108 protein-coding genes, 1 pseudogene and 1 riboswitch (2 of these 110 only partly in view) are annotated in these 115,343 nt (G+C 51.0%); of the genes and pseudogenes, 83 read left to right on the forward strand and 26 right to left on the reverse strand.

The annotated features are described in order from the left end of the window. The 5 genes from JZI27_RS03995 to JZI27_RS04015 all read left to right on the forward strand — a co-directional run. A protein-coding gene (locus JZI27_RS03995) for a vWA domain-containing protein (protein WP_280206924.1) crosses the window boundary here: on the forward strand, window positions 1-378 show its 3' portion. It extends 1,476 nt beyond the left edge of the window; the window shows 378 of its 1,854 coding nt (coding positions 1,477-1,854); its start codon lies beyond the left edge, outside the window; it ends in the stop codon at window positions 376-378. Further along, window positions 368-3,244: a VWA domain-containing protein gene (locus JZI27_RS04000; protein WP_280206856.1), complete on the forward strand. Its 2,877-nt coding sequence runs from the start codon at window positions 368-370 to the stop codon at window positions 3,242-3,244. Before JZI27_RS03995 ends, JZI27_RS04000 begins: the two co-directional genes overlap by 11 nt. Before the next feature lie 185 nt (window positions 3,245-3,429). Next, the gene (locus JZI27_RS04005; protein WP_183185139.1) at window positions 3,430-3,849 is read left to right on the forward strand and encodes a hypothetical protein; all 420 of its coding nucleotides are present in this window, start codon (window positions 3,430-3,432) and stop codon (window positions 3,847-3,849) included. Between the two features lie 120 nt (window positions 3,850-3,969). Beyond that, window positions 3,970-4,587 (forward strand): SurA N-terminal domain-containing protein, encoded by a 618-nt coding sequence (locus JZI27_RS04010; protein ID WP_122909956.1) that lies wholly within the window; start codon window positions 3,970-3,972, stop codon window positions 4,585-4,587. Window positions 4,588-4,711: 124 nt separating this feature from the next. Then, window positions 4,712-5,062, forward strand: coding sequence for a hypothetical protein (locus JZI27_RS04015; protein WP_280206857.1), 351 nt, complete (start codon window positions 4,712-4,714; stop codon window positions 5,060-5,062). A gap of 216 nt (window positions 5,063-5,278) precedes the next feature. Here JZI27_RS04015 and JZI27_RS04020 read toward each other — a convergent pair whose 3' ends face one another. Continuing rightward, on the reverse strand, window positions 5,279-6,121 hold the full coding sequence (locus tag JZI27_RS04020) for an SDR family oxidoreductase (protein ID WP_280206858.1): 843 nt from the start codon (window positions 6,119-6,121) through the stop codon (window positions 5,279-5,281). 336 nt (window positions 6,122-6,457) lie between these two features. On the opposite strand from JZI27_RS04020, the gene coxB reads away from it, so the two are divergent. The 32 genes from coxB (at window position 6,458) to JZI27_RS04180 (ending at window position 34,965) form a co-directional block, all read left to right on the forward strand. Then, window positions 6,458-7,486 carry a cytochrome c oxidase subunit II gene (gene coxB, locus JZI27_RS04025; RefSeq protein WP_280206859.1) on the forward strand — a complete coding sequence of 343 codons (1,029 nt, stop codon included), beginning with the start codon at window positions 6,458-6,460 and terminating at the stop codon, window positions 7,484-7,486. A 42-nt stretch (window positions 7,487-7,528) separates the two neighbouring features. Further along, window positions 7,529-9,373, forward strand: coding sequence for a cytochrome c oxidase subunit I (gene ctaD, locus JZI27_RS04030; protein WP_122909952.1), 1,845 nt, complete (start codon window positions 7,529-7,531; stop codon window positions 9,371-9,373). Further along, window positions 9,373-9,999 carry a cytochrome c oxidase subunit 3 gene (locus JZI27_RS04035; RefSeq protein WP_122909951.1) on the forward strand — a complete coding sequence of 209 codons (627 nt, stop codon included), beginning with the start codon at window positions 9,373-9,375 and terminating at the stop codon, window positions 9,997-9,999. The genes ctaD and JZI27_RS04035 overlap by 1 nt, the downstream gene beginning before the upstream one ends. A 2-nt stretch (window positions 10,000-10,001) precedes the next feature. Continuing rightward, complete coding sequence (locus tag JZI27_RS04040) at window positions 10,002-10,319, forward strand: cytochrome C oxidase subunit IV family protein (RefSeq protein ID WP_251243331.1); 318 nt, start codon at window positions 10,002-10,004, stop codon at window positions 10,317-10,319. A gap of 224 nt (window positions 10,320-10,543) precedes the next feature. Next, window positions 10,544-10,843, forward strand: coding sequence for an EthD family reductase (locus JZI27_RS04045; RefSeq protein WP_122909949.1), 300 nt, complete (start codon window positions 10,544-10,546; stop codon window positions 10,841-10,843). Window positions 10,844-10,846: 3 nt separating this feature from the next. Beyond that, window positions 10,847-11,308 carry a PaaI family thioesterase gene (locus tag JZI27_RS04050; RefSeq protein WP_122909948.1) on the forward strand — a complete coding sequence of 154 codons (462 nt, stop codon included), beginning with the start codon at window positions 10,847-10,849 and terminating at the stop codon, window positions 11,306-11,308. Between the two features lie 101 nt (window positions 11,309-11,409). Next, the gene (locus tag JZI27_RS04055; RefSeq protein ID WP_251243406.1) at window positions 11,410-11,796 is read left to right on the forward strand and encodes a PaaI family thioesterase; all 387 of its coding nucleotides are present in this window, start codon (window positions 11,410-11,412) and stop codon (window positions 11,794-11,796) included. A gap of 31 nt (window positions 11,797-11,827) precedes the next feature. Continuing rightward, window positions 11,828-12,613: an enoyl-CoA hydratase-related protein gene (locus JZI27_RS04060; RefSeq protein WP_280206860.1), complete on the forward strand. Its 786-nt coding sequence runs from the start codon at window positions 11,828-11,830 to the stop codon at window positions 12,611-12,613. Window positions 12,614-12,704: 91 nt separating this feature from the next. Next, window positions 12,705-14,033: a phenylacetate--CoA ligase family protein gene (locus JZI27_RS04065; protein ID WP_280206861.1), complete on the forward strand. Its 1,329-nt coding sequence runs from the start codon at window positions 12,705-12,707 to the stop codon at window positions 14,031-14,033. Window positions 14,034-14,064: 31 nt separating this feature from the next. Next, the gene (locus JZI27_RS04070; protein WP_280206862.1) at window positions 14,065-14,838 is read left to right on the forward strand and encodes an enoyl-CoA hydratase-related protein; all 774 of its coding nucleotides are present in this window, start codon (window positions 14,065-14,067) and stop codon (window positions 14,836-14,838) included. A 9-nt stretch (window positions 14,839-14,847) separates the two neighbouring features. Continuing rightward, window positions 14,848-15,624 (forward strand): enoyl-CoA hydratase-related protein, encoded by a 777-nt coding sequence (locus tag JZI27_RS04075; RefSeq protein WP_280206863.1) that lies wholly within the window; start codon window positions 14,848-14,850, stop codon window positions 15,622-15,624. Window positions 15,625-15,646: 22 nt separating this feature from the next. After that, the gene (locus JZI27_RS04080) at window positions 15,647-16,501 is read left to right on the forward strand and encodes a 3-hydroxyacyl-CoA dehydrogenase NAD-binding domain-containing protein (protein WP_122909942.1); all 855 of its coding nucleotides are present in this window, start codon (window positions 15,647-15,649) and stop codon (window positions 16,499-16,501) included. Then, window positions 16,488-17,243: a 3-hydroxyacyl-CoA dehydrogenase family protein gene (locus JZI27_RS04085; RefSeq protein ID WP_280206864.1), complete on the forward strand. Its 756-nt coding sequence runs from the start codon at window positions 16,488-16,490 to the stop codon at window positions 17,241-17,243. Before JZI27_RS04080 ends, JZI27_RS04085 begins: the two co-directional genes overlap by 14 nt. Then, on the forward strand, window positions 17,240-18,439 hold the full coding sequence (locus tag JZI27_RS04090) for a thiolase family protein (RefSeq protein WP_122909940.1): 1,200 nt from the start codon (window positions 17,240-17,242) through the stop codon (window positions 18,437-18,439). The genes JZI27_RS04085 and JZI27_RS04090 overlap by 4 nt, the downstream gene beginning before the upstream one ends. A gap of 43 nt (window positions 18,440-18,482) precedes the next feature. Next, complete coding sequence (locus tag JZI27_RS04095) at window positions 18,483-19,682, forward strand: thiolase family protein (RefSeq protein ID WP_122909939.1); 1,200 nt, start codon at window positions 18,483-18,485, stop codon at window positions 19,680-19,682. Between the two features lie 45 nt (window positions 19,683-19,727). Further along, complete coding sequence (locus JZI27_RS04100) at window positions 19,728-20,150, forward strand: thioesterase family protein (protein ID WP_251243337.1); 423 nt, start codon at window positions 19,728-19,730, stop codon at window positions 20,148-20,150. A gap of 164 nt (window positions 20,151-20,314) precedes the next feature. Beyond that, the gene (gene paaX / locus JZI27_RS04105) at window positions 20,315-21,142 is read left to right on the forward strand and encodes a phenylacetic acid degradation operon negative regulatory protein PaaX (protein ID WP_122909937.1); all 828 of its coding nucleotides are present in this window, start codon (window positions 20,315-20,317) and stop codon (window positions 21,140-21,142) included. Window positions 21,143-21,278: 136 nt separating this feature from the next. Beyond that, the gene (locus tag JZI27_RS04110; RefSeq protein WP_280206865.1) at window positions 21,279-22,157 is read left to right on the forward strand and encodes a branched-chain amino acid ABC transporter permease; all 879 of its coding nucleotides are present in this window, start codon (window positions 21,279-21,281) and stop codon (window positions 22,155-22,157) included. Beyond that, a complete protein-coding gene (locus JZI27_RS04115) occupies window positions 22,157-23,185 on the forward strand; it encodes a branched-chain amino acid ABC transporter permease (RefSeq protein ID WP_280206866.1) in 1,029 nt (342 codons plus the stop codon). Before JZI27_RS04110 ends, JZI27_RS04115 begins: the two co-directional genes overlap by 1 nt. Then, a complete protein-coding gene (locus JZI27_RS04120) occupies window positions 23,182-23,961 on the forward strand; it encodes an ABC transporter ATP-binding protein (RefSeq protein ID WP_280206867.1) in 780 nt (259 codons plus the stop codon). Before JZI27_RS04115 ends, JZI27_RS04120 begins: the two co-directional genes overlap by 4 nt. Window positions 23,962-23,969: 8 nt before the next feature. Continuing rightward, the gene (locus JZI27_RS04125; protein ID WP_122910052.1) at window positions 23,970-24,713 is read left to right on the forward strand and encodes an ABC transporter ATP-binding protein; all 744 of its coding nucleotides are present in this window, start codon (window positions 23,970-23,972) and stop codon (window positions 24,711-24,713) included. A 35-nt stretch (window positions 24,714-24,748) separates the two neighbouring features. Then, window positions 24,749-25,981 (forward strand): ABC transporter substrate-binding protein, encoded by a 1,233-nt coding sequence (locus tag JZI27_RS04130; RefSeq protein ID WP_122909933.1) that lies wholly within the window; start codon window positions 24,749-24,751, stop codon window positions 25,979-25,981. 116 nt (window positions 25,982-26,097) lie between these two features. Next, on the forward strand, window positions 26,098-26,922 hold the full coding sequence (locus JZI27_RS04135; RefSeq protein ID WP_122909932.1) for a methyl-accepting chemotaxis protein: 825 nt from the start codon (window positions 26,098-26,100) through the stop codon (window positions 26,920-26,922). A 121-nt stretch (window positions 26,923-27,043) separates the two neighbouring features. Beyond that, window positions 27,044-28,012, forward strand: a complete 969-nt coding sequence (gene paaA / locus JZI27_RS04140; RefSeq protein WP_280206868.1) for a 1,2-phenylacetyl-CoA epoxidase subunit PaaA — start codon at window positions 27,044-27,046, stop codon at window positions 28,010-28,012. Between the two features lie 9 nt (window positions 28,013-28,021). Then, a complete protein-coding gene (gene paaB, locus JZI27_RS04145) occupies window positions 28,022-28,363 on the forward strand; it encodes a 1,2-phenylacetyl-CoA epoxidase subunit PaaB (RefSeq protein WP_122909930.1) in 342 nt (113 codons plus the stop codon). Window positions 28,364-28,380: 17 nt separating this feature from the next. Then, a complete protein-coding gene (paaC, locus tag JZI27_RS04150) occupies window positions 28,381-29,214 on the forward strand; it encodes a 1,2-phenylacetyl-CoA epoxidase subunit PaaC (protein ID WP_122909929.1) in 834 nt (277 codons plus the stop codon). A 14-nt stretch (window positions 29,215-29,228) separates the two neighbouring features. After that, window positions 29,229-29,732 carry a 1,2-phenylacetyl-CoA epoxidase subunit PaaD gene (gene paaD, locus JZI27_RS04155; protein WP_122909928.1) on the forward strand — a complete coding sequence of 168 codons (504 nt, stop codon included), beginning with the start codon at window positions 29,229-29,231 and terminating at the stop codon, window positions 29,730-29,732. Window positions 29,733-29,754: 22 nt separating this feature from the next. Next, entirely contained in the window at window positions 29,755-31,197 is a 1,443-nt protein-coding gene (locus tag JZI27_RS04160) for an NAD-dependent succinate-semialdehyde dehydrogenase (RefSeq protein WP_280206869.1), read from the forward strand. 227 nt (window positions 31,198-31,424) lie between these two features. Then, the gene (locus JZI27_RS04165; protein WP_280206870.1) at window positions 31,425-32,297 is read left to right on the forward strand and encodes a cytochrome c oxidase assembly protein; all 873 of its coding nucleotides are present in this window, start codon (window positions 31,425-31,427) and stop codon (window positions 32,295-32,297) included. Between the two features lie 41 nt (window positions 32,298-32,338). Continuing rightward, entirely contained in the window at window positions 32,339-32,797 is a 459-nt protein-coding gene (locus tag JZI27_RS04170) for a DUF420 domain-containing protein (RefSeq protein ID WP_280206871.1), read from the forward strand. A gap of 184 nt (window positions 32,798-32,981) precedes the next feature. Next, the gene (gene cyoE, locus JZI27_RS04175; protein WP_122909924.1) at window positions 32,982-33,917 is read left to right on the forward strand and encodes a heme o synthase; all 936 of its coding nucleotides are present in this window, start codon (window positions 32,982-32,984) and stop codon (window positions 33,915-33,917) included. Between the two features lie 133 nt (window positions 33,918-34,050). Next, window positions 34,051-34,965, forward strand: coding sequence for a COX15/CtaA family protein (locus tag JZI27_RS04180; RefSeq protein ID WP_122909923.1), 915 nt, complete (start codon window positions 34,051-34,053; stop codon window positions 34,963-34,965). An 83-nt stretch (window positions 34,966-35,048) separates the two neighbouring features. Here the strand turns inward: JZI27_RS04180 and JZI27_RS04185 are convergent, their stop codons facing one another. Beyond that, a complete protein-coding gene (locus tag JZI27_RS04185; protein ID WP_122909922.1) occupies window positions 35,049-35,825 on the reverse strand; it encodes a hypothetical protein in 777 nt (258 codons plus the stop codon). Between the two features lie 157 nt (window positions 35,826-35,982). Here JZI27_RS04185 and JZI27_RS04190 point away from each other — a divergent pair, with 157 nt between their 5' ends. From JZI27_RS04190 to purU, 5 genes are all read left to right on the forward strand, one after another. After that, entirely contained in the window at window positions 35,983-37,230 is a 1,248-nt protein-coding gene (locus tag JZI27_RS04190) for an exonuclease SbcCD subunit D (RefSeq protein WP_122909921.1), read from the forward strand. Next, window positions 37,231-40,881 (forward strand): SbcC/MukB-like Walker B domain-containing protein, encoded by a 3,651-nt coding sequence (locus JZI27_RS04195; protein ID WP_280206872.1) that lies wholly within the window; start codon window positions 37,231-37,233, stop codon window positions 40,879-40,881. It begins immediately after the preceding gene. 15 nt (window positions 40,882-40,896) lie between these two features. Continuing rightward, on the forward strand, window positions 40,897-44,397 hold the full coding sequence (addB, locus tag JZI27_RS04200) for a helicase-exonuclease AddAB subunit AddB (protein ID WP_280206873.1): 3,501 nt from the start codon (window positions 40,897-40,899) through the stop codon (window positions 44,395-44,397). Then, window positions 44,366-48,196 carry a helicase-exonuclease AddAB subunit AddA gene (gene addA / locus JZI27_RS04205; protein ID WP_280206874.1) on the forward strand — a complete coding sequence of 1,277 codons (3,831 nt, stop codon included), beginning with the start codon at window positions 44,366-44,368 and terminating at the stop codon, window positions 48,194-48,196. The genes addB and addA overlap by 32 nt, the downstream gene beginning before the upstream one ends. A 308-nt stretch (window positions 48,197-48,504) precedes the next feature. Next, the gene (purU, locus tag JZI27_RS04210; RefSeq protein ID WP_280206875.1) at window positions 48,505-49,401 is read left to right on the forward strand and encodes a formyltetrahydrofolate deformylase; all 897 of its coding nucleotides are present in this window, start codon (window positions 48,505-48,507) and stop codon (window positions 49,399-49,401) included. A gap of 78 nt (window positions 49,402-49,479) precedes the next feature. Here purU and JZI27_RS04215 read toward each other — a convergent pair whose 3' ends face one another. Continuing rightward, window positions 49,480-50,367 (reverse strand): LysR family transcriptional regulator, encoded by an 888-nt coding sequence (locus tag JZI27_RS04215; RefSeq protein WP_280206876.1) that lies wholly within the window; start codon window positions 50,365-50,367, stop codon window positions 49,480-49,482. Between the two features lie 123 nt (window positions 50,368-50,490). On the opposite strand from JZI27_RS04215, the gene JZI27_RS04220 reads away from it, so the two are divergent. Continuing rightward, on the forward strand, window positions 50,491-51,711 hold the full coding sequence (locus JZI27_RS04220) for an MFS transporter (protein WP_280206877.1): 1,221 nt from the start codon (window positions 50,491-50,493) through the stop codon (window positions 51,709-51,711). Here the strand turns inward: JZI27_RS04220 and JZI27_RS04225 are convergent. The 3 genes from JZI27_RS04225 to JZI27_RS04235 form a co-directional block, all read right to left on the reverse strand. Beyond that, window positions 51,689-52,369 carry an alpha/beta hydrolase gene (locus JZI27_RS04225; protein ID WP_280206878.1) on the reverse strand — a complete coding sequence of 227 codons (681 nt, stop codon included), beginning with the start codon at window positions 52,367-52,369 and terminating at the stop codon, window positions 51,689-51,691. The genes JZI27_RS04220 and JZI27_RS04225 overlap by 23 nt on opposite strands. 149 nt (window positions 52,370-52,518) lie before the next feature. Continuing rightward, window positions 52,519-53,175, reverse strand: coding sequence for a CoA transferase subunit B (locus tag JZI27_RS04230; protein WP_280206925.1), 657 nt, complete (start codon window positions 53,173-53,175; stop codon window positions 52,519-52,521). Between the two features lie 40 nt (window positions 53,176-53,215). Further along, window positions 53,216-53,908 (reverse strand): CoA transferase subunit A, encoded by a 693-nt coding sequence (locus JZI27_RS04235; RefSeq protein ID WP_251243353.1) that lies wholly within the window; start codon window positions 53,906-53,908, stop codon window positions 53,216-53,218. A gap of 347 nt (window positions 53,909-54,255) precedes the next feature. On the opposite strand from JZI27_RS04235, the gene JZI27_RS04240 reads away from it, so the two are divergent. From JZI27_RS04240 to JZI27_RS04260, 5 genes are all read left to right on the forward strand, one after another. Beyond that, window positions 54,256-55,494 (forward strand): efflux RND transporter periplasmic adaptor subunit, encoded by a 1,239-nt coding sequence (locus JZI27_RS04240; protein ID WP_280206879.1) that lies wholly within the window; start codon window positions 54,256-54,258, stop codon window positions 55,492-55,494. Further along, window positions 55,487-58,735: an efflux RND transporter permease subunit gene (locus tag JZI27_RS04245; RefSeq protein WP_280206880.1), complete on the forward strand. Its 3,249-nt coding sequence runs from the start codon at window positions 55,487-55,489 to the stop codon at window positions 58,733-58,735. Before JZI27_RS04240 ends, JZI27_RS04245 begins: the two co-directional genes overlap by 8 nt. Window positions 58,736-58,840: 105 nt before the next feature. After that, window positions 58,841-59,329, forward strand: a complete 489-nt coding sequence (locus JZI27_RS04250; protein ID WP_245996999.1) for a VanZ family protein — start codon at window positions 58,841-58,843, stop codon at window positions 59,327-59,329. A 172-nt stretch (window positions 59,330-59,501) separates the two neighbouring features. Beyond that, window positions 59,502-59,915 carry a S1 RNA-binding domain-containing protein gene (locus tag JZI27_RS04255; protein WP_122909907.1) on the forward strand — a complete coding sequence of 138 codons (414 nt, stop codon included), beginning with the start codon at window positions 59,502-59,504 and terminating at the stop codon, window positions 59,913-59,915. Window positions 59,916-60,062: 147 nt separating this feature from the next. Next, a complete protein-coding gene (locus JZI27_RS04260) occupies window positions 60,063-60,899 on the forward strand; it encodes an alpha/beta hydrolase family protein (RefSeq protein WP_280206881.1) in 837 nt (278 codons plus the stop codon). Window positions 60,900-60,902: 3 nt separating this feature from the next. Here the strand turns inward: JZI27_RS04260 and JZI27_RS04265 are convergent, their stop codons facing one another. Together JZI27_RS04265 and JZI27_RS04270 are read right to left on the reverse strand one after the other, a co-directional pair. After that, the gene (locus tag JZI27_RS04265; RefSeq protein ID WP_280206882.1) at window positions 60,903-62,723 is read right to left on the reverse strand and encodes a sensor histidine kinase; all 1,821 of its coding nucleotides are present in this window, start codon (window positions 62,721-62,723) and stop codon (window positions 60,903-60,905) included. Between the two features lie 5 nt (window positions 62,724-62,728). Next, entirely contained in the window at window positions 62,729-63,736 is a 1,008-nt protein-coding gene (locus JZI27_RS04270) for a BMP family ABC transporter substrate-binding protein (protein WP_280206883.1), read from the reverse strand. Between the two features lie 243 nt (window positions 63,737-63,979). Here JZI27_RS04270 and JZI27_RS04275 point away from each other — a divergent pair, with 243 nt between their 5' ends. The 4 genes from JZI27_RS04275 to ald all read left to right on the forward strand — a co-directional run bounded on the left by JZI27_RS04275 (window position 63,980) and on the right by ald (window position 67,272). Then, window positions 63,980-64,150, forward strand: a complete 171-nt coding sequence (locus JZI27_RS04275) for a hypothetical protein (RefSeq protein WP_251243359.1) — start codon at window positions 63,980-63,982, stop codon at window positions 64,148-64,150. 106 nt (window positions 64,151-64,256) lie between these two features. After that, window positions 64,257-64,610: a response regulator gene (locus tag JZI27_RS04280; RefSeq protein ID WP_122908801.1), complete on the forward strand. Its 354-nt coding sequence runs from the start codon at window positions 64,257-64,259 to the stop codon at window positions 64,608-64,610. A 173-nt stretch (window positions 64,611-64,783) separates the two neighbouring features. Beyond that, window positions 64,784-66,019 carry a PucR family transcriptional regulator gene (locus JZI27_RS04285; protein WP_122908802.1) on the forward strand — a complete coding sequence of 412 codons (1,236 nt, stop codon included), beginning with the start codon at window positions 64,784-64,786 and terminating at the stop codon, window positions 66,017-66,019. 128 nt (window positions 66,020-66,147) lie between these two features. Next, window positions 66,148-67,272 carry an alanine dehydrogenase gene (ald, locus tag JZI27_RS04290; protein WP_122908803.1) on the forward strand — a complete coding sequence of 375 codons (1,125 nt, stop codon included), beginning with the start codon at window positions 66,148-66,150 and terminating at the stop codon, window positions 67,270-67,272. A gap of 55 nt (window positions 67,273-67,327) precedes the next feature. On the opposite strand, the gene JZI27_RS04295 is transcribed toward ald, so the two are convergent. The 5 genes and pseudogenes from JZI27_RS04295 to JZI27_RS04315 form a co-directional block, all read right to left on the reverse strand. Beyond that, on the reverse strand, window positions 67,328-67,633 hold the full coding sequence (locus JZI27_RS04295) for a Ger(x)C family spore germination C-terminal domain-containing protein (protein WP_348521353.1): 306 nt from the start codon (window positions 67,631-67,633) through the stop codon (window positions 67,328-67,330). Next, window positions 67,524-68,504, reverse strand: a complete 981-nt coding sequence (locus JZI27_RS04300; protein WP_280206885.1) for a Ger(x)C family spore germination protein — start codon at window positions 68,502-68,504, stop codon at window positions 67,524-67,526. The genes JZI27_RS04295 and JZI27_RS04300 overlap by 110 nt, the downstream gene beginning before the upstream one ends. 2 nt (window positions 68,505-68,506) lie before the next feature. Then, on the reverse strand, window positions 68,507-69,355 hold the full coding sequence (locus tag JZI27_RS04305; RefSeq protein ID WP_280206886.1) for a spore germination protein: 849 nt from the start codon (window positions 69,353-69,355) through the stop codon (window positions 68,507-68,509). Then, window positions 69,297-69,893 (reverse strand): spore germination protein, encoded by a 597-nt coding sequence (locus JZI27_RS04310; protein WP_280206887.1) that lies wholly within the window; start codon window positions 69,891-69,893, stop codon window positions 69,297-69,299. Before JZI27_RS04310 ends, JZI27_RS04305 begins: the two co-directional genes overlap by 59 nt. Further along, window positions 69,883-70,982 (reverse strand): annotated as a pseudogene (locus JZI27_RS04315) (GerAB/ArcD/ProY family transporter). The gene JZI27_RS04310 and the pseudogene JZI27_RS04315 overlap by 11 nt, the downstream one beginning before the upstream one ends. A 146-nt stretch (window positions 70,983-71,128) precedes the next feature. Between JZI27_RS04315 and JZI27_RS04320 the strand changes: the two are divergent. The 19 genes from JZI27_RS04320 (at window position 71,129) to JZI27_RS04410 (ending at window position 90,164) form a co-directional block, all read left to right on the forward strand. Further along, complete coding sequence (locus tag JZI27_RS04320) at window positions 71,129-72,220, forward strand: quinone-dependent dihydroorotate dehydrogenase (protein WP_122908805.1); 1,092 nt, start codon at window positions 71,129-71,131, stop codon at window positions 72,218-72,220. Window positions 72,221-72,331: 111 nt separating this feature from the next. After that, window positions 72,332-72,528, forward strand: a riboswitch (cobalamin riboswitch). Window positions 72,529-72,670: 142 nt separating this feature from the next. Beyond that, window positions 72,671-73,441 carry an energy-coupling factor ABC transporter permease gene (locus JZI27_RS04325; RefSeq protein ID WP_280206888.1) on the forward strand — a complete coding sequence of 257 codons (771 nt, stop codon included), beginning with the start codon at window positions 72,671-72,673 and terminating at the stop codon, window positions 73,439-73,441. Further along, a complete protein-coding gene (locus JZI27_RS04330) occupies window positions 73,438-73,722 on the forward strand; it encodes an energy-coupling factor ABC transporter substrate-binding protein (RefSeq protein ID WP_251243365.1) in 285 nt (94 codons plus the stop codon). Before JZI27_RS04325 ends, JZI27_RS04330 begins: the two co-directional genes overlap by 4 nt. Next, window positions 73,719-74,522, forward strand: coding sequence for a cobalt ECF transporter T component CbiQ (gene cbiQ / locus JZI27_RS04335; protein ID WP_280206889.1), 804 nt, complete (start codon window positions 73,719-73,721; stop codon window positions 74,520-74,522). The genes JZI27_RS04330 and cbiQ overlap by 4 nt, the downstream gene beginning before the upstream one ends. Continuing rightward, complete coding sequence (locus JZI27_RS04340) at window positions 74,519-75,364, forward strand: energy-coupling factor ABC transporter ATP-binding protein (protein WP_122908809.1); 846 nt, start codon at window positions 74,519-74,521, stop codon at window positions 75,362-75,364. The genes cbiQ and JZI27_RS04340 overlap by 4 nt, the downstream gene beginning before the upstream one ends. A gap of 203 nt (window positions 75,365-75,567) precedes the next feature. Next, complete coding sequence (locus JZI27_RS04345; RefSeq protein ID WP_122908810.1) at window positions 75,568-76,377, forward strand: HAD-IIA family hydrolase; 810 nt, start codon at window positions 75,568-75,570, stop codon at window positions 76,375-76,377. Then, complete coding sequence (locus JZI27_RS04350) at window positions 76,374-79,088, forward strand: glycerophosphodiester phosphodiesterase family protein (RefSeq protein ID WP_122908811.1); 2,715 nt, start codon at window positions 76,374-76,376, stop codon at window positions 79,086-79,088. The genes JZI27_RS04345 and JZI27_RS04350 overlap by 4 nt, the downstream gene beginning before the upstream one ends. A gap of 90 nt (window positions 79,089-79,178) precedes the next feature. After that, on the forward strand, window positions 79,179-80,324 hold the full coding sequence (locus JZI27_RS04355; RefSeq protein WP_122908812.1) for an ABC transporter ATP-binding protein: 1,146 nt from the start codon (window positions 79,179-79,181) through the stop codon (window positions 80,322-80,324). Beyond that, on the forward strand, window positions 80,312-81,664 hold the full coding sequence (locus JZI27_RS04360) for an ABC transporter substrate-binding protein (protein WP_122908813.1): 1,353 nt from the start codon (window positions 80,312-80,314) through the stop codon (window positions 81,662-81,664). The genes JZI27_RS04355 and JZI27_RS04360 overlap by 13 nt, the downstream gene beginning before the upstream one ends. A 34-nt stretch (window positions 81,665-81,698) precedes the next feature. Beyond that, window positions 81,699-82,586 (forward strand): carbohydrate ABC transporter permease, encoded by an 888-nt coding sequence (locus JZI27_RS04365; protein WP_122908814.1) that lies wholly within the window; start codon window positions 81,699-81,701, stop codon window positions 82,584-82,586. A gap of 12 nt (window positions 82,587-82,598) precedes the next feature. Next, entirely contained in the window at window positions 82,599-83,402 is an 804-nt protein-coding gene (locus tag JZI27_RS04370) for a carbohydrate ABC transporter permease (RefSeq protein ID WP_122908815.1), read from the forward strand. Window positions 83,403-83,417: 15 nt separating this feature from the next. Next, window positions 83,418-84,233: a sugar phosphate isomerase/epimerase family protein gene (locus JZI27_RS04375; protein WP_122908816.1), complete on the forward strand. Its 816-nt coding sequence runs from the start codon at window positions 83,418-83,420 to the stop codon at window positions 84,231-84,233. A 16-nt stretch (window positions 84,234-84,249) separates the two neighbouring features. Further along, a complete protein-coding gene (locus tag JZI27_RS04380) occupies window positions 84,250-84,822 on the forward strand; it encodes a glycerol-3-phosphate responsive antiterminator (RefSeq protein ID WP_122908817.1) in 573 nt (190 codons plus the stop codon). A gap of 28 nt (window positions 84,823-84,850) precedes the next feature. Beyond that, window positions 84,851-86,434 (forward strand): bifunctional metallophosphatase/5'-nucleotidase, encoded by a 1,584-nt coding sequence (locus JZI27_RS04385; RefSeq protein WP_122908818.1) that lies wholly within the window; start codon window positions 84,851-84,853, stop codon window positions 86,432-86,434. A gap of 111 nt (window positions 86,435-86,545) precedes the next feature. Continuing rightward, entirely contained in the window at window positions 86,546-86,761 is a 216-nt protein-coding gene (locus JZI27_RS04390) for a WYL domain-containing protein (protein ID WP_122908819.1), read from the forward strand. Continuing rightward, a complete protein-coding gene (locus tag JZI27_RS04395) occupies window positions 86,751-86,981 on the forward strand; it encodes a LexA family transcriptional regulator (RefSeq protein WP_280206890.1) in 231 nt (76 codons plus the stop codon). Before JZI27_RS04390 ends, JZI27_RS04395 begins: the two co-directional genes overlap by 11 nt. Then, on the forward strand, window positions 86,978-87,328 hold the full coding sequence (locus JZI27_RS04400) for a YolD-like family protein (protein WP_280206891.1): 351 nt from the start codon (window positions 86,978-86,980) through the stop codon (window positions 87,326-87,328). Before JZI27_RS04395 ends, JZI27_RS04400 begins: the two co-directional genes overlap by 4 nt. A 115-nt stretch (window positions 87,329-87,443) precedes the next feature. Beyond that, complete coding sequence (locus tag JZI27_RS04405) at window positions 87,444-89,135, forward strand: methyl-accepting chemotaxis protein (RefSeq protein ID WP_280206892.1); 1,692 nt, start codon at window positions 87,444-87,446, stop codon at window positions 89,133-89,135. 393 nt (window positions 89,136-89,528) lie between these two features. After that, window positions 89,529-90,164, forward strand: a complete 636-nt coding sequence (locus tag JZI27_RS04410) for an alpha/beta fold hydrolase (protein WP_280206926.1) — start codon at window positions 89,529-89,531, stop codon at window positions 90,162-90,164. A 120-nt stretch (window positions 90,165-90,284) separates the two neighbouring features. Here the strand turns inward: JZI27_RS04410 and JZI27_RS04415 are convergent, their stop codons facing one another. Beyond that, window positions 90,285-90,947, reverse strand: coding sequence for a hypothetical protein (locus JZI27_RS04415; protein ID WP_280206893.1), 663 nt, complete (start codon window positions 90,945-90,947; stop codon window positions 90,285-90,287). Between the two features lie 187 nt (window positions 90,948-91,134). Further along, window positions 91,135-92,553 (reverse strand): type I glutamate--ammonia ligase, encoded by a 1,419-nt coding sequence (gene glnA / locus JZI27_RS04420; protein ID WP_280206894.1) that lies wholly within the window; start codon window positions 92,551-92,553, stop codon window positions 91,135-91,137. Between the two features lie 225 nt (window positions 92,554-92,778). Here glnA and panE point away from each other — a divergent pair, with 225 nt between their 5' ends. The 3 genes from panE to JZI27_RS04435 are packed head-to-tail and all read left to right on the forward strand — an operon-like array spanning window position 92,779 to window position 95,922. Beyond that, window positions 92,779-93,708 (forward strand): 2-dehydropantoate 2-reductase, encoded by a 930-nt coding sequence (gene panE, locus JZI27_RS04425; RefSeq protein WP_280206895.1) that lies wholly within the window; start codon window positions 92,779-92,781, stop codon window positions 93,706-93,708. 49 nt (window positions 93,709-93,757) lie between these two features. Continuing rightward, complete coding sequence (locus JZI27_RS04430) at window positions 93,758-94,696, forward strand: 4-hydroxy-3-methylbut-2-enyl diphosphate reductase (protein WP_280206896.1); 939 nt, start codon at window positions 93,758-93,760, stop codon at window positions 94,694-94,696. Between the two features lie 8 nt (window positions 94,697-94,704). After that, window positions 94,705-95,922: an MFS transporter gene (locus JZI27_RS04435; RefSeq protein WP_280206897.1), complete on the forward strand. Its 1,218-nt coding sequence runs from the start codon at window positions 94,705-94,707 to the stop codon at window positions 95,920-95,922. Here the strand turns inward: JZI27_RS04435 and JZI27_RS04440 are convergent. Beyond that, a complete protein-coding gene (locus JZI27_RS04440; RefSeq protein WP_122908827.1) occupies window positions 95,912-96,301 on the reverse strand; it encodes a cupredoxin domain-containing protein in 390 nt (129 codons plus the stop codon). The two genes, JZI27_RS04435 and JZI27_RS04440, sit on opposite strands and share 11 nt — an antisense overlap. Before the next feature lie 187 nt (window positions 96,302-96,488). Here JZI27_RS04440 and JZI27_RS04445 point away from each other — a divergent pair, with 187 nt between their 5' ends. Genes JZI27_RS04445 through JZI27_RS04455 form a run of 3 tightly spaced genes read left to right on the forward strand, consistent with a single transcriptional unit; the run spans window position 96,489 to window position 98,071 of the window. After that, the gene (locus JZI27_RS04445) at window positions 96,489-96,830 is read left to right on the forward strand and encodes a PadR family transcriptional regulator (RefSeq protein ID WP_122908828.1); all 342 of its coding nucleotides are present in this window, start codon (window positions 96,489-96,491) and stop codon (window positions 96,828-96,830) included. 4 nt (window positions 96,831-96,834) lie between these two features. Further along, window positions 96,835-97,524 carry a permease prefix domain 1-containing protein gene (locus JZI27_RS04450; RefSeq protein ID WP_280206898.1) on the forward strand — a complete coding sequence of 230 codons (690 nt, stop codon included), beginning with the start codon at window positions 96,835-96,837 and terminating at the stop codon, window positions 97,522-97,524. Beyond that, on the forward strand, window positions 97,517-98,071 hold the full coding sequence (locus JZI27_RS04455) for a DUF4825 domain-containing protein (RefSeq protein ID WP_280206899.1): 555 nt from the start codon (window positions 97,517-97,519) through the stop codon (window positions 98,069-98,071). The genes JZI27_RS04450 and JZI27_RS04455 overlap by 8 nt, the downstream gene beginning before the upstream one ends. 52 nt (window positions 98,072-98,123) lie before the next feature. Here the strand turns inward: JZI27_RS04455 and JZI27_RS04460 are convergent, their stop codons facing one another. The 3 genes from JZI27_RS04460 to JZI27_RS04470 all read right to left on the reverse strand — a co-directional run bounded on the left by JZI27_RS04460 (window position 98,124) and on the right by JZI27_RS04470 (window position 100,568). Further along, window positions 98,124-99,131, reverse strand: coding sequence for an inorganic phosphate transporter (locus tag JZI27_RS04460; RefSeq protein WP_122908831.1), 1,008 nt, complete (start codon window positions 99,129-99,131; stop codon window positions 98,124-98,126). Window positions 99,132-99,260: 129 nt separating this feature from the next. Then, window positions 99,261-99,878 carry a DUF47 domain-containing protein gene (locus tag JZI27_RS04465; RefSeq protein ID WP_251243380.1) on the reverse strand — a complete coding sequence of 206 codons (618 nt, stop codon included), beginning with the start codon at window positions 99,876-99,878 and terminating at the stop codon, window positions 99,261-99,263. 72 nt (window positions 99,879-99,950) lie between these two features. Further along, window positions 99,951-100,568 carry a LysE/ArgO family amino acid transporter gene (locus tag JZI27_RS04470; RefSeq protein ID WP_122908953.1) on the reverse strand — a complete coding sequence of 206 codons (618 nt, stop codon included), beginning with the start codon at window positions 100,566-100,568 and terminating at the stop codon, window positions 99,951-99,953. Window positions 100,569-100,715: 147 nt separating this feature from the next. Here JZI27_RS04470 and JZI27_RS04475 point away from each other — a divergent pair, with 147 nt between their 5' ends. Continuing rightward, window positions 100,716-102,170: an aminotransferase-like domain-containing protein gene (locus JZI27_RS04475; RefSeq protein WP_280206900.1), complete on the forward strand. Its 1,455-nt coding sequence runs from the start codon at window positions 100,716-100,718 to the stop codon at window positions 102,168-102,170. Window positions 102,171-102,210: 40 nt separating this feature from the next. Here the strand turns inward: JZI27_RS04475 and JZI27_RS04480 are convergent, their stop codons facing one another. The 7 genes from JZI27_RS04480 to JZI27_RS04510 all read right to left on the reverse strand — a co-directional run bounded on the left by JZI27_RS04480 (window position 102,211) and on the right by JZI27_RS04510 (window position 108,197). Next, window positions 102,211-102,543, reverse strand: coding sequence for a spore coat protein (locus tag JZI27_RS04480; RefSeq protein ID WP_122908834.1), 333 nt, complete (start codon window positions 102,541-102,543; stop codon window positions 102,211-102,213). 12 nt (window positions 102,544-102,555) lie between these two features. After that, complete coding sequence (locus JZI27_RS04485) at window positions 102,556-102,861, reverse strand: ferritin family protein (protein ID WP_122908835.1); 306 nt, start codon at window positions 102,859-102,861, stop codon at window positions 102,556-102,558. A gap of 139 nt (window positions 102,862-103,000) precedes the next feature. Continuing rightward, window positions 103,001-103,810, reverse strand: coding sequence for a hypothetical protein (locus JZI27_RS04490; RefSeq protein WP_122908836.1), 810 nt, complete (start codon window positions 103,808-103,810; stop codon window positions 103,001-103,003). Window positions 103,811-103,870: 60 nt separating this feature from the next. Next, window positions 103,871-104,713 carry a pyrroline-5-carboxylate reductase gene (gene proC, locus JZI27_RS04495; RefSeq protein WP_251243382.1) on the reverse strand — a complete coding sequence of 281 codons (843 nt, stop codon included), beginning with the start codon at window positions 104,711-104,713 and terminating at the stop codon, window positions 103,871-103,873. Window positions 104,714-104,735: 22 nt separating this feature from the next. Then, a complete protein-coding gene (locus tag JZI27_RS04500) occupies window positions 104,736-106,013 on the reverse strand; it encodes a glutamate-5-semialdehyde dehydrogenase (protein ID WP_412850168.1) in 1,278 nt (425 codons plus the stop codon). A gap of 52 nt (window positions 106,014-106,065) precedes the next feature. Continuing rightward, window positions 106,066-107,163 (reverse strand): glutamate 5-kinase, encoded by a 1,098-nt coding sequence (gene proB, locus JZI27_RS04505; protein ID WP_280206901.1) that lies wholly within the window; start codon window positions 107,161-107,163, stop codon window positions 106,066-106,068. A 362-nt stretch (window positions 107,164-107,525) separates the two neighbouring features. Then, window positions 107,526-108,197 carry a DL-endopeptidase inhibitor IseA family protein gene (locus JZI27_RS04510; RefSeq protein WP_122908840.1) on the reverse strand — a complete coding sequence of 224 codons (672 nt, stop codon included), beginning with the start codon at window positions 108,195-108,197 and terminating at the stop codon, window positions 107,526-107,528. A 189-nt stretch (window positions 108,198-108,386) separates the two neighbouring features. Between JZI27_RS04510 and JZI27_RS04515 the strand changes: the two genes are divergently transcribed. The 5 genes from JZI27_RS04515 to JZI27_RS04535 form a co-directional block, all read left to right on the forward strand. After that, window positions 108,387-108,800, forward strand: coding sequence for a hypothetical protein (locus tag JZI27_RS04515; RefSeq protein WP_122908841.1), 414 nt, complete (start codon window positions 108,387-108,389; stop codon window positions 108,798-108,800). A 136-nt stretch (window positions 108,801-108,936) separates the two neighbouring features. Continuing rightward, window positions 108,937-109,662, forward strand: a complete 726-nt coding sequence (locus tag JZI27_RS04520; protein WP_122908842.1) for an ABC transporter ATP-binding protein — start codon at window positions 108,937-108,939, stop codon at window positions 109,660-109,662. Further along, complete coding sequence (locus JZI27_RS04525) at window positions 109,655-111,319, forward strand: putative ABC transporter permease subunit (protein WP_280206902.1); 1,665 nt, start codon at window positions 109,655-109,657, stop codon at window positions 111,317-111,319. The genes JZI27_RS04520 and JZI27_RS04525 overlap by 8 nt, the downstream gene beginning before the upstream one ends. A 244-nt stretch (window positions 111,320-111,563) precedes the next feature. Next, entirely contained in the window at window positions 111,564-112,682 is a 1,119-nt protein-coding gene (locus JZI27_RS04530; RefSeq protein ID WP_280206903.1) for an S-layer homology domain-containing protein, read from the forward strand. 362 nt (window positions 112,683-113,044) lie between these two features. Beyond that, a protein-coding gene (locus JZI27_RS04535; RefSeq protein WP_280206904.1) for a 3-hydroxyacyl-CoA dehydrogenase/enoyl-CoA hydratase family protein crosses the window boundary here: on the forward strand, window positions 113,045-115,343 show its 5' portion. It continues 110 nt past the right edge of the window; the window shows 2,299 of its 2,409 coding nt (coding positions 1-2,299); the start codon lies at window positions 113,045-113,047; the stop codon falls past the right edge of the window.

Here is a 115,343-nt window from a genome sequence, read left to right on the forward strand (position 1 = left end):
GGCGAGGTGCTAAACGTACCGCTTACGCCGGGTGGAACCCAACGCTCACTCGTTTATCCGGATGGTCACAAGCAGGTAATAGAGGCACAGGGAACGAGCTGGCTGTTTCAAGTGCCCGATCAGATCGGTTTGTACCGCCTGGATGAACAACTTGAGAGCGGCTTGCAAAGTCGCTACTTTGCTGTTCATTTGAGTGAACAGGAATCCGATATTACCCCTCGATTTATCGCGGTAGGAGCGAGCGGAGGACAGCCTGCGGAGGGGGATGGGACAACGGCACCCGAACCGTTGGGAAGCAGGGAGCTGACGAACTGGCTGGTCGCGTTGGCTCTATTGGTTGTTTTTGTGGAATGGAGGGTGTATCAACGTGGGTATTAACTTTCTCCAACCTCTGTTCCTGCTGCTCTTGATACCCGCCGTTTACGTAGTCGTACGATGGTGGCAGGGGCAAAAGCAAATGGCAACGAGCAAAAAAATGACGATCGCCATTATCCGCATGATGGTTTTCGCACTCTTGATCTTGGTTCTGTCCGGCCTTCAGCTGCTATTTCCCGTACAAGGCAAAACGATTGTTTTCGTGGCGGATCGCTCTGCTTCGATGAATGATGATCCGAGGATCATATCGTTTATGAGGGAAGCTGTCCAAAACAAGAAGGCGGACGACCAGTACGCTGTCGTCGTGGTCGGCGCGACTGCAGCCGTGGATCAGCCGCTTACCTTGCGCGCAGAAGTACAGCAGCTGGGGGTAGAGATCAACAAGCATGCGACGGATTTGGCGGAAGGAATCAGGCTGGCCGCCGCGATGATCCCGAGTCAGGCACGTGGAAAAGTCGTACTGCTTACAGATGGTGTGGCTACACATGGTGATGCAGGACGAGAGACCCAGCTGGTCAAAGAGCGAGGCATTGAGGTAGAGGTCGTTTCATTGCAACAACCTCAAGGCAATGAAGTGGTTTTGACCTCCCTGCAAGTGCCGCAGCAATTATACGCAGGCGAAGAATACGCGATAAGCGTTGAGGTAGAGAGCACGATAGCGACCCAGGCGACCCTGCGATTGTATGAAGGCAATCGGGAAGCGGGCAGTCAGATCGTGCAGGTGGAAAAGGGAAAAAACCGCTACGTCTTTACCCAAAAGGCGACAGAACAGGGCTTTCACCGTTATCGGGTCGAGATAGAGGCGCAGCGCGATACCAGTCACGCCAACAACCAGGCGACTGCCTATACCCAAGTGGCAGGCACACCTAGCGTGATGATCGTGGAAGGGCATCCAGGGGCGGCGAGCAATCTGGTGTCAGCGCTAAAGGCAGGCAACATAGAGGTGGAAGTCAAGGAATTAGCCATGCTTCCCAAGGAGCTGGATGCATACAAGCAATACGCTTCCCTGATCTTGGCCGATGTATCGGCGACGCAGCTGGGTGAGACAGACATGGAGAGAATGCGGACAGCCGTGCGCGATCTTGGCATGGGACTCATCATGACGGGCGGTGCTGACAGCTTTGGCATGGGTGGCTGGTTTCAGACGCCGATCGAGGAAGCCTTGCCTGTCCATATGGATCTGAGGGGAAAAGAGGAGCTGCCTTCGCTCGGTTTGCAGCTGGTGATCGACAAGTCGGGCAGTATGACGGGAGATGCCACCGGATACGACAAGATGGAATTGGCCAAAGAAGCGGCGATTCGTGCCACTTCCATGCTGAACGCACAGGATCAGATCGGGGTGATTGCCTTTGACGGAACGCCGTGGGAAGTGGTTTCACCGCAGCCTGTAACTAATCTGAGCGCGATTCACCAGCAGATCGGCAGTATCCAGGCTGACGGCGGTACTGATATTTTCCCCGCCCTGCAAATGGCCTATGATCGAATCAAATCCATGCAAAGCCAGCGCAAGCACATCATTTTGCTGACAGACGGCCAGTCCGGTTCAAATGATGCCTATGATGCACTTTTGCAGCAATTGACTGCTGAAAACATCACGGTCTCAACCGTAGCGCTGGGTGATGATGCGGATACACAATTGCTGGAGATGATTGCCCAGGGTGGCAAAGGGCGCTATTACTTCGCCAACGACGCAGCCTCCATCCCGCAGATTTTCAGTAAAGAGACAGCGCTGGCGAGCCGGACCTTCATCGTGGAAAAGCCGCAGGTTCCAGCGCGAACGGGAGCGGGGCAGTGGTCTTCCTTGCGTCAGGAGTTGCCAGCCTTGCGTGCCTACGTCGCTACGACGCCCAAGCAGACAGCGGAAGTATCGCTGATCAGCCAGGACGATGATCCGCTTTTGGCCCGATGGCAGTACGGTCTGGGCAGAACGATTGCCTGGACCAGCGATCTGGAAGGCAAATGGGCGCCGGATTGGGTAAGCTGGGGAGCCGGCAGCAGGTTTTGGAATGAAATCGTCGCCTGGACACTGCCGCAAGTGAATGAAGGCACATGGAAGACCCAGACAGAGCTTGTGGGTGGCAACGGAAAAGTAACGGTGTCCGTTCCATCTGGAGCCGCCATGCCACAAGAGCTGGAGGGAATCGTTCTAAACCAGCAGATGGAGCGGACGGTGATCCGTTTGAAACCGACTGCACCGGGTACTTTGGAAGGCGAATTTGCGGCCTCAGAGCCAGGCAGTTACCTGATTCAGATCGTGGAAAAGGGTGGAGGACAGGTAACTGCTAGCCAAACCACAGGCTTGACGGTCTCCTACTCGCCGGAATACGGACTGACCGAGGACGGGGAGCACGTCGCCAAAAGCTGGCTGATGGCAGGAGGGGGTTCCTTTATTACGACTCCTGATGAAGTCTTTGGGAAGGAACTACCGGAAAAATGGGAGACACAGCTCGTAGCGGAATGGCTGCTGATACTGGCAGCGCTGCTTTGGCCACTCGATGTGGCGGTTCGACGCCTGCAATTACCGGATCAGTGGTGGTCTCGTCTCGGCGGCCTTTGGAAGGGTAGAAAGGTTCAACGCTCATCCAACAACCCCCAGCAAGAACAGGACGCCGTTTGGACCAGGCTGGAGGAGAAACGGGCGAAAAGGCGAACACAAGCTCAACCAAATGCCGATGAACCCCCAAAAATGAACGTAGGTCAGCCTGTAAAGCCTCCAACGGAATCGGGCAGAAAGGTCGCGGCACAGCAAGCAGAACAAACAGAAGCTGTTCTGGGTCACAAGGAGCAGAACAAAGCTGATCAAGCAGAAAGCAAACAGGATGAAACATTTAATCGTCTGTTGGCTGCTAAAAAGCGAAGAAACAAATAGGCTTTTTCCACATTCCTAGATGGAACCTAGTAGAAGAAGGGTTCCATCTTTTTGCTTCTGCAATCAAGCATGGCAGTAAGCCTGATTTCTTCAATGTGAAGCCGGAACGGGGTATTGGTACAAGCAAGGAGGCTCTCTTCTACATATATAAGTAGTATTCAATAGACGGAGGAGGGCAGCCAGCGATGTCAGGAGACCAGCAACAGCAGAGAAGAACGATAATGGATCAGATTAGAAGAATGGATCAACGTTTGGACAAGTTTGAAGACCGAATGGATCAGCTTGAGGGACAAATGGCACTTGCGACGAAATGGTTGGAGAGAATAGAGAAGCGTTTGGAAAACATGGACGGATCGCGGATACAGTTGCTGCAAGCAATAACGAAACTGCAAACGGAAGCAGAAGTGAAGACCTTCATGACAGATAAAGATAAAGATATTATCATGAAGTTGCTGAACAATGAAAGTAGAGAAAAGGATCAGGCTGTACGAAGCATAGAAGAAGACAAATCGAGAAAGCAGGAACGCTTTCTGCAAATATGGGCAATCCTTGGGCCGGTTCTCGCCTCCGTGCTTGCCTCTTTGTTTACGAAGTTTTTCTGGTAGGCGACTTCATGCAAAGCTACGCGGATGCAAATGTGTAAAAGATGTGTAACAACCATTCCATTTTTCTACCGCAAATATCCGCTATACTATAGACAGTCAAATGAAAGTGAGGACATCCACGTGAAGAAGTTTGATATTTCGATTCTGTCGGTTTCCATCTTGCTGCTGGGTTTAGTTGTCCTTGGGGTGTACGAGTCCTGGGGCAAAAAGAGCGATCCGGTTTTGGCCAAAGCAGGGGATACCGAAATTACCCAATATGAGCTGTACAATGAAATGAAAGGCTTGTACGGAAAGCAAATGATGAATGAGCTGGTTGCGCAGTCCTTGATTGTTCAAGAGGCCAAGCAGCAAAATATAACCGTTAGCAAAGAAGAGATTGACAAGGAATTGGCTGCGATGCAGCAACAGATCGGCTCGGAAGAAGCATTCCTCGATTACTTGAACAGCATGGGAATGGATAAGGTGAAGCTGACTGAAAAAATGCAGGTGCTGATGACGCGCGATAAATTATTGGATCAAGCTTTTCCGATTACGGACGAGCAAATTCAAGCCTACTATGATCAGAACAAGGACCAGATGGGATCGCCGGCCCCCGCGCTTGAGCAGGTAAAGGACCAGATCAAAATGATTCTCACAGATAGCAGTCGGGCGGAGAATTACGATAAATGGTGGACAGAATTGCAAGAAAAACATCATGTGAAATATGCCGATCCTACCTTGAAAGCAGACAAGTCTTAACGGCAAGCTCACTTCATACGTGCGAGAAATCAGTAAAGCCTGTGCCAGCCTACCATAGCGGCGCAGGTTTTTTTTCTTGCAAGCGGGCATACTGAAACCACGTAAAAGGAAGGAGAGAAAGAGGATGGACGGTTTGATCGTAAAGCTGATTATTAGTCCTCTCGTCGTGGTTTTAGCTGACGCATTGTTCCCAGAAGTGAATTTTGCCTCCTTGTACCAGTCGGTGGGGGTAGGGTTTGCCCTTGCTGTTATCGGATTTTTACTGGAGCGGGCCATGCTGCACCCAGGTACGCTGTGGATGACCACGGGTGCCGATTTTATCATTGGCTTTTTAGTCGTCTATGGAAGTCTGTTTTTCCTGCCAACCGCACAAATATCAGGGATTGGAGCCGGGTTTGTCGCGATTTTTTTCGGAGTGTCAGAGTATCTACAGCACAGGTGGCTGATTAACAGCAGAAGAACAGAGGAAATCTAGGCTGCTTTGACAGAAAGGTCAGCAAGCGATATTCTACATGTATATAGCTGGACCAAGAAGAACCTACCTCTAGTACGCGGTCGCATCTCCTTGAGTTGGCCACGATAGAGGTATTCTTACAGTATCGGAAAGTATACACTACTAAGAGCAGCGCTTCGGCTCGTGGCTGGCTCCTCGCCCAATTCTTTGTTTGGTCAGAAAATTCCGCACATGGGACTAAGGCTTCATTTTTCGCAACACGACCGACTCGATCCACTTCCAAGGAAGACATTGCTTGGCCATCATCGTGAGTCGAACGCCGCGGCCGACGGGGTAGCGCAGCCTTGGCTTGGGCGTCGTCGCAGCATGAACAATCGCCGCGATCACTTCGTCAGGAACAGGGGCGTCCCGGACGATCTTTCCTACCATTTTCATCATCTGGTTCATCTGCTTCTGGTAAGGGGAGTCAGATCGAATATGTGCTTGGGCGATTCCTTTTTCCCAGATGGACGTGCGATAGGAGCCGGGTTCAATCAGCACGACGTGAATGCCAAAAGGGAGCATTTCCAAACGCAGTGATTCACTGAACCCCTCCACAGCATGCTTGGAGGCAGAGTAGGGAGCAAGTCCGGGAAAACCGAAACGGCCACTGATGCTGCTCAGATTGATAATCCGGCCAGACTTTTGTTCTCGCATAGTAGGGAGTACGGCACGAGTGACTTCAATCAAGCCGAAGACATTCACTTCAAATTGTTGGCGCCACTCCTCGCTCGCGATCTCCTCCACGTAGCCGCCGCAGGCAAGTCCGGCATTATTGAGCAGTAAATCAATGGTTTGGTGGCGGTTGAGGATGGATGCGATGGTACGAGAAATTTCAGCTGGGTTGGTGACGTCGAGAGAAAGCACCTCCAAATGCTCGCTGGCTAGATGCATGCTTGCCAGTTTGTCAAGTTCAGCGCGCTTGCTGGTATCCCGCATGGTAGAAATTACATGAAACCCCGCCTTGACGAGAGCGACAGATGCGTGCATACCGAAACCGCTTGAAGTCCCTGTAACTAGTGCAATCGGCCTGTTGTGCATGACTTTTCTCCTTCTTGTTTCTGGTATAACTTCTAGAATAAAAGAAAGTTCACAAATTTGTTCATAAATTTGTTAACAAAATGATAACAAATAGACTTTGTAATAAGGCAAATTTATGTATACTTAAATGGGTACTACGCTGGGTAGGAGGGTTAGATACCCTTTTACTCATTTTGTTTGTTCACGGAATGGTTGCTAATACTTTTCGCTATTGGGTATCATAGTTGTGAAAAGTAGAGTTTTCCAACGGAAACGAACAAATGAGCGAGCATTTACATTCTAGCTACAAGGCGTGGCTAGAACGTTACCAACACGAAGAAAGAGGGGTTCATAGGTATGAAGGGTTGGCAACAGTATTGGCGTCAGCTGCTCCTGTTTGGTCTGCTGTCGCTGGCATTAACCGGTTGTGGCAGAGAAGAGCTCTCCGCTCTCAGGCCTTCAGGTCCAGTTGCAGCTATGCAATTCGATTTGATGAAGCTGTCCTTTTCTATCATGATCGGCGTATTTATTGTCGTTATGCTGATCTTTACGTACGTACTTATTCGATATCGTAAGCGTCCGGGACAGCAAGGAATTCCGAAACAGGTGGAAGGCAACCATGCGTTAGAGATTCTTTGGACTGTCATTCCGTTCCTGCTTCTGATTGTGATGGCGGTTCCAACTGTTACGACAGGTTTTGAACTGCACAAAAAGTATTCCCCTGAAGAAGCTATTCAAGTAAGGGTAACCGCTCACCAGTACTGGTGGGAATTCGAATACCCTGATCTTGGTGTAGCTACCGCACAGGATCTGGTTATGCCAGTTGGCAAAAAGGTTCAGTTTACCTTGACAGCCGCTGACGTAAAGCACGCATTCTGGATTCCGGCTCTTGGTGGTAAGATCGATACCAACCCGGGCTTAGAGAACGAACTCTGGCTGCAAGCAGACAAAACCGGTATTTTCTACGGAAAATGTGCGGAGCTCTGTGGAGCGTCCCATGCCTTGATGGACTTCAAAGTTGAGGTCATGGAACAAGCTGATTTCGATGCTTGGACTGCCAAAATGAAGGGTGTTCAAGCTGCAGAACCAGTAGCTGCTACTTCCCAGGTTGCACAACAAGGTGAAGAACTCTTTAACAAGAGCTGCTTGGGCTGCCATGCGATTGCAGGTAAAGGTGGAAAATTGGGTCCAAACCTGACCAACTTTGCAGATCGTGAGCGTGTTGCTGGTATTCTGGCAAACACACCTCAAAACGTTGCGGAGTGGTTGAAAGACCCTCAAAAGTTGAAGCCAGCTAATAACATGCCTAACCTCAACCTGGATGAAACGCAAGTTAACGCACTTGTAGAGTACATGTCTACACTGAGTGTGGAAGATAAAAAGTAATGTACTTGCCGTAGGCAGTGACGCTTAAAAGGAGGTAAAACCGTGTCTGCACATGCTTCTCACGCACCAAAACGTACCGGGCTGTGGGATTGGCTCACGACAGTTGACCACAAGAAAATCGGGATTCTGTACTTGATCGCCGGTGGGATTTTCTTCCTTGCCGGTGGTTTAGAGGCAATACTGATCCGTTTGCAGCTCGTTTATCCAGAGCTCAACGTTATCGGTGCCAAGACTTTTAACGAACTTATTACTATGCACGGCACCACGATGATCTTCTTGGCAGCGATGCCGATCATCTTTGCACTGATGAACGCTGTCGTGCCCTTGCAAATTGGTGCACGCGACGTAGCGTTTCCGTTTTTGAACTCCCTTGGCTTCTGGCTCTTCTTCTTCGGGGGAGTATTGCTCAACACCAGCTGGTTCATGGGCGGAGCGCCTGATGCCGGTTGGACATCCTACGCAACTTTGTCGCTGAACCAATATAGCGGTAGTGGTGTAGACTTCTACGTTCTTGGTTTGCAGATCGCCGGTCTGGGTACTCTGATCGGTGGTATCAACTTCTTGGTTACCATTATCAACATGCGCGCGCCAGGTATGACCTTCATGCGCATGCCGATCTTTACATGGGCGTCCTTCATCACTTCCGGTTTGATCCTGTTCGCTTTCCCTGCGATCACGGTTGGTCTGGTATTGCTGATGTTCGACCGTCTGTTTGGCGGAAACTTCTTCAACCCTGATGCTGGTGGTAACGTTATCATCTGGGAGCACTTGTTCTGGATCTTCGGTCACCCCGAAGTATACATTTTGATTCTCCCGGCTTTCGGTATCATTTCCGAGGTTGTGAGTACATTCTCCAGAAAGCGTCTGTTCGGTTACAGCTCCATGGTATTCGCGACAGCGCTGATCGGTTTCTTGGGCTTCATGGTGTGGGCTCACCACATGTTTACTACCGGTCTTGGAGCTATTGCAAACACCTTGTTCGGTCTGGCAACCATGTTGATTGCCGTACCTACAGGTATTAAGATCTTTAACTGGCTGTTGACCATGTGGGGTGGACAAATCCGCTTCACGACAGCTAACCTGTTTGCTGTAGGGTTTATCCCGACATTTACAATCGGTGGGATGACAGGGATCATGCTTGCCGTTCCTCCGGCTGACTATCAATACCATGACAGCTACTTCGTAGTCGCTCACTTCCACTACGTAATCGTCGGTGGTCTGGTATTCGGACTGTTCGCAGGTCTCTACTACTGGTGGCCAAAAATGTTCGGTAAAATGCTGAACGAAACCATCGGTAAATGGAATTTCTGGACGTTCTTTATCGGTTTCCACTTGACCTTCTTCCCGCAGCACTTCTTGGGTCTGATGGGGATGCCACGCCGCGTTTATACGTACCTGGCTGGTCAAGGTTTGGAAGTTGGTAACTTTATCAGTTCGATCGGTGTAATTGGAATGACGCTTGGTACCATCCTGTTCATTGTCAACGGCTTTGTAGCTGCAAAAAGCACGCAAAAAGCACCTGCTGACCCTTGGGATGCACGCACACTGGAATGGTCGATTCCATCGCCACCACCAGAGTACAACTTTGCACAAACTCCACTGGTTCGCGGACTGGATGCACTGTGGGTAGAAAAAATGGCTGGCAACAAGGGTATGACTCCGGCAGAGCCGCTTGGTTCTATTCACATGCCATCGCCTTCTATCTTGCCATTCTTGATGTCTGTGGCATTGTTTGTCGCAGGCTATGGCTTCATGTTCCACAACTACTGGCTCGTAGGGCTCGGTATGGCAGTCAACTTTGGCTGCATGCTGGCTCGCTCGTTGAAGGATGATCCTGGTTACCACATCGAACCGGAAGAAATTGAAGGGAAAGGGGTTAAGGCTTAATGGCTACACATCACGCACATGCAGTATTGCCTGACGAACCGGAAAAAGCCACCCTTGAAGGCAAGAATAAGATTCTTGGCTTCTGGCTCTTCCTCGGCGGCGAGACCGTCCTTTTCGGTTCCTTGTTTGCTACTTTTATCGCACTTCGCGACCAAGCGAATGGCGGACCGACTTCGCAGCAATTGTTTGACATGCCGCTCGTGGCAGCAGCTACCTTGCTCCTCTTGACCAGTTCGATGGCGAGCGTAATGGCTGTTCTGGCTTTGCACAAGAAAAACCTGAAACAACTGCAAACCTGGATGACGATTACCGTTATTTTGGGCGCTGCGTTTCTGGCTTTGGAAATTTATGAGTTCGTTCACTACACAAGCATGGGACATACAATGGGTTCCAGTGCTTTCGGATCTGCCTTCTATACGCTGGTCGGCTTCCACGGTGGTCACGTAGCGTTCGGGATTTGTTGGATTCTGTCCGTTCAATTACAAACCGTGAAGAAAGGCCTGACAGTAGTTACAGCTCCAAAATTCTATCTGGCTTGCCTTTACTGGCACTTCATTGACGTAGTTTGGGTATTCATCTTTACCGTGGTATACCTCATGGGTATGATCGGTGGAAAGGTGGGTTAACAATGGGAGCAGGAGCACATAACGAAGAAGTACGTAAGCCGAAAGTAAGTCACGGAGGAGTAAAAAGGCACATGGTGGCCTTTATCGGCTCCCTCGTGCTGACTGCACTTGCCTTTATTGCGGTAGCCTTTGAAGTGATTCCGATTGGATTCACCGTACCGTTTATCGTGATTCTGGCATTTGTGCAAGCCTTTTTCCAACTCTTTGTCTGGATGCATATGGACCAAAAAGGACATGAGTTTGCGCGAATCAGTATCTTTGCTGGGTTGTTTTTCATCGCAGCAGCGATTGTCGTGTTCGTGTTCTGGGTTTGGGTGTAGGGCAAAATCAAACGTATTGGAAGAGAGTAGACATTGGTCTGCTCTCTTTTTTGCTATAAACTATCTGAAAATAATGTATTCCCTTTTTATTTGCTCTTTTAAAAATACTTGCGCCACTTCGGAAGAGTTTATATAATAAAAAAACAACGAACGTTATAATAACGTTATATAAATAAGTCGTCACATATTTTGTAATGACTCTAAAAGAAAAGGGTGGAATCATGATGGTTAAATTGGTAGCGATTTATCGGAAACCTGAGGATGTCGAGGCGTTTGACAAGCATTACTTCGAGGTGCATGCACCGTTGGCTGAAAAAATGCCGGGCCTGATCAAAATGGAGGTAAGCAAAATTGTGGGTTCGCCTGCTGGCGAAAGTGATTTGCATCTGATGGCAGAAATGTACTTCGAATCCAAAGAGGCCATGATGGAAGCGTTGTCATCACCAGAGGGCCGTGCATCCGGAAAAGACCTGCGCGGTTTCGCTGGTCAGGTAGTATCGATGCACTTTGCTGAAGTGGTATAAGCGATGAGTACAAAACGAATCGTGGACGAAAGTGAGCTGCACCGCAAGCATTACGATGAAATCTGTGGCAAGCTGGTCCAGGATCAGTTCGCTCAGTTTTTGGGGATCAGGCTGGTTGAGCTGGGCGAAGGTACAGCTACAGCAGAAGTGACTGTGCAGGATCACATGCTGAATGCGCATGGAACCGCACATGGAGCCATTATCTTTTCGCTGGCAGATTTCACTTTTGCAGCTGCGTGCAACTCCTACGGGAAAACCTCGGTAGCCCTTTCCATGAATATCGGTTTTTTGGCTGCTGCAATGAAAGGAAATCGTCTGGTCGCGACGGCGACGGAGGAAAAGAAAAACAATCGAACTGCCTGGTATCGGATTCGTGTCGAGACAGAGCATGGACTGGTAGCTACGCTCGACGCACTGGCTTATCGGAAAAACGAATACTTTGTTGCGATTGATGAAGAGAGATAGAAAACAGGAGTTGCGGACAGGAAAAGGATGCCGAAAGCCTCGTGCTTGGGCTCCTTTCCCTGTTTAAAGCTCAAAATGGATAGGGAATGGAGACGATGCAAGTGACCGAGGAAATCAAAAATCGATTCAATCACTACCTGGGTATTGAGGTCCTGCATCGCGATGATGAAGGATGCAAGGTAGCGTTAAAGATACGCCCTGACCTGTTCAACAGTATCGAGGGAGTCGTACATGGCGGAGTGACGGCTACATTGGCGGATGTGGCGATGGGGCATGGAGCTGCTCCTCACGTCGATGGTGTACAGCAGTGCGTGACAGTGGAGAGCAAGATTCAATATTTGTATCCCGCACGTGGCGAGCTTTTGGAGGCACAATCCCATGTGCTGAAAAAAGGGAAAAGCCTGATCATCATGGAGGCGCGTGTTACGTGCGATGGCAAGCTGGTGGCCTGTGCGACAGGGACCTACGCCAGGGTAAACAACAAATAGCGAACGTGTCGATTCACGGAGGAGGAGCAGGATGATTCAGGAGAACGTGAAGTTTGAACGCGACGGACACATTGGCATCATCACACTGAACCGTCCAGACGAACTGAATGCCTTAAACTATGACACGCTGGAGCGATTGGGCGAAATGCTCGATCAGGTGCGACTGGATCAAAAAGAGACCCGCGTGCTCATCGTCAGGGCGCAGGGACGTGCTTTTTGTGCAGGGGCGGACTTGAAGGAACGCCGCACGCTGACAGAGCAGCAGGTACGGCGCAATGTCCGCAAGATCAGGGACGTGTTTACGGCATTGGAAAGATTGCCGCAGCCTACTATTGCCATGATCAACGGCTTTGCATTTGGTGGGGGCTTCGAGCTGGCGCTTGCCTGTGATTTCCGTTTTGCGGTAGAAGAAGCCAAGATGGGGCTGACAGAAGTCAGCTTGGGGATCATCCCGGGAGCAGGAGGAACACAGCGACTATCTCGCCTGATCGGACCTTCCCTTGCCAAGGAGCTGATTCTGACTGCACGCCGCATTAGCGCCAAAGATGCGTATGAGCTCGGATTTTTGAATGGAGTTGCAGCTGATCACGACGAATTGGAAGCGCGTGCATTCGGGTTAGCCCGAGAAATTCTGGCCAATGCACCGTTGGCGGTCTACCAAGCTAAAGCGGCGATTGACCGTGGAGCGAGTGTGGATTTGCAAACCGGATTGGACATCGAGACGATGTGCTATGAGGTCATCATTCCAACTCAAGATCGGCTGGAAGCGTTGGAAGCATTTCGTGAAAAGCGAAAGCCTGTTTTTAAAGGTGAATAATCCATGTTTTCTGGCAGATGAAACGCTCGGCGGCGTGCCAGAAAAGCAGTGAAAGATAGAAGAGCACAAAGCGGAATGGGGGAGAATGTCGATGATTTTTAACATGGAAATGGAAACGCTGCCAAGGGATAAGATGTCAGAGCTCCAGCTGAAGCGCCTGCAGGAGACGGTAAAACGGGTATATGAACGGGTGCCGTTCCATAAACAAGCAATGGACGAAGCTGGAGTCAAGCCTGAGGATATTCAAACGATCGAGGACATTCAGAAGCTGCCTTTCATGAAGAAAACAGATTTACGGGAAAATTATCCTTTTAATCTGTTTGCGGTGGATATGAAAGAGGTGGCTCGCATCCATGGCTCGTCGGGTACCAAAGGAAAGCCGACAGTCGTAGGCTACACCAAAAAAGACCTGGAGAACTGGGCGGAGATCGTCGCGCGTGCCTTGTGCTGTGCGGGTGGTCAACCCGGAGATATTTTTCACAACGCCTATGGCTATGGTCTGTTTACAGGTGGACTCGGCCTGCACAACGGGATCGAGCACATGGGAGCAGTAGCGGTGCCTGTATCAGGGGGAAATACGACGCGTCAAATTACGCTGATCGAAGACTTCCAGCCAAGAGGGATCGCAGCTACGCCTTCGTACGTGTTGAATATCGTCGAGGAAATGAAAAAACAAGGAATCAATCCACGCGAAACCAGTGTCAAATACGGCATCTTTGGAGCAGAGCCTTGGTCCGAAGAGATGCGTGTGCAGCTGGAGGAAGCACTGGACATTAAAGCGGTTGATATTTACGGGCTGAGCGAGGTCATGGGACCAGGCGTATCCATCGAATGTCATGAGGTTCAGAATGGCTTGCATATTGCAGAAGATCATTTCTACGCTGAAATCATTGAGCCGAATACTGGAGAAGTGCTGCCATATGGAGCGGAAGGAGAGCTCGTCTTCACCTCTTTGACGAAGGAAGCATTCCCGGTCATTCGCTATCGTACTGGCGATATCGCATCCCTCAATCCAGAGCCTTGCAAGTGTGGACGCATGACCATGCGCATGTCGCGGATCAAAGGACGGGTGGATGACATGCTGATCATTCGCGGTGTCAATGTATTCCCGACCGAAATCGAATCTGTGCTGCTTACCTTCCATCAACTGGCGCCGCATTATCAGGTCGTGATTGAGAGAGATGGCGCGCTGGATCGTTTTGAAGTGCACTGTGAGCTGACGCAGGAATATGCAAATGAGATGGGTGGAACTGACAGCGCGGTTCTTTCGCCGTTAGTCAAAGAAATTTGCCACATGATCAAAAACACGCTTGGTGTAACCGTAGTCCTGCGCGTTCTGCCTCCGAACTCCCTGATGCGCAGTGAAGGAAAAGCGATTCGTATCGTGGATAACCGCAACAAAACCCAGGCAGCGATCTAGCCAGTGGGTACGGGAAAGGTGTGAACGAGTGATGACCTACGAATACATCAAGGCAGATTGTGTGGATTCCATCGGGATTATTACCCTCAATCGACCGAAGATTCTCAATGCATTGAACCTTCAGTTGATGAATGAGCTGGTCAGCGAACTGGAACGAATGGATCAGGACCCTGCGATTCGCGTCATCGTTCTGACGGGCAATGACAAGGCTTTTGCAGCTGGTGCTGATATCAACGAAATGGCGGAAGCGTCTGCGATGGAAATCCTGAAGCGGGACCAGTTTGCCGTGTGGGATCGGATATCGTTGATTTCCAAGCCGATTATCGGGGCAGTTAGCGGATTTGTTTTAGGTGGGGGCTGTGAGCTGATGATGAACTGCGACATGATCATCGCTTCAGAAACCACAGTGATCGGACAGCCGGAGATCAAGCTGGGAGTCATGCCGGGTGCAGGCGGAACACAACGCCTGACCCGCGCTGTCGGCCTGAACAAGGCAATGGAAATGCTGTTGACCGGAGAGCCGATATCTGCGAAGGAAGCGCATCGGTACGGATTGGTCAACCGGGTTGTTCCGGTAGAGGCGTACTATCAGGAGGCACTCAAGCTGGCCAAGCAGATTTCCGAGCAGGCCCCACTCGCAGTTCAGGTGATCAAAAAAAGTGTGCATAAAGCGGATAATTTGCCACTGGCAGACGCGTTGGACTACGAGCGCAACGGCTTTTACCTGTTGATGGCAAGCGAGGATCGAAAAGAAGGCATGCAAGCCTTTTTGGAAAAACGCAAACCCCGTTTTTCGGGTAAATAGGAGGCTGCCATGTACGAAACCATTCTCTATGAAGTCTCGGAAGGCGTCGCAATCCTGACGATGAATCGACCTGACAAATTCAATGCCTTTAACGAACGGATGAACAAGGAAATCACCGATGCACTGAAGCAGGCGCAGAAAGATCCAGAGGTGCGTTGCATCCTATTGACGGGTGCAGGACGTGCTTTCAATGCCGGGCAAGACCTCGGGGATGTGTTGGGAGGGGATGTGGATTTCGGCGGATTTTTGCGGAACCGCTACAACCCGATGATTCTCCAGTTTCAAAAGACGGAAAAGCCGATCATTGCGGCAATCAATGGCGTAGCTGCAGGAGCGGGGATGAGTATAGCACTCGCTTGTGACATCCGTTTGGCTTCGGACAAAGCCTCGCTGGTGAATGCTTTTGTCAATATCGGTCTAGTACCTGACTCCGGAGGCTGCTACTATCTGCCTCGGATCGTAGGGATGGGCAAGGCCCTGGAGCTGGCGATGACGGGAGAAAAGGTACCTGCCGAGGAAGCGTTGAGACTGGGCTTGGTCAATCAAGTCTATCCAACCGAGCAGTTTTGGGAAGAATCACTCGCCTATGCGCGCAAGCTGGCAGCCCTGCCTACACGTGGCATTGGGTTGATCAAGCGCACGATGTATAAAGGTCTGGAGCTTGGACTGGAAGAGACGCTGGAATACGAAGCTTACGCACAAGAGATCGCTGGCCAGACTGCGGATTACAAGGAAGGGGTCAATGCCTTCATGGAAAAACGTGCCCCCCGATTCACAGGACGATAGGCGCAAAAGGGAGGTAAGGCAAGTGAATACCAAAACAGTGGGTGTCATCGGTGCCGGAACGATGGGGGCAGGCATTGCCCTCGTCTGCGCCAGAAAAGGACATGAGGTCAAGCTGCTGGATGCCAATCAGGCTGTATTGGAAAAAGCAAATGGCTACTTGCAATCCACCTTGTCCAGAGATGTGGAGAAGGGCAAGATTAGCGAAGAACAAAAGCAACAGACGCTGGGTCAGGTAGATTTCGTCTCGGATATGGAACGATTGGCTTCCTGTGACATCGTCATCGAAGCTGTACCAGAGCGTCTCGATTTGAAAAAAACGATTTTCAGTGAGCTTTCCCGGATTTGCCGCTGTGATGCACTGCTGTTGACCAATACGTCCTCGATTTCGATCACAGAAATCGCAGGAGGACTGCCTCACCCCGAGCGCATTCTCGGGTTTCATTTTTTCAACCCTGCTCCTGTCATGCCTTTAGTAGAAGTGATCCAGGGGAAAAAATCCAGCGAAGAAAACATGCAGACCGCTTACCGCTTTGCCGAGGAGCTGGGAAAGGTGCCCGTTCGGGTGACAGATACTCCTGGCTTTATCGTCAATCGGATCGCGCGTCCTTACTATAATGAAGCTTTGCGCATTCATGGTGACCATGTCGCCGATGTGGCCAAGATTGATCGCATCATGAAGCTGGCCGGCGGATTCAAGATGGGACCGTTCGAGCTGCAGGACATGATCGGAATTGACATCAATTTCGCCACCACTCAATCGGTGTACAACGATTTCTTCCAGGAAGGACGATTCAAGCCCAGCCGGATTCAGCAGCGGATGGTACAGGCCGGCAGTCTGGGCAGAAAGACGGGGGAAGGCTTTTATGACTACAACTGATCAGGCAGTGGCATTGGTGGGAAAAAGCCCGCTGTATGCGGAGCTATACGAGTTGCTCAACGAAAAAGGGTACCGCGTGCTTTCCTTGGGTGAGGCTTTGAAAACACCTGAAGAAGTGCAGCTGGCCGTGGAAGTAAACAGCCTCGATCTGAAAGAGAAAGAAGAACAGCTCCAGGCACTGGATCGTCTGCTTCCGCCTCATGTACCGATTGTGACGACATCCTTGGCGATCACGGCGACGGAAGCAGCGTCCTGGACGCTTCATCCAGAGCGGATTTGTGGGTTTGGCACACTGGCACCTCTGGCAGAACGACAGCTGATCGAGATCGCACCTGCCCTGCAAACAGAGGAGGCGACGATCCGCAAGACCGAGTCCTTTTTTCAATCGCTAGGCAAGGAAACCGAGCTGGTCGAGGACGAGGTAGGACTGGTCTTTCCGCGGATTCTCACGCTCATCATCAACGAAGCGGCATTTGCCTTGATGGAAAAAGCAGCTACCCCGCATGACATCGATGTCGCCATGAAAAAAGGCACGAACTATCCGTATGGCCCGCTGGAGTGGGCGGATCGGATCGGCTTGGACGAAATCTACGCGATCTCCCGCGGTTTGCATCGCGACCTGGCTGAGGAGCGCTATCGCACTGCGCCGCTTCTGCGCAAGCTGGTTTTAGCCAAGCGATATGGAGTAAGGAGCGGGCAAGGCTTTTACAGCTACGAGCAAAAAAAAGGACGTGAAGCATGATGCAGGCACATACGGATGTTTATGTGGCAGCGGCAGTCCGTACACCGATCGGCAAACTGGGCGGAAGCCTGAAAAACACGCCGATCGATGATCTCACAGCCCATGTGTTGAACGGGGCGCTGCAACGGACAGGACTGCCGGGTGAGAGCGTCGATGGTGTGATCATGGGCAATGTGATTTCGGCAGGTCCCTTCATTAATATCGCGCGTGTCGGGCTGTTGAAGGCAGGGATGCCGGAATCGGTGCCGGGACTGACGGTCAACCGCGTCTGTGCATCAGGTTTAGAAGCGATCAACCTCGCTGCACAATCCATTCAGGCAGGTCATAGCCGTGTCATGCTGGCAGGCGGAGTGGAGAATTTGACGCGCTCCCCTTACATCATGGAAAAGTTTGAACAGCCTTTCCAACGCGGCGCTCAGACCTTGATGGAATCCTTTGGCGGCCCTCGTTCGGCTCCTGTCGCTTTGTATGGCGAATTGACGATGGGCGATACAGCTGAGAACGTGGCCGAGCAATTCGGCATCACCAGAGAGGATCAGGATCATTTCGCGGCACAGAGTCAGCGACGCGCCATCGAAGCCATCGATGCGGGACGATTTCGCGAGGAGATCATCCCCGTTGAACTGACCGGAAGAAAAGGGGAAGTCACGCTGTTCGATACAGACGAATTCCCCCGCAGAGATTCCAGTGTCGAATCTCTCGCGAAGCTGCGTCCGGCGTTTCGCAAAAATGGAAGCGTCACAGCGGGCAATTCGTCAGGCATCAACGACGGAGCGGCAGCGGTGATGCTCATGAATGAAGAAAGCTTGAAAGAGAACGGACTTTCTCCGCTGGGACGGATTGTCCACTTTATCTGTGCAGGTGTGGACCCGCGAGTGATGGGAATCGGGCCTGTCGCTGCGATTCGCAAACTGCTGGCTGAAGTGAACATGACAGTCGAACAGATCGATTTGTTCGAGCTGAACGAGGCCTTTGCTTCCCAGTCACTGGCCTGCATGCGAGAGCTGGGCCTGTCACCGGAAAAGACCAACGTCAATGGAGGAGCAATCGCATTGGGTCACCCATTAGGCTGCAGTGGAGCCCGTCTATTGGGGACGATTCTGTATGAATTGCGTCGTCGCAAACAGCGGTATGGCATCGTTTCCCTGTGCATCGGCGGAGGTCAAGGACTAGCAACATTGGTAGAAGCCTTGTAGAAATGAGAGGGCCGACATACAGGCCACATGGGAGGGTTTGGAGATGAACACACCTGTCATTGTAGATGCCATACGGACACCGATCGGACGAATTGGCGGATCACTAAAAGACGTGCGTCCCGATGATCTGGGAGCTTTGGTCATTCGTAAGCTGCTGGAGCGCAACCCGATAGATCCACAGCAGATCGATGATGTGATCATGGGCTGTGCGAATCAGGCGGGAGAGGATAACCGCAATGTAGCACGGATGTCCCTTCTGTTGGCCGGAGTGCCCGTAGATGTTCCGGGAGTTACTGTGAACCGCTTGTGCGGGTCGGGTCTGGAGGCTGTCAATCAAAGCGCCCATGCCATCAAAGCAGGTGCCGGACAGGTCTATATCGCCGGAGGGACGGAGAGCATGACACGCTCTCCGCTGGTGATGATGAAGCCGGGGACAGCCTTTCAACGCGGCAACCAGCAACTGGTGGACACGACCCTGGGCTGGCGGTTGGTCAACGAAAAAATGGTGGAGATGTATCCGCCGATCAGCTTGGGTGAGACAGCGGAGAAGGTAGCGGAGCAGTACCAGATCAGCCGCGAGGACCAGGATGCCTTTGCACTGCGCAGCCAGCAGAATTATGCGCGCGCCCTGGCAGAGGGAAAATGGGAAGCAGAGATGGTTCCTGTAGAACTCCACGGTCGCAAGGGGGAAGTGACGCTCTTTGAACGGGATGAGCATGCACGTCCTGAAACTACACTGGAGCAGCTGCAAAAGCTGAAGCCCGCTTTCAAGGCGGGTGGTACAGTGACCGCAGGCAATTCCAGTGGTTTGAACGATGGAGCCAGTGCGCTATTGATCATGGAACAGTCGACAGCACTTGGGCTGGGCCTGAAACCAAGGGCAAGAATCGTCGCTTCTGCTGTAGCAGGCGTCGATCCTTCCGTGATGGGCATCGGTCCCGTACCTGCAACACGAAAAGCGTTAAAGCAGGCGGGGCTTTCCATCGAAGAAATCGATCTGTTTGAGTTTAATGAAGCCTTTGCCGCGCAGGCTGTTGCCAGCGTGCGTGAATTAGGTGTAGATATCGACCGTGTCAATGTGAACGGAGGGGCGATTGCGTTGGGACATCCCCTCGGATGCAGCGGTGCGCGCATTCTGACTACCTTGCTCTATGAAATGGAGCGCAGAGAGGCTCGCTACGGGCTAGCTGCCATGTGTATTGGCGTGGGCCAGGGGATAGCGACGATTATTGAGCGTGTCTAATAACGGTGTTGATCGCAGGCGGTCACACGAAGGAGGCAGTCTACCCTGGAAAGCGGACTTCGACCAGGCACAGCAGCAGAAATAACCGTGACCGTGACGCCGGATATGCTCCCTGTCTTCGAAGGACAGATGGTGCATCCTGTGATGTCTACGGTTAGCGTGATTTACTATATGGAGCTGACAGGCAGGCAGGTGATTTTGCCGTATCTGGAGGATCACGAGGAAGGCTGTGGGTATGCCGTGAACATCAAGCATGTCGGTCCGGCCGTAGTCGGTCAGGAGGTAACCTTTCGGGCAGTCTGCGTGGAAGTGACCGAGAAGCGGGTGGTGTGCGAGGTTAGTGCGCACACTTCCCGCAATGCGGTTGCATTAGGGACTTTTACCCAGGTGATATTCAACAAGCACGACATGAGTCGCAAATTCCAGACTCTACAAGAAGAGGTAGATACAGAAAATAAGAAAATGTGACAGAAAAAATTGACTATTATGAAATGATTTTATATAATGACGTTATTATTACGTAATACGATTATTACGTCATATGCGCTGGGTCGATTCACGTACTTGCAAAGAATATGGTACAATTTCACAGCGAAGCGAATAGGTATGAATCGATCTACGGGGTGAATAAAGTGAAGCCACAATCTATGCTGTTTACCATTTATGGTGAATATGTCCGTCATTACGGAAGTGAGATCTGGATTGGCAGTCTGACCAAGCTGATGGGCGAGTTCGAATTGTCCGAGCCTGCAGTCCGCGCAGCGATCTCCAGGATGCTTCGCCAGGGATGGCTGGTGTCCCGAAAGGTAGGGAATAGAAGCTTTTATTCGCTATCGGAGCGAGGGAAAAAACATCTGGAAGAGGCGGGTGAACGGATCTACAAGGTAGAGTCAGACAAATGGGATGGAAAATGGTGCATCGTCAGTTACAACATCCCGGAAGAGCGACGCTCGTTGCGCGATCAACTTCGCAAGGAGCTGGGATACATGGGGTTCGGCATGCTGACTACCAGTACATGGATTAGTCCCAACCATTTGGAGGATCGCGTAAAAGACTTGACGGAAGCGTATGAAATTACCGAGCATGTAGAGATTTTCTCAGCCGAGCACAAAGGCTGGAGTGAATCGAAGCAGCTGGTGCAAAAATGCTGGAATATCGACGAGATCAATGAGAAATACAAAGGCTTTATCGATACCTATCAAAAGGATTACGAAAAGCTGGCTGAAATGGTCCGTCAAAACCAAGAGGTGGCCGACAGTCTGTGCTTCGTCGAGAAAACCAATCTGGTTCACCAGTACCGCAAGTTTTTGTTTATCGATCCGGATTTGCCGCAAGAATTGTTGCCGGAGCTCTGGCTCGGCAAAGAAGCGGATGAGCTGTTCCAGAATTACTATCAATTATTGAATCCAGGGGCTATTCGATTCTTCGAGACCGTGTATGAGGCAGCGCCATCCAAGTAGGAGGCAGTCACACACAGGTAAGGCCTTAGAAAGCTAAGGTCTTACCTGTTGACACGAAAACTCCCATTTTCTTAAATGTAAGCGTTTAAACTGGTAATTGTTAGAACTTAGACACAAAAGGGGGTACAGCACGTTTATGACAGAATTTTTGCAGTATGTTGCGAACGGATTGGTCAGTGGCGGCATTTACGCCATTGTAGCCGTCGGGTTTATCACGATCTACAACGTCAGCAAAGTGATTAACCTGGCGCAAGGGGAGTTTTTGATGCTTGGCGGGATGGTAGCGGTTGCCATGATCGGAATGAACGTTCCGTATGTAATAGCTGTCGTACTGGCGATCCTGCTCGTCACCTTGGTCGGTATCATGATGCAGAAGTATGTGATTGCCTATGTGAAGAAAGCTAATCCAATAAGTTTGATAATTTTGACAATTGGGATTTCCACCCTGGTTCGCGGGGTTGCCAGCTTGATTTGGGGAAAAGACGCGTTTGCGTTGGCACCGATCACGAGCAACGAACCCATCTCGTTTGGAGGAGTCATGGTAGCTCAGCAAAGCCTTTGGATTTTGGCTGCCGTTCTCATCATCCTCTTCCTGCTCTGGTATTTGATGGAGAGAACAATCCTCGGCAAAAAGATCAACGCATGTTCCGTCAATCCGATGGCAGCTCGCCTGATGGGAATCAGTCCAGCGAAAATGAGCATGCTCGCCTTCGCCATCAGTGGTGCGACAGGAGCAATCGCGGGAATTGTCATCGCGCCACTTTCCGTCACCTCGTATGACATCGGTGTATTGCTCGGGATCAAAGGCTTTTCCGCTGCCATTCTGGGTGGTCTGGGCAATCCTCTCGGTGCAGCCGTAGCGGCTTTTCTGCTCGGAATCGTGGAATCCTTGGGAGCGGGCTATGTCAGCTCAGGCATGAAGGACGCGATCGCATTTCTCGTATTGATCGGCATGTTGTTGGTGAAGCCATCCGGCATTTTTGGTGAACGCAGCGTTGGCAAAGGAGGGCTATGATGAAGCAGGTAATCGATAAATGGGGCAAAAGCTTTGGGATTTATCTGATCTTGATGATTGTCTTTCCGTTCGTGATGCCGGATGAATATTACCGCTCGGTAGGAATCATCATCGGTCTCCACGCCATCGTGACGATCGGACTTTGCCTGGTGATGGGGCTGGCGGGACAAATCTCCCTGGGACAAGCAGCGTTTTGGGGCATCGGTGCCTATACCTCAGCTGTTTTGACGACCAAATACGGTCTATCACCGTTTGTTGGACTGGTGGCGTCGGCAATCATACCGGGACTGTTTGCCTTTATCCTTGGCAGGGCGATCGCCGGCTTGCAAGGCTATTATCTGGCGATGGCTACTTTGGCTTTCGGCTACATCGTTCAGATCGGCATTACAGAGTGGGAGCCGGTAACTGGTGGAGCCAATGGCATGATCAGCATCCCGAAAGTCACGTTTTTTGGTGATAGCGAGCTGTCGATGTACTACCTGATTTGGGGCGTTGTCACTTGTGTCCTGCTCTTTTCGCTAAATCTGCTTCACTCCCGGGTCGGACGCGCTTTTCGCGCCATTCACAAAAGCGAGATTGCCGCAACCTCGATGGGGATTGATGTACGCAAATTCAAGCTGAACGCTTTCGTCGTCAGCGGGATGTTCGCAGGGATTTCCGGAGGGCTGTACGCCCACTACATGGGGATTCTCGACCCTCAGCCGTTTGGACTGCATGAATCGATCAAGTTTCTGACGATGGTAGTCATCGGCGGTATGACGAGTATTTGGGGTGCGTTGGTCGGAACGGTCCTGATCAATTTCATCAGTGAGGGCTTGATCATGATGAGTGAAGTGATTCCGGGCCTCCAGGGAGATATCGATACCATCGTCTTTGGAACAATTCTGGTGCTGATCGTGATGTTCATGCCAGAAGGGCTGGTTCCACGTCTCCGCGCTCTCTATGAAAAATCGCAAGCGAAGAAGGCGAAAGCCAAGGCGGCAAATCTTCAATCCGATCAGCGAGTGGAAAGGAAGGCGACAACATGACAGCTCTGTTGGAAATACAAAACCTTTCACGCGATTTTGGCGGTGTACGCGCAGTCAATCAAGTCAATTTTCAGGTCAATAAAGGAGAAATCCTGGCTTTGATCGGTCCCAACGGTGCAGGCAAGAGCACGGTGCTCAACATGGTATCAGGCGTCATCCCGCCTTCTGAAGGAGAGATTCGCTTCAACAATAAAGGGATGGGAACCGTACCTGGCTATGAATATGCAGGACTGGGCATCACGCGGACTTTTCAGAACCTGCAGACCTTTGACGATATGACCGTACTGGAAAATGTCATGGTCGGCATGCATACCAAGACGCAATCGAGCCTGTTTTCCTGCGGGATGAACCTGGGGCGGGCCCGCAGAGAGGAACAGCAGATGAAGGAGAAGGCGCAGCTATGGCTGGAGCAGGTAGGTCTTGCTTCACTGGCTTTCTCCCAAGCAGGCAGCCTGCCTTATGGAAAGCTTCGTCTGATGGAAATCGCCCGTGCGATGGTGACAGAACCCACCTTGTTGCTGCTGGACGAGCCGGCTGCCGGTTTGAATCATACAGAGACAGCGGAGATGAGCAAAATGTTTCAGGAGATTCGCGCAAATGGCACGGCGATCCTCTTGGTCGAGCACGATATGGACATGATCATGGCGATTGCCGATCGCATCGTCGTACTGGATCAAGGTACCAAAATCGCAGAGGGAACACCGCGTGAAATCCAGGAGAATCCAAAAGTGATCGCCGCTTATCTGGGAACGGAAGAAGAGGAAGGCCGGGGGTGAAAAGAGTGATGGAAAAAGCGATCTTGAAAGTAGAGAATATCGTGGCGCGTTACGGTCCTGTAGAGGTGCTGCACGGCATCAATCTGCAGGTCAACGAAGGAGAGATCGTCTCCTTGCTCGGATCGAATGGTGCGGGCAAGACCACGCTGCTCAACTGTATTTGCGGGCTGCATGACGCCAAGGAGGGACAGATCTGGTTTCGCGATGAGCAAATCACGCGTGTGCCAGCCGAGCTGGTGGTGGGACGCGGGATGGCGCATGTACCAGAGCGCAGACAGATTTTTTCCACACTGACCGTAGAGGATAACCTCTGGCTGGGAGCATCGCATCGAATGCCAAAGACAAGCAAAAAGGAGATTGCCAAGGAGATCGAGACTGTTTACCAGCGCTTTCCTATTCTAGCCGAACGCAAATGGCAGCTCGGCGGGACGCTCTCCGGTGGACAGCAGCAGATGCTGGCGATCGGCAGGGCGTTGCTATCCCGCCCCAGACTTTTGCTACTGGACGAGCCTTCGCTTGGACTTGCTCCCCTGATCGCCAAGGAAATCCTTTCGATTGTGCAGGAAATTCGATCGGAATGGGGTACAACGGTTCTGCTGGTCGAGCAAAATGCTCGCGCCGCACTGGCTATCTCGGACCGTGCCTACGTGCTCAGCACCGGGACGGTCATGCTCGAAGGCACATCTGAACAAATCAGCCATGATCCACGTGTGCAATCTGCTTATCTGGGACATTCCCACGAAGCGGTTTGACCTATACAGCCACAAATATATTAGGGGGTTTTACAATGAAAAAACGCCAGTTCAAACAATGGTTATACCCATTGGCAGTTGCTTCCCTCGTCTTGCTGACAGCCTGTGGTGGAGGAGCAAAGCCGGCGGCGGAAGGCAATAGCACCGGAGGGGGCCAGGCAGCTGGTCAGTCCCAGCCTGCAGCTACTGAAACAGCAAGCAAGGAGCCGATCAAGGTTGGAGCGATCTTTTCTTTGACAGGTGCCAACAGTCCATTGGGTGTACCGGAAAAGCAAGCAGTGGAGCTGCTCCTGAAAGAAATTAATGACGCGGGTGGCGTAGACGGTCGTCCGGTCGAAATCGTCTTTGAAGACGACAAGTCCGATAATACCGAAGCAGTAAAAGCGATCAAAAAGCTGGTATCCAAAGACAAGATCGTAGCGGTTCTGGGCTCCTCCGGCAGCGGTCCTTCCCTGGGAATGGCTGAGTATGCCGCATCAGAGAATCTGCCGATGATCTCGATGGCAGCTGCTGACCAAGTAACCAACCCGGTTCGTGCGGGCATTTTCAAAACGCCGCATACGGATGTTCATGGAACCAAACGCATCTTTAAATATTTGCAGGAAAAAGGCATCACCAAAATCGCAACGCTGAATGACAGCAATCCATACGGAAGCGGCTGGACGCAGCAAATTCAGAAGTATGCGCCAGAGTACGGCATTACGATTGTAGCGGAAGAGAAATACGGTACCAAAGATCCGTCGATGAGCTCCCAATTGACCAAAATCAAGGGTACAGACGCACAGGTGCTGATCGTTGCTGGTACAAACCCTGGCCCTGCGACTATTGTAAAAGAAGCAAAGCAGTTGAATTTGGGCATTCCGATCATCAGCAGCCACGGTTCGGCTAACAGCAAATTCCTGGAGCTGGTTGGCGATGCCGGTGAAGGTGTTCTGATGGTAGCGGGTAAATTGCTGGTACCTGATCAGGTAGATGCGAACGATCCGCAAGCAGCGATCATCAAAAAATTCGTCGATGGCTATCAAGCAGCATACAAGTCTGAGCCAGACGGCTTTGCCGGATACGGCTACGATGGCTTGAACCTGCTCGTAGAGGGCTTGAAGCAAGCGGGCGGCGATGCATCCAAGCTCGGAGAAGTACTGGAAAAGGTGAAATATGTTGGGGTCACAGGTGAATTTACATTCTCTGCCGAGGATCACAACGGTTTGACAGAAGACAGCATGATCATGGTTGAAGTGAAGGATGGAAAATTCCAGCTTTTGAAGTAAGAAGCGCATGAAGTAAGCAGAAGTGGAATGGAAGGAACCGATATGGCTGTTCTTTTCGCAAACGAATGGGTGCGAAGGGAATAGCCGTTTTCGTCACGAACTCAGGAGGTATGGTCATGTCTCATATTCTCAACAGCGTTCTTATGGTTGCCCCGATCCTGCAGAAGGCATTTTTGTTTGATTGTATGATAGGCGTCACTGACAGAGAAAAGTTCCTGGCGTATTACCCGACGAAGGGCTTGAACCTGGGAATCAAGGTCGGGGACATGCTCCGTCCAGGCAGCATCAATGCAACGGCCGTAGCAGAGAATCAGAGAATGGTTCGAAAAATTGGCAAGGAGATTTACGGTATCCCGTACATCGCAGTCGGTTATCCTCTCGTTGAAAACGGTCAGGTCGTCGGATGTCTGTCTACAGGCGTGACGACCGATCAGGAGGATCGTCTGCGCGGGCTTGCAGAGAGCTTGACAGAAGCATTGGAGGGCATTGCTGAGCATACGGAAAGCCTGGCGAGGGAAGCGGAAGAATTAGCCCAGGCCAGTCATACGTTGAGCGATACCGCTGTGCAAATGGAGAGCAAGATTGCCGAAACCTCACAAATCAGTCAGCTGATTCGCGACATCTCTACGCGGTCCAATGTGCTTGGTTTGAATGCTGTGCTGGAAGCGGCTCGGGCTGGAGCTGCAGGTCGAGGCTTTTCGGTAGTGGCTGAGGAAATCAGAAAGCTGTCCCATACCACCTCTACGTCGGCGAAAGACATATTTCGGATCTTGGATGAAATGAATGGGCTGGTTGGCATGGTATCGAGAGAAATGGAAAAGACGATGAATCACAGCCTCCATCAGTCTACGCGAATTCAGGAGCTGGATGCTGTCATGCAGGAGCTTCGCCAGATGGCGGATCAGCTGCGCAAAGCATCGGCTCTTTCAGGGTCTGAATAATGGTAAATGGTTTTAAAGTTCGCAGTATTGCAAAAACGTATGACGTTATGTTATTATAACGTTACAAAAACGTATTATAAAAATATCATGGTGTAAATGATATAAAAGGAGGGATTGCTCCATGCAAACACAGATGGAACGTTCTGATCTGACAGAGAATGAAAAAATGGAAGTGTTTTTAGCACGCATCGACCGGGGAGAAAAAATAGAAGCCGATGACTGGATGCCGGACGATTACCGCAATCAACTGATCAAGTTGATTTCCATGCATGGCATCAGCGAGATCATGGGTGCATTGCCAGAAAAGGAATGGGTGCCGAAAGCGCCGACGCTTCGCCGCAAGCTGGCGATCATGGCAAAAGTACAGGATGAGATGGGACACGGTCAGCTCTTGCTCCGCGTGGCGGAAGACCTGATGGCCCCTCTGGGCAAGACGCGTGAAGATCTGATGGACGATCTGTTCACGGGCAAATTGAAATTCCACAACGTATTCCACATGGAAGCTCCGACCTGGGCTGATGCCGGTGTGATCGGCTGGTTGGTGGATGGTGCCGCGATTATCACACAAACGATGTCGCTCGATTCCTCTTACGCTCCCTATGCACGGGCTTTGCATCGCATCTGTGCAGAAGAGAAGTTCCACGCCCAGCATGGCGAGAGCATCGTCCTCGATCTGGCAGAGGGTACAGAAGGTCAGCGCCAAATGCTGCAGGAATCCATCACTCGCTGGTGGCCATCCCTGCTGATGTTCTTCGGGCCGCCAGAAAATGGAAACGTCACCAGTAATCAAGCTGCCAATATGCGCTACAAAATTCGGACGCAGACGAATGAAGAGCTGCGACAAGCATTCTTGACGAAGTACGTACCACGTATTTTCCATCTTGGATTTACCTTGCCGGATGACACGATTCACTTCGACGAAGCGAATCAAAAATGGGTGTATCAACAACCAGACTGGGAGGCATTCAAGCAGATCGTCAAAGGAAATGGTCCGCGCTCTGCCCACCGTCTGAATCTTCGCGAAACTTCTTATGAAGAATCAAAATGGGTGCGGGACGCGATCATGTCGTTTGGCCGCCAAGCAGGGTAGGTGAATGAAATGAGTACAGAAACCAGAAATGACTTTTTCATATACGAGGTATTCAGTCAAAAGAACGTCACGGCATCCTTTGCCCATCAGTTCAGTCTGTTGGCTCCGAACAAGGAAGTGGCCCTGACGATGGCTCGCGAGAACTTTTTGCGACGCGAGCCCTGCTTTAATCTCTGGGTTGTCAAGCGGGATGACATCTTTGGATTGACCCCTGAAGAGCGCCCGTTCCTGGAGCGTCTCGACAACAAAAGCTACCGGGAGACCAAGGGCTACGGAGATTTGCAGTCGAGATGGCGCCAGCACAAGGAACGTTACGAAGATCAGCAAAAACAAGCGAAGAGCGGCAGCTAAGCGGGAGGGAAGCAATTATGGCCGATATGGTACGTGTAGAAACGGTAGAACAAGCAAAACAAAACCAGGAATACGTGCAAGCCTTGGCTGATCTCCTGTTCCAGCTGGCTGATGACGATTTTATCCTGGCTTACCGGGGATCAGAATGGCTGGGCTTGGCTCCCCACATTGAAGAGGACGTCGCTTTTTCCTCGATGTCTCAGGATATGATGGGCCACGCCGTCATGTTTTATGAAATGCTGGAAGCGCTGGGACTGGGGAAAGCAGATGATATCGCACAGCTTCGCGAGGCGAAGGATTTCCGCAATGCGATCCTCGTCGAGCGTAAAAATGGAGCGGGAGATTACAATGACAACCCGCATTACGACTGGGCGTATGCGATCGTTCGCAGCTATGTGTACGGCTTGCACAAGCAGGTTCGTCTGGAGGCGCTTCTGCAATCCTCCTACGTGCCGCTCGCGCAGGTGAGCCGCAAAATGCTGACCGAGCATCGCTATCATCTCATGCACTGGCAGGTCTGGCTGAACCAGCTCGCCAACAGTACGCCAGATGCGCGCCACAAGCTGGAGGCAGCCATCTCCCTCGTATGGGAAGATGCGGGCGAACTGAGTGATCTTGGTCCGAATGCCGAGCAAATCGTTCGCTATGGGTTGATTGCAGGCGAAGAACTGCTCAGACAGAAATGGTTGAATGAGACGAAGGAAATTTTCAAAAAGGCGGGCTTGAACTGGCCTGGTGAACCGGGTGCTGCATCCGAGCGCGGTCGCGCAGGTGAGCATACGGTTGATCTGGAGCAGGCAGTCGCTACCTTGTCTGAGGTGTATCGCATCGATCCGGCTGCTAGCTGGTAAAAGGGGTGAAGGGCATGGCGCAAGATCTGAATCAAATGGAGAAACAGCTGGAAGCGACATGCTGGGAACTGCTGCAGGAAGTAACAGACCCGGAGATTCCGGTGATCAGCATGGTAGAAATGGGTATGATTCATCAGGTGCGAGTGAATTCCGGCATCGTGATCGTAGAGGTTCTGCCTACTTTTGTCGGCTGTCCCGCCCTTGAAATCATGAAGAAAAATATCACGGAAAAGCTGGTGGAGGCGGAAGGGGTTTCCGAGGTTCAGGTTCACTTTGTATACGATCCTGCCTGGACTTCGGACCGGATCGCCGTGGATGCCAGAGACAAGCTGCGCAGCTTTGGCATCGCCCCGCCGCCGTTGGATTTCAAGCCAGGCGATTCGTGGGAAGTGTGCTGTCCGTATTGCGATTCCCCATATACACAGATTGAGAACCTTTTTGGTCCTGCAGCTTGTCGCAGCATATTGTATTGCCGGCACTGCAAGAATCCGTTTGAGGCGCTAAAACCTATCTATTGAACGAATGAGAGGAGCGAGGGTCATGGGAGAGAGCAAGCAAATGTATATCAATGGAGAGTGGGTCACCGCCGAGAGCGGCGAAACGCTTGAGGTCATCAACCCTGCGACGGGCGAATTGGTTGGAACGGCCTCTTTTGGTGACAGTCGCGAAGCCAAAAAAGCAATCGATGCCGCACACGAAGCGTTTGGCGGCTGGTCGAAACTGACAGCACGCGAGCGCTCCAAATACCTGTACACCTTGTCCGAGCTGGTCAAGAACAGTCGTGACGAACTCGCGGGACTGATCTCGGCTGAAATGGGCAAACCTTTGGGCGAAGCAAAAGGGGAAGTCCTTGGGGCTGCTGACAACTTCGTCTGGTACGCTGAGGAAGCGAAGCGTGTATACGGGGAAACGATACCGTCATCCGTTGCCAACAAACGCATCATGGTTTTGCGCCAGCCAGTCGGGGTTGTCGGAGCGATTACGCCGTGGAACTTCCCGATCAATATGGTGGTGCGCAAGATTGCTCCGGCATTGGCAGCAGGCTGCACAGTTGTGCTCAAACCGGCAGAAAGCACGCCACTCACAGCCGTTCGCCTGTTTGAACTGATTGAACAGGCTGGCTTTCCGAAGGGTGTCGTAAACCTCGTCGTAGGAAAAGCGGAGGCAGTCGGTCAGGAGTTCATCGACAATCCGAAAGTAAGCAAGATTGCTTTTACCGGTTCCACCCGCGTCGGCAAGCTCCTCATTGAGGGAGCGGCGAAGCAGGTGAAGCGCGTTAGCATGGAGCTCGGTGGTCATGCGCCGTTTATCGTGTTCCAGGATGCGGATCTGGATGCCGCTGTGAAGGGACTGTTTGAGAGCAAATTCCGCAACTCCGGTCAGATGTGCATTTGTACCAATCGCCTGTATGTGCATGAGGAAGTGGCCGATGCCTTTACAGAGAAATTGGTAGAACGTCTGAAAAAGGCGAAAGTGGGAGACGGACGTCAGAAGGAAACCGAGATCGGTCCACTCGTCAACGAGCGTGCCTTGAACAAGGTGCTGGAGCATATCGAGGACGCCAAAGACAAGGGCGGCCAAGTGGTTTACGGAGGAAGCCGGATGACGGAGGGCGACTACGCCAAAGGATTCTTCTGTGAGCCGACTGTCATTGCCAATGTGACAGATGAAATGAAAATCACCTACGAAGAAACATTTGGTCCGGTGGTGCCGATCGTGCGATTCACAGATGAAGCGGATGTCGTGCGCCAGGCAAACGATACACGCTATGGTCTCGCTGCCTACGTGTATACGCGTGACAACCAACGCTGCTTCCGTATGGCTGAGCTCCTGGAATACGGCATCGTCGGAATCAACGATGGCTCGCCGACCCAGACACAAGCGCCATTTGGAGGCTTTAAAGAGAGCGGAATTGGCCGCGAAGGCGGACACTTCGGCATGGATGAGTACCTGGAAACCAAATTCGTTTCGTTTGGACTGTAATCGATTATAGATGATAGAAAGAGGAGCCAAGACGTCGTTGTCTGGCTCCTCTTTATTTTTCCAGCAGATTTGTCAACACTTTGTTCAATTTGTAGCGAGAAGATTGGCGAAAACAACGGTATAATGGAGAATGTAAAGAGGGCACCCTTTTAACAGTATTGCTTCGTCGCTTCGCTCATCCTTGAACAGTCCTCGGTTAGAGGTTTTCTTTTGGAGGGAGGATTTTGATGGGAAACAACCATCAACAACATGATATGCCAACAGCAGGGGGACTGGGTTCCTTCTCGGATTTATGGAGTCCGGATATCATGCTTGTCACGCTGATCATAGCGATTCTATATTTTCTACTGACAGGCCCACTGCATAAAAGATTTATCAATGCTGCGCCGGCAACCAATCGACAACGCTGGTTGTTTGTTCTTGCATTGATCTTGTTTTATGCAGCGGAAGGGAGTCCAATCAGCTACTACGGCCATCATTATCTATTTAGTATGCACATGCTGCAGCAATCGATTTTGTACTTTGCCCTGCCGCCGCTCGCTTTGCTGGCGATGCCGGAATGGCTTTTGGAGAAAATATTTGAACCCAAGCCGCTGAAGCTGATGCTGAAAATTTTGACTCAGCCGTTGGTGGCTGCACTGATGTTTAACTCGCTTTTCTCCTTCTATCATGTACCGTTCATTTTTGATTCAGCTATGAGCAATCATACGCTGATGACGATTTACCACATCATACTGGTGCTTGCTGCCTTTGCCATGTGGTGGCCGATCGTGAGTCCACTATCCGATAACAAGAAGCAATTGGCCGGGCTTAAAAAGCTGACGTACATTTTCGCAAACGGAGTGCTGATTACACCAGCCTGTGCCTTGATCATTTTTGCCGGAGAGCCGTTGTACAACTACTACATGTCAGCTCCGCAGCTCTTCGTGACGCATGATGCGTTTTATGATCAACGACTGGGTGGAATCATTATGAAGCTGGTTCAGGAGGCCGTATATGGCAGTGTTCTCGCCTACGTCTTCTACAACTGGTATAAGCATGAGAAACAGGATGACTTGCCGATGGACCAGCAGCCATCTGTTCCAATCGTAGAGAGATAGAGATTGCTTGAATCCGAGATTATTTGAATGAGGTGTAGGACATGGCCATTTTATTGCCCACGATCAGTACATCATTTATCGCGATTAGCGGTATTCTAGTAGCGCTTGGATGGTACGCCATCGCAAAGAGAAATATGGAACGACATATGAAGCTGATGAAATGGGCAGCCATTTGTGCCACCATTTTCTTCATCACGTATGTTTCACGCACGATTTTCGTTGGAAACACGCTGTTTGGCGGACCTGACAACATTCGTGTCATCTACCAGATCTTCCTGATTTTCCACATCATTTTGGCTACAGTAGGTGGAGTGATGGGCTTGGTGACGCTGAACTATGCTTACAAGAAGCGCTATGACAAGCACAGAAAGATCGGCCCTTGGACTTCCGTGATCTGGCTGGTGACAGCGATTACCGGTGTGACTGTGTACTCCCTGCTGTACCTGATCTATCCGGGTGGAGAGACAACCGGGGTGCTTGACGTCATTTTCGGCTGGTAACAGCAACTGTCAATTCAAGTTGACTACATTCAGAGGCATTGGCTACAATGAAAAATAGTTTGCCATTTGAAGGAAGATACGTCGTTTACCGACCTCTAAGCCGCGTTCATAGCTTCGCTCAATGGAGTGAAGGAGTACCGTGCTAGAGGCATTCACTGATAGATTCTGATAGGAGGTATATATCGTGGACCAGCAAGTGACGATGCAGGAATCGCTCAATACCGACTCTTCCCTGCAAGCACAACGGGTAGAAAAGGCTACATGGCGAGACTACGTGGAAATGACGAAACCCGGCATTACCATGTCCAACATGATGACCACATTTGCGGCCCTTTGGTTAGCCTCTTTTGGTTTCCCAAACTGGAAGCTTGCGATTCTGACGCTGATCGGGTCTGCACTGGTGATCATGTCAGGCTGTACATTGAACAATTTTTACGACCGTGACCTGGACAAAAAGATGGTTCGAACCAAGAATCGTGCTGTAGCGACGGGACGTATCTCTGCTCGTAGTGCACTCTTGATCGGAATTGGCTTGTTGCTCGCAGGTTTGGCTATACTTGCTGTGTATGCCAATCCGTTGGCTGCTGTCTGGGGCTTGATTGGACATATTTTTTACGTATTGATCTACACGCCGCTGAAGCGGGTTACGACGCTGAATACGGTCATTGGCGGGGTGTCTGGTGCTGTTCCACCGGTGATCGGATGGGTAGCCGTGACGGGCACAATGGACTTCGCAGCATGGTTGCTGTTCTTGATCCTGTTCTTGTGGCAGCCGCCCCACTTCCTCGCTTTGGCGATGATGAAAACGGAAGAGTACCGCGCTGGTGAATTGCAGATGCTGCCTGTTGTAAAAGGCTTTGCTGAAACAAAACGTCAAATGTTCCTGTGGGGTTCTGTTCTGTTCCCTGCATCTTTGCTTCTGTTTCTGCACGGCAGCGTCGGATATGTATACCTGGCTGTCATGGGCGTGATGGGTCTGATCTACGTGGTCTTGCTCTATCAAGGCTTCCATACCAAAGACGATATTGCGTGGGCGAAGAAGCTGTTTGGCTATTCGATCCTCTATTTGACCGTCTTTTGTGTGGCCATTGTCATCAGTACAATGGTGTACCATTATTGACACTTAAACCTCACGAAATGTTCACCGAACATCCCTTGCTTAGCAGGGGATGTTTCACTATCGTAAGAAGGGACAGATGTTAGGGGTACCGCTAAGGACCTCAATCCTTCTACAGAAACAGGGTGTATCGACTATGGAAAAATGGCTCAAGCCACTAGCCGTTCTCTCTACAATTGTTATGTTCATCGTCATGGTCGCTGGGTCATTGGTGACCAAAACCGATTCTGCTTTGGGGTGTGGAAACGATTGGCCTCTTTGCAACGGTAAATGGGTACCTGAGTATACGCTGGCATCCATTATTGAATATTCACATCGCCTGGTTACCGGGATTGCGGGTATTATTGTGGGCGTGTTCTCCATCATGTGCTGGCGTTATTATCGCGGCAATCAAGAAGTCCGCAATCTCGCTATTTTCGGCCTGTTCTTTATTGTGGTCGAGTCGATTCTTGGCGCATCTGCGGTGATCTGGCCGCAATCTTCCTCTGTGCTTGCCCTTCACTTTGGCTTTTCCTTGCTTGCTTTTAGCGGCGTGTTCTTGCTGACGCTCTTTGTCTTGCAGCGCGACAAGATGGAACAGATGGTGCAAGGAGGAGTCTCCAGAAAGTTCCGCAACTGGATTTGGGGAGTGACGATTTACGCATATGGAGTCGTATATTTGGGTGCGTACGTCCGTCACACAGGCTCCAGTATGGGGTGCAGCGACTGGCCGCTGTGTCAGGGGCAAGTCATTCCGGAGCTGTCCGGGCAAGCGGGAATCGCCTTTGTACACAGGCTGGGAGCGTTATTGCTCGTCTTCCTGCTACTCGGGGTTATGATCTATGCGATGCGTCACTACAAAGAGACGCGCCGTGATCTGTATGGAGCAAGCGTCCTCTCATTCGTGCTTGTATTGGTTCAGGTGCTGAGCGGCGGAATCCTGGTTCTGTCCAAGCTGCATCTGTACACGACATTGTTCCACTCGATGGTGATTACGATTTTGTTCGGCGTCATGTGCTACATGTGTCTCCAATCACTGAAGGAGCCACAGGCAAAAAAGCCGGGGAAATAAAAAAGGTGAAAACCACAAGCCGCTTCCGATGAACGAGGAAGCGGCTTTCGCTATCTGTCTTGGCGATAAGCCAAGTTTTTCTACTATTTTGTGGGGGCAGATCGCTTTTGAAACATTCCTTGTTCAAAATACAGCACTTCCGCAGTCGTTTCGAGTTGGTCAGAAAGCGGAACGCCTGACTCCGGATCCAGCTCCTGTGTCAATTTCCAAGTGTACAATACGGGATGTTCAGAGTCAGCAAGAGCCAGCTGATAACTGCCAGCGGTTTGAAAAAGCTGGCCACCTGGGACCTGTGATGTTTCCTGAAGAGTACCGTTCCACGCATCGACGAGCTGTCCGTTTTCCAGATACCAAAGATGTGCCTCATACGTGTCGAGCCCTGTGCCTCCCGTGTGGTTGACCGTTTCAAAGAGGCGCTTGCCAGCTACTATCCCCAGTTCTTTTGCTGGCCGCGTATTCCATTCCGAATCGTCTTCATAGCGGGTGACATCCCAGCGCTCCAGCTGAAAACGAGGGACGTTCCAGGATTTTTCCGCGATCAGGGAGTAACGGCCATCCGGTTGGCGATCCAGCACGTAAAAGCTGCCGATATGGACCGCGCCATTATGTTTGGCGATGATTTCCAGATCCTCATCTTCATCGAGATTTACCTGTTGAAATGTGAAAGACTCTGTGGAAGCTTCTTCTTGTGCCTTGGCATTGATCCATTCTCTTACCTGATGCTCATTTATTTCAGTAGCAGCACCGATTGTTGGTCGAACAGGAGTCGATGCTGATAAGGAAGAAACAGGGAGGAAGGTTTGTACAGCACCGATCAGTCCAAGTCCCGCAGCAAGGACGAGTATACGCTTGTCGATCATGATTGGAAAGCACCTCTTTTTAAACGGATAGTAGTGATGTAGACGAGTCCCGAAAGCGAAAAGTTACACCAGGTGGGGTAAATTTCAACCGCGTAGTTCGCTTTCTTTTGCTACAATAAAAAGCAAACACATGATCGTGACAGGAAGGGTGGAACGAATGCGCATTTTACATACAGCCGACTGGCACTTCGGGCGGCAGCTGGAGGGGCGGGATCGTCGCGTGGAGCAGGCTGCTTTCGTCGATGAAATCTGCCAGATTGCAGATGAACGCGAGGTAGATGTGGTGCTGATCGCGGGGGATGTCTATGATTCAGTCAATCCGCCAGCTTGGGCAGAAGAGCTCTTTTACGAAGCGGTCGAACGACTATCGGCAGAAGGGAAGCGCGGGGTCGTTGTCATTGCGGGCAATCACGATCAGCCAGAGCGCGTTCGGGCAGCGGCACCGTTGGCTTCCAAACACGGGATCGTACTATTGGGACTGCCCAAGGAAGCGCCTTTGCAACCGGAAGAACCGTCACCGGATCGCGTTCAAATTGTGCAAGGGGGTCCTTCCTGGCTGGAGCTGGCGGTTCCAGGCTGTGAACATCATGCTGTCATTTTGGCTCTACCTTACCCATCCGAATCGAGATTAAAGGAGCTGCTCAGCGACAGCTTTACACAGGAAGACATGCAGCTGGCCTTTTCCGACCGGATTGGCAAGCTGCTTGCAGAGCTTTCCGCCCATTTTCGCGAGGATACCGTCAATCTGGTGATGAGCCACCTGTTTGTCATGGGAGGCGAGGAGACGGATTCGGAGCGGCCGATCCAGATCGGGGGAGCAATGACCGTCTCTACACAAGCGTTTCCGGAAAAGGCGGATTACGTCGCGCTGGGCCATCTGCATCGCCTGCAAAAGCTGCGGGAAAAGCCGCTCGTTCGCTACAGCGGCTCACCGCTTTGCTACAGCTTTTCCGAGGCAGGACAGAGCAAGGCCGTGGTGCTTGTCGATGTAGAGCCAGGAAGTGAAGTGCGTGAAGAGATCCTTTATCTAAAGAGCGGCCGACCCTTGGCGCGCTGGAAGGCCACAGAGGGGATTGAACAGGTGGAGCGCTGGCTGGCTGAAGGCCGAGATGCAGGTGCCTGGATTGATCTGGAGATCCATGTATCCGATGTGATTGATCCGACAGAATTTCAACGCTTGCGCAAGCTGAGTGACGATTTTCTCAAAATACAGCGGGTTGTTGTACGTGCTGATCGCGAGGAGGACGAGGAGCAAGATCGCGTGAAGCTGACCGAACTATCACCTGATCAGTTGTTTCGTCGTTTTTACGAGCGGAAAAGAGGGGCGCAGCCCGATGAACGTCTGGTCACCATGTTTCAACGCTTGCTCGCAGAGACAGACACAGGCAGAGAGGAGGAAGTGTAGGTGAAGCCGATTCGATTGAAGCTGGCTGGGATGCACAGCTACCGGGAAATGCAGGAGATTGATTTCGAAACGCTTTGTCAGGCGGGACTGTTCGGGATATTCGGACCGACTGGCAGCGGCAAGTCCACGATTTTGGACGCGATTACACTTGCTCTCTATGGACAAGTCGTCCGTCTCGGCGGGGGCAATCATCCCAAGGAGGTATTGAATCAGCTGGAGCAGCGCGTCTTTGTCTCCTTTACCTTCGAGCTGGGAAAGGGAAGCGATCGCCGCCAGTACACGGTGGAGCGGGAATTTGGCCTAGACAAGAAGGGGAACAAGAGGCAGCCGGAAGTTCGACTGATCCAGCTGGGACATCTGACTGGCGAGCCTGATGTCGTCCTTGAATCCAAGGCGACCTCGGCCACTGCGGCAGTAGAAGCGTTGATCGGGCTCACGTTGCAGGATTTTACCCGCGCTGTTGTGCTGCCACAAGGTCAATTTTCCCGTTTCTTGACCCTGAAAGGCAGTGAGCGCAATGAAATGCTGCAGCGCATGTTCCGGCTACATATCTACGGGGAAAAGCTGAGCGAACGCGTCCGTCATGCGCTGGATCAGGCAAAAGAACAGATGCACCAGCTGCAATTGGAGATGGCCGCACTGGGAGATGCAGGTGTGGACGCGCTGGAGGAAGCGAAGCAAATCTGGACAGCGGCAGCCCGACAAGAGCAGGAGTTCAGGGAACAAAAGCAGGGGCTGGCGAACAAGATCAAGGAATTGGAGCAGCTGCATCAATGGCTGCAGGAGATGGAGAGTGTCCAGACGCAGCTGCAGGCGCTTTTTACCAGACAAGAGGAGATCGCTGACTTGAAAGCCCGAATTCGGGATTGGGAGTCGAGTATACGAATGTGGCCGATGCTGCAGCAATGGCAGCGGTTGGACGAGGAATGGCACGCGACAGAACAAGCGCTGGCACGAAGCCGCGAGGAACAGGTCGGAGTACAATTGGCCTTGCAAGAGGCAGAAGCGGATTACGAGCGGGCACAGACCAGGCATGCCGCTGAGGAGCCGCTTTTGATCGAGCAAAAGGGAAGGCTGGCTTTGGCCGAGGAATGGGAAGTGGAGCTGGGTCGAATCCGCGAAGAGTGGACGGCGTTGGAGCGGGAATGGCAAGAGGTGCGGACTGCTCTGGAACAGACAGAGGCGCGGCTGGCGAAGGACGAGGCTGCCCTCCAGCTATGGGAGCAGGAATGGAAGCATCTGGAGGAGCAGACGAGGGCTGTCACCGTGACACCCGAGTGGCGTGATCAGGTGGGGGCGGCACGTGAGGCCAAGCAGCAATGGAACAGGGACCGAATCAAGCAGCAGGAGCTGATGAAAGAGCTGGAGGATTTGGCACAGCAGGCCCAACGCTCATCTGCGGAAGCGGCACAGCATCGCAGGAGCTGGGAGGAGAGTGCGGCAAGACTCCAGCAGGTGAGGGAACGCTGGACTGCCTTGGAAGCCAATCCCGGCATGACAGACAGTGAATGGGATCGGGAACGACAGATTCTCAATGATATGAAGCAGGCCGGCCGTCAATGGCGCGAGCAGCTGCAACAGCAAGCAGGCTGGCAGGAAAAAGAGAACCATCTGGAGCAGGAACGCAAGCAGGCAGAGACCATCCTGGCTCGTTATGAAGCGGATTGGCAGGAAAAAGAGGCGCTTGTTGCCCGCAAGCAATTGGAATGGGACAAGCTGAAGCAGGAATGGGAGCAGTGGCAGCAGGAAAACATGGCCCGTTTTTTACGCGAACGACTGGAGGTTGGACAGGAATGCCCGGTATGTGGTTCGACACACCATGCACATGAGGCAAGCAGCAGCTCAGAGCCAGGAAATAACCATACCCAGGGGGACGAGCTGCGTGCGCGCATCAAGGCGGCAGAAGCTGCTTTGCGCGAAGCGGAGCAGCAGTCTCGTCAGGTCAAAGAATCCCTGCTGACCGCAAAAGTGGAGCACGCAGCCCTGGAAGAGCGGCAGACTGCCCTGCTATCGGAGCAGAAGCAGATCGAAGAGAAGATCGAAGCGATCCGAAAAGAGTGCTGGAATGAAGGGGAGCCTTGGACCGTGCAGTCTTTTGAAGAGCTGCTGGCAGTCTACCAACGAGAGGAAAAAGAACTTCTAGCCAAACAGACAGCACGTGAGCAGGCAAAGCTGGAACGCGAACAGCTGCAAAAGCAGGTAGAGAAGCTGCGAGAGGAAGAATCGGCAGAGTTGCGCCTGCTGGAACGAAGCCGAATCCTGCAGGAACAGCTGGAAAAAGCGATCGCGGAAGGCAGACTGCGACTGGATACAGCGACGAAAGAAGCGCAGCGCAGCGCAGACGAATTGGAAGCGAGACGGGGAGACTTGCCGGTAGAGGAAATCGAGCAGCGCTTCGAGGAGCTGGGCAGACTGGATCGTCGGTTGGCCGAGCTGCAAGCCTTGCGTGCGGAAAAAGAAGCGTTGCGCAAAACTTTGCTTGCAGCATGCGAGTCTGCCAAAAAGCAGCAGTCAGAGGGCAAAGGACGGGAGGCCAATCTGCAGGAACGTCTGGAAGACCGGAAACGCATGTGGGAGCAAAAGCATGCGCTGTGGCTGGAGCGCACAGGCGGCAAGCCTGCCCAGGAATGCTTGCGTCAGGTGGAGGATACGCTGTCTGGATTGCGTCAGACTGTCTCGGCCACTGAAGCGAAGCGCAAAGCGTGTGCCGATCAGCGAGAGCAGGTTCAAAGCAACCTCGTCAAATACTCGGAAGCCTACGCGGTGCTGACGAAGCAGCGCAATGAGGCACAGGAAGCCTTGCAAAGCGCGCTGCAAGAGAGCGGCATCCAGACGGTGGAGCGTGTCCGGGAGCTGTACGCAGCGCGAGACGGCATGGAGCATGCACAGTCACAGGTCCAGTCCTATGAGCAGGCAATGGGGCAGCTGCGCTATGATGAGCATCGCCTTAATGAGGCGATTGCCGGGCGCACGGTCACGCGAGAAGAGGTATTGGCAGCCAAAGAAGCGTGGGAGGAATGGGAGCACTCCTTCCAGGAAGCACAAAAGCAAGTGGCGGTTGCCAAAGAGCATGTGGACCGGATGGAGAGCAATCACAGCAAATGGCTGGAGCTGCAAGTGCGACTAGAGGAGCAGCAGGACGAACAGAGCAGGCTGGAAGAGCTGAAAAAGCTGTTTGAGGCAAAAGCGTTTGTTCAGTTTATTGCCGAAGAGAAGCTGGTTTCCATAGCAAGAGACGCTTCCTACCATCTGAAAAAGATGACCGCGAATCGTTACGGTCTGGAAATTGGCGACGAAGGTGAATTTGTCTTGCGCGACGAGGCTGCGGGAGGACTGAGGCGTCCAGTCAGCACCCTGTCTGGGGGAGAGACGTTTTTGACCTCGCTGTCGCTCGCATTGGCTCTCTCCATGGAGATTCAGATGCGTGGCGGGCGACTGGAGTTTTTCTTCCTCGACGAAGGCTTTGGCACGCTCGATCCGGAATTGCTGGAGACGGTCATGGATGCGCTGGAACGACTTCGCATGGAGGATTTTACGATCGGAGTGATCAGTCACGTGCCGGAAATCCGCGTGCGCATGCCGCGACGATTGGTCGTGACGCCAGCTGAGCCGATGGGGGCAGGCAGCCGGCTGAATCTGGAAATGGAATAGCGGGGAGAGGAAAGTATGGCGGTGCAATTTGTACTGGGACGAGCCGGTACGGGTAAGACAGCGGCGGTCCACCAGCAGTTGTTTAATCGAATACATGAGACGCGAGAGGGGAAGCTTTTGGGCTCTCCGATGATCCTGCTGGTTCCGGAGCAGGCAAGCTTCCAGGCGGAGTATGAGCTGGCTGTCAAATCCGGCTACGGAGGAATGATGGGCTCGCAGGTGCTCAGCTTTGGCCGGCTGGCTCATCGCCTCATGCAGGAGCTGGGGGATCTCACACTGATTCCTGTCGACGATCTCGGTAAAAACATGGTGCTGCGGATGCTTTTGGAGCGCCATCGAGACGAGCTCCAAGTTTTTGGCCGTACTGCGTTGCAGCCAGGATTTACGGCACAGCTCGGTCGATTGATCAGCGAGTGCAAATCGTACGGCGCAAGCTTTGCCCACTCGGAAAATCTGGAGTGGGGAACAGCCAGCCTGAATCAAAAAGTCGGGGATCTACGCCTGATGATGGAGCTGTATGACGGCTATCTGGCCGATGGCTACTGCGATGCAGAGGATATACTCAACCGTGTCGCCAGCAAAGTATGCGACTCTGCCTACATCCGCGAAGCAGAGATTTTCATCGACGGATTTACGGGCTTTACCAATCAGGAATTGCGGCTGATCGAGCAGTTGATGCTGCATGCCCGTCAGGTGACGATTGCGCTCACACTGGACCCGGATGAACGGGATGAGCAGCTGGATGAGCTGAATGTGTTCTATCCGTCGTGGCGAACCTATCAGGCTTTGAAGATGATCGCCAGAGAAAACGGTGTTGCCATCGAGACCCCGATCCTGTTGACCCTGCCGCATCGGTTTGTGGATAGCCCTTGGTTGAATAAACTGGAGAACGTCTATTTCCAGTGGGGGGATCCGGGACAAGCGCCTGATCCGAAGCGCAAGGACGAGGTTGCCCTGCTTTCTGCAGTCAATCGCCGTGCAGAAGTAGAGGCTGTAGCGCTGAAAATCCTCTCGCTTGCCAGGGAGGAGGGCTACCGCTGGCGGGACATGGGTGTTCTTTTGCGTGAGATTGGCACTTATGCGGATGATATCAGCGCCGTTTTCACGGATTACGGAATTCCTCACTTCCTCGACCAGAAGCGGACGCTTTTGCACCATCCTTTAGTCGAGCTGGTACGCTCCTCCTTGGAGGTGGTCGTGACACGCTGGCGCTACGATGCCGTTTTCCGCTGTCTGAAGACAGATTTGTTGGCTGCAGACGAAGAGTACGCTGCGCGTCAGGAAATCGACATGTTGGAGAATTATGTGCTGGCACATGGCGTATACGGCAGCCAGTGGGGAGCGGATTCGGCTTGGCAGTTTGGCGGAGCGGCGGGAGCGCAGGAGGATGAACAAATTGATTCCCTGCGACGCAAATATGCGGCACCCCTGCTGCAATTTGAGCGTGAAATGAAGCGAGCGTCAGGTGAAAATGTGCGTGAGATGACGACTGCCTTGTATCAGCTGTTGATTGCGCTGGATGCTCCACAAAAGCTTGAACGCTGGCAGCAGCAGGCAGAGAAAGACGGAGATCTGCAGACTGCCCAGGTACACGGTCAGGTATGGAATGGTCTGATCGCACTGATGGATCAGATCGTAGAGGTCATGGGCGATGAACAGATGGAGCTGTCCACTTATTCCCGGGTATTGGACAGCGGTCTGGAGACAATCGAGATGGGCTTGGTTCCGCCAGCGCTGGATCAGGTGCTGATCGGATCGATGGAACGCTCCAGGCAACCGGATGTAAAGGCGTTGTTCCTGCTTGGGGTGAATGAAGGTGTCATCCCACTGCGTCCCAAGGAAGACGGAATCCTCGACGAAGCTGAACGCGAAAGACTGGGAGAGATGGGGGTCGAGCTGGCACCGAGCGCCAAACAGCGACTGATGGCCGAGCCGTATCTGCTGTATCAAGCGATGACGCGTCCTTCCGAGCGTTTGCTGATCAGCTGCGCGCTGGCAGATCACGAGGGAAAGGCACTGTTGCCATCGACGGTTTTCACTCGAATGCGAGAGGTGCTTCCCGAAGTCTCGCATCAGGTTTTTCACAACGAACCTACTGGCAATCCCGAGTCGGACGCCTTTCTGCTCGGAAACCCTCGCCGTGTCTTCAGTCATCTGCTGACCCTGGTCAGGACCATGAAAAAAAGCGGGGAGCTGCCTGTTTTTTGGTGGGAGGTCTACGACTGGTTTTTACGCTCATCAGAGGATCAGAAGCGGGAAAAATGGCTGCTGTCAGGTCTTCGCTATGAGAACCGGCCTGGCAAGCTGCGCCAGGAGACGAGTAAAGGCTTGTACGGACAGCAGCTGCGGATGAGCGTGTCCAGGCTGGAGCGTTTCTCCTCTTGTCCGTTCTCCCATTTTTCGTCGCATGGGCTGCGATTGTCAGAGCGCACACTCTACAAGCTGGAGCGCTTTGATGTGGGTGAGCTGTTTCACGCCTCGTTGAAGCGGGCTGTCGAGAAGATGAATGAGGAGAATCTGGAATGGGGGCGCTTGACGGAAGCGAACAGCATGCAGCTGGCTAGCGACGTGGTGGAAGAACTCGTTCCCGCGACGAGAAGCAGCATCCTGAACAGGACGGCACGCTACCGCTTCTTGTCTGGCAAGCTCAAGCGGGCAGTCGGCAGAGCGATCTACGTATTGGGTGAGCACGCCAAGAGAAGCCGCTTTGCACCGATCGGACTGGAGGTTTCGTTTGGCCCCAAAGGAGATTTGCCTGGTCTCGCGCTTTCTCTCGAAAATGGAGTGGAGGTGCAGCTGATCGGACGAATCGACAGGGTCGACCAATCACTGGACAGTGAGACTCCTTACTTGCGCGTGATCGATTACAAATCCAGCTCCAAGCAGCTGCAGCTCTCGGATGTATGGAACGGACTGAACCTGCAGCTGCTCGTCTACCTGGATGTCGTCGTCTCCAACTCTCAAAAATGGCTGGGCAAGCAAGCTGAAATGGGCGGCGTCTTCTACTATCAGGTAGCAGATCCGTTCATCACCGCCAAAAGAATGCTCAGTGCGGATGAAGCAGCGAAGGAAAGGGCCAAGCGTCTGAGGATGAAGGGCCTGATGCTCGCGGACACGGAGCTTGCGAGAATGATGGACGCTGAGGTAGAACAGGGAGCTTCTGAGCTTGTGCCATTCGAGATCAAAAAGGATGGAACGCTGTCGTCCCGTTCTTCTGTGGCGACCGTCGACCAATTTGAGTCTCTGACCGAGTATGTGCGCGAGACGGTGAAAGATATCAGCACGCGCATGACAAATGGTGATATCCAGATCGAACCGTACACGAAGGGCACGATGACGGCATGTGACTATTGCGCGTACAAGCCGGTTTGTCACTTTGATGGACAGACAGGGGGCAATCAGCATCGACTGCTGCCCAAGTGGAACAACAAGGAGATCTGGGAGAAGCTCGCCCGGCAGATGACAGGAGAGGAGGCAGATTTGGATGGACAAGCAGCCCATACAGACCAAGCCTGAGCAGTGGACCGATGAACAGTGGCAGGCGATTACCCGTCGCGGCAACAACCTGTTGATCGCTGCAGCAGCAGGATCCGGTAAAACATCGGTACTGGTAGAGAGAATCATCAGACGCATCATGGATACATCGGAGCCGATCGGGGTAGACCAGCTGCTCGTTGTGACGTTCACCAATGCTGCTGCCGCAGAGATGCGTCACCGGATCGGGGATGCGCTGCGCAAGGCGCTGAAAGAAGACCCTCACTCCGCCCATCTGCGTCGTCAGCTCGCTCTCTTGCAACGGGCTACGATCACGACCCTGCACTCCTTTTGCTTAGGAATATTGCGGCAGTATTACTATTTGATCGACCTCGACCCTGATTTTCGCATTGCTGACCAGATGGAAGGGGACCTCTTGCGCCAGGATACGCTGGAGGAGCAGCTGGAGGACTGGTACGAGCACGACCCAGCATTTCATGCCCTGGCAAATGTCATGCTTGATGGTCAGGACGATCAGGTGCTGGTATCCTTGCTGCTTCGCCTGTACGAGTTTTCACGCAGCCATCCCAATCCGGAGAGCTGGCTGACGGATGCGGCCCGGATGTTTGAGGTTGATGAGCAGAGAGGACTGGATGGTCTGAAATGGACCAGAAGTGTTCGCCGTTCTCTGGCACTCGAGCTGGGGGGCATGGAGAAAAGCATGCGCAGAGCTGTCGAGCTGGCTGCTTCGGCAGACGGCCCTGCTGCCTATCTGCCCTTGCTGGAAACGGAGGTAGACGCCCTTTCTCGTGCGCGAAAGGCTTGTCACGATGGTTGGGAAGCTGTGGAACAGGCGGTGCGGGCAGTCGTTTTTGCCAAGCTGCCGCCAGTGAAAGGGACCGATCCTGCTGTGAAGGAGCAGGTCCAGGATTTGCGCAACGCTGTGAAAAAAGCGATTGCTGACTTGAAAGAACAGTATTTTACAACTTCCATCCAGCAGTATCTTGCAGATTTGAACCGGCTGGCAGAGCATATGCAGACGCTGGCACGCCTCGTTGCGACTTTTGCAGAAGCCTTTCAGCAGGCAAAGCGGGAACGCTCGCTGGTGGATTTTGGCGATCTGGAGCATCTGGCCCTGCGGATTCTGACCGAGCCGGATGAGACCGGAACCATACGTCCATCTTCACTCGCCCTTCAGCTCAGGGAACAATTTGCAGAAGTGCTGGTAGATGAATATCAGGATATCAATCTGGTTCAGGAGACGATCCTGCAGATGGTATCGCGCGATGTGGGGACGAACGGTTGGGCAAATCGCTTCATGGTAGGGGATGTGAAGCAGAGCATCTATCGCTTCCGTTTGGCAGAGCCTCAGCTTTTTCTGGACAAGTACCTCGCCTATCAAACGGATATCCAGGAAATGTCGTGTCAGTCAGATGAGGGCTGGCGTATCGATCTGGCAGCCAACTTCCGAAGTCGGCGCGAAGTGGTGGATGCCGTCAACTACCTCTTCCGGCAGATTATGTCGCCAGGTGTGGGGGAGATTGATTACGACCGATCTGCAGAATTGATCAACCGAGCCTCCTATCCGGAGGTCGAGCGAGACCGCTTGCGTGTGGAGGTGCATCTGATTGATCGATCTGACACGTCTGGGGAAAGGGAGACGAATGCCTATACGGAGAGTACGGAAGAAGCGGAATCTTCTGTCCCAGGCAGTGAGTCGGACGCTGAGGTGGCAGAGGAAGCAAGCGCAGCTCAGTTGGAAGCGAGATTGATCGCAGAGCGGATTCGCCGCTGGATGCAGCCGGGAGAAGGGGAAGCGCCGCAGCTCGTGTTTGATAAAAAGACAGGTGGTCTGCGCCCGTTGGCATACCGCGATATCGTGATCCTGCTTCGGGCCACCTCCGGATGGGGAGAAACGATGCAAGAGGAGCTGGTGGCTGCGGACATCCCAGTCTACGCCGAGCAAACCTCAGGTTATTTCGCGACGACAGAAGTGGATACAGTCCTCTCGCTGCTGCGGGTCATTGACAATCCGATGCAGGACATCCCGCTGGCAGGTGTGCTGCGCTCTGTGATCGTAGGGCTGGCAGAGGAGCATTTGGCTCACATTCGCATTCAGTACCCGTCTGGTCCTTTTTATCAGGCAGTCATGCAGTACGTTCAGGAGCAGCCTGTAACAAAAGGCTGGGAACGTGATCTGCATCGATTTTTCACCCAGCTGGACAAATGGCGGACACAGGCCCGAAGAGGGGCATTATCTGAGCTTTTGACGACACTCTATCGGGAAACGGGTTACCTCGACTATGTAGCAGGCTTGGAGAACGGTCAGCAGCGACAAGCCAACCTGCGTGCCTTGCATGACCGAGCCAGACAGTACGAGGCAGGATCGTATCGGGGGTTGTTCCGATTCCTTCGCTTTGTGGACCGCATGCAGGAAGCAGGCAACGATCTGGGAGAGGCGCGGACCGTCGGAGAAAATGAAGACGTGGTGCGCATCATGACCATCCACAAGAGTAAAGGGCTGGAGTTTCCAGTCGTGTTTGTGGCAGGGATGGGCAAGCAATTCAACACGATGGATTTGAAAAGTCACTTCCTCTTGCATAAGGATCTGGGCTTTGGTCCGATGGCTGTGGACGAGGAGGCTCAGGTGCGCTATCCGAGTATGGCAGCATTGGGGATTCGCCAGCAGCTGCGTCGCGATCTGCTGGCAGAAGAGATGCGGGTATTGTACGTAGCCCTGACACGTGCGCGGGAAAAGCTGATCTTGCTTGGTTCTTCGAAAAATCTGGCGAAAAGCATTTCCGACTGGGGGAGCCAGGGAGATGGGGAACGTCTGATAGACGAAGATCTGGTCCGGGCAAAAGGCTATCTCGATTGGGTGGGCAGAGCTTTACTGCGCCATCCGGAAGCAGGACCTTTGCGGGATTACCCCGAGAAGCATGGCGATGGAGAAGCAGTACGGGTAACGACGATCCCAGACGAATCGATCTGGTCGTTCCACTTTTATCAGGCTGATGAGCTGCGGACGCGGACACCCCTATCGGAGCATGACCTGGCGAGCTGGGAGCAGCTGACGGAGCGCAAAGAGGTTGCAGAACGACCAGCAGATGAGAAGATGCGCGAGCTGGTAGATCGTCTCCTGGGCTGGAGCGACCCGCACGAGATGGCTCCGCTTGTGGCAGCGAGGTGGAGTGTCAGTGAATTGAAGCGCCGCGCACAGGAAAAAGTGAAAAGCCAGTCGTTTTCCCTGCCTTCCATTACGGAGAAGCCCAAGTTCTTGACAGAGCAAAAGCCGCATCGACTCAGCGGAGCGGAGAAAGGTACCCTCACCCATTTGATTATGCAGCATCTGGATTTACGCCGTTCGCTGGATGAAGCTGATATCAGCGAACAGGTGGCTGCACTGGCTGCAAGGCGCTTTTTGACCGAGGAGCAGGTTCGGGCAGTAGATGTGGCAGGGCTTGCCGGATTCTTTGCGACTTCACTGGGACAGCGGATGATACAGGCAAAAGTCGTGCATCGAGAGCTGCCTTTTACCTTGGCGATTCCTGCAAATGAAGTTGAGCCGGATTTAGGAGACAGCTATGAGCAGGTCATCGTCCAAGGGGTGATTGATTGTCTGATTGAAGAGCAGGATGGAAATCTGCTTCTGATCGACTTCAAATCGGACTGGATCGGAGCTGAGCCAACTCCACAAGTCATAAAAGAGATTACCGGACGCTATGAGGAGCAACTGAAATTGTACGGGAGGGCCATTCAACAGATTACAGGCAAGAGCCACGATCAGCTGGAAAGCCATCTCTTCATGCTGGCGGGAGGTTTTTCGGTAAGGATCTCCTGAAAACCCTGAATATGCATATTTCCCTCTTGAACAGCTCAAACTTGACTGAATCGTTCCCACTCTCTGAGGATAAAACCAGCTCACTAAACAAGCTGGTATTCTTTTGCTTTCATTAGCGAGTGATTACTCACTTTACAAACGTGATGGGGTGGTTGTATGCAAGATGAACGGAATTGGAAATCGACAGTAAAAGAAAAGTTTTTATTGATCAGGGATCATTTTGCGGATCATTTGGGTATGGCAAGTACGATAGGAAATGATATAATTGCAAACAACTTTTGGCTATTTATCATGGAGGAGAATAAATCATGCATCGTTTGTCAGAGAGAGAATGGCTAGCTTACAAGCAGAAAAACAAGGACCGTGCCCGCATGTTGATTTCATGCGAGGATAGAGCGGGGATTGTGGCAGCCGTCTCGAACTTTTTGTTTGCACAAGGCGCGAATATCGTCCAGTCGGATCAATATACAACAGACCCGGAAACGGGCCGTTTTTTCATGCGTATCGAGTTCGATCTGGTCAACCTGACAGATCGCCTGGAGGGTCTGAAGGATGCGTTTTGGCCAATTGCTGAGAACTACGGGATGGAGTGGTACCTGGTAGAGGCGAAAAAGCGCAAGAAGGTTGCGATCTTTGTCTCCAAGGAGGACCACTGTCTGCTCGAGCTGCTGTGGCGCTGGAAATCAGGAGAGCTGCACGCAGATATCGCGGTCGTAATCAGCAATCATGAGGATATGAGAGAGACCGTTGAGTCCTTCGGCATTCCGTATCATTGCATTCCAGTGACCAAGGAGAACAAGGCCGAGGCGGAAGAAGCGCAATTGGCTGCGGCTCAGGGAGTAGATCTGATCATCCTGGCTCGCTACATGCAGATTCTGTCGCCGCGTTTTCTGGAGGATTACGCGATGCGCATCATCAACATCCATCACTCGTTTCTGCCTGCCTTTGTAGGAGCAAAGCCTTATGAGCAAGCATACCGTCGCGGTGTGAAGCTGATCGGGGCGACCGCTCACTACGTGACAGAAGAGCTGGATGCGGGTCCGATCATCGAGCAGGATGTTCAGCGCGTCAGCCATCAGGAAGATGTGGAGATGCTGAAGCAGCTCGGACGTCAGGTAGAGCGTACCGTACTGGCGCGTGCTGTCGGCTGGCATCTGGAGGACCGCGTGCTGGAATACGGGAACAAGACAATTGTTTTCCCATAAAAGATAGAGGACGAAATAGAGGGCATCCCGACAGCAGATTTGAACTGCTGAAGGGATGCCCTCTTTCAATATGGGGAGTTAAGGAGCCGAAAGCAGCATCTCCAAAAATCGGGTAACAGCAGGCAGAGGGGATCCATCTTCTTCGCGCAGGCAAAGATAGACCGGGCGCTTGATCTCGATATCAGGCAAATAGACACGGCCGACTTCTCCGCGCTCTACCAGCTCCCGCACAGCCAGCTCCGGAGCCAGCATCGTTCCATACCCGGCGCGTACCGACTGGATGGATTCCACGAGGCCGTGGTATTGCAAGCCGACCCTTGGAGGCTGGACTCCGTGGTGGCGAAAGAGCGAGAAGAGCCGCTCGCGGGTAGAGCTTCCTTGCTCACGAAGTAAAAAAGGCTCCTGAACAAGCTTGTCTAAGGTTACTTCCTGTCCTGCGAACGGATGGTGGGCTGGCACGATAAACCAAAAGAAGACATCCTTCAAATGATGGCGTCGAATCGGACGATCATCCCACGTCTCGTTGGTAATGATGGCCAGATCAGCCTGACAGCGAAGCAGGCGTTCGATGGATTGCTGAGAGTTGCCGGTGCGAATCTCTACCTCGACCTGCTCATACTGCTGCTTATAGGAAGCCAGCCACTTGGGCAGCAGGTAAAGAGACGGTAAAAAAGTGGAAGCGATTCGCAATTTCCCGATGGTGCCTTGCTTGATTTGTGTCAGCTGCTCCTCAATTTCTTTGTCCCAGTCAAAGATCCGCTCGGCTTTTTCGAAGAGAAAACGCCCTTCATGCGTCAGGGCAATTCCGCGTCCCTGTGGCGTAAGCAAGACAAGATCCAGTTCTTGCTCCAGCTTGCGTATCTGTGCGGTTACAGCTGGCTGGCTGATCGACAGGGCATCGGCAGCGGCGGTGACACTGCCTTTGGAGGCGACTTCTATAAAAATTCGCAGTGCGTGCAGGTTCATCATTTTTCCCCATTCATAAGTATTGCTTATGAGTGATGCGCAAAGATGTATTGGATTTGATTCCTTCTTCTTTAGTACTGTATAGCATAGAATGCGGACGAAGCAAAGGAGAAGAGCCTGATCATGAAAGAAAGCTGCGGAAAGAAACAGGTGAGGGCGATAGCGTTGGTTACCGCCCTATGTCTCTTGGGAGATTCCATGCTGTACGTGGTTTTGCCGATTTATTGGCGAGAGATTGGATTGATGTCTCTGTTTGAGGTGGGAATCCTGCTTTCGGTGAATCGGCTGGTGCGCATCCCTCTGGGGCCATTGATTGGAAAATGGTATGAACGCTCGGGAGTGCGAACGGGATTGATCATAGCCGTCATGCTGACATTAGCGACCACGGCCGGATATGCGTTGCAGGGGTTCTGGATTTGGCTTGTGCTTCGCTGTTTATGGGGGATTGCGTGGACCTTTTTGCGGTTAGGGGCGTACACGCTGATCATTTCGGTCTCCACTGAGCATAATCGTGGGCAATTGATGGGGATGTACAACGGATTGTATCGACTCGGAAGTCTGGGGGGGATGGTAGCTGGTGCCCTGCTGGTGGCGCAGTTTGGCATGCAGGCGACCTCGCTTTTATTTGCAGCACTGGTTTTACCTGCGTTGGCACTGATTTTTGTGTACATCCGTCAGTCCAATCCATCCGACGTAGAGGTGTCCTTTGCACCTCTGGCAGTCAAGACACCTCTATGGAAAAAGGGAAGTGTGCTGGTGACCCTTATGAGTGGGCTTTTGCTTGCGATGGCCTATCAAGGAGTGTTTGCCTCCACGTTAAGCAGGCTGATCGAATTGCGTCAGCCTGTTACAGTGGTTGGGGGCATCGTGATCGGAGCTGCTGTCATGGCCAGTATATTCCAGGGCGCCCGATGGGGATGGGAGCCCTGGGCTGCTCCCTGGTTTGGAAGGCTTTCTGATGCTTATGGAAGAAAGCCATTGCTGGTTGGGACGATGTTTGCAGCAGCGCTTCTGTTTGGCTTGCTCCACACACCGATTAGCTTTGCCTGGTGGGTGCTCATGCTGCTCGGTATTCAGCTGACGGCTACGATTCTGACGACCTTGATGGATACCTGGGCAGCCGATGAAGCGTCCAGACAGTCGAATAGCACAGCGATGATGACGATGTACTCCGTCGTAACCGATATGGGTGCTGCACTGGGACCTTTGCTGGCCTATTGGATGGATGGCAGCTTTGGTCTGGACTTGATGTATGGCGGGATCGCCCTGGTCATGCTCTTGATGGGGATGGTCTGGCTGCGTGTCCGTGAGGCGAAAGCAATCAGTGTGAGCAATGCTCTCTGATGGTGGTGAGGACCTGCTCGATCGCATCTTCCTTTTCAGGACCGTGCAAAATCATGTGATTGGACTCCTCGTACCAGGTGACCTGGGTGGATTCTACGCTCCCTACGCTGTTTGCGAGTAAGGTGGCGCTGACAGCATGCACCGTGTCATCCTGCTTCGCCTGCAGCAGAACATACGGCACGGCCACCTGAGGCAGCAGAGGTTTGGTTTCCGAGAGCAAGCGGCGAAACTGGATCATGCTGCGAAACGGAATCCTTCTTATGCCAGACACATACCGGCGCGAGTGGGTACGGAAATCGGCTCGCAGATAGCGCATTGCCTGTTTGACATCCCAGTATTTATACGGTGCATTCAATGTAATCAGCAATTTGACCGGATACGTGGTTGCGATGTGGAAGGCAAGCAGCCCCCCCATCGAAAAACCGATGACCACGATGGTGTCAGCTCGCATGGAGAGACGTTTGTACGCTTCGTCAACGGAACGAATCCAGTCTTGTCGATTGCTTTTTGCCAGGTGACGGCGGGTCATCCCGTGTCCTTCCAGAGTCGGACATTCCACCTGGTACCCCGTCTCACGCAAACGCTTGGCCAGTGGGAGGATGTCATGGATATCTCCTGCAAAACCGTGAATGATGAGGCAACCGACTGTTTCGGACATGATGCGTCTCCTTTCAAGGTGAGGGCGATGGTTCATTTCTGTATTATAGTACGATTGAAGAATGAAAAGCGATTCGCTACCGAAGTGGAAAAATAAGTAAAAAGCTGACTCATCGTGAGGATGAAGTCAGCTTTTGTTTTGTCTCATGCTTACAAGCCGATGGTTTTCAGATTCGGGGAAACGATCAGCTTGGGCTCGGTGCATGCCTGGATAGCTTCGGCAGTGAAGCCTTCAGCCACTTCCAGCAAGACCAGTCCATCCGGTGTTACATCCATGACAGCTCGATCCGTGATGATGCGGTTCACCACGCTTTTTCCTGTGAGAGGAAGAGCGCATTCGTTCAGAATTTTGGTTTCTCCGTGCTTGTTCACATGATCCATGATCACGACGATCTTCTTTGCGCCATGCACCAGATCCATCGCGCCACCCATGCCCTTGATCATTTTTCCTGGAATCATCCAGTTGGCCAGGTCGCCCTTTTCCGATACTTCCATCGCACCCAGAATCGCCAGGTCGATGTGACCTCCGCGGATCATCGCAAAGGATTCGGCACTGGAGAAGTAAGCTGCGCCTGGAATGGCTGTCACAGTTTCTTTACCTGCATTGATCAGATCCGGGTCCAGCTCCTCTTCACTCGGATAAGGTCCAATTCCCAACAGACCGTTCTCGGATTGAAGCACGACGGTTTTTCCTTCCGGGATGTAGTTGGCTACCAGTGTCGGCATTCCAATACCTAGGTTTACATAGAAGCCATCTTCCACCTCTTGGGCGGCACGCATGGCGATTTGTTCACGAGTTAGCGACATCATCTGTTTCCTCCCTTGATTGAAATCTATACGGCTAGGTTTAGGAGCGGATTGTGCGCCGCTCGATACGTTTTTCAAAAGATGGAGCTTGAATCACGCGTTGGACATAAACGCTCGGGGTATGGATTTGATCCGGGTCCAGCTCGCCGGTTTCCACGATCTCTTCTACCTCAACGATCGTGATTTTGCCCGCTGCGGCCATCATCGGATTGAAGTTTTGCGCGGTTTTGCGGAAGACGAGATTACCCATCTTGTCTGCTTTCCACGCCTTGATCAAAGCAAAATCACCTGTGATGGCATGCTCAAGCAAGTATTCCTTGCCGTTGAATGAACGCGTTTCTCTGCCTTCAGCCACTGGTGTACCTACGCCAGCAGGCGTATAAAAAGCAGGGATACCAGCACCGCCGGCACGAACGCGCTCTGCCAGTGTACCTTGAGGGGTTAATTCAACCTCCAGCTCGCCGGAGAGGAATTGCCGTTCAAACTCTTTGTTTTCTCCCACATAAGAAGAGACCATTTTTTTTATTTGTTTTTCCCGCAGCAAGAGGCCGAGACCCCAGTCGTCGACGCCGCAGTTGTTGGAGACGACAGTCAGGTTTTTTACCCCTTTGTCGCGCAGTGCGATAATCAGATTCTCGGGAATTCCTACGAGTCCAAATCCACCAACCAAGAGGGTGGCTCCATCGTGAATATCAGCCACAATGTCTGTGTATGAAGTGTAAATTTTTGCCAAAACGATCACTCCCACCATAAAAAGATGATGATAATGGAAACTGTGTAAGCGCTGACATTAGCCTATTACAGCAACTACACGTTTTTTTCCTTCTCTCGTTATTATAAAGGTTCTGAGTTACAAAAGAGTGACAGTTTTCCCCGGCTAGAAAAAAGGAAGGAAATCGCGTTTTCCTTCCTGTTCAGACAGGCCTCTCAGTCAATGTATAAACAATTATAAAAAATAACTGAAAAATGATACAACTACCTCTTATTTCTGTAAAATATATTTTGTCAGTTATTTTATTATGATCATTTGTCATGGAAATAGATAGAGAAGCCATACATGATGGCGCGGGGGTTGATAGCATGAAAAAGTGGATCAGTCTTTCGCTCGCGGCTTTGTTGCTGGTGGGCTGCCAAAAGCTGGAGGGAGAAATCGAGCAGCTCAAGCGAACTGAGGAAGAGACTGTGATGAAAGTAAAGACCGTGAATGCTTATACGGTAGCGAACAAGCGAGACGGACTAAAGCTGGAATTGTCCGGGGTACTGACTCCGCGTCAGGAGCTGTCTCTGTCGTTTGGCACTTCCGGCAAAATTGCCAGCATCCAGGTGCAAAAGGGGGCGTTCGTCCAGGCCGGGCAGACGTTGGCGATTCTGGATGGTGAGGTGTGGCAGCAGGAAATCAACGCTGCGCAGGGACAGGTAGCCAGCGCCAATATTCGGAGAAGCCAGGCCATCCAGGGACCCAAATCGCATGAGCTGGAAACACAGAAGCTACAGGTCGAGAAATCCAAGCAGTTGGCGGTAAAAGCAGCTGAGGATCATGCTCAGGCCAAGCTTTTGTATGACAACGGCGCCATCTCCAAGGATGAGCTGGACCGACTGGCACTCGCCGAACGACAAGCCAAGCTCAGTCTGGAGGAAGAAGAAGTAGCCTACAACAAACTATTGCAAGGAGCCGACCAGCTCGATGTGCAGGCGGCCAATGTCAGTGTCCAGCAGGCAAATGTCCAGCTGAACCGGGCCAAACAGGAAGCGTCTGCAGCGGTATTAAAGGCGCCTTTTTCCGGTGTTATTGCAGCTATTTCCCAGACAGCTTCTGAACAAACGGGACCGGGCAGTGAGGTCATGCGTTTGGTTGACACGTCTTCGTGGCTGGTAAATCTGCAGGTTGAGGGAGAGCAGATTGCCAGCTGGCAGCAAGGAGCGAGCGTGACGGTTCGATCTGCTGACGGCACGCAAGCAGAAGGAAAAGTCACCTTTATCTCTCCCGTCATGGATCAGAAAACCGGTGCATATCCCGTCGAAGTGACGGTTACAGGCAGTGAAGTGAACTGGAAGGGCGGCATGAGCGTCACCTGCGAATATCCTTTGAAAGCGGACAATCTCCTGGTGGTTCCTGTCAATAGCGTCGGAGTTTCCGAAGAAGGCTACTACGTCATGAAGATCGTGGAACAGGTTGTGAAAAAAGTACCGGTTGAAGTGGGAGCCATACACGGAACCTACTACGAGATCAAACAGGGACTCGAACAGGGAGACATGATCTTGGCATCAGGCCTCTCGTATGTCGTGGACGGCGAAGTGGTGAAGCTGGAAAATGAATAATCGGACGTTTTTATCCACAGTACCATCGCTGGCCCGCATCCTGGCTGTCCTCTGCATCCTGTTGTCCATCGGCGCATTCATGAAGATGGACATTCGCAAGTTTCCTGAACAGCCTGTTCCGGAATACACCATCCAAATGTCCGTCCCAGGGCTCTCTTCTATGGAGGTGGATCAGACGATCACGCTCCCGGTGGAGGCAGCGGTCCGTTCATTAGGAAGTTCGCTGAAAATAACAGCTGAATCAAGGCAAGGAATATCGACCCTAACTGTACAAACAACGGAAAGGCTGGGGTCAGATTACAGGGAACGGCTGGAAAAAAAGCTGAACGATGTAACCAAGCAGCTGCCAGTAAGAGAGTGGAGCATCAGACAGGACAATCTGGCCGATAGTCGCATCGGATATTTCTTGCTGCGCGGTGCAGATGTTCAGACGCTTTCCGATGTTGCCCAGTTTACCGTATATGAAAAGCTGATCAACCTCCCTGGTGTGGCTCGGATCGATTTGGACACCCAGGTAGCGAGGCAGCAAGTTGATATTCTTTTCCGTCCTTCTATGCTGCACGCCTATGGACTTACCCCAGCAGATGTTCTGAATCAATTGCCCACTGAGGTCAAGGGTGATCAGATAGGGTCTATTGGCAGAGGAGTGGAACAGACAACGGTCCAATGGTACAGCGAGACAGACGGGCCGTTCGGACTCGGCAAGCAGATGATTGAGACGCAGCAGGGTTTTGTACCCCTGAAGACGCTGGCAGACATTCGCGATCTGCGCGGCAGCAAGGGAGAGGAAGTGCCCGTCTATCGCGGGGAACCTGCAGTCGGAGTGACTCTGTACGCGGCGGAAACAGGACAGGTGCCGACGATGCGCTCGCAGATTCTCCAGGTAGTCGAGGAATTGAACGAAACTGCAGCGGGCATATACCAGCTAGATCTGGTAGAGGACAATATGGAGCCGCTTAGCCGTTCGCTCAGTCAGCTTACCTGGTTGGTTTTGCTGGCGACTGCACTCGTCGCGATTTCCCTCGGCTATATTCAAAAAAGCATAACGGTGGCTCTGCTTTCTTTTGTCGGCGTTCTGATGGCCACGGGCAGTCTGCTTGGCGGAATGTGGCTGGCGGGATTGCCGCTGACCTTGCCGACACTGGCGCCAGTCTGTCTGTTTGCGCTGCTTTATATCGGAGCAGGATCAGCATTGTTTTCACGCCTGTACAATCAATCTACTCTGACTGTCAGCTCCAGTCTACAGGCATCCTGGTCATTGACAAGACCGGTGCTGTTGACGCTTGTGATGCTTACGGCCTGCTGGTTCGGTGTCATGCTGACCGACTTTATTGAGGCAAAGGACAGAGTCGTCCTTCAGAGCGCCTGGCCGATCTTGTTGTTCGGTACGCTGGCTATGCTGCTCGTCTACAGCTTCATCCTTCCCGTGCTCGCTGGTACTTGGATCACAGAGCGCGAGGAGAGACTCGTCCGCACGGCGAAGCCACGGAATAAAGCGGCGGGCTACTTGCTCAATCGTTGGGAGAGCACCGTTAAAAAAGGCTATTTGACGTACGGGGTTACCCTGGCAGTCTCCCTATTTGTCACAGTACTGCTGCATTCCTTTGTTCTTGTCGATCCCTATGTGCACACAGCGGTAGACGAGAAGAAGCTTACCTTGGAAATGGTGCAGGGCAGCACGATCGATGATGCGATACGAGCCGCACAGATTGCTGAGGAGAGACTGCGCGGAATTTCCGAAGTGCGTGACGTGTATACCATCGCTACTCGTGACCGACTTGCCTTTACGCTGCAAATGAAGGACAAATACGAATGGACGCGTTCCCTGATCGAACTGGACAAGGAGCTGGATAAGCAATTGCGTGAGATTCCGGGGACTGATCCGTTTTTGCTTGTGGTGAACGACCGAATCAAATCTCGCATGGAGTTTACGGTAAAAGGCCCGTCAATCCAACCAGGGGAAGAGATCTCCAAAGAAATTCTCAATCTGATACTGCGCGTGACGACGCGGGATGACAAAGGTCGCGAGATTGTAACAGACGCCCGGATTGGAGAAGCACGAAAGGGTACGTATCTCGATCTGCGCCCCAAGACTGACATGTTGACACGCTATCGGGTGACGGAAGCAGACATCAGACGCCAATTGGAGGGATACTTGGGCGAGCAGGCATTAGGAAGTGTCCACTGGAACGGCAAAAATGTAGCAGTGAACGCCCGTTTTCCTGAAAACTGGATGGACCACCCGGATCAGGTAAAACAGATCTTGATTCGCACACCGGAAGGCGCCGTCCCACTGGAGCAATTGGTTGACTGGTCGTATGGCGATCCGCCACCTGTCTACAACCGGGAAGATGGCTTGTACGTCTTCAAGATCAGCAGTGCAGTCTCTTCTCCGATGCGTCTCGATATCATGTCATCTACGATCCCTCTTCGTCTACAGAAGAGCATGTCGATTCCAGAAGGGTATACCATACTGAATGCGGATCAGCTGGAGAAGCTGGAAAAGGAGCTTGCGAGCAAAAACGATTTCAGCAGCCGTGTGATTGCTATCGTGGGTCTAGCCGTCAGTATGCTCCTTGCCAGTCTGTTGCTGCAGAGAAGAACGAGGGATGGAATATTTGGCATCGCCCTGCTGCCGCTCATCTCAGGGGCGGCCACATTGGGTCTGCTGGTCATGGACCATCCGCTGAATGTCATGGGCTTCTACGGAATTGCAGCCGCAGTGGCGATTATGGTTCAGCAGTCGTTGATTTATCTGGACCAAATCTTGGCTGATCGTACCTCGTCTACGGATATCTGGAAAGAGCTGTGTGCGAGTACGTCACGCGTGGCAGCCGGTCAAGCAGTCGTGTTTGCTGCTATTCTCATCGTCTGTCTGCCATTGGCCTCCGGTTGGCTGGTTGAGGGGAGCTTCGTCTCTTCCTTTACGAGCAGTCTGTTGTTTGGGGTGCTGCTGGCCGCCTTTACCACGATGGTGCTGCTTCCCGGTATGCAGTTTGCCGCTGAATGGAAACAGACGGTCAAAGGAGAGTGGTCTCTGCCGATCGTGATTCGTTCGTTGTGGAACTGGTGGGAGAACGAGCGTATTCGCCGTCAGGACAAAAAAGAAGCGATCCTTCGCTTGAAAAAGGCGAGAAGAGAAGCGCTGCAAGATTCCAAGCATACGCCCAGCAATAGGAAGAAGGAGTTGTCCCAGGAAGATTTCCTGCCAGTCTCCTCCTCTCTGGGTAAAGATGCTTAAAGGGGAGCGCCCAATCTGTATGGATTGGGTGCTTTTCGCATATAGAGGCGAAGCTGCATGAGATCATGTATGATATACACAGGAAAAAGCCAAAGGAGGTACAAGGTGCACAGATACGGAAAGCTCCTGCACATAACGCTTTTGATCGCCGTACTGGTCGGCTTGTACATCTCTTCTTCCCAACCGTATGCTGATCAGGACATGCGGGGGAAGATAGCGGAAATGGTAGATGAGAACAAGTGGGAAGCGCGATTTCAGGATGTGACACTACAGTACGGCGGCAGAGAAGTGAGCGTTGAAGAAAAGGGAACAGCAGGCTTTATCGAGTTTTTAATGCGCAAGGGCATTCATTTTTGCACGTTTGCCTTTTTGGCCTACTGCTGGTACAGTGTGTTGCGTTACTGGATGTCTTTTGCAACCGCATTGCCGTGGAGTGCATTCTTGAGTCTCGGGACGGCTGTCTTGGACGAATGGCACCAGACCTTTACACCGGATCGGGTTGGAGCTGTCAATGACGTCCTGCTGGATGCCTCTGGTTCACTGTTCATGCTTGCGTGTATCGTGGTATCCAATATATGGCAAGTACGAAAATAGCGTAATAAAATGTAGGAAAAGTACCCATTCTAGGAAGTATTGTATGGTTAGCTGCATCGCTTAGTAAGAATAGGCTTTTCAGTATTTGAATTTCTCTGTTATACTAAGGTAATGAGGAATCTATTGGAGCCCCTCACCATTTTTCGGAAAAATTAAAAGGAGTGCAAACTGGATGGCAGTACAAGTGGGCAGCATCATCGAAGGAAAAGTGACAGCAATTAAACCGTTTGGGATGTTTGTAGCAATCAGTGAAACGGAACAAGGGCTGGTTCACATTTCCCAAGTAGCAAACGGTTTTGTAAAGGATATCAACGATCACTTTTCCGTGGGAGCACAAGTTAAGGTAAAAGTCCTCTCGATTGATGATGCAGGTAAAATCTCGCTTTCGGTTCGCGCCGCACTCCCAGCGCCTGAGCGTCCGGAACGCGAAGAGCGTCGTGGTGGTGGATATCGTGGAGGCGACCGCGGTGGGAACGCAAGACGAGATAACGCTGCTTCCTTTGAAGATAAGTTGAAGAAATGGCTGAAGCACAGCGAAGAAAATCTTGCGACGATTAACAAAAAGAACGCAAAACGTGGCTATTAAGCCTTGTCATAACGTAACAGACAAAGAGGACGGGATCACATCTCCGTCCTTTTTCTTTTGGGATGTATGTCCTGCTTTCTTTGTGAGTGGAGGACAAGCAGGCTACGGATACTAGGCAATGAATCACAGCGGAAAGGAGAGGAGAAGGTGTATACGAGTCACGAAGGGCTCACAGAGGTAGCGATCACGGCTGAAGAAGCTGTGATTCCCGGCGTATCCCTGTATACAGTGCATTACAGAAGTCAGGGATTGCAGGTCAAAGCTGCGCTGGCTGTTCCCGATATGGAGGAGAGCGCAGATGGGGAAAACAAGGGCTTGCCGGCATTGCTCTACTGTCGTGGAGGGATACGCGGAGTGGGACAGGTAAGGCCCGAGAGGATCAGCCAGATGGCGGCTTTTGGATATGTCGTACTGGCCCCTCACTATCGGGGCAATGAAGGCGGGGAAGGGCGCGATGAATTTGGTGGTGAGGATCGCCACGATGTTTTTTCGGCTTATGAGGTGCTGCGTCAGCTTCCCTACGTCAATCAGGAAAGGATCAGTGTGTACGGTTTTTCGCGGGGAGCGATCATGGCCTTGTTCGCTGCGATGGAGTGTCCCAATCTCTTGGCTGCGGTAGTCTGGGGAGGGGTCAGCGACCTATTATTGACCTATGAGGAGCGCGTAGATCTTCGGCGAATGCTGCGGCGTATCGTCGGTCACCCACGCAAGCAGGTCGATGCATACCGCGAGCGAACTCCCCTGTATCGAGTGTCGGAGCTCACCTGCCCGGTGCTGATCATTCATGGTACGGAAGACGAGAACGTCAGTGTCGAGCATGCCCATCGTCTGGCGAATGCCCTGCAGGAGCACGGGAAGCCCCATGAAATATGGCTGGCAGAAGGTGCCAGCCATTTGTTCAAAAGTGATGATGTAGAGATGTATACCAGACGCATGTTCGACTGGCTGGACCAGCAGGGAACGCGGCACCAGGATAAGGGATGAGACTTATATATTTTTCGGATGAAGGGGCAGAGCGATATCGATTTCTGTCCCTTGTCCGCGTTTGCTCTGGATGTTGATCTCTCCGCCGTGATTTTCTACCATCCTGCGTGATATGGGCAACCCCAGACCCGTACCTTCTTCCTTCAACGAGAAAAATGGATCAAAAATGCGTATCAAATATTCAGGTGCGATGCCTTCCCCTGTGTCTTTGACCACGATGTGAACGGTTTTTTCTTCCACACGGCTTTCAATAGTCAGGACACCGCCCTCTTCCATGGCCTCGATGCCGTTTTTCATCAGATTCAGCAAGATTTGCTTGAACTGTTCCACATCTACGTGAATATGTGTATCCGGGTCGCAGTGATCCACGATTTGAACACCGTGCAACATGGCCTCAGCCCGCATCAAAGGCAGGATCGAATGTAGCACATGGGTTAGCTTGACTTCTCGATAGTTGGGTAGGGACGGCTTGGACAGCATCAACAGCTCTGTCACAATCCGGTTTACCCGCTCGATTTCCTTCAGGATCAAAGGCACAAAATGAAGTTCCCGTTCCTCCTCGGACAAGCGCTGCTCCAGCAATTGAATGAACCCGTAAATGACAGTCAAAGGGTTGCGGATCTCGTGGGCAGCGCCTGCAGCCAATTGACCGACCATCGCCAGCTTCTCGGACTGATGGAGATACTCCTGCACTTTTTCCTGCTCGGTAATATCGAGAAATGCGATCATCCAGCCTGTTTCCGTCTGTGGATGATGGTTGTGCAATGGAACGTAGGATACCAATGCTGTAAAAGGAGTGCAGTCCTGCTTGAACAGCGTCATTTTTCGATTCACAAACCACGAGGATTCTTCTGCGTCCAGAAGCGGCTCCGGTGATTCCTGATAGACGGGATACCCTTTTTCATCGAGTTTCACAAGATTTTTGGCCAGCTGGTTTACATGGATGTCGGCAGAAGGAGTGGGGCGCGTAATGATGCCCACCGGCAGCGAGTTGAGAATTTGCTCGCGCAGGTTTCTTTCTTCGGTCAGAACCAGCCGTTGTGCCTTGTCCTGTTCAAAGAGCGTAGCGATGTTGAGCGACATCTTGTTGATTTCATCCGCCAGCGCACGGAATTCATCCTGGCTGGTGTAAACAATTTGCTGGCCGAATGTTCCGCTCGATACCTCACGAACCTGCCGCAGCAGGGATTGGATCGGCCGCAGCAGCTCCCTGCCGAAGTACAGGGTCGAGAAGGACCCGAATAATATTGCGGCAACAGATACCGAGTAAGTAAGGATCAAGGAGACCTCGATGCTGTCTGTAGTCTGTTGAAACTCCTTGTTGGTCTGATACTCCAACTCGTCGAGCGAAAAGGAAAGGTTCCGCTCCAGCTCTTCGATGAGAGGCTGCACCTCATGGGTCAGGACATAGCTGACTGCTGTCACGTTATTCGCTTGCAAGAGAGGATCGATCTTGTTCATAAACAGAAAGTCCAGCTTGCGGATGGAATCGATGGTAGAGAACAGCCCGCTGTTCAGCTGGGTCGGCGCCACTGTTTCAAATCGGGAGCTGTCGATCAGATTGGTGTAATACTGATCGAGATAAGATTCATCTCTGGTTGTCGTGTACATTTTCAGGGCGTACGATTTTTCGTACACCTGATTTTTTACTTCTAGAAGTGCACTGGTTTGCGGCAACAATGTCTGGGTCAAATACATTTCATCTGCAGTTACCTTTGTCATCTGATAGCTGAATAATGAGGTAACGCATCCAATCAACAGCATCATGACGAGATAGCTCAGCATCATTTTTTTCTGAAAACCCAGGTTGCGGAAGAGAGACATGATTTTTACCCTCCATGCGGAACAGGCTGTTGAATGAGCTTACTCAACTCCTGATTGATTTCATCACGTATCTCCTGGGGGACCATTGGACCGAATGAACTAAAGCGGTTTACCCCTTCGGACAGTCCGTACATGACCTTTCCGTGCGGAAGTTTGCCCTGGATGAATTGTTCCATAATCGTGCGATAACATTCTCCGACATCCTGCACGAGCGAAGCGAGTACGTAGTCAGGAGCGATATATCGCTGGTCGGCGATGTATCCGATCGTATAGACTTTTGCGTTCTGTGCTTCTGTGATCACTTCCAGATTGAAGCTGTCTCCAGTGGTATAAATGACGTCAACCCCTGAGGCAATCATCTCACGGGTAACCTCTACGGCTTTTGCATGGTCATTAAAATCTGGGACATACCCGACCGACACCGCAATAGAGGGGGAGACCCTTTTGACGCCCTCGCGAAATCCTTCGACCTGTGCGAATTCAGGTGGCTTGTTCACGAGAATATAGCCGACGTTACTAGATTTTGTCATTTTGGCAGCCAGCATGCCAACAAGGTGACCCGCTGGTTTCATGTCATAGCGAATGGTTGTCTGGTTTTCATGGGGAGCTTCACCATTAAAAGAGACAAAACGAGTCTGCGGATAATAGACGGCTACCTTCGTGAATGGCTCAGAAAAGATGACGCCGTGCCCAAGCAATAGATCATAGCCATTGGAGGCGAACTTCTGGGCGACATCAACAATTTCTTCAGGCTTCACATTGTTGGCGACTTCGAGTGAAAAGCCAAGCTTTTTCTGGAGCTCCGTCAAGCTTTCCAAGGCACTGCTGTTCCAGCCCTGGTCATAGGTGGGGCCTTCCAGCAGCAGGGCAACACGTATTTTATTGGATGAATGTCCATTCTGGTTAATCGATTGGATGTGCTTCATGCTGACGAGAAACTGGCTCGTGATGAGGATGAGCAGTCCTATAATCAAGCCGATAAACAGAGTGGGAAACGGTCGCAGTCCGGGCATGTACCATACCTCCTGTGACAAAAGACTCGACTCTTGCACCCAACAAGTTTACGAGAGCCATATTTACTACAATTAAATAGTTAGGGCAGGGTCAAAAGGTAATTATTTCGACTTAGTTAAACATAAATCCTGCTGGTAAATCCAGAGAATATGACAAAGTTTAGGACATAGAATTGGACAGGGAGCCGAGGGGCAAGATAAGGAAGAATGGATGTTGCACACACGCTCAATAGGAGGGAGGTCATGAGAAAGAAGATGGATAAGGATCAGAACAAGGAAATGATTGAACTCCCGCAAATTCATATTCCGGATGAGATCAGACAAGTAGATTCCCCTGAAATCGGGGTTCATACTCCACACCCTGATACAGGCGATAGTCCAAATGCCTCATACGGAACCGATGATTTCATGTGATGAACTTGTATTTCGACAAAACTAGTCATATTCTCTCGTGGACAAGCTCTTGGATTTCTGGAAAATAAGATAAAGAGAGTGAGTGAAGCGAGGGGATTGAACATTCATGGCCCGTTTGCTGATAGTTGACGACGCAGCTTTTATGAGAATGATGTTGAGCGATATGGTGGATGGCCATCATGAGGTGTGTGGTGTAGCCAGTGATGGTCTGGAAGCGATCGAAAAATACAAGGAACTGAAGCCGGATATCGTGACGATGGACATCACGATGCCGAACATGCATGGAATTGATGCCATGCGTGAGATCCTGGACTTTGACCGCAATGCCAAAGTGTTGATTTGCTCTGCAATTGGTCATCGACAAAAGGTACTAGAGGCGATGAAGACCGGAGCAAGTGACTTTGTCATCAAGCCATTTCAGAAAGAACAGATTTTGGATGCCATTGCACGACTTTTGTAGGACTGTGTTCCCCGTTTCACGATAACGCCAATCAAGCTGTCACCCGAAGAAGAGCGGGGACAGCTTGGTTGGCGTTTTTGCATCGACAATTCCGCAACAGTTTCTTTAGCGATCATCCATCTTTAGGGTATAATAAAAGAACACGCAAACATGTTCGGCAAAGAGGTGAGACAGTGTCGCTTCAACCCAATTACTTTCAACAGTATCAACATGCAGATATGGATGAATTAGCGGATCTGATCGGAGAACTCTTGCAAAATCCGATCACGATTGAAGATGCCGACCATAAACTAATCGCCTACAGTTCTCATGGCGACAGTACAGATCCTGCCAGATGGTCCACCATCATGGGACGAAGGGTACCCGAGAAGGTATTGACCCGCCTGTGGAAGGACGGAGTATTCCAGGAGCTTTTAACGCAGGATGATCCGGTCCATATTCCAGCCAAGGACGATATTGGACTCGGGAAGCGGGTGGCCATCGCCATCAAGAGAAGCACGGATGTACTGGGGTATATTTGGGCGCAGGAAGTCAACAGGCCGCTAACCCCTGAAGATGATGAAATATTGCGACAGGCAGCCAAAGCAGCTGTTTCGCGGTTGATTCAGCGCCAGGGAAAGAGGAAGGCTGAGGAGCAGCGCCGTACTGAATTTCTCTGGGAGCTATTGTTGGGCAATCACAGCAGCGAGGCAGCAATCAGGCAAAAGGCGGATAGTCTGCAGATGCAAATGCCATCCCACTCTTTGATCTGTATCGTGGAAGCGGCAGGTGCACGGCTCGACCAGTATCTGTACCCGCTTTTGATGCGCGATAAGCTGTATTGGGTCGTGGACGGCTCGCAAATTATTTTGCTGATTGGACTTTTGGACGGCAAAAAAGACGAGAGAGATGTGCTGCTGCGTAAAGTGGAGCAATTTCTCGCGGATTCCTTGAGCAAGCTGGTTACACATGCGAGCGAGGGCAAGGTGATTGCCGGATACGGCCGTGAGTACAAGGGCTATTCCCAGATTGTGAAAAGCTACAGGGAGGCTCTGCACGCCGTCAAGGTGAAAAAACTGTTCCCGCGTGAAACAGAAGGCATTCACGGCTATCATCAGCTGGGCATCTATCGGTATTTGTTAAAGCTGAAGCAGTGGGAGGAAGAAGAGGGGTACAAAAATGAGCGACTTGAGCGACTCAGACAATATGATCGGGACAATCAAACAGCTATGCTGGATACCTTGGAGACGTTTCTGGACGCTGCCGGAAAGATGAACGTAACGGCCCAGTCTCTACACATCCATATCAATACCCTCAGCTATCGACTCCGAAGGATCGAGGAGATCATGCAAGTAGATCTTGAAAACATGAACCAGCGAGCAGCTTTGTATCTGGAGCTGAAAATATCAAAAATAAATCAGGAACAGTAGTTCGTTTGTGAATATCCACAAAGAGCAGAACATCAAGATTAAGGGAATCTCCAAGGAAATCCGCTCTAAAATCGCTGTACAATGTTAATAATCATTTAATACGGCATTTCCAAGGAGGACTACCTATCATGATCGTCGGAGTACCGAAGGAAATAAAAAACAATGAAAATCGCGTTGCCATCACTCCAGCAGGCGTTGCTGCTTTTGTACAAAACGGGCATTCCGTTCGCATCGAGAACAATGCGGGATTAGGTAGTGGCTTTACCAATGAAGACTACGCAGCTCAGGGTGCACAGATTGTAGATACTGCGGCAGAGGCTTGGGCAGTTGACATGGTGATGAAAGTGAAAGAACCTCTCCCTGCTGAATATAGCTATTTCCGTGAAGACCTGATTCTGTTCACGTATCTGCACCTGGCTCCAGAGCCTGAATTGACCCGCGCTCTGATGGAGAAAAAGGTTATCGCGATCGCATATGAAACCATCCAGCTCGACAATGGCGCTCTTCCGCTCCTGATGCCAATGTCCGAAGTAGCAGGCCGCATGTCCGTACAGATCGGCGCACAATTCCTGGAGAAACAATACGGCGGCAAAGGTGTACTGCTCGGTGGCGTACCTGGCGTGCCAAAAGGTGAAGTTGTCGTAATCGGCGGCGGGATCGTCGGAACCAACGCTGCGAAAATGGCAGTAGGCTTGGGAGCCAATGTGACCATCATCGACGTCAATGCAGATCGCTTGCGTCAGCTGGACGATTTGTTCCAAGGCCGCGTACAGACACTGATCTCCAACTCCTTCAACATCGCCAACGCTGTGAAAAAGGCTGACCTGCTGATTGGAGCTGTTCTGATCCCAGGTGCCCGCGCGCCACGTCTGGTGACGGAAGAAATGGTTAAAAATATGACACCTGGTTCCGTGATCGTTGACGTTGCCATCGACCAAGGCGGTTCGATTGAAACCATCGATCGCATCACCACTCATGACAACCCTACCTACGAAAAACACGGTGTAATCCATTACGCGGTAGCGAATATGCCTGGTGCTGTAGCGCGCACATCGACTTTGGCACTGACGAATGTAACCGTGCCTTATGCGGTTCAACTGGCGAACAAGGGCTATGCGCAAGCGATTCGTGATAATAAACAACTGGCAAAAGGCGTAAATGTCATCGACGGAAAAGTGAGCTACAAAGCTGTAGCGGATGCCCACAACCTGCCTTACGCTTCTGTGGAAGAAGTCCTGCTGGTGAAAAACTAAGGAATAAATAAACGGCTTGCCTCTCTACTCAGAGGCAGGCCGTTTTTGCATGCGCTCAGGGCAAGAGCGTTTCAGGGTAATCATACCATTTCAATTTCATCTTGCCGGAATCACTTAAATAGACGAGGACATTCACTTCAGCTAAGGCATCCTCGCTCAGTTTTTTATCGTGGTTCTTGGCGAAGGCTTTCCAGGCTTGCAGATCTTTTTTATACAAGACGGACTCCAGACCGTAGACATCTGATCCTTTTTTAATTCCCTTTAAATAAGTAGCTTTTACTTGTTCTTTTACTTGTGTCTCTGCGTTGCTCCGAATATATTCTGCAGATACGTTGCTCATCAGTTTCCTTGACGAACCCATTCAGATGAATCGTGATCTTGAAACGAGGGTCCCCTGCGGTGTGAGGAACAGGCACTACGTCCAATTTGACGTGCTGGATGCGGAGGGTGGCCATTACCTGTTTCTTTTGACGGATAATGAGACTGGCATACGTGGTGTGGGGGTTCATCCAGCGGAGCCCCAGCAAATCTGTGCTCTGAAAGAACCCCTGCCATTTTCCGCGATGAATGGTATGAATGCCTTCAATGACTGGACGTGTCAAAAATTTCTCGTTCTCCTTCAAGGAATGCTTGTATATCGTGACATTCGGTAAAATAACGGTATTGCTTGGCTCCCAGAAGGTGGAAGTGAATTTGTAGTACTGAATCGGTTCAATAAAGGATCGTTCTCGGAACAGGTCGTATGGCTCATGTAAAAGTGTCACTAAAGGGGAGAAGCCCACGATCGAATGATTGCCAAAAACCTTTTCGAGTGGTTCCCGTGTGCCGAACACCCACATGCTGTAGCGGAGCAGGCTAAATCGGTTCAAAACGTCAAAAGTGGGCAGAATCTCCTTCTTCAGCATGCGCTCGTGAAATACAAGCGATGATACAAAGCCGTAGAATTGGGGGACCTGCGAGTTTTTTTGGATATTGTCCAATGCATTTTGCAGCGTGTCCCCTCGTCCGATCGCGATAATTGCAGGAGCGTTTCCTGTTATACTTGTATTCTCCTGCTTGGCCACACTGCTTGGTGCGACGGCCTGTGCATAGACGACGTACTGGTTATCTACAAAATCAATTCCGATTGCAGACACATAGCGAAGGTTTTGGATGGCTTTCTCATCCCAGCAGCCACTCAGAATGGTCAATGATAGAAGCAGCGCGGTGTAGGCGATCATGGTACGCTTCATAATCACTCCTGTCCTTTCTGCTTGGGTGTTTTCGTTCGTTTAAACAGGCTGATCAAGGGATTAAACAAAGTGTTGGTTAACGTTAACATAAAGTTAGAAGCATTGTTCAGGACGTAGGATCTTCCCAGTGAAGTCAGTGTAGACAAATAGTAAACGATAATGAGGATGCTCATGATAAAGCCGAACATCCCTAAAATGGCGGCTAGGAAAAAGACAAGGAATCTCGCTACTGTGACTGCGCCGCTCAAGGACTGGTTGATCAAGGTAAATGAGGCCACGACAGTCAGCGAACCGATAAAGAGCATGGATGGTGAGGTGATGCCCGCTCGAATGGAGGCATCCCCGATGATGAGTGCTCCTACTAGAGCCAGTGTTTGACCCACTGTCTTTGGCAGCCGTGCACCTGCTTCGCGTAAAAATTCAAAGATGAACAGTATCCCAAACAACTCCATGGGAGCGGAGAAGGGTAAACCCATCCTACCCTGAGTGACGGTGGCCAGAAGTTGAAAGGGAAATTCTTCAATATTGTAGGCGGAAAGAGCAATCCAGAATCCAGGAAGAAAGATCGCTATCCAGATACCCCCGAGACGCAGGATGCGTTCAGACCAGACGTAAATAATGGGATATTGATCATCCTCTGGCGATTTGATTTGCTCCATCAAAGTCGTGGGGCCGATTAGAGCGACCGGTGAGCCGTCTACCAGAACAAGTACCTTTTTTTCCACAAGCATGTAAATGGCATAATCAGGGCGCCCTGTATAATCCAGCAGGGGGAACAGCGAAAACGATTGATCACTTAGCTTTTGTTCCAGAATGGCGCTGTTGATGATTTTTTTTTGTTCTGCATGCAAGAAGCCGTTGCCTCATCTTCTCAACTACATCAGGCGGCGCGCCATCTGTCATGTAAAGAAGCGCTACCTTGGTCCGCGAGCGTGTTCCCAACGTGAAGGATTCATAAGCAAGTGAGAGCGTGCGCATTCGCTTTCGGATCAGGGCAACATTGACGGAGAGGTCTTCCACAAAACCATCCCGCGGTCCCTTTATCGATACTTCTGTATTGGCTTCATCCGTATTGCGTTGCGGGCGATTGGAGATATCCCAGGCAAAGGGAGGAGCATCTCCAATAAACAAGAGAAGGTCACCGGCAAAAAGCCGTTCGATCCATATTAGGCGATTGTCCAAAAGCGGAAAAAGCGGCAGAGAACGCAGATCGCCCTTTTCCACAAACTGGTCGATTTGAGGAATGACCGTTTTTTGCATTTCTTTGGTGTCTGCCAGCCCTTCACAATACACAAGAAGTATTGGCTGATTTTCACTGGTGACCAATCGTAAAAAGGTTACGTCTGCACAGTGTGCAAAGGTTTCCTTCAGCTCGGCTTCACGATTCATGGCCGGTATCCCTCTTTCTGTTTCGGTTCTTCAGGGCAATTCCCGCGATGATCAGGGTAGAGAGCAGGACAATCACCATAAAGAGGGGATAGTACACTCTGGACAAAAAGGTCATGAATTGCATATCGCTAATGGGGAGGCTGGTGAATGCAATCATGCTTAAACCCAGAAATATCACCATGTACAAGCGGTTTTTGGGTGTGCGTAAGCCCATCATTTCGGTAATTAAAAATAGACAGATGGAGATGCGCATAAAAGAGCCGGAAAGCCACTGATAGATCGCAAAAAACTCCATGTTTTCGATATCTCTTCCAATCGACAGCAAACGCCATTGCTCGAAGGCCGGGTATCGTTGACGGGAGGATTCGATGGGGCCAAATTCAGCTATAGCACCTGTAAGAGGACTTAACGTTAGAATGACAACGATCAAGACAAGTGCAATGTAGTGACCAATCCGCAGCGGTTTGCGGATATGATGCTGCAAAAGCAGAAGGATGGCCAACTCGGTAAAGCCACCCCCGGCAAAGACCATCGCCTCCAATATCGGCTGGAAACCGTTTTGCATGATCGGCAGTAACAGACTGTAGTCCTTTTGGGAACATTGCCAAGCGCTACATAAAATCCCAGCAGGGAGACAAATGGCAATAAAATGCCTGAGGTAACACCCAAAGGGGCAATCCCACCGTTCGCCGCAATGACACAAAATATCACCAGCACGAGGGCAACGACCCACTCGGGCGTGCGCTGCAGATAGTTCACATTCGTCCAGGTTTGCGTGTCGATCAAATGAACGAGTGCCATCATGTACAGGCAAAAGAGAATGGGAATGATCAGCAGATTCCCGACAAACTTGTTGGTCGAACGCCTGATCCAGGTATACAAGGATTCTTGTTGGAGCTGCTTATTGATGAAATAAAGAATGCACACCCACCCCACAAAGGGAATAGCTGCAATCAGGATACTCAGCCACGCATCTCGCCCAGCTTTGCTTAACAGCAAGGGAATGACAGTAACGTGATTGGTGATGCCCACGGTTAGCATGATCATCATAATGGTTTGGCCGACGCCAATTTTTCCATCTACTTTCATGCGCTTTTGTCACCCAGCAATACTGGTAGTGGTGTTAGGATTTGCCTGTTGAATTGGAAATATGTATCACGGATAAAGGTTACTCTCCTTTCGAAAGTGTGGTATCCTACTGTGAAGGAGAAACGGAGTAAGGAGTGCAGCCTACGATGTATCAACTAGTGCGAAAATATCTCTTCCAGCAGGACCCGGAAGAGATTCATGAAAAGACGATTCACGCATTGAAGCTGGCGGAAGAATCCGCAGTGGGCAAGCGTCTGTTGAAAATGATGTACGGAATAAAAAACGAGCGTTTGGAAACACAACTGTGGGGATTGACCTTTCCTAATCCAGTCGGATTGGCTGCTGGTTTTGATAAAAATGCAGAAGTATACCATGCTTTGGCAGCGATGGGCTTTGGCTTTGTCGAGATTGGAACGGTGACGCCGCAAGGACAGCCGGGCAATCCAAAGCCGAGACTATTTCGTTTGTCCGAACATCAAGCCGTGATCAATCGCATGGGCTTTAACAACTACGGAGCCTACCTGGCTGGCAAGAACCTGATCGATTATGCCTATTCGGATGCTCCTATCGGAATCAACATAGGCAAGAATAAAACAACGCCGAACGAAGAGGCAGCCAGTGATTACAGCAAATGCCTGGACATGCTGTATTCCTACGGACATTATGTTGTGATCAATATCAGTTCGCCCAATACACCTAATCTGCGTGATCTGCAGGAAACCCAGAGCTTGCGGGTACTCATTCGCGCTGTTCGGGAAAAGGCTGCTGAGCTGGAAATGCGCGGGGCAAAGCAAAAGCCGATTCTCTTGAAGGTCGCGCCTGACATGTCGGACGAGCAGATGCATGATGTCATCCATGCGGCTGTCGAGGAAGGAATTTCTGGCATTATTGCAACCAACACCACCCTCTCCAGAGAAGCCGTCCAGAATCACCCTCGCGCAGAAGAAATGGGTGGATTGAGCGGCAAGCCATTGACCGAACGATCGACGGAATGGGTGCGGGAAATCTATCAGGAAGTAGGAGACAAGGTCCCTGTAGTTGGGGTTGGTGGAATCTTTACAGGCGAGGACGCATACCAAAAAATACGTGCTGGTGCAAGCCTTGTTCAGGTCTATACCGGAATGATCTACCAAGGTCCCGGGATCGCCAAGCAGATCAACAAAAAGCTGCTGGAACTGATGGCAAAGGACGGATTTAGCCACATTCGTGAAGCAGTAGGTGTAGACGCTCGAAAATAATGGTGCCGCAAACCGATGATGAATGCGATCATCGGTTTTGTTTCCCTTCTTTATCTTTTGAAGAGGGTAGGCGTATAATGAAGATGGACGAGTACGAATGCGTCCAACAACTTGATACGGTTGGCATTAGGTGCCTTTATGTGCAAACGCATAAAGGGTAACAGGGAATCGGGTGAAAGTCCCGAGCGGTCCCGCCACTGTAACCAGGGAGCTCTCTTTGAACGTATTCCACTCATCCACGTGATGGGGAAGGAGAAAGAGCGCTATGATCTGGAAGCCAGGAGACCTACCTAGCTGCCCCACCCAGATACCTTCGCGGAAAGGAGAGGTGAGTAAGGGACAATTCGACATGTCAAAAGGTCGATTGTTTTTTTGCACACAACCCATCCGTCAATCGGATGGGATTTTTTGGTTTTTGGAAAAGGAATACGGTGGAGGAGGAATGCGTGAATGAACGGGAAACGCTCAAGAATCATGTCTAGCGCTTTGCTGGTCGCTGGTTTTGTCTTGTACTTTCTGATGAATGAACCGCAGACTACGCATGCCATGCATATCATGGAAGGATTTTTGCCCATCCCCTGGGCGATATTTTGGTGGGTTGTCTTCTTGCCATTTTTTATTCTTGGTTTGCGTTCAATCAACAAGATCGTCAAGGACCATCCTCAGATGAAACTGCTTTTGGGAGTAGCCGGCGCGTTCGCTTTTGTTTTGTCTGCGCTGAAGATTCCCTCTGTCACGGGCAGCAGCTCGCACCCCACAGGAACAGGGCTGGGTGCTGTCCTGTTCGGTCCGTTGGCGATGTCTGTGCTGGGGAGCCTGGTATTGTTCTTCCAGGCATTGCTCCTGGCGCATGGTGGCCTGACAACACTAGGAGCCAATGCCGTTTCGATGGCAGTAGTGGGGCCTTTGGTCGCTTATGGCGTGTACCGTTTGATTACAGGTGCCAGCGGAGGGCAGCGGGTCGCGATCTTTGCCGCCGCATCCTTGGCGAATTTGTCTACCTATCTCGTAACGTCCTTGCAGCTGGCTCTTGCATTTCCGGCCGAAACAGGCGGCGTGCTTGCTTCGCTGGCCAAATTTGCTGGCATTTTCGCTGTGACGCAAATTCCTTTGGCGATCAGTGAAGGGCTGCTGACGGTTCTCGTCTGGAACTGGCTGCAGGCCTACAATGCCAAGGAATTGGTACAATTACGTCTGCTGAAACGGGAGGAATCTCTGTGAAAAAAGGCATGAATTGGCTGCTGCTCTTGGGAGTTGTCGTATTGGCGGTGGTACCGCTGCTGCTGGTGCAGGATTCAGAGTTTGGAGGAGCAGATGGAGCCGCAGAGGAAGCGATCACAGAAATCGCTCCTGCCTATGAGCCGTGGTTCCAGCCGCTTTTGGAGCCGCCGGGCGGGGAGACGGAGAGCTTGCTGTTTGCCGTTCAGGCTGCTGTCGGAGCAGGCGTGATCGGTTATGCTGTGGGCTTGTACAAAGGTCGGTTGGATAGACAGAAAAGATGAAATGGCAGCAGCTCGATACATTAGCCTATCAAAATCGGCTGCGCCATCTATCGCCGGAGCACAAGCTGTTGTTAGGTATCATTCTTCTAGTTCTCGTCATAGCTGGACATAGGCTCGTGCAGGTGTTGGTCTTTTTCTGGATGGGGTTGTGGGTGGTAGGTTACGCCCGCATCCCCATGCGTCATTATCTCCTGTTTTTGCTGTTGCCATTTAGCTTTTTTGCAGCTGGACTTCCCGCTCTGCTTATTGATGTCAGTCGTGCACCGGATCCCTTCGACGCTAGTGGATTCGTCTTATGGTGGCAGGCAGGAGGTTATCTCTTTACCGTCTCTGTGTCTTCGCTGCAGCGGGTACTGGATCTCTTTTGCCGGACAATGTCGAGTCTTGCGGTCTTTTCGTTTATTCTGTTTACCGTACCATTTTCCGAAATCCTGCAGGTGCTGCGCAAGGCGAGAGTGCCAGCATTGGTGATTGATTTGTTGATGGTCATGTACCGCTTCATCTTTGTTCTGCTGAGTCTCTCGATGCAGCTATGGGTGGCTCAGCGCTCGCGAGGCGGTCATCAGGGTTTTCGGGCTAGCTTGAAAGACGTGGGCCAATTGGCAGCACAGCTTTTTGCGCGTTCCATGCGCCACTATGAGCGGCTGTATCAGGGGATGGCCGCGAGAGGAATGACCGAACACTTTCAGGTGCAAGGCATCGTGACGCATAGCCGTTCTCGTCGCTATGAATGGGAGTCGTACCTAGGCTGTCTTGTACTGATACTGCTGGAGCTGTGGATAGGGGGATTGCGCTTGTGACGACGAATTTGCTGGAATTTAAAGATGTGCAGTACACCTATCCAGGAGGAAAAGCGCCTGTTTTGCGCGGCGTATCTCTGGGGATTCCGGAAGGGAAGAAGTGCGTCTTGCTTGGACGCAACGGCTGCGGAAAATCTACCTTGTTTCTGCACGGAAATGGTATTTTTCAACCCCAGCAAGGACAAGTTTTTTGGAGAGGACAGCCTTTTGTCTACAAGCGCTCTTTTTTGCAGGAGATGACGAAAAAAGTGGGCTTGGTATTTCAGGACCCGGAGCATCAGCTGATTGCAAGCACAGTATCGGAGGATGTTTCGTACGGTTTGTTCAATCAGAAGCTGGCTCCTGAGCTGGTTCGGGAAGAAGTACACCTGATTCTGGAGCGGTTTGGACTGCTGGCGATGGCAGATGTACCTATTCATCATCTGAGTCTGGGTCAAAAAAGACGTCTGGCTTTGGCTGGCGTCATGGTCCTGAAGCCGGAGCTCTTGCTGCTGGACGAACCTACTGCGTACCTGGACCGCTACCAAACGAAGAATCTGCTGCGTGAGCTGGATCAGATCCACGCCAACGGGACCACAGTGCTGATGGCTACTCATGATCTGGACGTTGCGTTTGAATGGGCGGAGTGGATGTGTGTCCTGGACGCGGGTCAGGCCGTTTTTCAGGGAGCGCCTGAGGAAGCGCTTGTGAAGCGGGACATGCTGGAGCGCCTGGATTTGGGCGTGCCGCTCATCGCGGAGGTGTGGGAGTCCTTGCCGCTTGACTTGAGAGAGAGCTGGGGAGGCGGAACACCCCGGTCGCTTGGCGAACTGAGAAAGCGCATTTTACAAAAAACTGTATGAGCGTCAACATTTTCTTAACATTTCCTTGATATGATTTCTATCAACAACACCATACACGACTGTAGTGGGTCGAGACGCGGAGAACGCCCTCATACAGCGACAGCATTTGGCAAGGCAGACCGACGGGTTCGGTTTGTTTTCTCTATGCTGCTGCTGGATGAGGGTATTTTTGCGTTCGGCTGGAGAGGAGCGAGCAAACCGTTTTGCTGGATACTGCTTTATTCGATGCGTATTTTTTTGATCTGGATGGAACGATTTTTCTCGGCGATCGGTTGCTTCCGGATGTAGAGGAGACGCTCGCGACTTTGCGCAAGAATCAGAAAAAGGTCATGTTCCTGACCAATACGACCGTTCAGACCAGAGAGGATTGTCTGCTGCGCCTGAGCAAGCTCGGCGTAGACGTGTTGCGGGAAGAGATCATGACTGCTGCCTATGCAGCCGCCTTGTATTTTCAAGAAAAAGCCAGTACAGCCCGCGTCCTCATCGTTGGTGAACCAGCGATGGAAAGAGAGATGATGGGCTTTCCAATAAAACTGGTGCAGGATCCAAAAGTAGCGACGCATGTACTGGTCGGCATGGACAGGACTTTTACCTATGAGAAATTGCGTCAGGCAGCGGATGCTGTGCGAGGTGGTGCACAGCTGATCGTAGCCAATCCGGATCCGGTCTGTCCCGTACAGGGTGGAGCGGTCCCGGATACCGGCTCCCTGGCAAGGGCCATCGAGACCGCGAGCGAAGCAAGCGTGTCGGACGTCATTGGAAAACCATCTCCGTATTACGCACAGAAGGTTTTTCAGCTTCTGGATGTCTTGCCCAAACGATGTCTGATGGTGGGAGATCGTTTGGAGACGGACATCCTGCTCGGCAAAAACAGCGGGATGAAGACAGCTTTGGTCCTTACCGGAGTGACGACCAAACGCGAGCTGGAAGCCAGCGAGATCGTCCCGGATTACATCCTTCCGACACTTGGGGCATTGCACTCAGGACAATCAGGAGAGGCGGGAAAACGATGAAAATGGGGAAGCAAGGGAAAAAGGTGATCTGGTCCCTGATGGTGGCGAGCGTGGTCGCAGGCAGTATGCCCGTCTACGCAGAGACGACGGTTGCAGCAGCGAAGTACGCAAAGGCGATTGGAGATGAGCAAGCTAGTACGCTGCGCATTACGGAAATTTTGTACGATGCAGAAGGTTCCGATGATGGCACGGAATTTGTGGAAATCAGCAATCTGGGAGAAGAGACACTCGATATCAGCGGTTACCTGATCGGCGATGAGGAGACCCGTGGCGGTAATGAAGGGATGTTCGCCTTTCCGGAAGGGACACTGCTTCCACCGGGAGCTTCGATCGTCATCGCCCAGTCGGCTATGATCAACAAGAGCAAGTACGGGTACACGCCTGATTATGAATTTCCTCCAGTCTCTCGTTACAACCCGGAGGATGATCCGGAAACGCCAAACCTCCTGCCTGCTGATTGGGCGACGGGAACGCTCATCCTGGCGAACGGCGGCGATGATCTGCTGCTGATGGATCGAGATGAAAATGTCATTGATTACGTGCCCTATATCAATGATACGCAATGGAATGGACAAACCGTCAAAGCAGCTACATCCGTAAAGGTGATTGGCCAATCGCTGCAAAGAGAGTATGTGACAGGTGACCCTTCCGCTGATTTCGTGCCCGGGACACCGTCTCCAGGAAGTATGCGCATATCTGACAGAGAACCAGAAGCTCCAGAGGATCCAAACAGCAAAAGCTTACTCATCACGGAAGTAGTAAACGATCCGCTTTTTGATGAGAGCACAGGTGAATTTATCGAAATCACCAATATATCGGAGAAAACGATTGATCTGAGTGGCTACCTGATCGGGGACGAGGAGACCCGGGGTGGTAATGAAGGGATGAACGAATTCCCGGAAGGCACAAAGATCGAGCCATACCAAACGATCGTGATTGCCCGCTACGCCGACGGGATTGTAGAAAGACACCAAACCACGCCAGATTTTGAGCTGTTCGATTCGATGGAGGAGGTTCCTGAGCTTCTCCCCAGCGATTGGGCAACAGGGAGCATCTATCTGGCGAATGGCGGAGACCATGTCATTTTGATGGATCCGGATAAAAATGTCGTGGACGCTATGACGTATGGTAGTGCAACTTTTCCCGAAGTGACGGCTCACCCGGGAGTGGCAGGCGGACACGCGATGGAACGGTTGACGGCAACCGATACCAACGACGCCTCCGTAGATTTTGTCGATCAGCCCAAGCCGAGTCCCGGCATGCTGTTGTTCGGTCCCGAAGCACACGAGGACAGAGTCCCTGTTTCGGATCTGAAGGAAAAGGTTCTGGTCGTGAATGAGCCCGAGACAGGAATCGTACTTCCGCCTACCGTGATCGGGGTGTACGACAAGAAAAGTGATTTGGAAGACATGCTGGATGAAGAAGTATCCTCTGTGTTTGTATCGTTGAAAAAATCTGGGAGGGACAGCGTCGTGACTCAGGACGGCACGAAGCTGGAAGACGTGCTGGAAAAACTTGAGGGCAAGGCCATCCCGGTTGTGCAAATCGAGGACAAGGACTTGGTAGCCAAAGTGGATCGACTGTTGCGCGAACGCGACCTCACCGATGTGCATATCGTCTCTTCTCGTCCACACATCTTGAAAGAGATGCGTGAAAAAAATAACGAGTACCGCGGTGCTCTGTTGGTCCAAGAAGGCAAGCTGAATGAAAAGAAACGAAAAGAAATCGTCCTGGAAGCCAGAAGCAGCAAGTCGCATGTCGTCGTTTTGCAACAAAGCGCTTTGTCTAAGGATGTGATCCGCTATTTTCGCCATCGCGGGTTGACCGTATGGGGGATGGATCGGAAAAATAAAAGTCAGGCAGAGGAAATGATCCCACAAGGCGTGGCGGGTATTCTCTCGGATTCGCCTGAGCAGGTTCACAAGGTGCTCGCAACGTATCCCGAGAACAGCATCACACAGCCTCCAATGGTTATGGCACATCGGGGAGTGCCTTCCTTAAAGCCCGAGAATACCATGTACGCCTTTGAAGAAGCGGTCAGACTCGGTGCAGATCTGATCGAGACAGATGTACACATGACAAAAGACGGCCATCTGGTCATTATCCACGATTTTGATTTGGAGCGCACCACAGACGGCACGGGCAAGGTGAAGGATTATACCTTGAAGGAATTGCGAGAGCTGAATGCAAACAAGCTCGATCCGAAGAATCCATCCTGGTATCAGCCGGATATTACGGATGCTGTCATACCCACACTCGATGAGTTGCTGGCATTTGCGAAGGGCAAGGCGGTTCTGCTGCTCGAAGCAAAAGGAATCGGATATGAAAAGGAAATGGCCGAGGTCATACAGGAGCATGACATGGTCGCAGACGTGATCGTGAGCAGCTTCAGCTCAGAAGTACTGGAGCGTTTCGCCAAAATCAATCCGGAGCTTGGATTGGGTTTTACCCTGAGCGGGACCAAGCCGGAAGAAAAGCTCGATCAGTATGCGGAGAAGGTGGTGACAGATGCTGTCCAGCTGAATGCCACCTACTTTATCAACCAAGAGATCGTGACGCCGGAGCTGGTTCGATACGCCAAACATCGCGGGATCATCCTGTCTGTTTATACGGTCAATGAAGAAGCGGACATGAAGCGAGTCACCGAATGGGGAATTGGCGGCATCATCACGGATTATGCGCAAAAGCTGCTCGATGCACCAAAGCAATAATCGAGAAACATTAACACAATCTACATGTTTGCTTAGTAAGAAATTGCTATATTGATGGCACAAATTGCAAGACGGCCAGGGGGGAAAGTCGTGGCAGAAGTGGAATTGCGGCGCATTTCCAAAATGTATGAGCAGCAAAAGGTAGTGAATGAAGTGAGTGCGGTGATCGAGCCGGGAGAGTTTTTCGTCCTGGTAGGTCCTTCTGGATGCGGCAAGTCAACGACGCTGCGCATGATCGCCGGACTTGAGGAGATCAGCGGAGGGGATCTGTTGATCGGCGGAAAGCAGATGAATCACACTCCGCCGAGCGGGCGAAATATCTCCATGGTTTTTCAAAACTACGCGCTTTATCCGCATTTGACAGTGAAAGAAAATATATTGTTTGGATTACAGGTTCGGAAAGTGAATAAGCAGGAGCAAATCAAACGCCTGAATCAGGTAGCAGAGATGCTGGGCATCGCTCATTTGCTCCAGAGAAAGCCCCGCGAATTGTCAGGAGGACAGAGGCAGCGTGTAGCACTTGGCAGGGCGATCGTCAGCCAGCATCCGATCTGCCTGATGGATGAACCGTTATCCAACCTGGATGCCAAGCTGCGTGGGCACATGAGGACCGAAATTCGTCGTTTGCAGCAGGAACTGGGAATTACGATGATCTACGTCACCCACGATCAGGTCGAGGCGATGACGATGGGGGACCGGATGATGGTGCTTCGCGATGGAGAGGTCCAACAGGTAGGAAGACCGCTCGATGTCTACAACCATCCTGCGAATCTGTTCGTCGCAGAATTTACGGGTGCCCCTCCGATGAACACGGTACAGGCCGTCTGGAGAAATAACGGAGATCGATCAGGAGTGGAGCTGACCGATCAAGGCAGCACGACGTTTTTGCCGCTCGGCTCATTCGCTGGCATCAAGGAAGGTGCTCACGTCGTGCTTGGGGTGAGGCCCGAAGCTTTGCAGCCCGTCGAGGAAGGACAGAAGGCCCCGGGAAGCGGCGCTCTGGCAATCAAGGTGCAAGGGGTTGAGATTTTAGGCTCCGAGACGATTGTCGAGTTTACCGTGAGCGGCAAGCTGTGGAAGGCAAAATGGAACGGGCAATGGACCTGCAAGCGTGGCGATATCCTGCATGTCGGCTTTCATGCCGAACAGGCGAGATTGTTTGACGGGAACACCGGGAAAAATTTGGCCAACGTGGCCGTACAAGAAAAGGGAGAGATACGGGAATGCGTACAGTAACCAAAAGTTTGTTTTCCGTCGTTATGAGCCTGGCTCTGATTACAGGCTGCTCAACCGGTAATTCTACAACCAGCAGCAATCAGACGAGCCCAGGCGGTCAAAACAACCAAACGGCTCCAGCAGCGGAGACGAAGCCCGCTGAAAAAACAGAGCTGTCCTTCTATTATCCGGTCGCAGTAGGTGGTCCTTTGACCAAGATCGTCGATGGGATGGCAGAAGAGTTCAACAAAGAAAACCCGAACATTACAGTAAAACCGGTTTATACGGGCAGCTACCAGGATACGACCACGAAGGTGCAGGCAGCCGTACAAGGGAAAACGCCGCCAGATGTAGCCGTTATGCTGTCCACTGAGCTCCACACCATGATGGATATGGATGCGATCATCCCCTTGGACGATTTGATTGCCAAGGATGGCGGCAGCGATTATATAAACGACTTCTTCCCTGGCTTCATGGCGAACTCCCAGGTAGACGGAAAAACGTACAGCATTCCGTTCCAACGAAGCACCATCGTCCTGTATTACAACAAGGAAGCATTCAAGGAAGTGGGTCTGGACCCGGAAAAACCGCCTGCGACTTGGGATGAGTTGGCCGAGTATGCCGCCAAGCTGAAAAAGGACGGACGCTGGGGTATCGAGATTCCATCCTCAGGCTTCACTTATTGGATGTACCAGGCACTGGCTCTGCAAAACGGAAAAAATCTGATGTCACAAGACGGAAAAGAAGTTTATTTCGACACACCTGAAAATGCAGAAGCGCTGCAATATTGGGTAGATTTGGCGAAAAAGCATCAAGCCATGCCTGAAGGCGTCATCGAATGGGCTACAGTTCCTTCCGATTTCTTGGAGGGAAAAACAGCGATGATGTTCCATACGACCGGAAACCTGACCAACGTAAAGAACAATGCGAAGTTTGATTTCGGCGTAGCCTTTTTACCAGCGAAAAAGAATTTCGGCAGCCCGACTGGTGGGGGTAACTTCTACATGTTCAAAGGAATAGACGCCAACAAGCAGGAAGCAGCTTGGAAGTTTATTCGTTTCATGACCGAGCCGAAGCGCGCAGCACAGTGGAGCATCGACACCGGCTATGTCGCGACGCGCAACTCCGCCTACGAAGAAGACATCATGAAGCAATACGTCAAAGATTTCCCTGCTGCAAAGGTAGCGCGCGACCAGCTGGAATACGGTCATGCCGAGTTTTCTACGCACAATAACGGGAAAGTCACGAAAGTTCTGAACGACAATTTGCAAGCCGTCATTACTGGGCAAGCAGAGCCTGCCGCAGCACTGAAAAAAGCGCAAGAAGAAGCGGACAAGATTTTGGCGCCATTCAACAAATAAAGTAGATTCAATCATGGTATAGGGGGGAGCGACTATGGAGGCACAACGCGCAAAATGGAAGGTGAACATGTACGCATGGTTGCTGCTCCTTCCCTCCCTCATCTTTCTGCTGCTGTTTACCTTCTATCCTGTACTGCAAACGATTATTCTCAGTTTTCATCAAGCGGATCTGGGTTCTCCAGAGCCGTTTTTTAACGGGGTAGACAATTACAAGCTCATGCTGGAAGATGACGTGTTTTGGAAGGTGCTCTCCAACAATATCTGGTTTGCTCTGGGGACGGTTCCGACCAGTACGGCGCTCGCGCTCGGGATGGCGCTGTTCGCCAACAAGGTATTGCGGGGGAAGGGGTTTGTCCGCACGGCGTACTTTTATCCGACGATCGTGCCGATGATTGCGGTAGCCAATATATGGCTGTTTATTTACACACCGGAGTACGGGGCGCTCAGTCACGTGATGGAATGGTTCGGAAAAGGAGATATGAATTGGCTCGGGGATCAGACGTATGTGATGTGGGCGATGATCTTCATGGTGATTTGGAAAGAAGCAGGCTATTTCATGATTTTTTATTTGGCCGGACTGCAAAACATATCGCAGGAGCTGTATGAATCTGCAGCTATGGAAGGGGCATCCTCCTGGACGGTTTTTCGGCGAGTGACGTTTCCGTTGCTCATGCCTACAACGATGTTTGTCAGCATCATCGCGTTCACCAATTCCTTCAAGCTGGTCGATCATTTGGTGATCATGACCAAGGGAGGACCGGACAACGCCAGCAATCTATTGCTGTATTACATTTACGAGACCGCTTTTTCGTTCTGGGATCAAGGAATGGCTTCGGCACTGACGATCGTGATGGTGGTGCTGCTGTTAGCCGTAGCTGCCATTCAGTTTTTTAGTCTGGATAAAAAGATTCACTACAACTAAGGAGGATGGCAGATGATCCGCAGAATCACAGGGGCTGGGATGTTTGGGCTGGCGGTGCTCTGGATGTTTCCTTTGCTCTGGGCGCTCTGGACATCCTTTCGGCCCAGGGAGCACGCGACATCCTGGTCGTTCAGTCTTGATTTTACTTTTGATAACTATGCGAAAGTGTGGGACGCGGCCCCTTTTGCCCAGTATTATCTCAATACCTTTCTGATCGTCATCGGCGTGTTGATGGCGCAGATCATTACAGCGACCCTCGCTGCATACGCTTTTGCCAAGCTGCGTTTTTGGGGGCGGGACGTGCTGTTCATTCTGTTTTTGGTGCAGATCATGGTACCGGCTGACATCCTGATTTTTCCCAATTACAACGTTTTGCGCGATTTGTCCCTGCTCGATACGAAAATCGGAATCATGCTGCCGTACTTTGCTTCTGCATTCGGAGTCTTCTTGCTGCGTCAAACCTTCAAGACGATTCCGCACGAGTTGGAAGAAGCAGCGCGCATGGAAGGCTGCAACTGGTTTCAAATTTTATGGCGTGTATACGTTCCTTTGGCACGGCCGACTTACATCGCCTTTGGCTTGGTATCCGTCAGCTATCACTGGAACAATTTTATGTGGCCGCTGATCATCACCAATTCGGTGGAAAATCGCCCACTGACGGTAGGTTTGGCCATTTTTGCCCAATCATTTGAGACGGGAGCGCAATGGGCGGAGGTCAGCGCGGCTACGATGATGGTCATCTTCCCGTTGCTGCTGGCATTTCTCATGTTCCAGCGTCAATTCATCAACAGCTTCATTCATTCCGGTGGGAAATAAGAGGGGGATTGAAGGATGAAAGACAGAGGTTCTTTTTCCATATCCAGCTATGCCTTGATCCATCAACCGCTACGTGAGGCCATCGTTCAGCTAGTGGACGATGGCTGGACATCCATCGAGATCATGTGTGAGGAGAAGCATGTGGATCTATTGAGATGGTCGGGAAATCAACTGGAGGGGCTCAAGCAAATCGGCAAGGAGAAACCGATTACCTGGTCGATCCACGCACCGATCAGCGGATGCAATTTGGCAGCAGAAGCTGGAGCATATCGGGATCAGACGATTGATACAATGAAAAGATGTCTTGAGATCGCGAATGTTCTGGACTGCACACATGTCGTGATGCATGCGGGCGAGATTCAGGATCGACTGGAGCCCGACAGTCGCGCCCGCGGAGTGGAGCATGCCAGTCAGACAATCCGTGCGTTGATCCCTGAGCTGATTCGAGGGAGAACCATACTGACGATAGAAAATGTTCCCCCTTATCCGAAGGTGCTGGGATGGAACGTCGAGGATTTGTTGGCAATCTGCAAACAGGCTGCCTCTCCGCATGTGGGGATCGTGTACGACGTGGGGCATGCCCACTTGATCCGACCTGGTTATACCGAGGAAGCCTTGGAGCAAGTGCTTCCTTATTTGGCAGCACTCCATCTCAGCGACAATTTCGGGCAAGCGGACGACCACCTGGCAGTCGGAGACGGAACGATTTCATTTGCGCCGATTTTGTCACTCTTACAGGATAAGCGGTTCGCTGGAAGCTGGGTAGTGGAAACGAAGCAGCTCGCTTGTGCCCATACGAGCGTTGAACGATTGATCAGGCAACTGCAATGAACGGGGGACACTAGGGATGGACATGCGAACGATAGTAAAGAAAAATCCGATCATTGCTGCGACGGAGCTGGATCGGTTGGGTGAAGCCATTGAATCTCCAGCCTGCGCGATTCTTTTGATGTATAGCAAGCTGACACGGCTCATGGAGGAGGAGCAGCGTATTCGGGACTCGTCCAAACCCATATTTTTGCATACGGACCTTATGAACGGTTTGTCCAATGACAAGGAGGCGTTTCGTTTCCTGTCCACGTATATCAAACCGACCGGCATCGTGACTACCAAAGGCCCTATGATTCGCGCCGCAAAAAAAGAGGGGATGCTGACGATTCAGCGTGTCTTTTTGATTGATACGACTTCTCTGACGTCTACTATCAAAAACGTACTGGAAAATCAGCCGGATGCGATCGAAATCATGCCGGGCATTGCTCCGTCTATCGTTCCTGTCTTCAAGGAGCAGCTGAAACAGCCGATCATTCTGGGTGGTCTGATTTGGAATCAGGAGCAGGTCCTGCAAGCCTTGGAGTATGGTGCGGATGCCGTTTCTTTAAGCAGGCCGGAATTGTGGAATCATATCGATCAAGGCAGTTGATACGTTTGATGGCAAGGGGGAAGGAATCATGGCTACGCTGGGTACGACACGCACGCTGACAGTGCTGCAAACAAGTGATGTACACGGGAGCATTTATCCCTTTTCGTATGCCGATCATGCGCCACGGGAGATCGGGATCGCCAAGCTCGCCTCCTTGATCAAAAAGGAGCGGGAAAAGTCCGAGCATCTGCTTCTCATCGACAGTGGAGACTTGATTCAGGGTACGCCTTTGGCCTACCATCATGCCAGGATATGTCCCGAAAAGCCCAATCCGATGATTCGCTGCCTGAACCAGCTTGGCTACGACGCGGCTGTACTAGGCAACCACGAATTCAATTACGGCATGCCTTTTTTGCAAAAAGCAATAGCGGAAAGCCGGTTTTCCTGGTTCTCGGCCAATCTGACGGATAGTACAGGAAATCCGTTTTTCGGTGATGCTTACTGGATCAAGCATTTTCCATCTGGATTAAAGGTGGGAGTCCTGGGGTTAACTACTGCCTACATTCCAAACTGGGAGCACCCAGAGCACATAGCAGGCATTTGTTTTCATGATCCGGTACAGACGGCTCGGAAGTGGGTTCCTGTCTTGCGCGAGCAGGAGAAGGTCGACATCGTCGTGGTTGCGTATCATGGAGGTCTGGAAAAGGATGAGAAGACAGGGGAAGCGACAGAAGCATTGACGAAAGAAAATCAAGGCTACGAGCTTTGCGAAGCGGTAGAAGGGATCGATGTGCTTCTCACGGGGCACCAGCACCGCAAGCTTGCGGCTACTATTTGCGGAGTGAGCGTGGTACAGCCAGGTCATGAAGGAAGAGCGCTTGGAAAAGTGATGCTTACTCTGCAAGCTTGCGAAACGGGCTGGGAGGTTGTCGACAAGCAAGCTCAGCTGGTATCTGTGGAGGGGGTGGAGCCTGATCCTGACATCATCGAGTTGGCGGCAGAGTATGAAGGGCAGACGCAGATGTGGCTGGATCAGCCGATCGGATATATCGAGGGAGATATGCGGATCGTGGACTCGATGGCAGTGAGGCTGAAGGAGCATCCTTTTATTGAATGGATCAACCGGGTGCAGATGGAGGTCTCCGGTGCCGCGATCTCGAATACTGCTCTGTTTGACAATGCTTCTGCCGGCTTGCCGGAATCAGTGACGATGCGCGATATCGTCAGTAATTACATCTATCCCAATACGCTGAAGGTGTTGCGGGTGACGGGACAGGACATCAAGGATGCGCTGGAGCAGTCCGCAGCATATTTTGCACTGGACGAAAACGGTCAAATCGTCGTCAGTCCCGACTTCCTCTATCCAAAACCGCAGCATTACAACTATGATATGTGGGAAGGAATCTGCTATCAGATCCATGTGGCAAAGCCAATTGGTCATCGGATCGTCGGCTTGACCTATGATGGAATGCCGCTGGATAGGGAGGCGAAATACGAGGTAGTTATGAATCATTACCGTGCTGGCGGGGGCGGGAATTACGCCATGTTTCAGGGGAAACCGGTAGTCAGAGAAATCACGACGGAGGTCGCTGAGCTGTTGGCCGCGTATATGCTGGAACACGGCGCTCTTCAAGCGAAGGTGAATCACAACTGGTCGGTGGTCATCGAATAGGACCCATAACGGGCTCAGGCTGTCGAGAAAGTCGACAGCTATTTTTGTTGCATGTTCGCATTCTGTTCGCATATAATACAGAACAAACGTTCTTGTTTGGAGGCGAACAACGTGGTCAAGGAATTACATCGTGCAATGGCGCAGAATCAGCATATTCAGATCATTTACTTGGGCAGTCAGGGGCAGACGACTATGCGCACACTGCGACCATTGGAGATTGTGGATGGTCGACTGAAAGCTTACTGTCTGACCCGCAAGGCGCCGCGTGTTTTTGTCATAGATCGGATTCTTGCCGTTGAGCCGGTGGTGATCCGACATGCTATGTGACATCGAGCGAAAGGTACTCCGTGTGATCGCCAACTACTCCGCAGGCAGGCGCAGGACACCGACAATCGACGAGCTTTGTGTCAAAACAGGACGTAACCGTGGTGGCATCATGATGGTACTGGAAGTGCTGGCGAAAGAGAAATACATCGATTGGCAACGATCGCAGCCGGATCATCTGGTTGTCCTAGAGGCGTGGGAGAGAAAGGGGCCGGGGAAATGACAACAAACCATGCAAAGGTTTTAGCTGCAAATCGATGGGGAGGGCCTCTACCGCAGAGGCTATGCCTCGAGAAAATGGAGAATGAAAAGCTGGTGCAACAGCCGGTCATCGAAAAATCCGATATGGAAGCCTTTCACTACATGATTCGCGATGCTGGACGGGAAGATTACGGACTTTCCGTTGTGTGGTGGAAACCGGTAAAAGGCAATCTGGGGATGGTATGCAGCATGTGGGGCGCTGTGAAATGGATCGATGCCCGCGAACTGCGCGTAAAAATGGTGAATGACGCAGAGAGCAAGTGGATAGCTTTGGATCGGATTATGGATGTGAAAGGCTATCAAGAATAGATATACTGCTGTCATGATTCTCGTATATCACTTGTTGTCGATTTCTCTCCTTTCATGTCGATAAATATGATATGGTAGACTTGTAAATTTTGGGGGCGGGGAGAGTATAGACTAGATGAAAATGAGTGTGAAATGGAAGCTGATCTTTTTTGTTTGTCTGCTTTTTTTCGTAGGCACAAGCATTGTAGGCTTCTACGCGGTCATGATGACAAAAACAGAAGTCATTCAAGCAGCGCGTCAAAAGCTGCTAAGCGATCTTGCGATGGGCAAAGCGCTATTGAATGAGCGATATGCAGGGGATTGGGAGATACGGGAGGGCAAGCTGTACAAGGGAAACAACGTCATGAATGACAATTATGCCATCGTGGAGGAAATCGGGGCGCTCACCGGCGATACCGTGACTATTTTTCTTGGTAATACCCGTATTGCGACGAATGTCAAGAAGGAGGATGGCTCAAGGGCAGTGGGCACAACAGTAGCACCCGCTGTTGAGGAAGCCGTTCTCAAAGAAGGGATCACCTACCTGGGCGAAGCTGAGGTGGTGGGCACGATCAATCAAACGGCTTATGAACCCATTCAAAACCAAGCTGGTGAAGTTATCGGGATTTGGTATGTAGGTGTTCCGAATACGCCATATGAGGCGCTGGTGACATCCATGCAAAACAAATTGTTCTTTTTTATGGGCATTGAATTGCTGATCACGATCGCGCTCATTTGGTTCATGGCATCCCGAAGCATACGGCCGTTGCTTGACGTAAAACTGGCAACACAGCGTATTGCAGAGGGGAATTTAAGTATTACTAAACAGAAAATTCGTTCAAAGGATGAAATCGGGCAACTCGGCCATTCCGTTCATTTGATGACCCAACAGCTGCGGGAGATCATTTTGAAAATGAGCAAAACGTCGGAAGTGATGGCGGCTTCATCCCTGGAACTGTCCAGAAATATGGAGGTAAGCGTCAGAACAACGGAGCAGATTGCGCATTCATCACAACGCGTTGCGGCTGGCGCAGAAGAACAAGTCAACCACATTGAAGAAGCGGCAGTCGCAGTTCGCCAGACAGCGGCTGGCGTGAAAACAATCGTAGAGAACACAGATGAAATGACGGAGATGGTGGAGTCGGCATTAGACTTGTCCGAGCATGGATCTGCGATGGTATATCGCATAAAGAGCCAAATGACCGAGATTCATCGAGCGTCAGAACAGACTGCATCGATTGTCAACATTCTGGGAGAGCGATCGCAGGAGATCAGTCACATTGTTCAGATCATTTCCCAGATTGCCAATCAGACCAATCTGCTTGCTTTGAATGCGGCCATTGAAGCAGCACGAGTCGGAGAGATGGGACGTGGTTTCGCAGTTGTGGCGGATGAGGTACGCAAATTGGCCGAGCAGTCGGATCATGCGGCTGTTCAGGTGGCTGCGCTGATCCAAAACGTCCTGGATGACATTGATCAAGCATGCTCTTCTATGAAGGTGGGTGAAAGTAAGGTAGAAGAAGGGCTGAAGCAGGTTGAGGAAGTAAATGAAGCCTTCGGAGTAATTAACGGTTCAGTCTTAAGGGTAAGGGAGAAAGTACAGGAGGTTAGCAAGTCCATTGCTTATATCTCAGGAGAAACCACTCAGATCGAATCGGCAATGGAGACCATCAGTCAGGCAGCGGATGAAATTGCACATGCAATCGAGCAAAACTCAACGGCAAACGAAGAGCAGTCAGAGATGATGAATGAGATTGTTGCATTCAGCCAATCACTTGCCGAGCTGGCTGAGGAAATGAAAATGCTCGTCAATCGGTTTACATTATAAGTTGGATACATGGACTTCAAGCTCGATTGAAATCGTGTGCACTGGAGGAGACAATATTGGTCTCCTCCTCTTCTTTCTAGGGCGATGCAGCAAACGTCTTTTTTGTAATGATTTGATTTAAATAACATTTCCCTTTAATAGTAATATAATGAAATTACTTTATCAGAGGTGAGAACGTTGGAACTAATACGAAAGACAGCAGAAATAAATGGTACAAGTATTGACTACCTTGATTCTTCCATTGAATCAGCACCTGCTTTACTATTCTGTCATGTACTCGGGGGAACAAAGGAGTCTTTTGATCCAGTCATCCAAAAACTTACGGGAAGATATAGGATCATTTCAATGGACTTAAGAGGGCATTGATGTTCTTCGAAGAATGGGCCATTTTCGATCCAACAGTTAGCAGATGATGTTCATGAACTTCTGAATGTTGAACGAATGGAGAAGGTAACGATTGTTGGCGCATCTATTTCAAGTACTGTAGCATTATTGTTTGCCAGTCAACATCCTGAGTTCGTGGAAAAACTCATTTTGGTAGATGGTGGATACTGCGTGCTAGAAGAAATGCCCGATTTCGATGTCGAGGCAAGTCTGAAGAATACCCAGGTCATTTTCCAGCCACATACACATAAAGAATTGGTTAATGGCGTAAAAACGTCTTTTGGCCCCTTTTTTTCGAAGGTAGTTGAAGCTGCCGAATTATACGCATGGCAGCAAATTGGACACGATACATATGAAAGCAGACTTACGTACGAGGCCTGGAAGGATTTCTTCAAAGAGAGTTGTACGATAAGGCTGGATAGCGTTTATCAACGCATAAACTGTCCCGTATTATTAGTGCAAAAAGATCCGGATTTGCCTATGTATTCAAAAGAACGTTCAGATTTTTATCATCATGCGGCAAGAGAATTTGAAAAAAAAGTACCAACAGCTCGGGTGATCACCCTTCCGAATTCCCATCATCAAATGATGTTAACCAATCCTCAAGAGCTGGCTTCCATTATAGAGGATTACATGAGGCGATGACGAGCGAGTTGCAAGTCCATCTCTATCATGAAGAACCCTTCTCGCCGAGAGAAGGGTTCTTGCTGTGATATAGCCATGTATCTTACAGATAGGATCAAAGATTCTCTTACATTATTATGGCTATTTTGGGACAGCTCGCTCATTTAAATCAGCATCATACCATTGATCCCATTCAATCGTTTTGGTTTTCTTTTGAAACCCTCGAACAGAACCCTCAGAATCAAGAGACACTTGAATGTATGTAGCCATACTGGGGTCATCACTGATTTTTTTAAAATTCACTTTTGGTGGAAGTGCAGATGGATTTGGTCCTTTTAAAGTTTCTCTCCATACCTGTAGTGGAGTATAACCTTGTTCCCCCATTACATCTACTAAGAATTGGCTAGCGACTTCAATAGCTTTTTGATCTGGTATTTGTCCCGGTTGTGGATAAATATTAACGCCAAGCATGAAGAATTGTAGAGAGTGTGTTTTAGGGTCAAAAGAAAAGATATTGTCCGTCCTATGTACATCATCCGTTTTATTTAGCATTACCGTAATCTCATTCGGAGAATAAAGAGAGTCTCCATCCTTCGACAAGCGAATGATGTTGTAATCATTTAGAAAGGGAATCTTCTCCTTTAACGATTCGATAGTTTGAGCAATCATTGGAGGGAGAAGGTCCAGGTTTTCTTGACTATTACTGGGGAGAGCTACCATTGCAAAAGCTGTGTTTGCGCCTATTGTTGTGAAGAGCAGTGCAGAAATACCTACTATCTGACAAAAATGCTTAAGATTTTTCATCATGCAATCATCCTTTTCGATTTGAATAGGTACATGGAAGTAGTCGTTAAAAAATAGGGAAAAGGTTACAAGGGGTACAGACTCAAAATGATAGTCAGTGAAAGATGCAAAGCAAGCGATTGTGAAAGAAAGTAGCCCTACTCTTGTTTTGAACAAGGGTAGGGCTGCTTTTGCAGAAAAATAAAACTTACAGATCGTAGTACAGCTCGTATTCCTTCGGATTGACGGTGCGCTCTACTTGTTGGATCTCATCACGCTTGTGGGAAATCCAGCTGTCGATCAGATCCTTTGTGAATACATCGCCCGCAAGCAAGAACTCGTGGTCGCTCTCCAATGCTTCCAGTGCTTCAGCCAGGGAACCAGGCAAGCTCTTGATTTCGTTTTTCTCTACGTCAGACAGATCGTAGATGTTTTTGTCGAGTGGCCCGAAGCCCATTTCGCGCGGGTCCAGCTTTTTCGCGATGCCGTCCAGGCCAGCCATCAGCATGGCGGCAAATGCCAGATATGGGTTGGCAGTTGAGTCTGGTGTGCGGAACTCGATACGAGAAGCTTTTGGTGTTACTGCCGCAACCGGGATACGGACAGCAGCAGAGCGGTTTCCTTTGGAGAAGACCAGATTCACGGGTGCTTCGTAGCCAGGAACCAGACGTTTGAACGAGTTGGTGCTTGGGTTGGTCAGTGCGATCAGCGCTGGTGCGTGATGCAGGATACCCCCAATGTAGTGGAGTGCGGTTTCGCTCAGGTTGGCATAAGCGCCTTTTTCAAAGAACAGCGGAGTATCGCCGTCGAACAAGCTTTGGTGTACGTGCATGCCGGAACCATTGTCGCCGACGATTGGCTTTGGCATGAAGGTAGCCGTTTTGCCGTGCTTGGCCGCTACGTTGCGCACGATGTATTTGAACAGGAGAAGGTTGTCTGCTGTGCGGGTCAAGGTATCAAAGCGGAAGTTGATTTCACCTTGTCCAGCAGTCGCAACCTCGTGGTGATGACGCTCTACTTTTATGCCGGATTGGGTCAGCAGGGTGCACATTTCATTACGGATATCGGCTTGTGTGTCAGTAGGCTGCACAGGGAAGTAGCCACCTTTGTTGCGGACTTTATAGCCCAGGTTTTGTCCTTCCTTGCCAGTGTTCCAGTACGCTTCTTCGGAATCAATATGATAGAACGAACCGGATGGACCGGACGCATAACGGACGTTGTCGAACAGGAAAAACTCGGATTCAGGGCCAAAGTAGGCAGCTGTAGCGATGCCGAGGTTTTTCAGATAGGCTTCCGCTTTCAGTGCGATACCACGAGGATCGCGATCATATGGGGAGTTGTCAGGGTTCAGGATGTTACATACAATGTTCAGGGTTTTTTCTTCTACGAAAGGATCGATGAAGGCTGTAGCCGGGTCAGGCATGGCCACCATGTCGCTTTCTTCGATGGATTTGTAGCCTGTCAAGCTGGAACCGTCGAATGCTACACCATTTACGAAGGTGTCCTCGTCCACCGCATAAGCTGGAACGGTTACGTGATGCTGACGACCGAGCAGATCCACGATACGGAAATCCACATATTTAATGTCTTCGGTTTCAATTGTAGTCAACACATCTTTCATATCCATGCATAACACTCCTATTCACGAATGATTTTTTAATGTCTAATTGGATAGTTCGTCTTTCGTGCTTCTCTATAGTATGAATTATAGCTACAGTTCCAATTGTTCGTCAAGAGATTTTCTTACCTTTAGTGTAAGTTTTTCTAACATTGTATGTATAGTGTCGCAAATGGTTCCTTTTTTGTAGAATGGAGACGAGTGTATATCTTTCGTTAGATGGAGGAGAGACGGATGAGGGTACTGGTACTGGGAGCTGGAGCGATAGGCGGTTATTTTGGAGGGCGTTTGGCCGAAAGTGGAGTGGACGTGACTTTTCTCGTGCGTGAGCGCAGACGTCAGCAGTTGGCTGAACGCGGTCTCCGCATTGAGAGCGTGCAAGGCAATTTTCATCTGAAAAAACCAAAATGGATCATGGCAGGGGAAGAAGCCGAGGCATTTGATGTCATCCTGTTGTCCAACAAAGCCTATCATCTGTCCGGCAGTATCGAATCCATCGCTCCTTACGTAAGTAAAGATACCGTGATCATTCCTTTGCTCAACGGCATTGCTCACATGGAACTACTGTGGGAGCGATTTGGCAAGGAAAATGTGCTCGGCGGTCTTTGCTTCATCGAGTCCACCTTAAATGCAGACGGCGATGTCGTGCATACGAGCAAGCTGCACGATACGGTATTCGGGGAGTGGGATGGCGGTAAGAGCGAGCGCGTCCTGCGGATTGCAGAAGCATTTTCCAAAATCAACGGAAGGTTTAAAGCAAGCTCTTTTATCCAGCGGGAAGTGTGGCATAAATACCTGTTTATCACGACGCTGTCGGGAATTACGACTTTAATGAACGCTGCAGTAGGCCCGATTCAATCGTCGCCACATGGAGTAGAGCTGACCCGGCAATTGGCTGAAGAGATCGCTTTGGTCATGAAATCCTGGGACGCGCCCATCGATGTGGATATTGTAGACAAGCAGATCGAGATGTTTACCAACACACATGCGGGCATGAAATCCTCCATGCTTCGCGACATGGAAAAAGGACTGCCTGTCGAGGGCGATCATCTGCAAGGCTATCTGTTGAAGCGTGCTGATCAGCTCGATCTCAGTACACCACTGCTGAAAGTGGTTTACAATAATCTGAAGGTTTACGAACAGAAGCGGGAAGCTGACAAATAAGGTATAATAACAGGAAGAAAAAAGTCATTTGATAATAGGAGGGGTAAAGATGGAAGTCATCAAGATTTCCCCCCGCGGATACTGCTACGGAGTCGTGGATGCGATGGTACTGGCGGTAAAGACAGCCCAAGACGCCAATGTTCCGCGCCCGATTCACATACTGGGTATGATCGTACACAATGCTCACGTCGTAGAGGCGTTTGAAAAACAAGGCATTAAGACACTTGATGGGGAAGACAGAATGGCCCTGCTGGATCAGATCGATGAAGGGACGGTTATTTTCACCGCGCACGGCGTTTCCCCTGAAGTCCGCAAAAAAGCGCGAGACAAGGGATTGACGGTCGTAGACGCTACTTGTCCGGACGTGACCAAGACCCATGATCTGATTCGCGAAAAGGTAAAAGACGGCTACCACGTGATCTACATCGGCAAAAAGGGCCATCCTGAGCCAGAAGGTGCAATGGGCATAGCGCCTGAGCACGTACATCTGGTGCAAAAACTGGAAGACCTTGACAAGATGGGAGAGGTACCGGCTGACAAGCTGATTGTGACCAACCAGACCACGATGAGCCAGTGGGATGTCAAGCACCTGATGGAGGCAATCGTGGAGCGTTATCCGCGGGTAGAGGTACACAACGAAATCTGTCTGGCTACACAAGTTCGCCAGGAGGCAGTTGCCGCACAAGCGGGGGAAGCAGATTTGTGTATCGTCGTCGGTGATCCGCGAAGCAACAATTCCAACAGGCTAGCGCAGGTGTCGGAGGAGATCGCCCGTGTTCCTTCCTACCGCATCGCCGATCTGTCGGAGCTGGACATTGAATGGTTGAAAGGCAAGAAAAACATCGCGGTTACGTCCGGGGCTTCTACGCCTACACCATTGACGAAGGAAGTCATTAGCTTCCTGGAGCAGTTTGATGAATTCAACCCAGCTACATGGGAAAAGAAACGTACCGTTAATATGGCAAAAATATTGCCGGCGGTTAAATAGGAGCTTGTATGACAGGAGTCTTTTCTGGCAACAAACAAAGTAGCGCTGGAGGCAAGTTGATCAGTCTCAGCGCTCTTTATTTGTTCAGTTACTATGGATTTGGTGCCTTTACACCTTTAATCATGCAGTATTACCAATCGATCAATCTGACCGGTACGCAGATCGGCTTGATCAGTGCAACGACACCAGTGGTCTCGATTGTGACCCAGCCACTCTGGGGAATCATTTGTGACCGGTTTCAAATTCGCAAGAGTGTGCTTGTTCTGACTTTGCTGACTTCCGGATTGATCGGCCTGTTGTTTCCTGTGGTATCGACGTTTGCTCTGGTACTGATTCTATACACCGTCTTATCCGTGTTTCAAAGTGCCATCGTTCCGGTTTCGGACAGCATTGCGCTTGGATATGTCAAAAAACAAAATCTGCAGTTTGGCGATATCCGCATGTGGGGAGCGATTGGTTTTGCCCTGGCGGCTTTTTTGACGGGGGTCATGATCGAAAAGTGGGGACCATCGGTGATTTTCTATTCCTACTTCGCGGCGATGGTCGTCTCCATTCTCTTCCTTCGTCAAGTGCCGGAGGAGGTAGAATCGGCACCGAAATTCACGACGGGCATGCTCGAGGGAATCAAGGATCTCTTGAGATTGCCCCGCTTCGTCCTGTTTCTCACCGCTTCCTTTTTTGTATTTGGGTCGGTGAACGCCAACAATATCTGGTTTTCCCTGTATTATCAGGAGATTGGCGGGACGATAGCCGGTGTCGGCCTCGCTTTCCTGCTGTTTGCGGGCAGCGAGGCTCCATTCATGAAGCTGGCTGGTTATTTCGCTCGGCGCTGGGGTCTGGAGCTGACGATCCTGATCGCGGCCAGCGTGTCTGCCATTCGCTGGTTTTGGTATAGCTCAGCACCCAGCACGACAGCGGTAATTGCGCTTTTCTTTGTTCAGGGAATTTCGGTCGGCTTTTACCTGGCGACAGCAGCACAATTTGTGCGAGAAAATACACCAGCCTCCCTTCAAGTAACGGCGCTGGCTCTGTTCTTCTCCGTTGGGCATGGGCTTGGGACGATGCTGTGCAACCTGACTGCAGGGTGGATCAAGGACAACTTTTCGACCTTGACCATCTATTCCTTTTTCGGGACCGTGACGGTGATCGGACTGATTCCGCTGCTTCTCATCCGTTTTGGGCCCTGGAAGGCTGCAGCAGAAGACAAAGTGGATGCTACTCGATGACAAGAAGTCCCTGGTACCCGGTTTCCGGATAGCCTGGTGCGTCTGAGACGAATGGGTATTCCCCTTTTTTTCTTGCAGCGAACTGAAGCAAGGTAGACTGACTGGGCTTCAGCTCGCTGGAGGAGACATTCATTTCGCGTATGGCGAGATTGTGGGGCTTCAGATCGGTGTTGACGATCATGAGAGAGACCAGTTCACCTTCACGTACCGTAATTCGGTTAGGCAAAAATCCAGCACTGGAGATGGTCACGGTCTGGTTGCGCGCGGCTGAAGCGAAAGTCGTATGTAGTCGGTAGTAGTGGTGCAACGCGACGAGTCCAATGATGACCGCCAGTGCGATGAGAGGATAGCGAAGCTGTCTGAACCGTTGAACTGACATTCCGATCGGCTCCTTTTTGTATGTGATACCATGGTGTTGTTATCTTTAGACTGTCCCCGTACCCACGACGATAAACACAAAACAATCGATGGAAATAGTCCCTTGTGAAGCAAGGGTCTATTTTTTTGGTACAATACTTTGTCACGCATAGTAATATGTGTTATGCTGTACGTGCGAGGTGAAGGGGATGCGTGACAGCAATATTAGCAGTGATTTGATACGCGGTCATATCGATACGATCATTCTGCGTGTCTTGTGTGAAGGAGACAATTACGGCTATGAGATCATAAAAGCCATTTCCAAAATCAGCGAAGGCAAGTACGAGTTGAAGGAGCCCTCTCTTTATTCCAGTCTGAAGCGTCTGGAGACACAAAAACAGATTATTTCCTATTGGGGAGACGAAAGTCAGGGTGGCAGACGCAAGTATTATCAGGTGACGCCATCAGGGAGAGACGCGTATGAGCAATCTCTGGCAGCTTGGAAAGTGGCGAGGGAGTTAATCGACCAGCTTTTGGAGAGGAAGGAGTAACGAGATGAAACCATTGCAGCAGCATGTTGATCAATTGTTTCGCAGGTACGCCAAGGATACCAGCGATCAAATACAAGATTTAAAACGGGAAGTGCTGAGCAACCTGGAAGCCAAAGTGGCGGATCTGACAGCAAATGGAGTGGAGCAGAGGGAAGCGATTCGTCAAGCTGTGCAAAGCATCACATCCGTGGATCACCTGATTGATCGGAACCGAAACATCTTCGTCTTCTCATACTGCCTAGAGTTCGTGCAAATCACTCTGCTGTATCTTCTTATCGCGTGGATTATCGTCTTGCCGCTACAAATTATCCATATGGGCGGCATGCTCCATCTCCTGCTGCTCATCAGCATCGCCGTGGTTGGATTGCTGTACATTACGTTATTGATCATCAAGAGAATGAACCCGGGGATTATGCAAAAAACTGCCGCACTGGATCTGCAAGCTGCTTTTCGCTTTCGCAAAATCGGTTGGCTCATATGGGGATTGTTTGTCCTCGTCTGGCTGTTGTTCACGACGGCACTCGAGTTCGGAAGCAACATCTGGTTTTGGCGCCAGGTAAAGATCGGTGGACCGTATCAATTTGCGGTACTGACCGTTCGTTATGCCTTGCCTTTCTTTTCAGTAATCCTTCCCATGCTGTTGCACGTTTCTCCCAAGCTCATCATGAAGTACGAGGTGCATGAAGATGAATAGGAGAAATAAGGCGATCCTGTTTTTTCTGGTGATTGGAGTCGTCCTGTATGGTGTTATTCAAGGAGTCGTGATTCCAGCCAATGAAGAAAAGGCTGTGCGGTATCAACTCGACCAGCAGAAGCCGATGACCCATGACCTGAAATCCATCCTGCCATACAAAAGCAAGTACATGGGAGATGCCTCCAATGTCTTCAACCTGTTTTTCCATTTGCCTTTGAATCATCTGAATCGGACGTATCAACTCGATTCCGAGCAGTTCAAAGTGGAAATCAAGTATCAAACAGAGGAAAGGGAAAAGAGTCAGGAGGAAGTGAAGCAAGCATTGCTGTATAATGCTTTGGCTGCCTTTGCTTTGATCGATAACCTTCAGACACTGGAGTTTCAGTTTCCTTCTGTGACCTATCAGACTAGTCGTGAACAGATGGAGCAGGTATTCGGAAAGCCATTGGCAGATTTGCTGACAGAGCAGCAGTGGAAGGAAATTCAGGAAAAATGGAACGATGCACGTTTTCTGAAGGACAGCATGGGGCAAGCGTTCGGAGAATAAAGAAGAACATCCCATAGCGAAAAAGCCCTCAGCGCAGAGGGCTTTTTGCATTTTAAAAAAAGACGACCAGCAAATAGTAAAACAAACTGGCGATGATAGCCGAAATCGGCAAGGTGATAAACCAGGTGATGACAATGCGCTTGGCTACTCCCCAGTTGACGTTCTTGAATCGTTTGGCAGCGCCTACTCCCATGATCGCAGATGAGATGACATGGGTTGAGCTGACAGGCAAACCGAGCTGCGTAAAAGTGAAGATGATCGACGAAGAGGTCAGGTCGGCAGTGGCTCCATTGATCGGCTCGATTTTGGTAATTTTGCCGCCTACAGTCTTGATGATTTTCCAACCGCCAACAGATGTGCCGAGACCCATCGCCAGGGCGCAGATAAATTGGACCCAGAAGGGAATGTGCTGGGCGTCCTCCTGAATTTGTGCGGCTACAAGGGCAAAAACGATAATGCCCATCGCTTTTTGGGCATCGTTGGTTCCGTGCGTGAAGGATTGCAGGGCAGCGGTGAAAATCTGAAAGAAACGAAACCCTCTGTTGATCCTCGTGGGTGGAGTAGACACTCGGCTAAAAAGCAAATACAGCAGATTCATCAGCAGGTAGCCTGCCACGAGTGCGATGATCGGCGACAGGATCAATGCCTTGAAGATGTCAGTAAAGCCGTCCCAGTTGACTTGTCCAAAGCCTGCTGACGCAATGACAGCTCCTGCCAGAGAGCCGATGAGCGCATGGGATGAGCTGCTGGGAATTCCGTACCACCACGTGACCAGATTCCAGGTGATCGCCGAGAGCAGAGCCGCGATGACGACGAGGACGCCAAATTCCAGCTTTGCCGGGTCTGCGATACTGCCACCTATGGTTTTCGCTACCCCTGTAAAGGTAAGGGCACCGATGAAGTTCATCGAAGCGGCTAGCGCAATCGCTATTTTGGGCGGCAAGGCTTTCGTTGAGACTGTCGTTGCGATTGCATTGGCTGTATCGTGAAATCCATTGATAAAATCAAAGGACACAGCGAGAATCACAACCATCACGACCAATGGAAGACCCGTATCCACAGGACAAGCTCCTCCCTTTTTTACGTGTAGGAATGTATAAGTGTTTACGCTTATCCATTCCGGAGCGCATAAAAACTTTCTGCTAAAACGCGGTCGCTCCTCCTTGAATAGGCATCGATAGAGGTTTTTTTACGTATTACCCATGATCACTGTCTCCAGCACATCCGCTACATCCTCACAATGATCCGTCACTTCTTCCAGCAGCTCGTAGATTTCCTTGAATTGCATGATATGAATGGCGTCTGTTGAGGTTTTGAAAAGCTCGCGAACACTGGTGCGCAACAACTCGTCGCCCTCACTCTCCAGCTCGTTGATGCCGATGATGTATTCCTTCATGGCGGACAGCTTCTGCTTTTGCAGCAACTCTATCGCATGCACGATTTGCTGGGTAGAATCTTCGATGATTCGTGCGAAGTGAATCATCACATCATCCCCGCGTGTGATATCAAACATATACAGTCGAGCAGCACAGCATTCCAAGCCATCGAGTACATCGTCCAGCTTGATGGCAAGCTCCATCACATCTTCACGCTCGATGGCGGTGATAAAGCTCTTGTTGATGCGAAAAATGATTTCGTGGATCAGTCGATCGCCTTTTGATTCAAAGTCTTTCATCGTGTTGGAAAAGCTCTCGACGGTTTCCAATGACTTGACCTTGTACTGGTTGAAAAAGACGGCAGAATCATGAACGTTTTGGGCGATCACAAGAAGATCATCCAGGAGTGGGTCGGATTTGGTAAAAAGCATAGGAACCTCCGCGATGTGTCTGATAGGAGTATTGTCGGTGGAGCGCGGTAGGTTTATGCACCGAAAAGTCAATTACAGCGTGAACAGTGTCCAGGTCATATACAGGGCAACGCCCCACATGATGAGGGCTGAGACCATATTTAAGCCGCGCATCAGTCTGCCTGAACGGTCCAATTTCCCGGTTAGACGACCTGCTATGCATAAGCCAAAAAACCAAAGACAGGAGACGAGGATACAGGCGACGGTAAACCCCCATTTGGCTCCTCCTGCATAATGGAGTGAGCTGGTGCCGATGACGCCGATTGTATCCAGGATTGCATGTGGATTGAGAAGCGAGACTGAGGCAGCAAACATCACTTGCCGTTTCGCTGAAAACTGAACGGTTTCTTGCTTCTGATCCACATTCGCACGGCTACGCCAGGTAAGGAAGCCCATGTACAGCAAAAAGAGTACGCCTATAGCATATAGCAGTGTCTTTAACCAGGCGACGGAGAGGACGACGAGTGAGACCCCCAGGACAGCCAGTAAAATGAGTAGGGCATCACAGAGAGCAGCCGTGATGACGACCGGCATCGCTCGCCACAGGGATGGCTGGAGTGCGCCTTGATTAAAGACAAAGACATTTTGCGCACCGAGCGGCAAGATGAGTCCAAAGGCCAGGATGAATCCATGCAAGATTGCTTCGATCACGAAAATTCCCTCCGAATTCCATTGAATAACGTGCACAGGCATCTTTGTCATTATTCACTCTTTTTGATCTCTTGTCTCCAGCCAATTGGTTTGCTCGTAGACCAACCAATTTGTACAATACAGGTAACTGGGGTGGAGGGATGCACAGTGCTTACGATCGATTGGAAACCGGACAAGTCATCGGATATAGCGGTCTATAAACAGATTGTTGCTTATATGAAAGAAAAGATCGCAGCGGGGGAGTGGCCTGTCAAAAGCAAACTGCCTACTCAAAGAGCGCTTGCAGAAAGCCTGGGGGTAAACCGGAGCACAGTGGTCACGGCGCTGGAAGAGCTGAGAGCAGAAGGGCTGATCGAGTCGACAGTGGGGAGCGGCACGCAGGTGAGCAACAACACCTGGACCTTGTTGTCTGCGACACCTCCGCCGGACTGGATGAGTTACGTAAAAGCGGGTGCGCATCCGCCCAATTTGCCAACGATTCAGGATATAAACCGGTATGAGCCCGATCCGAGCTACATCAGGCTTGGAACCGGAGAGCTGTCTCCAGACCTGATTCCAAAAGAACAAATGAAGGATATCCTTAGCCGTTCGGGAGAAACCATCACGCAGCTCGGCTATTCCGAACCCAAAGGGCTATTGCCCCTGCGGCAGGCCATCAGCCAGCATTTGAGAGGGCGAGGCCTCGACGTTTCGCCATCTTCCATCTTGATCGTCTCAGGAGCCTTGCAGGCACTTCATTTGATCTCTATCGGGCTTTTGCATAAGGGCTCGACCATTTTGCTGGAGCAGCCTTCCTATTTGAATTCGCTGCCCTTGTTTCAGGCTTCCGGCATGAGTCTTGTCGGAGTGCCGATGGATGATGAAGGGATTCTGGCTGACGCGCTCGCTTATCACAAAAAGGCCCAAAACGGGGCGCTGCTCTACACGATCCCTTCGTACCACAATCCAACGGGCCGATTCATGACAGAGCGACGTCGGGAACAGGTACTGGCTGTATGTGAGCGGGAGCGATTGCCTGTACTGGAGGACGACGTATACGGGGACCTATGGTTTGACAAGCCCGAGTCGTTACCGCTGAAGGCAAGGGATCAGAACGGACTGGTTCTTTATTTGGGGAGTCTGTCGAAAACGTTGAGTCCAGGGCTTAGAATTGGTTGGATCGTCGGTCCCGAACCTGTGGTGGATCGTTTGGCAGATGTCAAAATGCAGACGGATTACGGAGCGAGCGCTCTGTCCCAATGGGTGGCGATGGAGTGGCTGAAGAGTGGAGTGTACGAGAAGCATCTGGAAGAAGTACGGGTAGCTTTGCGGAGGCGTCGAGATCTCATGTGCAGCTTGCTGTCCCGTTGGTTCCAAGACTTGGCTGACTGGCAGATACCGCAGGGAGGGTTTTATATCTGGCTGCGCTTTCGTCATTCTTTTTCGATGCGAACCTTGTTTACCAAAGCCTTGTCAACCGGAATCCTGCTCAATCCCGGGTATATATACGATCAAACAGACAGCAGGCATCTGCGCTTGTCTTATGCCTATGCGAGTGAAGAAGAGACGGAGCAGGCTGTGTATCGATTATCCGAGCTGGTCAAAGAAATGATCAGACATTGAAGAACAAGAACATCCCTCGGGATGTTCTTGTTGTGTTGCATCAATGATACGGAAACTGCGTAGAGTAACCGCTAAACTGCTGATAAGCCTGCTGCAGCTTTTGTTGATCTTCTGCTTCGAGCTTGTACCAGCCTTTTCGGAACATCAAGTTATACGCTTCTCGGGCGCTCTGATGCGTTTCAATCAAAATTTGCATCATGTCTTGATGGAGCTGCTGGTGGCTTGCTTCACGCACAGCCACATTCATGCTGTCCGTCAAGTATTTGCAAGTAGACAGGCAATCGTTCAGATAGTCGCGATCGTTCATCTCAGGCGTTTTTACCTGTGGCATGTTGGCAGGCTGCGGATTGGCAATCTGATTTTGATTTGGCATGTGATCTCCCCCTTACTGCATCTGAGGCTGCTGTTGGGATTGGGTTTGCGGCAGAGATGCCATCACTGCAGTATTGTTGTTTTGAAGGTGGCTAAGGAGCGTTTGGTAATGCTTCTGATGCATGCGGCCTGCTTTTTCCAAATGCTGCTTCACTTCCGGGTCCTGTGCCTGCTGCGCGAAGGCATGGAACTTTTTAAAGGCGATCAGGTTCCAGGACATGGCATCCTTCAAATAGCTGCAATCCTTTGTCGTGATGACCTTGGGGGGTTCTGGAATAGGGACTTGTGCAGACTGCATCGAAGACAGGATAGACGGCATGAGTGAGCTCCTTTCATGGGGGAATACACATGTAGTATGAGCTACATTTGGGGAAGTAAAGCGTAGAAAAAAAATCCGGCTGTATGAGCCGGATTTTGTGCGGTGATGCGATGTTTGTCTTTATCTTTATGGTATTTATTTACACAAGGCGCAGGCTTGTGACCTGAATGTCGATGCTGGCGGGAGCGATGTTCAAGGTGTAGCTTACTTCCTTATGCAGCTCGGATTGAAGCTCAATGATTCGTTCTGGAATATACGTCCCATAAGGAACCTTCAGGGCCAGCGTCAGCTCGATACGCGGCAAGTCTTCAAAAGAGGTGTTCGCTTTCAGGATTTGATCGACTTCCTCATACTCGTTGCAGACACCCTGCACAATCTTGCGCAAGACCTGCGGATGGATCAGGATACGTCCTCCAGAAAAAGGAGGATGGACCACCGTAGATTCACCGCCATTCGCTTCCTTTTTGGAGGAAAAAATCCGTTGGGCAGAAGAGAGCAGTCGTTGGATAAAATCCTGTTCCACCTCAACGCGCGGGATGGGAATGACGTGTCTCCCCATCGTTTCCCGGATGTAGCGGGCAGCCTCGATATCCTGAGGACGCTTGATGGACTCGATCGGGATGAATTCGACCGGCTCGGGTAGCTCCAGTGCTTCCACGATCCGTTCGATCATGCGCTGTGAAGTTCCCAGAACCAGCATCCGTTCCAAAGCGAGATCAGTCAGCGCTTGCCGAACCTCATTCGCGTGATCTTCGTAATGAAAAATGGCGCGTTTTACTGCTTGGATTTTCGTTTTTTCATATTTGGCGGATGTACCGGCTACCTTGCGTCCTTGATAAATCAAGATGCCGTCGTCGATGATCGCATCGATATTCATCCGGTGAGCCAGCTCCAGAGCCATTGAGCTCTTGCCTGTTCCGCTCGTTCCATACAAGGCGTAAATATTCATGGACACCTCCGTGTTTCTCCAGCCCATCCAGTATACAACAGAAGGAAGGACAGACAAAAGCTAGCGGTACTGTGCGCCCAATTCACGGGAACGCTCAGTAGCGCGAAGAATGGCGGAAGTGACAGCTTCCTGAAACTGATACGATTGGAGAACCTCCAGACCAGCTTGAGTAGTTCCACCAGGACTGGTCACTTTTTGACGCAGCAGGGCAGGGTCCTCGCTGGTATCGAGCAGCATGTGCGCGGCGCCAAGCAAGGTCTGCAGGGTGAGCTGGCGGGCCGTTTCGCGACAGAGACCGGCTTTGGCTCCAGCTCCCACCATCGCCTCAACCAGATAGTAAATATAGGCAGGACCACTGCCGGAAAGGCCGGTCACAATGTCCAGCTCCTCCTCAGCGACGGTGAATACCGTGCCGATAGCTTCAAACAGGCGCGTGGCCAGCTCGAGCTGTTCTTCTGTCACAAAGCGATTGCAGGCAAGCCCGGTCGCAGACAGACCGATAGCAGATGACGTGTTAGGCATTGTCCGTATGATTGCACATTGTACGCCAAGCCATTCCTCGATCAGGGAAGTGGCCACTCCTGCGATCACCGAGATGACCAATTGACCCGGACGGACTGTGCCTTGCAGCTCCATCAATGCTTCCGCTGCATCCTTTGGCTTCATCGCCAGAATAAGGATGTCGGAAGTATCCACGAGCAGCTTTCGGTCCTGCGACACTTGCACTTGATAGGTATCAGCGAGTTGATCCAGTCGTTCCTGATTGTTGCGATTGGAAACCAGGATGTGCTCGGCGCTGAGAAGTCCCTTTTTCAAAATGCCGGAGAGCATGGCTTCAGCGATGGAGCCAGCTCCCAGAAAACCAATACGTCCTTCGATGGAAAAAGCAGGCTGTGTGTTCATGGTTGTCTTCCTCCTTTCGGGACTATCGGATCTGCCCAGTGCCGCGTACGACGTATTTGTAAGAGGTGAGGGCAGGCAAGCCCATTGGTCCGCGAGCATGCAGCTTTTGCGTGCTGATGCCGATCTCGGCGCCAAAGCCGAATTCTCCGCCATCCGTAAAACGAGTGGAGGCATTATGGTAGACGGTAGTCGCATCTACAGTGGTGAGGAAGCGTTGTGCGGCTGCTTGGTCCTCTGTCACGATCGCTTCAGAGTGTCCGGTGCTGTGAAGCGAGATATGCTCCAGTGCATCCTCCAGCGTATCGACGGTACGTACCGCGATAATCAAGGTAGAGTATTCCGTATCCCAATCCTCTTCTGTGGCTTGCAGCAGAGAGGCGCTTAACGATGGATGAAGCTTTCTTGTGACGTCGCATGCACGAACCTCTACTCCTGCTTCGATCAGACGCTGCAAGAGCTCCAGCTGGCAGGAGGCAGGCCATTCACGGTGGAGGAGCAAGGTTTCTGCGGCGTTGCAGACTGCTGGTCTGCTCGTTTTGGCATTCAATACGATGGCCTCTGCCATTGCATAATCCGCTGTTTTCTCCACAAAGATGTGGCAGTTGCCGACGCCCGTTTCCAATACAGGAACACTGGAGGTTTTCAGCACACGAGAGATCAGGCCAGCACCGCCGCGTGGAATGATCACATCGACCAGCCCGTTGGCTGTACACAGCATGTCTACAGATTCGTGTTCGGCAAAAGGCAGGTATTGAACAGCTTCAGGAGAAAGACCTGTAGCCGTCAGGGCATCGCGCATGCTTTTGACCAGGGCCAGGTTGCTGTTTACTGCACTGTGGCTGCCGCGCAGGACGATGGCGTTGCCGGTTTTCAGGGCGATGGCAGCAGCATCGATAGTCACATTGGGGCGTGCTTCATACACCATGCCAATCACGCCGAGTGGTACGCGAATCTGTTCCATCACCAATCCATTCGAAAGGGTCCAGCGACTCATCGATTGACCGACTGGGTCTTCGAGAGCGACCAGTTGTTTCAAGCTTTCCACCAGATCGAGTACACGTCCGGTGGTCAAGCGAAGGCGGTCCAAATAAGAGGCGGGCTGTCCGTCTGCTTCGGCTTTGGCCAGATCCCGTTCATTTGCCTCCAGGATCACTTTCTCATCCGCGAGGAGTTGTTCACCGAGCGCCGTCAATGCCTTGTCTTTATCCTCCCGTGTCAAGAGCGCCATTTTGCGGGACGCTTGCTTCGCCAATCTTAACTGCTCCTGCAGTTGTTGCTTCCAGTTCCCCATAATCTCCATCTCCTTTTCTCTCTATAAAATGTAGGCAAATAACTTGCCATGCCTGTTGAAGCTAGATGGTCTGTGTCCATTGATCGCGATGTATGACAGTACCGCTGCGTCGCGTTGCTTTGGTGCCAAGCGAATCTGTCAGATCTTCGGCAGCAAAGCGGCTGACACCTCGACCGATTAATTCACCCTCGCAGTACACCTCAATGACCTCTCCTTGATTAAAAGTCCCGTTTACATCGCGCACACCCGCCAAAAGGAGGCTGCGTCTCTGTTCCAGGATGGCTTCGGCTGCACCTTGGTCGATCGTAATCGAGCCACGGGTAGGGGAGTGCAGGGCGATCCACTGCTTGCGGGTAGGTAAACCGCTGAGAGAGGGTGCTTCCGGACTGTAGTTGACGTAAGTGCCATTTCCATCTCCCGTCAGGACTTCAAGCAGATCGGAGGATTGATCCAATTTTCCGATAAAGCTGGGAATGCCCAATCCTTGTGCGGTTCTGGCTGCGATCAGCTTGGAGCGCATGCCGCCCGTTCCCAGCTGGGAAGCACCGCCAGCCAGATTTTCTATTTCTTCTGTCACTTCTGGCAGCCAGGCGATTCGTTGGGCGTCGGAATTGTAGCGAGGATCCTTGTCGTACAACCCGTTGGTGTCGGTCAGGATCATGTACAAATCGGCGTGTACCAGGCCAGCCACCAGTGCTCCCAGCATGTCATTGTCGCCAAAAGTCAGCTCTGCTACGGACACGGTGTCGTTTTCGTTAATGATCGGCAAGATGTTTTTATCGAGTAAAAGCGACAAGGTTTGAAAGGCGTGCTGATAACGCTCCCGATGGGAAAAGTCACTTCTGGTGAGCAGAATTTGTGCTACGCTGCATTGATGTGCGCCGAACAGTTGCGTATAGGTTTGCATCAGGAGACTCTGCCCAATGGCTGCTGCTGCTTGCTTTGCGGCTAGTGTGCGCGGTCTTTGTTTATAGCCCAGTTTTTGATAACCGCTGGCTACTGCACCAGACGAGACGAGCACGACCTGATGGCCCGCATCCCGCAGCTGACTGACAGCCGAGACGAGGAGCGACATTTTTTGAGGATCTACACCTCCTGAGGATGCCGCCAACGAACTGCTGCCCACCTTTACAACCAACCGCATTTTCCCTTTCTTCATTGCTGTACCCCCTGATTCCAGTGAAAAAATAAATATAAAAAGCCCTCTCGTCTCTTTGATAAGGACGAAAGGGCGTTGATGACCTCCGCGGTACCACCTTACTTGACGTTATGCACGAGAAGCTTTTGCTTCAGGCGGTAACGTCCGGCTCTCTTTCTTGGATAACAGGTGAAAGAAACCTGTCCAGGTCATCCCTGGATGCTCTGGGGTGGGTTCAAACTGATTCGAAGGACGAAACCTCTCAGCCAATGGATTTCGCTCTCTGGACCTGAAGGGCAGTTTTACTGTTCCCCGTCATAGCTCATTCGGTATGCTTATTAATACATAATTATTCGCTTGGTCTCACATAAATGTCAAGCGGATTATTGAAATTGGTCATTTCCATAGGTACCCATACGCGATTTGATCTCGTAGCGCTTCGTTTTGTCGTCGCGCATTAACTGGTAGCGAAGCGTTCGATCCGAGGAGAAGGCCGGGTCTGTCACATTTTGGACAGAGACGCGAATTTCACTGTTCAGTTTTTCCACTGCGGTATTCCGGACGGATATCAACACTGGATAATCGACGTTTGGAATAGCGACGTACAGCTTATTCTTGATCTGCTTGGTGGAAAGGTTGTCATAGAGGGCCTCAGACAATGATCTGCTCCAGAACTTGGAGAAATAGGCGATCACTTTGTCCTTGCTGTCAAAGCGTTTGGGCAGTTCAAGGTAGGTGATTCCATCTTCGTGAGCGGTTTTTCCTTTCGTATGGTCGATTGCGGCGTAGTAGACATCCTCCACGACGTGTTCGGCCCGGTTCAGGAAAATGACGATGTTCATTTTGCTGTCATCCAGCTTTTGAATGGCGACACTTCGAGCAGGACGTTTCTGTTTGGTTGCTTTGCTTTGGGTCTTCGCCGTTTTTTCATTCTTTTTGCTTTGACTTGTAGCTGTTTTTTCGTTCTTTTTGCCTTGACTGGTATTAGAAGCATTGCAACCGGTCACCAGAATAGACAGCAACAGCAAATAGATCCAACCGTGCTTCATTTTCATACCTGCACACCTCTTTGGAGATTTTCCCTTAGCGTGTGTGGGATTCATAGGGAATAGACATGTAACATTTTCCCTGACCACTCCGTAAATCGAGTGAAAAAAGGAAACAGGATGGGGGTTGTCTACTACTCTGAATATGTCTATCATGGAGAGAGCTATGCAGACCGAAATAATAGAGGTGGAAAATATATGTTTGGATTTGGAAAAAAGGCTAAGAAGCTGGAAGGCACCGATATCTTGATTATCAAGACCAGTGAAGCAAAAAACCGCCATTTTTATATGGTTGCTTTCCCCAGCATGTTCGCCAATGACATTGTCTCTATGTTGAAAAAATTGGAAAAATCAAAGCTGAACAAAAAAGAAATTTTGGGGGAAATCGGTGGGTTTCACATCGTGACCCATCTGGAAGCCTTGACGAGCTACGAAGTATTTGAAGAGAACGATATGGAAGCGCAGCCTGTACTGATTCAGGATTTTGCCAGCATCCTCCTGCGCCGCTTGGAAGCGATTGATGAAAACGGAGATGGAGACGATTCCGATCTGGCTTTCATCATGGGCGAGCTGACTATGCTTCGCGACGGAAGCTACGTACCGCAAAATTAAATACGGATTCTAGTAAAAAAAGAGAGCTGGGTGCGATGATCCGGCTCTTCTTCCTTATGCTGGAAACCTTTTGATACATGGATTCGTATGAATAGGGAAAGTGTCTGGAAATACTCTTGTGGACAGGAGTGAGCATATGATAGAGCTGAATGGAGTCAGCAAAAGCTACAATGGTACTTACAAGGCAGTCGATCATCTTGATTTGACTGTACCAAAAGGTGAAATATTCGGTTTCCTCGGTCCCAACGGAGCAGGGAAGACGACAACGATAAAAATGATAACAGGCATCATCAAGCCCGACGCAGGTCAGATTCGCATCAACGGAAAAGAGATCGGCGTCGACACGATTGAAGCGAAAAAACAGTTTGGTTATGTACCGGACAGTCCCGACTTGTTTTTACGGCTGAAAGGCTTGGAATACGTCAGCTTCATGGCAGATATATACGGTGTGGAGCAGGAGGTTCGCAACAGCCGCATACACAGTCTTGCCAAGCGATTTGACATGCTGGACGCACTCGGCGATACGATACAGAGCTACTCTCACGGGATGAGGCAAAAGATCGTCATTATGGGTGTGCTCGTGCATCATCCAGAGGTGTGGATTCTCGATGAGCCGCTGACAGGACTGGATCCGAAGTCCTCCTATACGTTGAAAGAAATGATGCGGGAGCACGCAGACAGCGGCAGAAGCGTATTTTTTTCAACACATGTTCTGGAAGTAGCTGAGAAGCTGTGTGACCGAGTCGCGATCATCAACAAGGGGAAAATCCTCTTTTGTGGAACATTTCCGCAGATGCAGGAGCATTTCCAGTCTCACGAATCTCTGGAAAGCCTGTTCCTGGAGCTGACCAAGCATGAATAACATCTGGCTTTTGACCAAAATCATGCTGAAAAACGCAGGCCCGCTATGGAAGAGCAAAAAGGGAAGCGGCTGGAAAAGCATCCTGCTGCTCGTCGCTATTCTCGTTGGAATGATGCCCATGGTCATCAGCGGAGCCTGGTTCCTGTCCGGATTGTACGATGGATTGGCGATGATCGGCCAAGAAAGTGCCCTGCTTGGGTTAGGTCTGGCACTGGTATCATTCACTATTTTTGTACTCGGCATTGTCTATGTCCTCACGGTATTTTACTACTCACAGGATGTAGAGCATTTTTTGCCGTTGCCCTTGGCACCCCGAGAAATACTCGGAGCCAATTTCCTGGTCGCTCTCATTTATGAATACCTGACAGAGTTGATCTTGTTAGGACCATTGCTGATTGTTTTTGGGATAAAAAGCGGTGCAGGGCTAGTTTTCTACCTGTATTCGATCCTTCTATTTCTGGTCGTCCCGATCGTGCCCTTGGTGCTTGCGTCACTGCTGGTTATGCTGTTCATGCGCTATACCAACATCGGCAAGAAAAAGGACCGTTTCCGTCTGATCGGTGGGATCATAGGCCTTGGCGCTGCGCTTGGCTTCCAGTTTTTCGTACAACGGCAAAGAGGCTCGATGGAAGACGTGGAGAAGCTCCAGCAACAGATTTTGTCAGGCGACAACGTCCTGCTTAATCTCGCGACGCAGCTGTTCCCGACCAGCAAGCTTGCTGTGTTTGCACTGGTCAACAGTGGCTACTTGGCTGGCTTGGGCTACCTGCTGGCGTTTATTTTGACTACAGGAGCAGCAGTTCTCCTCTTTTTGTTTGCCGGGGATCGTCTCTATTTCGCTGGTGTGATGGGGGTCAGTGAGTCGGCATCCAAGCGGAAAAAAGTAGGGGGACAGGATTTTGCCAAGCTGGCCAAGGTGCGCTCTCCCTGGTGGTCCTATGCGCTCAAGGAGTGGCGAATGCTGTGGCGAACGCCAGCTTATATGCTCAACTGCTTGCTGCCCAGCTTGATCATGCCGGTTTTTGTCCTGATTCCACTGTTCGGTATCCAGGAGAGAGGTGAACTGATCACAGCCTTGAGCGGATGGATCGAAGGAATGGGAGGCTTAAGCCTGGCGATCTTTTTCGCAGGCAGCTTGTTTATAGCTGGAATGAACAGCGCATCTGCTACGGCTATCACGAGGGATGGTCAGGGATTTTTTCTGAACAAGACCTTTCCCATTTCGTTTATCCAGCTGCTTATGGGTAAACTGCTGCCTGGTGTGATGATGAGCTTCATTAGTATTCTGTTTCTTCTGGTCGCAGCTGCTTGGTTCTTGAATATCTCACCCATGTTCCTATTGATTTGTCTCTTGGTTGCTCTTCCAGGAGTGGTTCTGATCAATGTATTGGGTATCCTGATCGATATCCATATGCCAAAGCTTGCCTGGACCTCGGAGCAAGAAGCCGTCAAGCAAAACCTCAATCCGCTATTCGCCATCCTGGTCGCGCTATTGACGGCAGGGATAACGGTAGTTCTGGTATTTTTGACCCAGAGTCAAGGCTCGTTATTATCTGTGGCGGTCATGCTTTTTATCGTCTTTTCCGGCCTGGACTTTCTGCTATATCGGGTTTTGGTTAAAAAGGGTCCGGGTTGGATCGAAAAAATAGAAAATTAGCTATGCGACAACTGTCCTAGGTCTATAGGGCAGTTTCTTTGTTTTCACCTGTTTTTACCTTTACAGATTGGCAATTAATTGGTATTTTGTTTGACGAACGTATTATTCAATTTATTCCTATCTGCATAAGGATAACCTCGGAATATACGACCTACATACCAGTGGCGTTCAGACATAAAGGAAAAATCTTTGCCGTATACTGAAATGTTTAAAAATGGGTGATAGAGGAAAGGAGAACAATACGATGTTTTTCAAGCGCATTCTGTTCTGTTTTCTGATGGTGCTGCTGGTTGCGCAAAGCGCTTTTACAGGCAGCGCTTCAGCACAAAGCTCGTTTAACGATACACGTGGACACTGGGCGCAAGACGATATTGAGTATTTGGCGAGCTTGGGAATCATTAAGGGGAATGGCAGTCAGTTCCACCCGGACAAACCGATTTCTCGTGGGGAAGCGATTGCGATGCTGAACCGGGTATTCGAATCGGTGTATGGTCCCATCGCCAAGCCTGAGCGGAAAAACAACCTGGACTACCGCTATGGACCGCGTTGGGAGATCGAGCAGCTTTTAACCAATCTGCGCGCCATGTACCGCGTAGAAACAAACGGCGTCAGCGATTACGATCCAGGCGATCGGATGCTCTACTATTTGTTTTTGGCGGATAGCGGCAAGCTGATGCGCAAGCAAGAGAAGGACAATCCGGATTGGTGGCTTTCTGCTACGGCTCTGCAGCGCCCGCTTACTCGCGAAGAAGCGAGCATGGTGCTCTTCCATATGATGGCACCGCAAAAATTCCGCGGCATCAATATTAAGCCGGAAGATGCGAAGTCGTATTTCACCAGCTTTTATGAGTGGAAGCAAGATAGCTACTATCGAGACACGTACTCTCCCTATGCGACAGGGATTAACGAGTTCGGTCTGTTTGGAAAATCTGACGTGTTCGATCCTTATGCGGTGATGACACGTGCGCAGTATGCTGTAGTTCTGACCAGACTTCATAACTACTATGAGCGCGATGTCGTCCAATCGTTCACAGGGCTCAACAACACCCGTCAGGTAAAAGCGGCGAACGTTTTTCTGCGTGCAGCAAGTCTTGCCTACGAGAACAATAATCAGGCAGCAGTGTCCAAGTATTTTGAACCCTCTGTTTTGAAAAAATGGTCCAGCTTCCCATTCATACCCAAGCACACGGAGCACGTTTCGTTTACAGCGAAGCTCGATGAAAGCAACAACAAGAATTTGCTCGTCTTGGGACAGTACAAGGACAATGCGAATGGATTCTACCAGATTGAATACGTGTTTGCAGCGGATGAATACAGTCCATTTGGACGCAAGCTGATCAACATTATCTACACAGCAAAATAACGGTTCAGGTAAAATCGGGCATTCGCACAAGAGTGCCCGTTTTCATTTGCGGGCATCAGTTTGTTCAAGTCTGTTTTCGTGATAGGTAGCACGTTTTTTATATTGCAAGAGACAGAATTTTCGATTACAATGACAACTGAACGCTGATTCAGTTTGTGGAAGCGAACATCTCACGGCTTGATAGCCGCATGTGGGATGTCATTTTTTCCCCACAAAATGAATGAGTATTCATTCAACAAAACGAGATGAATGACATGACAGAACCGCTGTATAAAAAGTATAATTAATATGAAAAACGTCTCTTTTCAGAAAATTTCTATTGTTAAAACGCAGCTCATATCATTACGGAGGAGGATTTGGAGATGGAACGCAAAATTCGCAAAGCCGCTGTTCTCGGTTCTGGCGTGATGGGAGCCGGGATTGCCGCACATCTGGCAAACGTGGGGATTCCCGTCTGTTTGCTCGATATCGTACCGCGTGAACTGACAGAAGAGGAGAGCAAAAAAGGCCTTTCTTTAGCAGATGCTGCCGTCCGCAATCGGATTGCACAGGCTGGAAAGGATCGCTTGCTAAAGGAAAAGCCTGCTCCTCTTTATGATAAGCAAAATATCGAGCGGATTACTGTGGGCAACTTCGAAGACCACCTTTCTCTGCTCGCGGATGCGGACTGGATTATCGAAGTCGTGGTGGAGAATCTGGCGATCAAGCAAAAGGTATTCGCCATGATCGAAGAAGTTCGCAAGCCCGGTACGATTGTTTCTTCCAATACATCCGGAGTTTCCATCAATGAAATGAGTGAAGGAAGGTCTGAAGAGTTCCGGAAGCATTTCCTCGGAACGCATTTCTTCAATCCACCTCGCTATCTGAAGCTGCTGGAGATTATTCCGGGCAATGATACGGACCCCGCGATTGTCGATTTTATGATGCATTTTGGTGAGCATGTACTGGGCAAAGGCACCGTACTTTGCAAAGACACGCCCAACTTTATCGCCAACCGGATCGGTACATACGGCTTGCAGGTCTCGATCCAGGAGATGGTGAAGGCAGGGTTGGGAGTCGATGAAGTCGATGCGCTTACCGGACCTGTGATCGGCCGGCCAAAGAGCGCGACCTTCCGCACCCTGGACGTCGTGGGACTGGATACGTACGTGCATGTCGCCAACAACGTCAAAAACAAGAGCGCAGACGAAGTGGAAAGAGCCGTATTTGAAGTGCCGGAGTTCGTCCTGCAAATGGTTGAGAAGCGCTGGATCGGACAGAAGGCGGGTCAAGGCTTTTTCAAGCAAATCAAAACCCCGCAGGGTAAAGAAATTCATGCTCTCGATACAGCGACAATGGAGTATCGTCCAAGCGTGAAGGCGAAGTTCGCTTCCCTGGATGCAGCCAAGACGGCGAAGTCCCTGCCTGAGAAGCTGAAGACCCTCGCGTACGGCAAGGACAAGGGAAGCCAGTTCGTCTGGAACGTGTTCAAAAAGGTTCTCTTGTATTCGGCGGACAAGGCATACGAGATCGCAGACGATATCGTGGCAGTCGATCAGGCCATGAAATGGGGCTTTGGCTGGGAGCTCGGTCCTTTTGAGACATGGGATGCGATTGGCGTAGAAAAGTCGGTAGCACGCATGCGAGAAGAGGGAGAAACCATTCCTGCGCTCGTAGAAGAGCTGCTGGCGAGCGGAAAAACGTCCTTCTATCAAAAACAGGAGGGACGTATCTCGGTTTTCTCGATTGGCGGTGCATACAAGGATGTGGAGAGCAAGAAGGAGAAGATCAACCTCGCTGCGCTCAAGGAACAAGGCAAGCTGATCAAGAAAAACGCAGGAGCGGCTCTCATCGATCTCGGCGATGGCGTAGCTTGCCTGGAGTTTACTTCTCCCAACAACGCGCTTGGCTTGGACGTTTTGCAAATGGCCAACTTCGCAGCCGAAGAAGTGCAGAAAAATTACTTGGGACTCGTCATCGGCAACCAGGGCAAAAACTTCTGCGTGGGTATGAATCTGGCGATGGCCTTGATGGAGGCGCAAGACGAGAACTGGATCGAGCTAGACATGCTGGTAACGAATTTCCACAAAGCTGCACGCGCACTGCGTTTCTTGCACCGTCCAGTCGTTGCCGCACCTTTTGGCATGACGCTGGGCGGCGGGGTAGAGGTCGTCTATCTGGCTGACCGCGTACAGGCATCTGCGGAAACGTATTTGGGTCTTGTGGAAGTAGGCGTAGGGCTGCTGCCTGGTGGCGGCGGTACGAAGGAACTTCTGTTCCGCGCAATGGAAAATGTGCCACAGGGTGGTACGGTACCAGTCGATCCATTCCCGTTTGTAGCGCGCGCTTTTGAAACGATTGCGATGGCGAAGGTTTCGACAAGCGGACAGGAAGCAATTAATCTGGGCTATCTGCGCCCGACTGACCGCATCAGTGTCAATCCGGATCACCTGCTCTACGACGCCAAGCAGCTCGTATTGGAAATGGACCGGGAAGGCTATACGCCTCCTACACCACGCAAGGTTCGCGTCATTGGGGATACAGGCTACGCTACCTTGCGCCAGAACATTTACGCGATGAAGAAAAGCGGATATATCAGCGATCACGATGAGCTGATCGCAAGCAAAGTCGCCTATGTCTTGTCCGGTGGCAACCTGCCGGCAGGTACAGAAGTGACGGAAA

The organism is Brevibacillus sp. AY1 (assembly GCF_029870785.1).
Taxonomy (GTDB): domain Bacteria; phylum Bacillota; class Bacilli; order Brevibacillales; family Brevibacillaceae; genus Brevibacillus; species Brevibacillus invocatus.

Bases quoted from the DNA above. Each gene is read 5' to 3' on its own strand.
- panE (WP_280206895.1), top strand. From the start codon at position 92,779: ATGAGGGTACTGGTACTGGGAGCTGGAGCGATAGGCGGTTATTTTGGA.
- JZI27_RS04320 (WP_122908805.1), top strand. From the start codon at position 71,129: ATGTATCAACTAGTGCGAAAATATCTCTTCCAGCAGGACCCGGAAGAG.
- JZI27_RS04085 (WP_280206864.1), top strand. From the start codon at position 16,488: ATGACTACAACTGATCAGGCAGTGGCATTGGTGGGAAAAAGCCCGCTG.
- JZI27_RS04180 (WP_122909923.1), top strand. From the start codon at position 34,051: ATGGAAAAATGGCTCAAGCCACTAGCCGTTCTCTCTACAATTGTTATG.
- JZI27_RS04280 (WP_122908801.1), top strand. From the start codon at position 64,257: ATGGCCCGTTTGCTGATAGTTGACGACGCAGCTTTTATGAGAATGATG.
- glnA (WP_280206894.1), bottom strand. From the start codon at position 92,553: ATGGATATGAAAGATGTGTTGACTACAATTGAAACCGAAGACATTAAA.
- JZI27_RS04450 (WP_280206898.1), top strand. From the start codon at position 96,835: ATGAAACCATTGCAGCAGCATGTTGATCAATTGTTTCGCAGGTACGCC.
- JZI27_RS04510 (WP_122908840.1), bottom strand. From the start codon at position 108,197: ATGAAAATGAAGCACGGTTGGATCTATTTGCTGTTGCTGTCTATTCTG.
- paaB (WP_122909930.1), top strand. From the start codon at position 28,022: ATGAGTACAGAAACCAGAAATGACTTTTTCATATACGAGGTATTCAGT.
- JZI27_RS04070 (WP_280206862.1), top strand. From the start codon at position 14,065: ATGACCTACGAATACATCAAGGCAGATTGTGTGGATTCCATCGGGATT.
- JZI27_RS04015 (WP_280206857.1), top strand. From the start codon at position 4,712: ATGGACGGTTTGATCGTAAAGCTGATTATTAGTCCTCTCGTCGTGGTT.
- JZI27_RS04360 (WP_122908813.1), top strand. From the start codon at position 80,312: ATGCGTACAGTAACCAAAAGTTTGTTTTCCGTCGTTATGAGCCTGGCT.
- JZI27_RS04075 (WP_280206863.1), top strand. From the start codon at position 14,848: ATGTACGAAACCATTCTCTATGAAGTCTCGGAAGGCGTCGCAATCCTG.
- JZI27_RS04520 (WP_122908842.1), top strand. From the start codon at position 108,937: ATGATAGAGCTGAATGGAGTCAGCAAAAGCTACAATGGTACTTACAAG.
- JZI27_RS04190 (WP_122909921.1), top strand. From the start codon at position 35,983: ATGCGCATTTTACATACAGCCGACTGGCACTTCGGGCGGCAGCTGGAG.
- purU (WP_280206875.1), top strand. From the start codon at position 48,505: ATGCATCGTTTGTCAGAGAGAGAATGGCTAGCTTACAAGCAGAAAAAC.
- paaC (WP_122909929.1), top strand. From the start codon at position 28,381: ATGGCCGATATGGTACGTGTAGAAACGGTAGAACAAGCAAAACAAAAC.
- JZI27_RS04035 (WP_122909951.1), top strand. From the start codon at position 9,373: ATGGCTACACATCACGCACATGCAGTATTGCCTGACGAACCGGAAAAA.
- JZI27_RS04395 (WP_280206890.1), top strand. From the start codon at position 86,751: ATGCTATGTGACATCGAGCGAAAGGTACTCCGTGTGATCGCCAACTAC.
- JZI27_RS04465 (WP_251243380.1), bottom strand. From the start codon at position 99,878: ATGCTTTTTACCAAATCCGACCCACTCCTGGATGATCTTCTTGTGATC.
- JZI27_RS04050 (WP_122909948.1), top strand. From the start codon at position 10,847: ATGAGTACAAAACGAATCGTGGACGAAAGTGAGCTGCACCGCAAGCAT.
- JZI27_RS04490 (WP_122908836.1), bottom strand. From the start codon at position 103,810: ATGAATATTTACGCCTTGTATGGAACGAGCGGAACAGGCAAGAGCTCA.
- JZI27_RS04325 (WP_280206888.1), top strand. From the start codon at position 72,671: ATGAACGGGAAACGCTCAAGAATCATGTCTAGCGCTTTGCTGGTCGCT.
- JZI27_RS04300 (WP_280206885.1), bottom strand. From the start codon at position 68,504: ATGAAGCGTACCATGATCGCCTACACCGCGCTGCTTCTATCATTGACC.
- JZI27_RS04185 (WP_122909922.1), bottom strand. From the start codon at position 35,825: ATGATCGACAAGCGTATACTCGTCCTTGCTGCGGGACTTGGACTGATC.
- JZI27_RS04255 (WP_122909907.1), top strand. From the start codon at position 59,502: ATGGCAGTACAAGTGGGCAGCATCATCGAAGGAAAAGTGACAGCAATT.
- JZI27_RS04165 (WP_280206870.1), top strand. From the start codon at position 31,425: ATGGGAAACAACCATCAACAACATGATATGCCAACAGCAGGGGGACTG.
- paaA (WP_280206868.1), top strand. From the start codon at position 27,044: ATGCAAACACAGATGGAACGTTCTGATCTGACAGAGAATGAAAAAATG.
- JZI27_RS04275 (WP_251243359.1), top strand. From the start codon at position 63,980: ATGAGAAAGAAGATGGATAAGGATCAGAACAAGGAAATGATTGAACTC.
- JZI27_RS04365 (WP_122908814.1), top strand. From the start codon at position 81,699: ATGGAGGCACAACGCGCAAAATGGAAGGTGAACATGTACGCATGGTTG.
- JZI27_RS04515 (WP_122908841.1), top strand. From the start codon at position 108,387: ATGTTTGGATTTGGAAAAAAGGCTAAGAAGCTGGAAGGCACCGATATC.
- JZI27_RS04225 (WP_280206878.1), bottom strand. From the start codon at position 52,369: ATGTCCGAAACAGTCGGTTGCCTCATCATTCACGGTTTTGCAGGAGAT.
- coxB (WP_280206859.1), top strand. From the start codon at position 6,458: ATGAAGGGTTGGCAACAGTATTGGCGTCAGCTGCTCCTGTTTGGTCTG.
- JZI27_RS04405 (WP_280206892.1), top strand. From the start codon at position 87,444: ATGAAAATGAGTGTGAAATGGAAGCTGATCTTTTTTGTTTGTCTGCTT.
- JZI27_RS04240 (WP_280206879.1), top strand. From the start codon at position 54,256: ATGAAAAAGTGGATCAGTCTTTCGCTCGCGGCTTTGTTGCTGGTGGGC.
- JZI27_RS04385 (WP_122908818.1), top strand. From the start codon at position 84,851: ATGGCTACGCTGGGTACGACACGCACGCTGACAGTGCTGCAAACAAGT.
- JZI27_RS04020 (WP_280206858.1), bottom strand. From the start codon at position 6,121: ATGCACAACAGGCCGATTGCACTAGTTACAGGGACTTCAAGCGGTTTC.
- JZI27_RS04245 (WP_280206880.1), top strand. From the start codon at position 55,487: ATGAATAATCGGACGTTTTTATCCACAGTACCATCGCTGGCCCGCATC.
- JZI27_RS04170 (WP_280206871.1), top strand. From the start codon at position 32,339: ATGGCCATTTTATTGCCCACGATCAGTACATCATTTATCGCGATTAGC.
- paaD (WP_122909928.1), top strand. From the start codon at position 29,229: ATGGCGCAAGATCTGAATCAAATGGAGAAACAGCTGGAAGCGACATGC.
- JZI27_RS04485 (WP_122908835.1), bottom strand. From the start codon at position 102,861: ATGCCGTCTATCCTGTCTTCGATGCAGTCTGCACAAGTCCCTATTCCA.
- JZI27_RS04060 (WP_280206860.1), top strand. From the start codon at position 11,828: ATGATTCAGGAGAACGTGAAGTTTGAACGCGACGGACACATTGGCATC.
- JZI27_RS04040 (WP_251243331.1), top strand. From the start codon at position 10,002: ATGGGAGCAGGAGCACATAACGAAGAAGTACGTAAGCCGAAAGTAAGT.
- proC (WP_251243382.1), bottom strand. From the start codon at position 104,713: ATGAACACACAGCCTGCTTTTTCCATCGAAGGACGTATTGGTTTTCTG.
- addB (WP_280206873.1), top strand. From the start codon at position 40,897: ATGGCGGTGCAATTTGTACTGGGACGAGCCGGTACGGGTAAGACAGCG.
- JZI27_RS04090 (WP_122909940.1), top strand. From the start codon at position 17,240: ATGATGCAGGCACATACGGATGTTTATGTGGCAGCGGCAGTCCGTACA.
- JZI27_RS04160 (WP_280206869.1), top strand. From the start codon at position 29,755: ATGGGAGAGAGCAAGCAAATGTATATCAATGGAGAGTGGGTCACCGCC.
- JZI27_RS04220 (WP_280206877.1), top strand. From the start codon at position 50,491: ATGAAAGAAAGCTGCGGAAAGAAACAGGTGAGGGCGATAGCGTTGGTT.
- cbiQ (WP_280206889.1), top strand. From the start codon at position 73,719: ATGAAATGGCAGCAGCTCGATACATTAGCCTATCAAAATCGGCTGCGC.
- JZI27_RS04110 (WP_280206865.1), top strand. From the start codon at position 21,279: ATGACAGAATTTTTGCAGTATGTTGCGAACGGATTGGTCAGTGGCGGC.
- JZI27_RS04270 (WP_280206883.1), bottom strand. From the start codon at position 63,736: ATGCCCGGACTGCGACCGTTTCCCACTCTGTTTATCGGCTTGATTATA.
- JZI27_RS04445 (WP_122908828.1), top strand. From the start codon at position 96,489: ATGCGTGACAGCAATATTAGCAGTGATTTGATACGCGGTCATATCGAT.
- JZI27_RS04440 (WP_122908827.1), bottom strand. From the start codon at position 96,301: ATGTCAGTTCAACGGTTCAGACAGCTTCGCTATCCTCTCATCGCACTG.
- JZI27_RS04310 (WP_280206887.1), bottom strand. From the start codon at position 69,893: ATGAATCGTGAAGCCGAGCTGAAGGAAACCTTTGCACACTGTGCAGAC.
- JZI27_RS04530 (WP_280206903.1), top strand. From the start codon at position 111,564: ATGTTTTTCAAGCGCATTCTGTTCTGTTTTCTGATGGTGCTGCTGGTT.
- JZI27_RS04115 (WP_280206866.1), top strand. From the start codon at position 22,157: ATGAAGCAGGTAATCGATAAATGGGGCAAAAGCTTTGGGATTTATCTG.
- JZI27_RS04065 (WP_280206861.1), top strand. From the start codon at position 12,705: ATGATTTTTAACATGGAAATGGAAACGCTGCCAAGGGATAAGATGTCA.
- JZI27_RS04295 (WP_348521353.1), bottom strand. From the start codon at position 67,633: ATGGGTTCGTCAAGGAAACTGATGAGCAACGTATCTGCAGAATATATT.
- JZI27_RS04500 (WP_412850168.1), bottom strand. From the start codon at position 106,013: ATGGAGATTATGGGGAACTGGAAGCAACAACTGCAGGAGCAGTTAAGA.
- JZI27_RS04525 (WP_280206902.1), top strand. From the start codon at position 109,655: ATGAATAACATCTGGCTTTTGACCAAAATCATGCTGAAAAACGCAGGC.
- JZI27_RS04230 (WP_280206925.1), bottom strand. From the start codon at position 53,175: ATGTCGCTAACTCGTGAACAAATCGCCATGCGTGCCGCCCAAGAGGTG.
- JZI27_RS04215 (WP_280206876.1), bottom strand. From the start codon at position 50,367: ATGAACCTGCACGCACTGCGAATTTTTATAGAAGTCGCCTCCAAAGGC.
- JZI27_RS04135 (WP_122909932.1), top strand. From the start codon at position 26,098: ATGTCTCATATTCTCAACAGCGTTCTTATGGTTGCCCCGATCCTGCAG.
- JZI27_RS04455 (WP_280206899.1), top strand. From the start codon at position 97,517: ATGAATAGGAGAAATAAGGCGATCCTGTTTTTTCTGGTGATTGGAGTC.
- JZI27_RS04130 (WP_122909933.1), top strand. From the start codon at position 24,749: ATGAAAAAACGCCAGTTCAAACAATGGTTATACCCATTGGCAGTTGCT.
- JZI27_RS04400 (WP_280206891.1), top strand. From the start codon at position 86,978: ATGACAACAAACCATGCAAAGGTTTTAGCTGCAAATCGATGGGGAGGG.
- JZI27_RS04415 (WP_280206893.1), bottom strand. From the start codon at position 90,947: ATGAAAAATCTTAAGCATTTTTGTCAGATAGTAGGTATTTCTGCACTG.
- JZI27_RS04350 (WP_122908811.1), top strand. From the start codon at position 76,374: ATGAAAATGGGGAAGCAAGGGAAAAAGGTGATCTGGTCCCTGATGGTG.
- JZI27_RS04005 (WP_183185139.1), top strand. From the start codon at position 3,430: ATGTCAGGAGACCAGCAACAGCAGAGAAGAACGATAATGGATCAGATT.
- JZI27_RS04045 (WP_122909949.1), top strand. From the start codon at position 10,544: ATGGTTAAATTGGTAGCGATTTATCGGAAACCTGAGGATGTCGAGGCG.
- JZI27_RS04120 (WP_280206867.1), top strand. From the start codon at position 23,182: ATGACAGCTCTGTTGGAAATACAAAACCTTTCACGCGATTTTGGCGGT.
- JZI27_RS04095 (WP_122909939.1), top strand. From the start codon at position 18,483: ATGAACACACCTGTCATTGTAGATGCCATACGGACACCGATCGGACGA.
- proB (WP_280206901.1), bottom strand. From the start codon at position 107,163: ATGAAGAAAGGGAAAATGCGGTTGGTTGTAAAGGTGGGCAGCAGTTCG.
- JZI27_RS04480 (WP_122908834.1), bottom strand. From the start codon at position 102,543: ATGCCAAATCAAAATCAGATTGCCAATCCGCAGCCTGCCAACATGCCA.
- JZI27_RS04125 (WP_122910052.1), top strand. From the start codon at position 23,970: ATGGAAAAAGCGATCTTGAAAGTAGAGAATATCGTGGCGCGTTACGGT.
- addA (WP_280206874.1), top strand. From the start codon at position 44,366: ATGGACAAGCAGCCCATACAGACCAAGCCTGAGCAGTGGACCGATGAA.
- JZI27_RS04430 (WP_280206896.1), top strand. From the start codon at position 93,758: ATGGAAGTCATCAAGATTTCCCCCCGCGGATACTGCTACGGAGTCGTG.
- JZI27_RS04370 (WP_122908815.1), top strand. From the start codon at position 82,599: ATGATCCGCAGAATCACAGGGGCTGGGATGTTTGGGCTGGCGGTGCTC.
- JZI27_RS04380 (WP_122908817.1), top strand. From the start codon at position 84,250: ATGGACATGCGAACGATAGTAAAGAAAAATCCGATCATTGCTGCGACG.
- JZI27_RS04265 (WP_280206882.1), bottom strand. From the start codon at position 62,723: ATGTCTCTCTTCCGCAACCTGGGTTTTCAGAAAAAAATGATGCTGAGC.
- JZI27_RS04375 (WP_122908816.1), top strand. From the start codon at position 83,418: ATGAAAGACAGAGGTTCTTTTTCCATATCCAGCTATGCCTTGATCCAT.
- JZI27_RS04435 (WP_280206897.1), top strand. From the start codon at position 94,705: ATGACAGGAGTCTTTTCTGGCAACAAACAAAGTAGCGCTGGAGGCAAG.
- ald (WP_122908803.1), top strand. From the start codon at position 66,148: ATGATCGTCGGAGTACCGAAGGAAATAAAAAACAATGAAAATCGCGTT.